General features: G+C 62.6%; 111 protein-coding genes, 2 other RNA genes and 1 pseudogene (1 of these 114 running past the window's edge). 32 read left to right on the top strand and 82 right to left on the bottom strand.

The features are described from left to right. The first annotated feature begins 125 nt into the window (after positions 1–125). From MF4836_RS25460 to MF4836_RS25480, 5 genes are all read left to right on the top strand, one after another. Positions 126–1,019 (top strand): sugar phosphate isomerase/epimerase family protein, encoded by an 894-nt coding sequence (locus tag MF4836_RS25460; protein WP_078472614.1) that lies wholly within the window; start codon positions 126–128, stop codon positions 1,017–1,019. Further along, complete coding sequence (locus tag MF4836_RS25465; RefSeq protein ID WP_078472615.1) at positions 1,016–1,795, top strand: SDR family NAD(P)-dependent oxidoreductase; 780 nt, start codon at positions 1,016–1,018, stop codon at positions 1,793–1,795. The genes MF4836_RS25460 and MF4836_RS25465 overlap by 4 nt, the downstream gene beginning before the upstream one ends. A 43-nt stretch (positions 1,796–1,838) precedes the next feature. After that, a complete protein-coding gene (locus tag MF4836_RS25470) occupies positions 1,839–3,146 on the top strand; it encodes an MFS transporter (RefSeq protein WP_178102988.1) in 1,308 nt (435 codons plus the stop codon). 59 nt (positions 3,147–3,205) lie between these two features. Beyond that, positions 3,206–3,499 carry a YciI family protein gene (locus tag MF4836_RS25475; protein WP_078472616.1) on the top strand — a complete coding sequence of 98 codons (294 nt, stop codon included), beginning with the start codon at positions 3,206–3,208 and terminating at the stop codon, positions 3,497–3,499. Between the two features lie 154 nt (positions 3,500–3,653). Beyond that, complete coding sequence (locus MF4836_RS25480; protein ID WP_078472617.1) at positions 3,654–4,073, top strand: hypothetical protein; 420 nt, start codon at positions 3,654–3,656, stop codon at positions 4,071–4,073. A gap of 5 nt (positions 4,074–4,078) precedes the next feature. Here the strand turns inward: MF4836_RS25480 and MF4836_RS25485 are convergent, their stop codons facing one another. The 12 genes from MF4836_RS25485 to MF4836_RS25540 all read right to left on the bottom strand — a co-directional run bounded on the left by MF4836_RS25485 (position 4,079) and on the right by MF4836_RS25540 (position 20,561). Further along, on the bottom strand, positions 4,079–6,922 hold the full coding sequence (locus MF4836_RS25485; protein ID WP_078472618.1) for a TonB-dependent receptor: 2,844 nt from the start codon (positions 6,920–6,922) through the stop codon (positions 4,079–4,081). Between the two features lie 97 nt (positions 6,923–7,019). After that, positions 7,020–7,985, bottom strand: coding sequence for a DUF4880 domain-containing protein (locus MF4836_RS25490; protein ID WP_078472619.1), 966 nt, complete (start codon positions 7,983–7,985; stop codon positions 7,020–7,022). After that, positions 7,982–8,488 carry a sigma-70 family RNA polymerase sigma factor gene (locus MF4836_RS25495; RefSeq protein WP_078472620.1) on the bottom strand — a complete coding sequence of 169 codons (507 nt, stop codon included), beginning with the start codon at positions 8,486–8,488 and terminating at the stop codon, positions 7,982–7,984. The genes MF4836_RS25490 and MF4836_RS25495 overlap by 4 nt, the downstream gene beginning before the upstream one ends. Positions 8,489–8,787: 299 nt before the next feature. Then, positions 8,788–10,206 carry an aldehyde dehydrogenase family protein gene (locus MF4836_RS25500; RefSeq protein ID WP_078472621.1) on the bottom strand — a complete coding sequence of 473 codons (1,419 nt, stop codon included), beginning with the start codon at positions 10,204–10,206 and terminating at the stop codon, positions 8,788–8,790. A gap of 14 nt (positions 10,207–10,220) precedes the next feature. Further along, the gene (locus MF4836_RS25505; protein ID WP_078472622.1) at positions 10,221–11,546 is read right to left on the bottom strand and encodes an aminotransferase class III-fold pyridoxal phosphate-dependent enzyme; all 1,326 of its coding nucleotides are present in this window, start codon (positions 11,544–11,546) and stop codon (positions 10,221–10,223) included. Beyond that, positions 11,543–13,057, bottom strand: a complete 1,515-nt coding sequence (locus MF4836_RS25510; RefSeq protein WP_078472623.1) for a serine hydrolase domain-containing protein — start codon at positions 13,055–13,057, stop codon at positions 11,543–11,545. Before MF4836_RS25510 ends, MF4836_RS25505 begins: the two co-directional genes overlap by 4 nt. 67 nt (positions 13,058–13,124) lie before the next feature. Continuing rightward, positions 13,125–14,405, bottom strand: coding sequence for an OprD family porin (locus tag MF4836_RS25515; RefSeq protein WP_078472624.1), 1,281 nt, complete (start codon positions 14,403–14,405; stop codon positions 13,125–13,127). A 129-nt stretch (positions 14,406–14,534) separates the two neighbouring features. After that, positions 14,535–16,166 carry an ABC transporter ATP-binding protein gene (locus MF4836_RS25520; protein WP_078472625.1) on the bottom strand — a complete coding sequence of 544 codons (1,632 nt, stop codon included), beginning with the start codon at positions 16,164–16,166 and terminating at the stop codon, positions 14,535–14,537. A 2-nt stretch (positions 16,167–16,168) separates the two neighbouring features. Further along, positions 16,169–17,038: an ABC transporter permease gene (locus MF4836_RS25525; RefSeq protein ID WP_078472626.1), complete on the bottom strand. Its 870-nt coding sequence runs from the start codon at positions 17,036–17,038 to the stop codon at positions 16,169–16,171. Next, positions 17,035–17,976 carry an ABC transporter permease gene (locus MF4836_RS25530; RefSeq protein WP_078472627.1) on the bottom strand — a complete coding sequence of 314 codons (942 nt, stop codon included), beginning with the start codon at positions 17,974–17,976 and terminating at the stop codon, positions 17,035–17,037. The genes MF4836_RS25525 and MF4836_RS25530 overlap by 4 nt, the downstream gene beginning before the upstream one ends. 11 nt (positions 17,977–17,987) lie before the next feature. Then, a complete protein-coding gene (locus tag MF4836_RS25535; RefSeq protein ID WP_078472628.1) occupies positions 17,988–19,556 on the bottom strand; it encodes an ABC transporter substrate-binding protein in 1,569 nt (522 codons plus the stop codon). Positions 19,557–19,682: 126 nt separating this feature from the next. Further along, positions 19,683–20,561, bottom strand: a complete 879-nt coding sequence (locus MF4836_RS25540; protein ID WP_078472629.1) for a hydrolase — start codon at positions 20,559–20,561, stop codon at positions 19,683–19,685. A 129-nt stretch (positions 20,562–20,690) separates the two neighbouring features. Here MF4836_RS25540 and MF4836_RS25545 point away from each other — a divergent pair, with 129 nt between their 5' ends. Next, positions 20,691–21,569 carry a LysR family transcriptional regulator gene (locus MF4836_RS25545; protein WP_020298223.1) on the top strand — a complete coding sequence of 293 codons (879 nt, stop codon included), beginning with the start codon at positions 20,691–20,693 and terminating at the stop codon, positions 21,567–21,569. A 159-nt stretch (positions 21,570–21,728) separates the two neighbouring features. On the opposite strand, the gene MF4836_RS25550 is transcribed toward MF4836_RS25545, so the two are convergent. Further along, positions 21,729–22,598 carry an AraC family transcriptional regulator gene (locus MF4836_RS25550; protein WP_078472630.1) on the bottom strand — a complete coding sequence of 290 codons (870 nt, stop codon included), beginning with the start codon at positions 22,596–22,598 and terminating at the stop codon, positions 21,729–21,731. A gap of 143 nt (positions 22,599–22,741) precedes the next feature. Further along, positions 22,742–23,659 (bottom strand): LysR family transcriptional regulator, encoded by a 918-nt coding sequence (locus MF4836_RS25555; protein WP_078472631.1) that lies wholly within the window; start codon positions 23,657–23,659, stop codon positions 22,742–22,744. A gap of 64 nt (positions 23,660–23,723) precedes the next feature. On the opposite strand from MF4836_RS25555, the gene MF4836_RS25560 reads away from it, so the two are divergent. After that, on the top strand, positions 23,724–24,341 hold the full coding sequence (locus MF4836_RS25560) for a LysE family translocator (protein WP_078472736.1): 618 nt from the start codon (positions 23,724–23,726) through the stop codon (positions 24,339–24,341). Between the two features lie 168 nt (positions 24,342–24,509). Then, positions 24,510–25,169: a hypothetical protein gene (locus MF4836_RS25565; RefSeq protein ID WP_078472632.1), complete on the top strand. Its 660-nt coding sequence runs from the start codon at positions 24,510–24,512 to the stop codon at positions 25,167–25,169. Between the two features lie 266 nt (positions 25,170–25,435). Here MF4836_RS25565 and MF4836_RS25570 read toward each other — a convergent pair whose 3' ends face one another. Next, entirely contained in the window at positions 25,436–26,365 is a 930-nt protein-coding gene (locus MF4836_RS25570; RefSeq protein WP_078472633.1) for a PoNe immunity protein domain-containing protein, read from the bottom strand. 192 nt (positions 26,366–26,557) lie between these two features. Between MF4836_RS25570 and MF4836_RS25575 the strand changes: the two genes are divergently transcribed. From MF4836_RS25575 to fabI, 7 genes and pseudogenes are all read left to right on the top strand, one after another. Further along, a complete protein-coding gene (locus tag MF4836_RS25575) occupies positions 26,558–26,998 on the top strand; it encodes a hypothetical protein (protein ID WP_078472634.1) in 441 nt (146 codons plus the stop codon). Positions 26,999–27,185: 187 nt separating this feature from the next. Continuing rightward, positions 27,186–27,902, top strand: coding sequence for a lecithin retinol acyltransferase family protein (locus MF4836_RS25580; protein WP_078472635.1), 717 nt, complete (start codon positions 27,186–27,188; stop codon positions 27,900–27,902). Between the two features lie 111 nt (positions 27,903–28,013). Beyond that, positions 28,014–28,460 carry an HIT family protein gene (locus MF4836_RS25585; RefSeq protein ID WP_078472636.1) on the top strand — a complete coding sequence of 149 codons (447 nt, stop codon included), beginning with the start codon at positions 28,014–28,016 and terminating at the stop codon, positions 28,458–28,460. Positions 28,461–28,560: 100 nt separating this feature from the next. Beyond that, complete coding sequence (locus tag MF4836_RS25590) at positions 28,561–29,106, top strand: AAA family ATPase (protein ID WP_078472637.1); 546 nt, start codon at positions 28,561–28,563, stop codon at positions 29,104–29,106. A 170-nt stretch (positions 29,107–29,276) separates the two neighbouring features. Next, positions 29,277–30,362, top strand: a pseudogene (locus MF4836_RS36220) (cache domain-containing protein); the annotation flags it as partial. 87 nt (positions 30,363–30,449) lie between these two features. Next, entirely contained in the window at positions 30,450–31,217 is a 768-nt protein-coding gene (locus MF4836_RS36225) for a methyl-accepting chemotaxis protein (RefSeq protein WP_421547590.1), read from the top strand. A 350-nt stretch (positions 31,218–31,567) separates the two neighbouring features. Further along, positions 31,568–32,362 (top strand): enoyl-ACP reductase FabI, encoded by a 795-nt coding sequence (gene fabI / locus MF4836_RS25600; protein ID WP_078472638.1) that lies wholly within the window; start codon positions 31,568–31,570, stop codon positions 32,360–32,362. Positions 32,363–32,506: 144 nt separating this feature from the next. Here the strand turns inward: fabI and MF4836_RS25605 are convergent, their stop codons facing one another. From MF4836_RS25605 to MF4836_RS25620, 4 genes are all read right to left on the bottom strand, one after another. Continuing rightward, on the bottom strand, positions 32,507–33,055 hold the full coding sequence (locus tag MF4836_RS25605; protein ID WP_078472639.1) for a cupin domain-containing protein: 549 nt from the start codon (positions 33,053–33,055) through the stop codon (positions 32,507–32,509). A gap of 364 nt (positions 33,056–33,419) precedes the next feature. Next, positions 33,420–34,700 (bottom strand): NAD(P)/FAD-dependent oxidoreductase, encoded by a 1,281-nt coding sequence (locus tag MF4836_RS25610; protein ID WP_078472640.1) that lies wholly within the window; start codon positions 34,698–34,700, stop codon positions 33,420–33,422. A 59-nt stretch (positions 34,701–34,759) separates the two neighbouring features. After that, a complete protein-coding gene (locus tag MF4836_RS25615) occupies positions 34,760–36,250 on the bottom strand; it encodes an aldehyde dehydrogenase (RefSeq protein WP_078472641.1) in 1,491 nt (496 codons plus the stop codon). A gap of 33 nt (positions 36,251–36,283) precedes the next feature. Next, positions 36,284–37,660: a glutamine synthetase family protein gene (locus MF4836_RS25620; protein WP_078472642.1), complete on the bottom strand. Its 1,377-nt coding sequence runs from the start codon at positions 37,658–37,660 to the stop codon at positions 36,284–36,286. A 267-nt stretch (positions 37,661–37,927) separates the two neighbouring features. Between MF4836_RS25620 and MF4836_RS25625 the strand changes: the two genes are divergently transcribed. From MF4836_RS25625 to MF4836_RS25645, 5 genes are all read left to right on the top strand, one after another. Beyond that, positions 37,928–38,689: a gamma-glutamyl-gamma-aminobutyrate hydrolase family protein gene (locus tag MF4836_RS25625; RefSeq protein ID WP_078472643.1), complete on the top strand. Its 762-nt coding sequence runs from the start codon at positions 37,928–37,930 to the stop codon at positions 38,687–38,689. Positions 38,690–38,934: 245 nt separating this feature from the next. Further along, the gene (gene potA, locus MF4836_RS25630) at positions 38,935–40,077 is read left to right on the top strand and encodes a polyamine ABC transporter ATP-binding protein (protein WP_078472644.1); all 1,143 of its coding nucleotides are present in this window, start codon (positions 38,935–38,937) and stop codon (positions 40,075–40,077) included. A 44-nt stretch (positions 40,078–40,121) separates the two neighbouring features. Then, entirely contained in the window at positions 40,122–41,003 is an 882-nt protein-coding gene (locus tag MF4836_RS25635) for an ABC transporter permease subunit (RefSeq protein WP_161955769.1), read from the top strand. After that, a complete protein-coding gene (locus MF4836_RS25640) occupies positions 41,000–41,890 on the top strand; it encodes an ABC transporter permease subunit (protein ID WP_020298242.1) in 891 nt (296 codons plus the stop codon). Before MF4836_RS25635 ends, MF4836_RS25640 begins: the two co-directional genes overlap by 4 nt. 42 nt (positions 41,891–41,932) lie before the next feature. After that, positions 41,933–43,030, top strand: a complete 1,098-nt coding sequence (locus tag MF4836_RS25645; protein WP_078472646.1) for a polyamine ABC transporter substrate-binding protein — start codon at positions 41,933–41,935, stop codon at positions 43,028–43,030. Positions 43,031–43,213: 183 nt separating this feature from the next. On the opposite strand, the gene MF4836_RS25650 is transcribed toward MF4836_RS25645, so the two are convergent. After that, positions 43,214–44,725, bottom strand: a complete 1,512-nt coding sequence (locus MF4836_RS25650) for an MFS transporter (RefSeq protein ID WP_078472647.1) — start codon at positions 44,723–44,725, stop codon at positions 43,214–43,216. A 138-nt stretch (positions 44,726–44,863) separates the two neighbouring features. Here MF4836_RS25650 and MF4836_RS25655 point away from each other — a divergent pair, with 138 nt between their 5' ends. From MF4836_RS25655 to MF4836_RS25680, 6 genes are all read left to right on the top strand, one after another. Then, positions 44,864–45,754, top strand: coding sequence for a LysR family transcriptional regulator (locus MF4836_RS25655; RefSeq protein ID WP_078472648.1), 891 nt, complete (start codon positions 44,864–44,866; stop codon positions 45,752–45,754). Between the two features lie 102 nt (positions 45,755–45,856). Beyond that, positions 45,857–46,381 (top strand): DUF2867 domain-containing protein, encoded by a 525-nt coding sequence (locus tag MF4836_RS25660; protein ID WP_078472738.1) that lies wholly within the window; start codon positions 45,857–45,859, stop codon positions 46,379–46,381. A 25-nt stretch (positions 46,382–46,406) separates the two neighbouring features. Further along, entirely contained in the window at positions 46,407–47,603 is a 1,197-nt protein-coding gene (solA, locus tag MF4836_RS25665) for an N-methyl-L-tryptophan oxidase (RefSeq protein WP_078472649.1), read from the top strand. 171 nt (positions 47,604–47,774) lie between these two features. Continuing rightward, entirely contained in the window at positions 47,775–48,215 is a 441-nt protein-coding gene (locus tag MF4836_RS25670; RefSeq protein WP_078472650.1) for a CBS domain-containing protein, read from the top strand. A 347-nt stretch (positions 48,216–48,562) separates the two neighbouring features. Then, positions 48,563–50,794, top strand: coding sequence for an LTA synthase family protein (locus MF4836_RS25675; protein WP_421547239.1), 2,232 nt, complete (start codon positions 48,563–48,565; stop codon positions 50,792–50,794). A 294-nt stretch (positions 50,795–51,088) separates the two neighbouring features. Further along, positions 51,089–52,720: a methyl-accepting chemotaxis protein gene (locus MF4836_RS25680; RefSeq protein ID WP_078472652.1), complete on the top strand. Its 1,632-nt coding sequence runs from the start codon at positions 51,089–51,091 to the stop codon at positions 52,718–52,720. Between the two features lie 40 nt (positions 52,721–52,760). Here MF4836_RS25680 and MF4836_RS25685 read toward each other — a convergent pair whose 3' ends face one another. The 13 genes from MF4836_RS25685 to MF4836_RS25745 all read right to left on the bottom strand — a co-directional run bounded on the left by MF4836_RS25685 (position 52,761) and on the right by MF4836_RS25745 (position 71,437). Then, the gene (locus tag MF4836_RS25685; protein ID WP_078472653.1) at positions 52,761–53,843 is read right to left on the bottom strand and encodes a glucuronyl hydrolase; all 1,083 of its coding nucleotides are present in this window, start codon (positions 53,841–53,843) and stop codon (positions 52,761–52,763) included. Then, positions 53,840–55,057: an MFS transporter gene (locus tag MF4836_RS25690; protein ID WP_078472654.1), complete on the bottom strand. Its 1,218-nt coding sequence runs from the start codon at positions 55,055–55,057 to the stop codon at positions 53,840–53,842. The genes MF4836_RS25685 and MF4836_RS25690 overlap by 4 nt, the downstream gene beginning before the upstream one ends. After that, positions 55,054–56,274 (bottom strand): acyl-CoA dehydrogenase family protein, encoded by a 1,221-nt coding sequence (locus tag MF4836_RS25695; protein ID WP_078472655.1) that lies wholly within the window; start codon positions 56,272–56,274, stop codon positions 55,054–55,056. Before MF4836_RS25695 ends, MF4836_RS25690 begins: the two co-directional genes overlap by 4 nt. Then, positions 56,268–57,917, bottom strand: a complete 1,650-nt coding sequence (locus tag MF4836_RS25700; RefSeq protein ID WP_078472656.1) for a class I adenylate-forming enzyme family protein — start codon at positions 57,915–57,917, stop codon at positions 56,268–56,270. The genes MF4836_RS25695 and MF4836_RS25700 overlap by 7 nt, the downstream gene beginning before the upstream one ends. After that, positions 57,914–59,764: a CoA transferase gene (locus MF4836_RS25705; protein WP_078472657.1), complete on the bottom strand. Its 1,851-nt coding sequence runs from the start codon at positions 59,762–59,764 to the stop codon at positions 57,914–57,916. Before MF4836_RS25705 ends, MF4836_RS25700 begins: the two co-directional genes overlap by 4 nt. Positions 59,765–59,849: 85 nt before the next feature. Then, the gene (locus tag MF4836_RS25710; RefSeq protein ID WP_078472658.1) at positions 59,850–60,122 is read right to left on the bottom strand and encodes a MoaD family protein; all 273 of its coding nucleotides are present in this window, start codon (positions 60,120–60,122) and stop codon (positions 59,850–59,852) included. 73 nt (positions 60,123–60,195) lie between these two features. After that, positions 60,196–60,603 (bottom strand): Mov34/MPN/PAD-1 family protein, encoded by a 408-nt coding sequence (locus MF4836_RS25715; protein ID WP_078472659.1) that lies wholly within the window; start codon positions 60,601–60,603, stop codon positions 60,196–60,198. A 20-nt stretch (positions 60,604–60,623) separates the two neighbouring features. After that, the gene (gene moeB / locus MF4836_RS25720; protein WP_078472660.1) at positions 60,624–61,796 is read right to left on the bottom strand and encodes a molybdopterin-synthase adenylyltransferase MoeB; all 1,173 of its coding nucleotides are present in this window, start codon (positions 61,794–61,796) and stop codon (positions 60,624–60,626) included. 176 nt (positions 61,797–61,972) lie between these two features. Then, on the bottom strand, positions 61,973–64,483 hold the full coding sequence (locus tag MF4836_RS25725) for an aminotransferase class III-fold pyridoxal phosphate-dependent enzyme (RefSeq protein WP_078472661.1): 2,511 nt from the start codon (positions 64,481–64,483) through the stop codon (positions 61,973–61,975). Between the two features lie 23 nt (positions 64,484–64,506). Further along, the gene (locus tag MF4836_RS25730; protein WP_078472662.1) at positions 64,507–66,921 is read right to left on the bottom strand and encodes a decarboxylase; all 2,415 of its coding nucleotides are present in this window, start codon (positions 66,919–66,921) and stop codon (positions 64,507–64,509) included. A gap of 205 nt (positions 66,922–67,126) precedes the next feature. After that, positions 67,127–68,398: an MFS transporter gene (locus tag MF4836_RS25735; protein ID WP_078472663.1), complete on the bottom strand. Its 1,272-nt coding sequence runs from the start codon at positions 68,396–68,398 to the stop codon at positions 67,127–67,129. Next, on the bottom strand, positions 68,395–69,435 hold the full coding sequence (locus tag MF4836_RS25740; RefSeq protein WP_078472664.1) for a methyltransferase: 1,041 nt from the start codon (positions 69,433–69,435) through the stop codon (positions 68,395–68,397). Before MF4836_RS25740 ends, MF4836_RS25735 begins: the two co-directional genes overlap by 4 nt. Positions 69,436–69,445: 10 nt before the next feature. After that, the gene (locus tag MF4836_RS25745) at positions 69,446–71,437 is read right to left on the bottom strand and encodes a TonB-dependent receptor (RefSeq protein WP_078472665.1); all 1,992 of its coding nucleotides are present in this window, start codon (positions 71,435–71,437) and stop codon (positions 69,446–69,448) included. A 160-nt stretch (positions 71,438–71,597) separates the two neighbouring features. Between MF4836_RS25745 and MF4836_RS25750 the strand changes: the two genes are divergently transcribed. Next, positions 71,598–72,563, top strand: a complete 966-nt coding sequence (locus MF4836_RS25750) for a helix-turn-helix domain-containing protein (RefSeq protein ID WP_178102989.1) — start codon at positions 71,598–71,600, stop codon at positions 72,561–72,563. Positions 72,564–72,693: 130 nt separating this feature from the next. Beyond that, positions 72,694–73,533, top strand: coding sequence for an NAD-dependent protein deacetylase (locus tag MF4836_RS25755; protein ID WP_078472667.1), 840 nt, complete (start codon positions 72,694–72,696; stop codon positions 73,531–73,533). 19 nt (positions 73,534–73,552) lie between these two features. Here MF4836_RS25755 and MF4836_RS25760 read toward each other — a convergent pair whose 3' ends face one another. Then, complete coding sequence (locus MF4836_RS25760; protein ID WP_078472668.1) at positions 73,553–74,458, bottom strand: LysR family transcriptional regulator; 906 nt, start codon at positions 74,456–74,458, stop codon at positions 73,553–73,555. 228 nt (positions 74,459–74,686) lie between these two features. Here MF4836_RS25760 and MF4836_RS25765 point away from each other — a divergent pair, with 228 nt between their 5' ends. From MF4836_RS25765 to MF4836_RS25775, 3 genes are read left to right on the top strand one after another with little or no spacing between them, the layout of a single operon-like run. Then, positions 74,687–75,385, top strand: a complete 699-nt coding sequence (locus MF4836_RS25765) for a CoA transferase subunit A (protein ID WP_020300220.1) — start codon at positions 74,687–74,689, stop codon at positions 75,383–75,385. A 39-nt stretch (positions 75,386–75,424) separates the two neighbouring features. Then, positions 75,425–76,084, top strand: a complete 660-nt coding sequence (locus MF4836_RS25770) for a CoA transferase subunit B (protein ID WP_020300219.1) — start codon at positions 75,425–75,427, stop codon at positions 76,082–76,084. 14 nt (positions 76,085–76,098) lie between these two features. Beyond that, the gene (locus MF4836_RS25775; protein ID WP_078472669.1) at positions 76,099–77,277 is read left to right on the top strand and encodes an acetyl-CoA C-acetyltransferase; all 1,179 of its coding nucleotides are present in this window, start codon (positions 76,099–76,101) and stop codon (positions 77,275–77,277) included. 474 nt (positions 77,278–77,751) lie between these two features. On the opposite strand, the gene MF4836_RS35415 is transcribed toward MF4836_RS25775, so the two are convergent. From MF4836_RS35415 to MF4836_RS26020, 47 genes are all read right to left on the bottom strand, one after another. Next, entirely contained in the window at positions 77,752–78,204 is a 453-nt protein-coding gene (locus MF4836_RS35415; protein ID WP_238596201.1) for a phage tail assembly chaperone, read from the bottom strand. 8 nt (positions 78,205–78,212) lie between these two features. Continuing rightward, positions 78,213–79,163: a gp53-like domain-containing protein gene (locus tag MF4836_RS35625; RefSeq protein ID WP_078472670.1), complete on the bottom strand. Its 951-nt coding sequence runs from the start codon at positions 79,161–79,163 to the stop codon at positions 78,213–78,215. Continuing rightward, complete coding sequence (locus MF4836_RS25790) at positions 79,163–79,738, bottom strand: YmfQ family protein (RefSeq protein WP_078472671.1); 576 nt, start codon at positions 79,736–79,738, stop codon at positions 79,163–79,165. The genes MF4836_RS35625 and MF4836_RS25790 overlap by 1 nt, the downstream gene beginning before the upstream one ends. Continuing rightward, a complete protein-coding gene (locus MF4836_RS25795; protein ID WP_078472672.1) occupies positions 79,735–80,805 on the bottom strand; it encodes a baseplate J/gp47 family protein in 1,071 nt (356 codons plus the stop codon). Before MF4836_RS25795 ends, MF4836_RS25790 begins: the two co-directional genes overlap by 4 nt. Before the next feature lies 1 nt (position 80,806). Next, the gene (locus MF4836_RS25800) at positions 80,807–81,073 is read right to left on the bottom strand and encodes a phage GP46 family protein (RefSeq protein WP_238596202.1); all 267 of its coding nucleotides are present in this window, start codon (positions 81,071–81,073) and stop codon (positions 80,807–80,809) included. A gap of 160 nt (positions 81,074–81,233) precedes the next feature. Continuing rightward, positions 81,234–81,776, bottom strand: a complete 543-nt coding sequence (locus MF4836_RS25805) for a phage baseplate assembly protein domain-containing protein (RefSeq protein WP_078472674.1) — start codon at positions 81,774–81,776, stop codon at positions 81,234–81,236. After that, positions 81,776–82,909 carry a phage baseplate assembly protein gene (locus MF4836_RS25810; protein ID WP_238596203.1) on the bottom strand — a complete coding sequence of 378 codons (1,134 nt, stop codon included), beginning with the start codon at positions 82,907–82,909 and terminating at the stop codon, positions 81,776–81,778. The genes MF4836_RS25805 and MF4836_RS25810 overlap by 1 nt, the downstream gene beginning before the upstream one ends. Then, positions 82,893–84,263, bottom strand: a complete 1,371-nt coding sequence (locus MF4836_RS25815) for a DNA circularization protein (RefSeq protein WP_078472675.1) — start codon at positions 84,261–84,263, stop codon at positions 82,893–82,895. The genes MF4836_RS25810 and MF4836_RS25815 overlap by 17 nt, the downstream gene beginning before the upstream one ends. Next, positions 84,260–86,677, bottom strand: coding sequence for a phage tail tape measure protein (locus MF4836_RS25820; RefSeq protein ID WP_238596204.1), 2,418 nt, complete (start codon positions 86,675–86,677; stop codon positions 84,260–84,262). Before MF4836_RS25820 ends, MF4836_RS25815 begins: the two co-directional genes overlap by 4 nt. Positions 86,678–86,854: 177 nt before the next feature. Then, a complete protein-coding gene (locus tag MF4836_RS25825; RefSeq protein WP_078472676.1) occupies positions 86,855–87,241 on the bottom strand; it encodes a hypothetical protein in 387 nt (128 codons plus the stop codon). Between the two features lie 4 nt (positions 87,242–87,245). Beyond that, the gene (locus tag MF4836_RS25830; protein WP_078472677.1) at positions 87,246–87,617 is read right to left on the bottom strand and encodes a phage tail protein; all 372 of its coding nucleotides are present in this window, start codon (positions 87,615–87,617) and stop codon (positions 87,246–87,248) included. Between the two features lie 13 nt (positions 87,618–87,630). Further along, a complete protein-coding gene (locus MF4836_RS25835; RefSeq protein WP_078472678.1) occupies positions 87,631–88,731 on the bottom strand; it encodes a phage tail sheath C-terminal domain-containing protein in 1,101 nt (366 codons plus the stop codon). Next, positions 88,728–88,919 (bottom strand): hypothetical protein, encoded by a 192-nt coding sequence (locus MF4836_RS25840; RefSeq protein WP_078472679.1) that lies wholly within the window; start codon positions 88,917–88,919, stop codon positions 88,728–88,730. Before MF4836_RS25840 ends, MF4836_RS25835 begins: the two co-directional genes overlap by 4 nt. Beyond that, positions 88,919–89,485, bottom strand: coding sequence for a phage protein Gp37 (locus MF4836_RS25845; protein ID WP_078472680.1), 567 nt, complete (start codon positions 89,483–89,485; stop codon positions 88,919–88,921). Before MF4836_RS25845 ends, MF4836_RS25840 begins: the two co-directional genes overlap by 1 nt. Beyond that, the gene (locus MF4836_RS25850; protein WP_078472681.1) at positions 89,485–89,976 is read right to left on the bottom strand and encodes a phage protein Gp36 family protein; all 492 of its coding nucleotides are present in this window, start codon (positions 89,974–89,976) and stop codon (positions 89,485–89,487) included. Before MF4836_RS25850 ends, MF4836_RS25845 begins: the two co-directional genes overlap by 1 nt. After that, positions 89,973–90,500, bottom strand: coding sequence for an HI1506-related protein (locus MF4836_RS25855; protein WP_078472682.1), 528 nt, complete (start codon positions 90,498–90,500; stop codon positions 89,973–89,975). Before MF4836_RS25855 ends, MF4836_RS25850 begins: the two co-directional genes overlap by 4 nt. A gap of 9 nt (positions 90,501–90,509) precedes the next feature. Then, the gene (locus MF4836_RS25860; RefSeq protein WP_078472683.1) at positions 90,510–91,403 is read right to left on the bottom strand and encodes a Mu-like prophage major head subunit gpT family protein; all 894 of its coding nucleotides are present in this window, start codon (positions 91,401–91,403) and stop codon (positions 90,510–90,512) included. A 28-nt stretch (positions 91,404–91,431) separates the two neighbouring features. Beyond that, the gene (locus tag MF4836_RS25865) at positions 91,432–92,406 is read right to left on the bottom strand and encodes a phage protease (RefSeq protein ID WP_010564652.1); all 975 of its coding nucleotides are present in this window, start codon (positions 92,404–92,406) and stop codon (positions 91,432–91,434) included. A 252-nt stretch (positions 92,407–92,658) separates the two neighbouring features. Continuing rightward, positions 92,659–93,222: a phage virion morphogenesis protein gene (locus MF4836_RS25870; protein WP_078472684.1), complete on the bottom strand. Its 564-nt coding sequence runs from the start codon at positions 93,220–93,222 to the stop codon at positions 92,659–92,661. A gap of 9 nt (positions 93,223–93,231) precedes the next feature. After that, positions 93,232–94,494 (bottom strand): PBECR2 nuclease fold domain-containing protein, encoded by a 1,263-nt coding sequence (locus MF4836_RS25875; protein WP_078472685.1) that lies wholly within the window; start codon positions 94,492–94,494, stop codon positions 93,232–93,234. Positions 94,495–94,496: 2 nt separating this feature from the next. Continuing rightward, a complete protein-coding gene (locus MF4836_RS25880; RefSeq protein ID WP_078472686.1) occupies positions 94,497–96,053 on the bottom strand; it encodes a DUF935 domain-containing protein in 1,557 nt (518 codons plus the stop codon). Beyond that, entirely contained in the window at positions 96,053–97,606 is a 1,554-nt protein-coding gene (locus tag MF4836_RS25885) for a hypothetical protein (protein WP_078472687.1), read from the bottom strand. The genes MF4836_RS25880 and MF4836_RS25885 overlap by 1 nt, the downstream gene beginning before the upstream one ends. Beyond that, entirely contained in the window at positions 97,603–98,115 is a 513-nt protein-coding gene (locus MF4836_RS25890) for a DUF3486 family protein (protein WP_010564657.1), read from the bottom strand. Before MF4836_RS25890 ends, MF4836_RS25885 begins: the two co-directional genes overlap by 4 nt. A 4-nt stretch (positions 98,116–98,119) precedes the next feature. Then, the gene (locus tag MF4836_RS25895; protein ID WP_069557235.1) at positions 98,120–98,428 is read right to left on the bottom strand and encodes a hypothetical protein; all 309 of its coding nucleotides are present in this window, start codon (positions 98,426–98,428) and stop codon (positions 98,120–98,122) included. Further along, positions 98,428–98,736 (bottom strand): hypothetical protein, encoded by a 309-nt coding sequence (locus MF4836_RS25900; protein ID WP_078472688.1) that lies wholly within the window; start codon positions 98,734–98,736, stop codon positions 98,428–98,430. Before MF4836_RS25900 ends, MF4836_RS25895 begins: the two co-directional genes overlap by 1 nt. After that, on the bottom strand, positions 98,733–98,954 hold the full coding sequence (locus MF4836_RS36230) for a TraR/DksA C4-type zinc finger protein (protein WP_078472689.1): 222 nt from the start codon (positions 98,952–98,954) through the stop codon (positions 98,733–98,735). The genes MF4836_RS25900 and MF4836_RS36230 overlap by 4 nt, the downstream gene beginning before the upstream one ends. Beyond that, positions 98,941–99,585, bottom strand: a complete 645-nt coding sequence (locus tag MF4836_RS25910; protein ID WP_078472690.1) for a DNA-packaging protein — start codon at positions 99,583–99,585, stop codon at positions 98,941–98,943. The genes MF4836_RS36230 and MF4836_RS25910 overlap by 14 nt, the downstream gene beginning before the upstream one ends. Beyond that, entirely contained in the window at positions 99,582–100,178 is a 597-nt protein-coding gene (locus MF4836_RS25915) for a transglycosylase SLT domain-containing protein (RefSeq protein WP_078472691.1), read from the bottom strand. The genes MF4836_RS25910 and MF4836_RS25915 overlap by 4 nt, the downstream gene beginning before the upstream one ends. 43 nt (positions 100,179–100,221) lie before the next feature. Then, positions 100,222–100,515: a putative holin gene (locus MF4836_RS25920; RefSeq protein WP_238596205.1), complete on the bottom strand. Its 294-nt coding sequence runs from the start codon at positions 100,513–100,515 to the stop codon at positions 100,222–100,224. 447 nt (positions 100,516–100,962) lie between these two features. Then, a complete protein-coding gene (locus tag MF4836_RS25930) occupies positions 100,963–101,496 on the bottom strand; it encodes a hypothetical protein (RefSeq protein WP_078472694.1) in 534 nt (177 codons plus the stop codon). Beyond that, positions 101,496–101,933 (bottom strand): Mor transcription activator family protein, encoded by a 438-nt coding sequence (locus MF4836_RS25935; RefSeq protein ID WP_078472695.1) that lies wholly within the window; start codon positions 101,931–101,933, stop codon positions 101,496–101,498. The genes MF4836_RS25930 and MF4836_RS25935 overlap by 1 nt, the downstream gene beginning before the upstream one ends. Next, positions 101,930–102,346, bottom strand: a complete 417-nt coding sequence (locus tag MF4836_RS25940; protein WP_078472696.1) for a gp16 family protein — start codon at positions 102,344–102,346, stop codon at positions 101,930–101,932. The genes MF4836_RS25935 and MF4836_RS25940 overlap by 4 nt, the downstream gene beginning before the upstream one ends. Beyond that, positions 102,343–102,621, bottom strand: coding sequence for a hypothetical protein (locus MF4836_RS25945; RefSeq protein WP_078472697.1), 279 nt, complete (start codon positions 102,619–102,621; stop codon positions 102,343–102,345). Before MF4836_RS25945 ends, MF4836_RS25940 begins: the two co-directional genes overlap by 4 nt. Beyond that, positions 102,622–102,692, bottom strand: an RNA gene (locus MF4836_RS25950) — hammerhead ribozyme type II. After that, positions 102,691–103,362: a DUF2786 domain-containing protein gene (locus MF4836_RS25955; RefSeq protein ID WP_078472698.1), complete on the bottom strand. Its 672-nt coding sequence runs from the start codon at positions 103,360–103,362 to the stop codon at positions 102,691–102,693. Before MF4836_RS25955 ends, MF4836_RS25950 begins: the two co-directional genes overlap by 2 nt. Before the next feature lie 225 nt (positions 103,363–103,587). Further along, positions 103,588–103,658: hammerhead ribozyme type II (locus MF4836_RS25965), an RNA gene on the bottom strand. Further along, on the bottom strand, positions 103,657–103,878 hold the full coding sequence (locus tag MF4836_RS25970) for a hypothetical protein (protein ID WP_010564669.1): 222 nt from the start codon (positions 103,876–103,878) through the stop codon (positions 103,657–103,659). The genes MF4836_RS25965 and MF4836_RS25970 overlap by 2 nt, the downstream gene beginning before the upstream one ends. A gap of 8 nt (positions 103,879–103,886) precedes the next feature. Continuing rightward, a complete protein-coding gene (locus tag MF4836_RS25975; RefSeq protein WP_078472699.1) occupies positions 103,887–104,303 on the bottom strand; it encodes a hypothetical protein in 417 nt (138 codons plus the stop codon). A gap of 2 nt (positions 104,304–104,305) precedes the next feature. After that, complete coding sequence (locus MF4836_RS25980) at positions 104,306–104,584, bottom strand: host nuclease inhibitor protein (RefSeq protein WP_078472700.1); 279 nt, start codon at positions 104,582–104,584, stop codon at positions 104,306–104,308. Between the two features lies 1 nt (position 104,585). Further along, positions 104,586–105,206 (bottom strand): DUF3164 family protein, encoded by a 621-nt coding sequence (locus MF4836_RS25985; protein ID WP_078472701.1) that lies wholly within the window; start codon positions 105,204–105,206, stop codon positions 104,586–104,588. An 11-nt stretch (positions 105,207–105,217) separates the two neighbouring features. After that, positions 105,218–105,541, bottom strand: coding sequence for a hypothetical protein (locus MF4836_RS25990; protein ID WP_078472702.1), 324 nt, complete (start codon positions 105,539–105,541; stop codon positions 105,218–105,220). Then, a complete protein-coding gene (locus tag MF4836_RS25995; RefSeq protein WP_078472703.1) occupies positions 105,525–105,908 on the bottom strand; it encodes a hypothetical protein in 384 nt (127 codons plus the stop codon). The genes MF4836_RS25990 and MF4836_RS25995 overlap by 17 nt, the downstream gene beginning before the upstream one ends. Next, the gene (locus MF4836_RS26000) at positions 105,905–106,489 is read right to left on the bottom strand and encodes a hypothetical protein (RefSeq protein ID WP_078472704.1); all 585 of its coding nucleotides are present in this window, start codon (positions 106,487–106,489) and stop codon (positions 105,905–105,907) included. Before MF4836_RS26000 ends, MF4836_RS25995 begins: the two co-directional genes overlap by 4 nt. Positions 106,490–106,519: 30 nt before the next feature. Then, a complete protein-coding gene (locus MF4836_RS26005) occupies positions 106,520–107,239 on the bottom strand; it encodes an AAA family ATPase (protein WP_010564676.1) in 720 nt (239 codons plus the stop codon). Between the two features lie 24 nt (positions 107,240–107,263). Continuing rightward, positions 107,264–109,318: a Mu transposase C-terminal domain-containing protein gene (locus MF4836_RS26010; protein ID WP_078472705.1), complete on the bottom strand. Its 2,055-nt coding sequence runs from the start codon at positions 109,316–109,318 to the stop codon at positions 107,264–107,266. Further along, positions 109,311–109,751: a hypothetical protein gene (locus MF4836_RS26015; RefSeq protein WP_078472706.1), complete on the bottom strand. Its 441-nt coding sequence runs from the start codon at positions 109,749–109,751 to the stop codon at positions 109,311–109,313. Before MF4836_RS26015 ends, MF4836_RS26010 begins: the two co-directional genes overlap by 8 nt. 2 nt (positions 109,752–109,753) lie before the next feature. After that, entirely contained in the window at positions 109,754–110,104 is a 351-nt protein-coding gene (locus MF4836_RS26020) for a helix-turn-helix domain-containing protein (protein WP_078472707.1), read from the bottom strand. Between the two features lie 218 nt (positions 110,105–110,322). Between MF4836_RS26020 and MF4836_RS26025 the strand changes: the two genes are divergently transcribed. Further along, on the top strand, positions 110,323–110,988 hold the full coding sequence (locus MF4836_RS26025) for a LexA family transcriptional regulator (protein ID WP_078472708.1): 666 nt from the start codon (positions 110,323–110,325) through the stop codon (positions 110,986–110,988). Between the two features lie 684 nt (positions 110,989–111,672). On the opposite strand, the gene MF4836_RS26030 is transcribed toward MF4836_RS26025, so the two are convergent. Next, positions 111,673–112,349, bottom strand: the 3' portion of a protein-coding gene (locus MF4836_RS26030; protein WP_078472709.1) for a LysR family transcriptional regulator. 256 nt of this gene lie beyond the right edge of the window; only the last 677 of its 933 coding nucleotides appear in the window; the start codon falls outside the window, past its right edge — the gene reads right to left on this strand; it ends in the stop codon at positions 111,673–111,675.

A 112,349-nucleotide genomic window follows, 5' to 3' on the forward strand; every position in this document is an offset into this window, starting at 1 on the left:
GGAACACACCTTTTTAGTCAACCCACAGGTTAACTAACAGCGGATTTTATATCAATTTAATCAACCAAATCTTTGATTTAGCATGCTTCCTGACTTCACCGACCGACCTTGCGAGGACCCGTTCCATGACCCACCCCGAGCCGCGACTAGGCGCCTCCAGCGCGTCCCTGCCCAGCCTCAGCCCCGAGGCGCTGGCAGACGAACTGGCCCGCCTGGGTTACCAGGGGGTCGAGTGGCGCGTGGCAGATACCCGCCCGCTCGACCCGAGCCAACCCTGGAACGCCCGCAGCAACAACCGCTGCACCATCGCTCCCAACGCTGCGGCGATCGAGGGCATCCAGCGCCATTGCCTGGCCCTGGGCCTCAAGGTGTTTGGCCTCAGCCCTTACCTGACCGTGGGCGACCTTGACCAGACCCTGCGCATGATCGACCTCGCCGCCCTCGCCGATCAGGCCCGGCTGCGGCTGTGGGCCCCCGGCTATGAAGGCGAACGCTACCCCGAGGCCTACGCCCGGATGCGCCGCTTCCTCGACCAGATCCTGCCGCGGGCCCAGGCCCAGGGCGTGCGCCTGGTGCTGGAGGTGCATCAGCGCACCATCTGCTCCAGCCCATCCCTGGCCATGCGCGTGGCCGAACACTACCCGCACCAGCACCTGGGCATCATTTATGACATCGGCAACCTGGCCATCGAGGGCCGCGAGGATGTGCAGTTGTCCCTGGACCTGATGGGCCCGCACCTGGCCCATGTCCAGATTAAAAACGTCGCCTACCGCCCCCTCGGCCCGGGCCAGGGCTGGCAGTGGGACTGGTGCCCACCCGACGCCGGAGTGCTGCCGTTGCAGGCGATGCTCGCCACCCTGCGCGCCAGTGGCTTCAGCGACTGGGTGTCGATCGAGGACTTTTCAAGCACCTACAGCGACCTGCAGAAACTGTCGCGCAACCGGGCCCTGGTCCGGCACTACATGGGGCTCGACAGCGAGCCCGCCGTCTCTTCCCGCCACGAGGCCATCAGCCAATGAACAGCCCCCACACCCACCGCCGCGTGGCCCTGGTCACCGGCGCCGCCGGCGAACTGGGCCGCGCCATTTGCACGCGCCTGTGCCGCGACGGCCTGGACCTGGTCGCCGTGGACCTGAACCTGGATGCCGCCCAGGGACTGCTGCGAACCCTGCACCTGGAGCCGGGCCAGCGCGCCCTGGCGATTCAGGCCGACCTCGGCGATGAGTCGTCGATCGTCGCCATGGTCGCCCAGGCCGGCGCCGCCTTCGGTCGCATCGATGTGGTGGTGAACAATGCGGCGGTCAACCACCGGGGCTCGATCTACGACTTTGACGTCGCCCAGTGGGACCACATGCTGGCGGTGAACCTGCGCGGCCCGGCCCTGCTGTGCCAGAAGGTCGCGCCGTACTGGCAGGCCCAGGCCAGCGGCCGGGTGATCAATATCGTCTCGCGCTGCTGGGTCGCCGGCGGCCCGCCCGCCTACGTCGCGTGCAAGGCCGGGCTGGTGGGCCTGACCCGCTCCATGGCCAGGGAGCTGGCGCCGCACAACGTGACGGTCAATGCCATCGCCCCGGGGCTGTTGCCCTCGGCCTTTACCCTCGATGGGCGCGATGCCGAGAGCTTCCAGCGCATGGCCGACAGCTCCATCGGCGACACCCCGCTCAAGCGCCTGACCACCCCCGAGGATATCGCCAACACCACCTCGTTCCTGGCCTCCAGCGACGCTGCGTTCATTACCGCCGAAGTCATTCACGTCTGCGGCGGCAGCCAGCTGGCGCCCTTCGGCACCCGCTGAGCAGCACTTGGTTCAACCACCACAATCACAATAAAGGTTGCTTATGAATACCCCTCAACCCGACAACCGGAGCATGGCCCGCCGGGCCGCCTTCGGCAGTTTTCTCGGCAGCGTGGTCGAGTATTACGACTTCTTCATTTACGGCTCGGCGGCGGCGCTGGTCTTCAACAAAATCTTCTTCCCGTCCGATGACCCCATGGCCGGCACCCTGGCGGCCCTTGCCACCTTTGGCGTCGGCTACATCGCCCGGCCCATCGGCGCACTGCTGTTCGGGCACCTGGGGGATCGCCTCGGGCGCAAGCAGGTGCTGATGATGACCCTGCTGTTGATGGGCCTGGCGACCTTCACCATCGGCCTGCTGCCGACCCACGCCATCATCGGCGCCTGGGCCCCGGCGTTGCTGGTGTTGTGCCGGTTGCTGCAAGGCCTGTCCGCCGGAGGAGAACAGGTCGGGGCCAGCCTGCTGACCATGGAACACGCACCCGGCAAGAACAAGGCGTTCTACACCAGCTGGTTGATCAACGGCGCCTCCATGGGCTCGATCCTCGCTACGTCGGTGTTTATCCCGCTGTCGATGCTGTCTGAAGAACAGCTGCTGGCCTGGGGATGGCGCATCCCGTTCCTGCTGAGCGCGGTGATGGTGGCGATTACCTGGATCATCCGCCGTGGGGTGGATGAGAGCCCCGAATTCATGGCGAAAAAACACGACGCTTCGCAGATTCCGGTGCTGGAGATGTTCAGCAAGGAATGGCGCGCCTTTGTCGTGGTGTTCTGTTGCGCCCTGATCTGCTCGGTGTCGTCGCTGGTGATTATCTTCGGCCTGTCCTGGGCCACCAATAACCAGCAGGTGGACCGCGCGTCCATGCTCTCGGCGATCGCCGCCAGCCAGGTCGTGGCCCTGGTCTGCCAACCGCTGTTCGGCCTGCTGGCGGACCGGATCGGCAAGAAGCGCATTTTCGCCGCGGGGTCCCTGGCCTGCTGCGCCGGGGTGTTCCTGTTCCTGTGGTCGATCACCACCGGCCAGATCGGGCTGATCATCTTCAGCACCGTGCTGCTCAAAGGCATCGTCTACAGCGCCCCCAATGCCCTGTGGCCGTCCTTCTACGCGGAGATGTTCAGCATTCGCGTGCGCTACACCGGCGTCGGCCTGGCCACCCAGTTGAGCTTTATCGTTGCCGGCTTCTCGCCAAGCGTGTGTTATGCGCTGCTCGGCGACGGCCATGCCTGGCTGCCCGTGGGCTACTTCATCGGTGGCTTGGCCCTAGTGGCCGCAATCGCTGCCCTGCTTTCACGCCCGGCCAGCGAACCTGCCGCCGAGCGCCCGCACGCAGCGCTCGCCCAGCGCGCCTGATCCCCTACCTGCGGGTACTGCGCGATTGCCGTGCCCGCCCCCACCTCGGAGACACCGCCATGCCCTTTGCCCTGATCGCCCACGACTATGACGATGCCCTGGAACGCCGCATGGCCTGCCGCGAACAGCATCTGCAGCGCCTGCAACAGCTCGCCGACCAGGGCCGACTGCTTGGCGGCGGCGTACTGCTGGACCCCCAAGGCAAAATGATCGGCTCCAACGTGCACCTGGGTTTTGCCCGGCGCGCGGAACTGGACCAATGGCTTGAGGACGAGCCCTACATCACGCAGCGGGTCTGGGAAACCGTGGAAATCCTCGAGATCAGGCTGCTGAATCTGCCGCCCCGGGCTTAAGCGGGAAGCGCTCGGGCGGCAGGCCCTAGCCAATTTCGGCAAGCCGCTGCCACCTGCTCGCCCAGCGCCCAGGCCACGCCCTTGCCGGGCAAGGCTGCGCCGCCATGGCCCGAGTTTTGCTGAGCTCCACGGATACCAACCAGGGAGCACCACCATGATCGGAAGCAGTTCATTTTCATTGCCGGCTGTCGACGCCCTCAGAAAGTCGCTGGAAAACGGCACCCTCAAGGCCGGCAGGATCGAGGTCGCCAACGCCACGCCGCAACTCCAGGCCCAACTCGACGCCAGCTTTCTCGACAGCCAGAAAGCCACGGCCGAGATGACCGCCCGTTACCGTGCCAACCCCAGCTGGGCGACCTTCGATCCCAGCAGCAACAAGGTCGAACTGCCCGACGTGCAGTCCCTCGGCAAAAGCGACGCCACCCATATCGCCAACGGCTTGCAGTACCTGCTGGAGATCGGGCGCCTGGAGGGCAAGACCCTGAGCGCGAAAAACGGCGATCTGGCGACGGACAGCCTGGCGCAGTATCAGGACTGGCTGCAGGCCCGGATCGGCGTCAACGCCCAGGCCTGATCGCCTTAGAACCGGGCTTGCAGCCCCACCCGCAGGGTGCGTCCGGGCGCCGGCATGAAACTTTGCGCCAGCGGGTCCAGGTAATAGCGGTCGGTCAGGTTCTGCAGCGAGACATTGAGCTGGGCGTGCTCCTGCAACTTGTAGTTGAGGAACAGATCGAACAGCGCCACTTCGCGGTAGTTCAGCTGTGGCGTGGTGGCGCCGGTCTGCCACGGTTTGTCGGCGGTCACCGTGGGCCCCGAGGTGTAAGTGATGCGGGTGCCCAGGGTCAGGCTCTGGTCGAAGAAGCGCAGGCCGGTGGTCAGGTTGCCGGCGAAGCGCGGCGGGTTCTGGGTGTTGGTGTAGGAGCCCATGAAACTGCCCGGGGTGCAGTTCGGCGTGTCGCTGGTTTTCTGGTAGGGGTTAGCGGTGGCGCGCAGGGTGGCGGCGAAGGCCGCGTCGCAGGTTTCGGTCTTCAGGTAGTAGGTGGATGACAGGTCGGCAAATACCCGGCCGGCGTCGTAGCGGGTCTGCAGTTCCAGGCCACTGGTTTTATAGCTGTCGGTGTTGCTGAAGCGCATCAAGCCCCACAGGCCCGGGCTCGGGTCGTAGTAGCGGGTGATGTAGTTCTTGATGCTGTTGTTGAAGTAGGCCAGCTTGATCGCCGCCGAGTCGTCATCGAACAGCAAGCCTTTTTGCAGGGTGCTGGCACCGATCTCCCAGTTGCTCGAGCGCTCGGGTTTCAGGCCCTTGCCGGGGGTCGTCTGCTGCACGCCGTGACCGGTTTCGAACAACGAAGGCATGCGAATACCCTGGGTGTAGGAGGCATAGACGAAGGTGTCCGGCAGCACTTCGATGTTGATGCCGAAGGCCGGGGCAAAGGCGCCGCCGCTGTTGCTGTCCTTGCCGGAATAGTTATAACCGCTGACCACGCTGCCCACTTGAGCGTCGCCGACGTCGGTATCGGTCGCGCCGTATTGGTTATAGGGCGTGCCCTCGAACGGGTAGTTGGTGTTGTTGAAGACGATCCCGTTGTTCAGGCGAGGGTCGGTGGCGTCGGTATACAGGCCGTTCTGGTCCGGGAACCACATCAGGTAGCCATAGTCACCGGGCTTGTTGACCGTCACGTACTTGTGCTCGCGCACCTCCTTGCGCGCCGTCGCCTGGGCGACCTGATCCTTGCTGCGAAAATGGGTGTATCGCCCGCCCCCCCACAGTGTCAGTTGGTCCAGTGGCTTGTATTCCAGCTTGCCGTTGAAGCTGAACTCCTGCCGGGAACCCTCGCGCAAGCTGCGGTTGGCGTTGATATCGTCCTGGGTGGTGAGCACGCCCTTCTGCGGGCGCAGCTCCTCCAGCTGGAACGAGCCGCCCAGGTCCAGTTTCAAGTCGCCGTAACCGGTCTCGAACCGCGAGGTGTTGGCCAGGCCACCGCCCGTGCGGCGGTTGGCCTGGCGGCTCCAGGCGCGGTCGGTGCGAAAAGCCTGGGAGGCCGGTGCCGACCATGAGGTCAACTGGCTGGTTTGCGCGTCGGTCATCCACAGGTCGGCAGTCAGGTCCACCAACGGGTTGCCCGAGGGCAGGTAGTTGTAGCGTGCGGTGTAGGTGTCGATCTTGGTATGGCCCAGGGGGTACTGATAAATGCCGCCGGTGCCGAAGCGAAAAATATCCGAAGGCATGATCTCGCCGATGCGTCCGTCATAGCGGCGATAACCGAAATCGAAGGTGTGGTCGTCCGCCGGGCGGATCGTGGTCTTGAGCAGGAACGACTCGGTCTCGGCCGACGAGTTCAGCACCTCTTCGCCAGCGTTGTAGGTGGTGGCCACGCTGGTTTCTTCCTGGTCATAACGGTCAAAGGTGCGGTAGCGGTCCTGGCCCTTTTTGCCGGAGAAATAGTTGCCCTGCTTGCGGTGGGCATAGGCTGCCACCACGTCGAACCGTTCATGGGAATAGGCGAACGCGGCGCTGCCGGCCTGCGCCTCGGAGCCAAACAGGCCGCCCCGGCTCTGGTGCGGTTCCGAGTACAGGTCTTCGGTCCGGGAGTGCGGGTCACGGGAGGCCGGGGCCACGCCGTTGTTCCAGACGTCGCCCTTCAGACGCAGGCCGATGTTCTGGCCGTCCTTGAGGATGTCGCCGACACCCAGGGTGCGCATCTTCACCGTGCCGCCGATGGCGCTGGAGGTCAGGCTCGGGCCCTTGTCGATGCTGATGTCGCTGATCATGTCCGGGTCGATGTAGCTGCGCTGCTGGGTGCCGGCATAACCGCGATACACATCCAGCGCCTGCTGCGAACCGTCCACCGTCACCGCCACCCGGCTCTGGCCCTGGATCCCGCGGATATTCACATCCAGGCCGCCGCCATTGCGGCTGTCGCCCACCTGGACCCCGGGCTGGCCCTTGAGCACATCCCCCATCGAGACCACACCAAAGCGCTGCATGTCTTCGCCGGAGATGTACACCGACGAGCGCGGCGCCCGGTAGACCTCGGCCTGCTCGGGGTTTTCACCCTTGACCTGCTGCGTCGGCAGCACCACCGCGCCCTGCCCCTGGCCAACGCGCAAGGCATAGCCGCCATCGGCCTGGCGCTGATAGCTCAGGCCAGTCCCGCTCAACAGTTGGGTCAAGCCCGCCTCCGGGTTGAAATCCCCGTGCAGCCCGGGGCTGGTCTTGCCCGCCGTGAGCAGCGCGCTGCCGGCCATGCTGATGCCGGCCTCGGCGCCAAACCGCGACAACACCTGATCCAGCGGGCCGGCCTCGATGCTGTAGTGCTGGCGCTCGGCAGCGGCGAACGCCGCCACGCTGTACAGCGGCTGCACACTGAGGAAAAGCACGCCAAGGGTGTGAGTGCACAAGGCACGGGCGGGGAAAATCATGCAGGGCTCCTAGGGGTCGAGACCCACCTGTTTCGGTGGGTAATACCTAAAGGCCAAAGCACATCTGAAAAACTATCGTCCCGACGAAAAAAAAGTTTCAGGCCGGCACCACCGTCACCCAATAACGGGTCCGGCGCTCGATACGCACCGGCAGCGCCAGGGCCACCAACGCCAGTGCGGCATCGGTGTCGTCCAGTTGAAAACTGCCGGTCACGCGCAAGGCCGCGACCTCGGCACGGCAACGCAAAATGCCTGGGCGGTAGCGCGACAGCTCCGCCAGCAACTGGTCCAGACGCATGCGCTCGGCAGGCAAGATGCCCCGCAGCCAGGCCTGGGCCAGGACCGTATCGACGGGGCTTGGCGCGGCGACGCCCCGGCCGTCGACCCGGGTTTGCCAACCAGCGTGCAGCGGCACCGGCGCCGAATGATGGCGCGCACTGACCTGCACCAACCCGCGCAGCACCCTGACCTGGGTGCCCTGCCGATCCTGGCGCAACAGCAGATGGGCGCCATGGCTGTAGAGCACCGCGTCCTCGCTCAGCAGTTGCAGCGAAGCCGACGCAGCCGGCATATCCAGGGCCATTTCGCCCTCGACCAACTGCACCCTGCGCTGCGTTGCGCTCAACTCCAGGTTCACCGCACTGGCAGTGTTCAGCCACAGCGCGCCACCGTCTGCCAGCGCCCAGCGTCGCCGCTCGCCGATACGGGTGCGGCAGGTCGCCAGCGCCGACCGCACCAGGGTCGACTCCGCCCCCTGCCAGCCAACCCCGCCCAGCAGCCCCAGGGCCAGCAGGCACTTGAGCACTTGCCGCCGGCGCTGCGGATCGGCCCCGGCCGCCTCCAGTGCCCGGCGCGCCGTGGCATCGCCCAGCAGATTCGCCCCCGGCTGCAACAGCAGCGGCAAACTGCTGACCCGCTGCCAGGCGTATTCATGTTCGGCATTCGCCTGCCGCCACTGCTCCAGTGCCTGTTGATCGGCAGTGCCCATCAGTCCGGACTGCATGCGCACCATCCAATCGATGGCGCAATCGCGCACCCGGGGATCAACCACCGCCTCACTCATTCGAAACGGCTCGCATAACAGACACTGAACGCCTTGCCCATGGCCCGCTGCACCTGCGCGACGGTCAGGCTCAACTGCACGGCGATCTGCGGGTAGGTCAAACCGTCGAGCTGGGACAAAAAGAAAATCTGCCGCACCCGCATTGACAATCCCACCAGCAACGAATCGAGCTGCAACAGGGTCTCGATCATCAAATGCCGCTCTTCCGGCGACGGCTCGTACGCCTCCGGCCGTGCCGCCAACGCCTCCAGATACGCCTTCTCGATGGCCTGGCGTCGCCAGCGATTGATCAGCAAGCCATTGGCAATGGTCGCCAGGAACGCCATGGGCTGGCGCAATTCACGCACATCCTCCTGGGAGCGCAACACGCGGATAAAGGTGTCGTGAGCCAAATCCTCGGCATCGGCACTGTGCCCCAACCGCCGATGCAACCACCCCCGCAGCCAGCCGTGATGGTTCACATACAACTGGGCGACGGGGGAGAAAAGGCTGTTGTCGTGCATGGGAGATTCGCATTAATGATAATGCTTCTCATTTTATGGTTTGCGGGTGGGGATTGTATAGAGCGCTGAAACAAAGCCCTGCCCGCCGTTGAAAAGGTGCCGCTCACTGCCGTCACCCTCGGCTCGGAGCTCAAGGCTCGCGGGGGCTGATGATGGGCGGGAAATGCCGCCACCATTGCCTGCCTCACGCTTAGTCATTTTCGTGACCACGTCGAACCGGCAATGATCCGATCCACTCATCATCAACACGGCAATCCCGGCTGATCTAACTGTCGCCCCGCAGCGCCCCTCTGAAACCGTCAATAGCCAAACAGCGACTTGTTCTCCAGGTACTCGTCAAACCCCAACTCCCCCCACTCACGCCCGTTACCCGACTGCTTATAGCCGCCAAACGGCGCGGCCTGGTCGGCGCGGGCGCCATTGAGATGGACCATGCCGGTGCGCAATTGCCGCGCAACCCCGCGGCTGCGTTCGAGGCTGGTCGAGGTGACGTAGCCTGACAAGCCATAAGGACTGTCGTTGGCGATGGCTATTGCCTCGGCTTCACTGTCGTACGGCATGATCGCCAGGACCGGGCCGAAGATTTCTTCCCGTGCCACCAGCATGTCCGGGGTGACGTCGGCAAATACCGTCGGTTGCACGTAGTAGCCACGCTCCACCCCTTGTGGTCGTCCCAGCCCTCCGGCGATCAAGCGCGAACCCTCGGCGATGGCCTGGGCGATCATGGCCTGTACCCGTTCGAATTGCAGGGCATTGGCCACGGGACCGATGGCGGAGGTCGGGTGACTGTCGTCGAAGCACACCTGGGCCAGCACTTCCTGGACGATATCAATCACCGCCGGTTGCTGCGCGCGCGGTACCAGCAGGCGTGTTGGCGCATTGCACGACTGGCCGCTGTTGCGGATACAGGCCTGTACCCCGTGGCGCACCGCGCTAGGCAGGTAGGCGTCGTCGAGCAGGATATTTGCCGATTTGCCGCCCAGTTCCTGGGACACACGCTTCACTGTATCGGCCGCCGCCTTGGCCACGGCGATGCCGGCGCGGGTCGAGCCGGTAAACGACACCATATCCACCTCGGCATGGCTGGCCAGCGCAGCGCCAACCCCCGGCCCATTGCCGTGGACCAGGTTGAACACCCCTTTCGGCACCCCGGCCTCATGCAGGATTTGCGCGACGATATGCGCTGACAACGGCGCACACTCACTGGGCTTGAGTACCACGGTGCAGCCCACTGCCAGGGCGGGTGCGAGCTTGCAGGTGAGTTGATTGAGGGGCCAGTTCCAGGGGGTGATCAGGGCGCACACGCCGATAGGCTCACGCACCACCAGGGTCTGGCCCAGGCGCCGTTCGAAGCGGTACTCGCGCAGCACTTCCAACGCCTGCGCCAGATGGCCCAGGCCTGCCGGGACATGAGCGCTTCGGGCCAGGGACAGCGGCGCGCCCATCTCCAGATGAACCGCCTCGATCAACGCCTCGCTGTGGCGTTTGTAGGCTTCGATGATGCGCTGCAGCAAGTCGATACGTGCCTCGAGCGAACTCGCGGCGAACGCCGGAAAAGCCCGCCGGGCCGCTCCGAGCGCACGGTCTACATCGTGCGCGTCGCCCAGGATGATGCGCGCAACCCTTTGCTCGGTGGACGGATTGATCACCGTCTCGACGGTTTCGCCGTGGGGTTTGACCCAGGCGCCGTCAATGTAGAACTCAAACAAATCGGACATACCCTCGACTCCCTTCAGGCCACCTGATTCAAGGCAGCCGCCAAGGTGTCGAACACCTGGGCGATCTCCTGCTGGCTGATCACCAACGGCGGTGAAATCACGATGGTGTCGCCCGAACCGCGCACCAGTACGCCGTGCTCAAAGCACCACTGCGCAACGTCACTGCCACGCGCGCCGGCGGCACCGGAGCGCGGCTCGAGTTCGACGGCGCACAGCAAACCGATGGTGCGTACGTCCAGCACCGGCCCCACACCCCGCAGCGCCAGCGCGGCCGACTGCCAGAGCCCGCTGACCGCGTTGACGTGTTGATTAATGCCCAGTTCGCGATGCACCTCGATGGTCGCCAACCCGGCCGCACACGCCAGCGGATGCGCCGAATAGGTATAGCCGTGCATCAGCTCGATGACGTTCGCCGGCCCAGCCATGAACGCTTCGTATACCGCACCGCTGACCAGCACGCCGCCCATGGGCACGGCGCCGTTGGTCAGGCCTTTGGCGGTGGTGATCAGGTCTGGTGTTACGCCGAATGCCTGGGCGGCGAAGCTTTCGCCGACGCGGCCAAAACCGGTGATCACTTCGTCGAAAATCAGCAGCACGCCGTGCCGGCTGCAGATCTCGCGCAAGCGTTGCAGATAACCCTGGGGCGGCGGGTAGACCCCGCCGGAGCCGGTCACCGGCTCGACGATGACCGCCGCAACAGTGCTCGGATCCTGAATGTCCAACAGTTGGGTCAGCGCGTCGGCGTAATGGACGCCCTGCTGCGGTTGCCCCGCGCTGAAACGCATACTCGCGTCGTAAGGCAGCGGCAGGTGTGACACCTCGCCCAGCAACGGACCGAAGTCACGCTTCTGCCGGCCGATACCCGACACCGACAGCCCGCCGAAACCCATGCCGTGATAGCCCTTGGCACGCCCGATAAACTTGGTACGGCGGCTGTCGCCGCGGGCCTGGTGATAGGCCCGGGCAATCTTCAACGCGGTGTCGACAGCCTCGGAACCTGAGTTGGTAAAAAACACCTGTTGCATGCCGGCCGGGCTGATGTCGATCAGGCGCTCGGCCATCTCCAGGGCGTGGGGGTGACTCATCTTGAATGACGAAACAAAGTCCAGGCGCCCCGCCGCCTCGCGAATGGCCTCGACGATTTTCGGCTGACCATGTCCGGCATTGACGCACCAGAGCCCGGCCATTGCATCGAGTACACGACGCCCATCGGTGGTGGTGTAGTACATGCCGTCAGCACTGGCGAACATCATCGGTTGCTGCTGAAACTGGCGCATCGGGGTAAACGGTGCCCAGAACGCGCCACACTCGGCACCTGTCGGGTTGGAAATATCGTTCATAGCGACTCCTGCAAAGCGGTTCTTGGATGGCCGGTCAGCGTCGGGCGCTGCAACGGGCCTGCGTTAACGTTGACGCTGCGGTCCACGTACAACATGCCGCGCTCGATACGGCAGCTGACACGGTCACAAAACGCCATCTCGACAAACTGCCAGGTCATGCTCAATGCCCCGTCGTCGGTCCAGCGCGCCTGCGCCACCACCGGGGTGAGCTCGGGCTGGTATTGGTGATGCAGATAATGACCGGTCATGCTGGTCCGGCTTTCGATGCCGTCGGCCAGCCCGGCACGAATGCAGTGGGTGCCACGGGGGTCGGTGAGGTAGAAGTCGCAATGGTCAGGGCCCAGCACCAAGCGTATTTCGCTGACGTGATCGGCGTTGGCCTCCATCACAAATGTGCCGTTGAACTCGGCGTGACGCGGCGAAGTCGACGCCCCTGAAAGGGACGGCCGCCGCTGGCTTGCCAACAACGCCGCCAATTCGGCATCCGCCGCGCCGTCGGCGGGCACGTCCAGCGCCGGCAACAGGTGTTCCCAGAGCAGGCTGTGCAAGCGCCGCTCGCCCAAGGGCAGCCCGGCGGTAAACGCAATCACCGCGTTATGGCGGGGCAAGACGATGCACTGCTGGCCAAATACCCCGGAGGCGTAGTAGCCACCGTGCAGGGTCATCCACCACTGGTAGCCGTAGCCTTCACGGCGCGTGACGCCTGCATCGCTCGAGTCGCGGCCCTGGTAGCGCTTGCCGTCGAAGGCCCCCATCCATACATCATCGACATGCCCGCGGGTGGCTTCGGCCACCCACTCCCGGGACAGTAACTGCTGCCCTTCCCAGTGGCCTTGTTGCAAGTGCAGAACACCGAACTTGAGCAAGTCCTCGGTGCTGCAACTCAGGCCATTGCCGCCCGTGTTGAAGCCGCCAGGTGCCAGGTCCCATTCGATGGTCCCCATGGCCATGGGTTGGAAAATACGTGCGTTGCACAACTCAAAGGCTGTCTGGCCGCTGACCACGCTGACAATCGCCGAGAGCATGAAACTCGAGGCACTGCTGTAGATAAACTGCTGCCCCGGCGGGTCTTCAACCGGTTCATCGAGGAACAGCTTGACCCAGCTTTCACTGCGCCCACGCCAGGCCCCGCCGGAAATGCCCTGGCGATGGCCGGTGCGCATGGTCAGCAAATCGCGCACGGTCATGGCTGCCAGATTGGCGCTGATCGGTGACGGGCAATCTGCGGCAAAAAAATCCACCACCTTGGCCTCCAGCGACAGCACGCCGTCATCCACCAACAGCCCGATGGCCATGGATACCCAGCTCTTGGTGACCGAATGCTGAACATGCAAGCGTTCGGCGCGATACGGCGCCCAAAACGCTTCGGCCACCACCGCACCGTCGCGGTACAGCATGAAACTGTGCAGCTCCAGGCCCGCAGCGTTCACCGCCTCAATGAAATCACTCACGCCACGCGCCGATACGCGCTGGTGGCTGGGCAGTGCCCGCCGCAACGGCAAACTCGTCATCTGATCTATCCCCTCATTTCCACTGCCTTGGCGGGCAACAGGCTGACCCGGCTGCCCGCCGTTACTGCTACCAGAGCGCCACGGTGTAACCCAGGATCACTCGGTTCTCGTTGGTGTCACGGGTGAAGTTGCTGGTGGCGCTGGCGTTCTGCCAACGCACAGACACATCCTTGAACGTGCCGCTTTGCACCACGTAGCCGAGGCTGAAATCGCGCTCCCACTCGCGCCCTTCGCCCTTGAAGCCGATGACCTTGGCGTTGTCGCCCTTGGCGTAACGCGTCGAGAACAGCAGGCCCGGCAGGCCCAACGAGGCGAAGTCATAGTCATAGCGGGCATGCCACACGCGCTCGCCGGTCTGGGAGAAGTTGGCCAGTTGGTACTCGGTGAACAGGTAGGTGTTAGTGCCATCCACGTAGGTGAACGGCGTCGAGCCGTACTGTGCCTGGTAACCGCCGCTGAGGTTGTGGCCATAGAGGCTGTAGCCGATACGGGTACTCAACGCACGGTTATCCACCTTGCCGGCCAGGGCCGCAGCGTCTTCACTGGCGTTGAAGTAACGGATGTCGGTCTTGAACGTACCGGGACCCCACTTGAAGCTGTTTTTCAAACCCAGGTAGTGCTGTTGGTAGAGGCTTTCCAGTTGCGCGTACTGATAGGTCACAAGCGTGGTTGGCGTGAGCTTGTACTCGCCGCCGGCGTAGCGGAACTCATCACTTTTGGCGCTGCTTTTGTAGGCGCCGTACTGGCTGGTCAGGCCCATGTCCTCGTAGTGGGTCGAGTCGCGCTGCTTGACCTGGTCGAGTTGGCCCACGGTCAGGGTCAGCTTGTCGATGTCCTTGGAGGTGAGCGCGGTGCCACTGAAACTCTGGGGGAACAGACGGCTGAGGTTGGGTTGCAGGGTGGGCAGGTCCGGCACCATGTAGCCCACTCGCAGCTCGCTTTGGGCCATGCGCGCCTTACCGGTGATGCCGAGTTTGGAGTAATTGTCATGGGCACGGCGTGCATAGCTGGGAGAGCCCGGCTCGGCCACGCTGGAGCGCGCCAGCAGCCCGGTGCCGGAGTTATCCGGGCTCGAGTCGAGTTTCACGCCCAGCATGCCCACCGCGTCCAGGCCAAACCCCAGCGTACCTTCGGTAAAGCCCGATTCGAGGTTGAGAATAAACCCCTGCGCCCATTCGGCGCGCTTGTTCTGCCCGCTGGACTCGCGGTAGTCGCGGTTGAAGTAATAGTTCTTCAATTCAAGCGAGGCCTTGCTGTCGGCGACAAAGTCGGCCTGGGCAAACAAGGGCATGAAACCGACGCCCATGACGCTGGCACTGGTGACAACTTTGTTGATGCGGTTATTCATGTGGAGGTTCCTGGCAGACAGGTTGAGTGGGGTTGTTTTTGTTTTCTTCGGCCATGGCTTCGCCCGCTTCGCCAATCACCGATTGACGAAGGTTTGGGTTTCAGAACATGGCCTGGGGTGCAGCAGTACCTAAATCACACCGGCGCGGAGGCGGTAACTGCCATCCGCACGTTTCTCCAAGGGGCTGGCCGCTGCGAGCAGCCGGCGGGTATAGGGATGTTGCGGGCTGTCGAAAAGGGTGTCGCGCGGCCCCATCTCAACCACTTCGCCCTGGTTCATCACCGCCACGCGATGAGCGATGCGCTCCACGGCCGACAGGTCGTGGGAGATGAACAGGCAGGCGAACCCGTACTGGCGTTGCAAGCGCTCAAACAACTCAAGAATCTGTTTTTGAATGGTCATGTCCAGTGCCGAAATCGGCTCGTCGGCAATCACCAGCTTGGGTCGCCTGACCAGCGCCCGGCCAATCGCCACGCGCTGGCGCTGGCCACCGGAGAGTTGATGGGCAAAGCGCTCACGGAACTGCTCGGGCAGGCCGACGTCGACCAGGGTCTCGGTGACCCGCTGGCGTTTTTGCGCGGCCGTCAGCCCCGGCTCATGGCGCAGCGGCTCGGCAATGATCTGGCCGACGGTCATGCGCGGATCCAGGGACGAATACGGGTCCTGGAAAATCATCTGGCATTGCAGGCGGTGTGCCCGGTTGGCGGCCTTGAGGATATCCACGCCCTGGAACAGGATGGCCCCGGCGCAGGGCGTGACCAACCCGACCACTGCCCGCCCAAGGGTGGTTTTGCCCGAACCGCTGCCACCGACCAGGGCCAAGGTCTCGCCCGGTGCGATGCTCAGGTTCACCGAATGCACCACGCGCTTGGGCACGCTGCGGCCCCAGAAACTGCGCGGCCCCGGGTGTTCGATGCACACATCCCGGACCTGCAACAACGCGTGGTCGGCGGCCGGCAATGGCACCAGCTCGCCGCGCCGTGGCAGCGCTTCAAGCAACTGCCGGGTGTAGTCGGCCTTCGGCGCGAACAGGATGTCTTCGATACGGCCCTGCTCCACCGCCTTGCCCGCACGCATCACCACCACCTTGTGGGCATAACGCGCCACCAGGGACAAGTCGTGGCTGATGAACAAAATCGCCGTGCCTTGCTCGCGCGTCAGCTCCAGCATCAACTCGATCACGTCCAGTTGTGCCAGGCAATCGAGCGCCGTGGTGGGCTCGTCGGCGATCAGCAGCGCCGGACGCAGCAACATCACCGAGGCCAGCATGATGCGTTGGCGCATGCCGCCGGAGAACTGATGCGGGTAGGACCCCAGGCATTTCTCGGCATCCTTGATCCCGATGCGTTGCAGCATGGCGCGGCAGCGCTCGCGGATCGTCGCCGCATCCAGCGTGGTATGCAGTTTGAGCGCCTCGCTCATCTGCCGGCCAATCGTCAGCGCGGGGTTGAGCGAGACCATTGGCTCCTGGAACACCATGCCGATCCGCGCACCGCGCACTTCACGCATCGCCTTGGCATTGCCGCTGTCCAGCGGTTCGCCCTGGAACATGATGCGCCCACCACACACCTGCATCGGCGCCGGCAGCAAGCCAATGGCAGCGCGTGCGGCCATGGTCTTGCCGCTGCCCGATTCGCCGACCAGCGCGACGATCTCGCCAGGGGCCATGGTGAAGCTGAAATCATCGACGGCCAGCGGACCGTCCGCACCGACGCGAATCTGTAGATTTTCAACGGCCAGTAATGGCACTGGAACGCTCATGCTCATTTCCTCATGCGCGGGTCGAGACGATCACGCAAGGCATCGCCGAACAGATTGATAGCCAGCAACGTCAGGCTGATAAAAATGCCCGGGAAGATCCCCAGCCACGGTGCCGTCGAGATGTAGGTGCGGCTCGCCGAGAGCATGCTGCCCCAGGTCGCGGCCGGCGGCGGTACGCCCAGGCCAAGGAAGCTCAGCGCACTCTCCGAGAGCAACGCCCAGCCGAACATGCTGGTGCCCAGCACACACAGCGGCGCCAAGCAGTTGGGGGTGATATGACGGAACATGGTGTACAGCTCGGAGTTGCCGATAACCCGAGACGCCTCGATGAACTCCAGCTCACGCAACGACAACACACTTCCTCGCACCACCCGCACCACTGACGGGGTATAGGCAATGCCCAGGGCGAGCACGATGCCGTACTGGCTGGCACCAACGATTGCCATGATGCCCAGGGCCATGAGAATGCCCGGAAACGCCAGCAGGGCATCGTTGAGCATCATCAGCACGCGGTCGGTCCAGCCGCGCAGGTAGCCGGCAAGCATACCGATTACCGTGCCGCAGATAACCGCCACGCTCACCGAGAGCAGGCTGATCCACAAGCTGGTGCGTGCACCAATGATCAATCGGCTGAACACGTCACGGCCGAATTCGTCGGTGCCCAGCCAGTGCACAGCATTGGGCGCGTGCAGGCGCGACAACAGGTCCAGCTTGAGCGGGTCAAAAGGTGTCCACACCACGCCGAGCAACGCCAGCAATACCAGTGCCGCGAGCAGGCTGCCGCCGATCAACGCATTCAACGGCGGGTAACGCCAGGCACGTCGCGGCTGGGCATCCAGCCCTGTGGACAAGGCAGGAGTCTTGAGGTTCATAGCTTCACCCTTGGATCGAACAGCGGATACAACAGATCCACCAACAGGTTGACCAACACGTAGATGCAGGTGACCAGCAGCAGGCAACCCTGCAGCACCGGGTAGTCACGGGAGAAGATCGAATCGACCATCAGGCGGCCAATACCGGGCAAGGTGAACACGGTTTCCAGTACCGCAATGCCGCCGAGCAAATTGCCGAGAATCAGGCCAATCAAGGTCCAGGTGGGCGCAAACGCGTTGCGCAGAGCGTGTTTCCACAGCACCGCTCCCTCCGACAACCCCTTGGCCCGCGCATGGGCGATGTACTCCAGGCGCAGCACTTCGATGGTGCTGGCCCGCGCCATCCGCGCAATCGCGCCGAACTCCACCAGGGTCAGGGTGATGATCGGCAGCACCACATAGGTCAGCGCTTTCATCGGGTCGCTGGCAAAGCCGACGTAACCGATCACCGGCAACCAGCCGAGCTGAATGCCAAACACATAGAGCAACAACAAGCCCAACCAGAAACTCGGCACCGACAGCAGCAAGGTCGCCGTAGCCACCAGGCCCAAGTCCAGCGCGCTGTTTTGCTTCCAGGCCGCGAGCAGACCCACCGGCACCGCGAGCAGGGTCGCCAGTAACACCGCGACGAGCACCACTGTGGCGCTGACGCTGAAGCGTTCGATCAGCAACTCCACTACCGGCTGGCGGCTGCTGATGGACATCCCGAGATCGCCACTGAGCACCGATTTGATCCAGATCAGGTACTGGGTCACCACCGAGTGGTCCAACCCCAGGCTGCTGCGCATGTCGGCGAGGCTTTGCGGGTCGGCCATATCACCCAGCATCAGCAACGCCGGGTCGCCGGGGATCAGGCGAATCAAGGCAAATACAATTACCGAGATCAACAGCAGGGTCGGCACCGCCATGCCGAGCCTGTGCAATATGAATCGAAACATAGCGGTACGCCTTACTTGGAAGTGTCGGCCAGCTTCACGCCCCACAGGCGCGGTTTGGCAACGGGCCAGGAGCGATAACCTTCAACGCGCTTGCCCATGGCGCCGATGGCGGTGCCGTTGTAGATGACCACCATCGGTACATCCTTGAGCATCAAGGTGTGCAGCTTGTCGAACAGCGGCTGGCGCTTGGCGGGGTCAACCTCACGCTGGGCCTCGCGCAATATCGCCAAGGCTTCGGGGTTGTCCCAGACCTTGCGCGGCTCTTTCTGCTTGTCGCCAATCACTGATTCGTAGCTCTGCGCCGCATCGAAACGCCCCGAGTAGGAGAACGACATCATCTGGTAGCTGCCGGTCTGGTAACGCTCCAGCTGCGTGCCCCACTCCAGGGTTTCCATCTCGATATTCAGCCCCGCCGCCTGAGTCATGGCCTGGCTGAGCAAACCCATGTCGAACATCTGCGGGTAGCGCTTGTTGACCAGCATGCGGATTTTTTCGCCGCCGTAACCGGCCTCTTTCAACAGGCGCCGCGCCTCGTCGAGATTGTAGGTGTAGCCCTGGTGCGCGGTGTCGTCGTAGTACGGGCTGGCGGTGGGGATGACCGAGTTGTTGACCACCGACAAGCCATCGGACAAGGCCGCCACCATCTGCGCGTAATCCAGGGACAGCGCCACCGCGCGACGAATGCGCACGTCCTTGAGCAACGGGTCACGGGTCTGAAACAGCAGGCCGCTGATGGTCATGATCGGGCTGACCTGGATCTGCAGATTCTTGACCTGCTTGAGTTGCGCGGCGTCCATCGCCGTCACGTCCGGCAACAGGTCGACGCCACCCGAGAGCAGTGCGGCCTTGGCCGAGGCCGAATCGGGGATCACCTCGAAACGCACCTTGTCGACAAACGCCTGCTTGTTGCCGGTGTACCCGTCCGCCTCGGCCTCGGCACGCGGCGTGTATTCCTTGAAGCGATCCAGTTCGACGTACTGGCCCTTCTGCCATTTGCCCAGGGTGAACGGCCCGGTGCCAATCGGCGCACGCCAACTGCCATCGGCGGCCAGCGAGTCCGGGTGCAGGATGCCGCTGCCGGCGCAATCCGGGCGAGCCATCGCGGCGAGAAACAAGCCGTTGGCCTGGTCCAGCGTGAACACCACGGTTTTCGGGTCAGGGGTGGCGACATCGACAATCTTGGCAGCACCACGCCCGTCGAACTCTGCCAGGCAACGCCATTGGGTCTTGGGGTCCAGGTAGCGCTGCCAGGTCCATTGCACATCCTTGGCCGTCAACAGCTGGCCATTCTGGAAGTGCACGCCGTCTCGCAGACTGAAGGTGTAGCGCAGGCCATCTGGCGATATAGCGACGGCACTGGCCAGCATCGGCGCGATGCTGGTGTCTTCGCGATACGCCACCAACCCTTCGACGATATGCATCATCACCGCATCGGTATTGTCGTCACGGTTGACGCCCGGGTCGGTGCTGCGGATATCACCATTGAGACCCACGCTGATGACCTTGTCTTGCGCGACGGCCATGGAAAAGGTGCACGCCGACATCGCGACGGCCAGGGCCGTCTTTACGTAACTATTCACGGGAGAAAGACTCCTTGAAGAAATTTTCCGGTCAGTGGCGAGGGCCAAGGCAGGACCGGCATCAGAATGAGTGAATCCTTGGTTATTGTTATACGGCCTGTTCTGAGTGCATCTACTAACGGTGTATCAGCCAAGGCTGCGCTTGCGGCGCAACACCTTGGCGAAGAAGTCCTGGGCAGCCGGCATGGCCTTGATGCCCTGATGGGCGACGTTGGGCAGCAGGTCGAAGTGCACGTGCACGCCGGCGGCTTCGAAACTCGCCTTCAAGCTGGCCAGGCGCTCCGGGCGCGTGCGTCCGGCCGCGTTGGCACCGGCCATGTAGTGCTTGCCCCCTTCGCGGTGGGTGATTTCCCAGGTTTCGAGGTCTGAATCGCCGACCACCATGTGCACCGGCAGTTGCTGCAAGGCTTGCAGGTTCAACGGTTTGCCAAAGCGCGTCGCGAAGTCCCGCACGCCGACCCACCAGTCCTGCTCGGCGTCCAGCAAGGTCACCGAGCCCGGCGCACCGATGGACGCCGCCCAGAGTTTCTCCGGGTGCAGGTAGCAGAACCGGTGGGTGAATTGCCCGCCGCCGGAATAGCCGAACAGCGCAAAGGTATCGAAGCGCCGCCCGTAGCGCTTGCCGACGCTGGCGATCATGTCGAGCAACACCTGGTCGTAACGGATATCGCCCTCGACCAGTTGCTTGTAGCCATCGCCATTGCTGTCACCCAGCACGCCGACCGGGAACAGCGGCGACAGGATCACACAATCGTTCCAGCGGCCAAACTCCGCGAAGCCATTGCGATAAATCTCCATCGCACGGGTCGAGCCGTGCAGCGACACCACCAGGTCCACTGGCCGGGAGCTGTCTTCGATGGTTTCAGGCACATAGAGGGTGTAGGCAAAACGGCTGTCCTCGTGGTGCGAGTACACCGTGGTAGCGCCGAGGTGATACACGTTTTTGGCCGCACGCAAGGCCGCGTCGATGGTGTTGGTGTCTGGATGGGTATCTGGATTGCTCATGGAAAGTTCGCCGAGTCAGTTCGGACTTGAGTATTGGCCGGGCGCTATAAAAAGAAAAACTAATTAAACTTTATCCTGAGCAAACAAAACCTTTACGATCACACCCTACCCCTGGTTGCGAGTTGACCCATGAGCAACATTCGCTTTTTCAAGACGTTTATCGCCGTCGCCGAGTACGGCAGCTTTGCCGCCGCTGCCGACCGCGTGGCACTGACCAACGCCGCCGTCGGCCAACAAATGCGCGCACTCGAAGAAGAAATGCGCCGCCCGCTGTTCGACCGCAGTCAGCGGCAGATCAAGCTGAGCCGCGACGGCGTGTTATTGCTGCCCAAGGCCAAGCGCCTGCTGGCGGACTACGAACAAATGATCGCCGAAGCCCCCGATGGCGAGGCCATGGAGGGCGAAGTGTCGATCGGCGGCATCACCTCTGGCATGGGCCTGCTCGCCAATTGCCTGGTGCAACTGAAAAAACTGCACCCCCGGATCTCGGTCAACCTGATGACCGCCCGTTCCGACGAAGTGGTCAACCTGGTGCAAGCCGCCAAACTCGACGCCGCGCTGCTGATCGAGACTGCGCGGCAAAACTTCAGTGGTTTGAGCTGGACCCTGCTCTACAACGAACCCATCGTCATGCTCGCCAATGCCACGCAGACCGCCGGCATCAACGACGCGGTGGAGTTGCTGAGAACCCAGCCGTTTATTCGCTACGACAGGTCCACGGCAGTGGGTCGCAAGGTGCAGTCGATCATCAAGAGTGAATCGGTAGAACCGCTGGAGATTCTGGAGCTGAACTCGATCATCGGAATCGCCGATCTGGTGCGCCAGCAAGTCGGGGTGGCGATTGTGCCGCTGCTGAAAAATTTCGACTGGCACAAAGACCCAAGCCTGCGGGTGCTGCCATTGCCGGGCGACCTGGCAGTACGCCGGGTGGGGATATTGGAACAAGGCACCAAAAGTGCGATTACCGGGGAAATTCGCAAGTTGCTGATGTCGGCGGTGTCCCAGTAATTCTTCCTTGGTGTGGTCATGAGTGCCTGCCATCGGGAAAGGCCGTGAACTGCGCCCCTGTCCCTCTGGAAGAACGTCCCGCACTTGCCAAGCAAGCACCTTTCGCCCCTGAACAGACATTCGTCAACGCCCGTTCAGGGTTAAAAGCCGCCTGTTCCGCTATTGCAGCGGAACGTACACATCTGTTTGCCATTGATCCTGAGGTGTCTCGGGGTAGGCGCTCAGGTAGTGGAAGAACAGCGGATGATCACGCAGTTCCTCGCCACTGGCCGGGAGCCAATCGCGGTAAATCGGATAGATCGTTTCGCCGATGTGATCCGGCGACCCGGTGTGTCGCACCACGACGCAGCGACCGGCCGGAATGACCATTTCGTGCACGCCGAACTCATTCGGCGCCACGGCCTCGTGAATCTCGCCGCAGATTGCGAAGCGGAATGCGTGGGCAGGTGTCGTATCGGGGTTGTTGTAGGGAATGCCAAAGGTGCGACTCGATGCCACCGGCGACTGGCCGCTCTGCATACGCCATTTGATGAACCTGCCCACGCTCTCATTGACCAGCCCGGCGGGTCCGCAGTGCTCAAGCGCTGCGACTGTGACTTCAGGGAAATCTACGATTCTTACTTGCATGATGATCGTCCTAGAAAAGTGAGGGATGGCGAAGACCGCACTCCAGACCTGCCAGTTCGGTTCCTTCCTGAACGCGCTGGGCGTCATACCGAACGCCCTTCTGAACGCCCGGCAAAATGCCTCGGGACTTTCAAAGCCGGCACCAAGCGCGGCCTCCAGTACCGAGTGATCCGCAGCGGCGGCCAGGCGATGTGCCGCGCGCCTTAGTCGCATCAGTTGCACATAACGTGAGACAGGCACGCCAACGAACGCGGTGAATTGCCGATGGAAGTGAAACGCCGAAAAGTTCGCCACCTGGCTCAACGTCTTCACCGACAGGTCACCTTCAAGATTGGCGTCAATGTAGGCGAGTACGGCGTTGAAGCGTGTTGTGTAAGCGAAATGGATCGGCACGTCTGACACTGGAAAAGCTCCTGGAAGTTCGGTCGCCAATAGAGTCGTCTATCGCCGCATCAACACGCCTAGCCGCGTTTGCTCAAGCTACGTTTTGGGGGTGGGCCGCGATGCCTGTGTCTGGCCGGCGGGTCGCTGAAGCACGCCGCACCTCATTCCACTGTCTGCAACCATTTGAGCAGATCCATTTCCAGGCTGCCCTGCTTGAGCGCTGCGGGAGAGAACAGGCAATAGCGCGAGCCATCCTCGACAAATCCCAGCGGTGCGGCCAAGACACCGCTCTGAACATCATCGCGCACCAGATGCCACGGACCGATGGCAACCCCCAGGCCCGCGACCGCCGCCTGGATGCTGAAATAGAAGTGCTCGAAAGACTGCCTCTGCGCCACGCAAAGACTGAGTCCACTTGCACCGGCCCACTCCTGCCAGGCGTCAGGCCTGCTGGCGGTCTGCAGCAATGGCGCCGTGGGGCTCAGGCTCTTTCTGGCTTTGCCAAACCATTGGCCGACCTTCTCGGGCCGGCATACAGGGCCAACCTTTTCAGTGAACAGTGTCTCGGCATGGTAGGTGGGCGGCCGAGGAAAATCGTCGCGGCGAATGGCCAGGTCTATGCCCTGGTCAAACGAAAAACAACCACCTCCGGCTACCAGGTGGATGTCCTGCCCTTGATGTCTTTGTTGGAAGTCGCTCCATCGAGGGATCAACCAGCGCATCAACAACGTTGGCTCGCACGACAGGACAAGCACCCGCGTACGCCGGGCTTCGGTGCGTATCTCGCGAACTGCCTGGCTCATTATCCCGAGCCCCTCACTCACTGCGTTCGCCAGGCGCTTTCCCGCGTGCGTCAAATAGACCCTGCGGCTGCGGCGCTCGAACAGGTCAACGCCCAGGTCCTCTTCAAGCACACGTACGGCACGGCTGATGGCGCCGGGCGTCAGGTGCAGTTCGCGGGCGGCGCGGGCAAAGCTCTCGAAGCGTCCGGCTGACTCGAAGCAACGCAATGCCAGCAGAGAAGGCATTCGCGTCTCACCGATTCGTGAGCTTGAGTCATCATTTTCATCAGAAATCATCGTTAGTGCCCAGGAATATGATCTGTAAACATTGCTTTCCATCATAACAACGCAAGGGCTCAGCATGAGCGAATGGATAGCAGTGATCACCATTACCCTACTCGCCTGCATCAGTCCGGGGCCAGACTTCGCCATGGTTTCCCGCAACGGATTGCTGCTGTCTCGCCGGGCTGGCTTGCTGACCGCAGTGGGAATTGGCGCGGGGGTTCTGGTCCACGTTTGCTACACACTGCTCGGGCTGGGGTGGGTCCTGCAGCAGACGCCCTGGCTGTTCAATGCGCTCAAGCTCGCGGGTGCTGCTTACCTGGTCTACCTGGGAATCAAGATGATCCGTTCCGGGCCGGCGAGCGAACAGCCAAACGTACCGCCACCGGCAATCTCGGATCTGGCCGCCCTGCGCACGGGGTTTCTCACCAACGCGCTGAACCCCAAAACATCGATCTTCATTGTCAGCCTGTTCATGGGCCTAGTAAGACCGGATACCGCGGTGACGGTGCAAGTGGCATACGGTCTGTTCATCGCGAGTGCGCACATAGCCTGGTTCAGCCTGGTCGCTCTGTGCTTCTCAAGCGGAAAAATGCGCGAGACGTTGATGGCATCACGGCAATGGATTGACCGAGGGTTTGGCGGCCTGCTTGTGAGCTTCGGCATATTCCTGACCATCACTCAGCGTTCCGCTTGAGTGGCCTCGGCCCTTGAGCAGAGACAACGCCCTGTTGCCCAACTAACGGCACTCTGTCGTGAGCATAAATGTACTCATCACCGCAAAACCGCCGCCTGCTACACTCCCGCCCCCGAACCCACTTGATGATGACCATGGGTTCTGGTCGCCCATTGAAAGGACTCTCTTATGAACAAGGTGCTATTCAGCCTTCTCGCCTCAACACTGGCCATGTCGCTCAACACTGCCCATGCCGCTTCCGTTGCCGAAGTCTTTACCGGCGACATGTTGGGCACCAATCAGCGTTACTTTGAATCGGTAGCCGGCATCCCCCGGGAGTCCAACGGCAACGATCACCATTTCAAAGTCCAGGGTTGTGACATCACCGCCACGGTCGAAGGCGGCAAAGTCAGCAAGCTGCGCCTGGAACTGACGCCAAAATGCCAGGCTGACTTGACCCAGTTCGTCGGCACCTACGCTCCCGCTCCAGGCAACCCCCTCACCGTCGGTGCATTTACCGCCTCGTCCGGTGGTGGCCTGAGCTTCTCCGCCGACTGCCTGAGCATGTGCGGCAATGCCGCAGATCCTTCGGTCTACGCCCACTGGGAAGGCCCCCATGCCGTCGGATTCAGAGAAGTCCTGCTGGAGGTGGTCCTGGTATCGGATGCAGCGCTTGACGCCTCCGGCCAGTGGGAGTCTCACATGCGCAAGGCCGAAGGCGATGACTACGTGATGGAAACGCGCTTCAACTGCGACCAGAAATACGCCTCCATCGCGCAGAAGGCCTTTGAAAATGTGCCGGTCACTGCCGTCACCATCGGCTCGGAGCTCAAAGCGCCCGGGTGCTGATGATCAGCGGAACATATCGGGCCCTCGCCGGAGGTGGACAGCACCCGGCGGGGCTTTCCGGGTTGGTGTGGATCAAGCCGTAACGCATTTTATCTGCCCTGACTAAACCACCTATTCAAACGTTACATCTACAAAGGACGGCGGGCACCCAACGGGTGTGCCCGGCAATCAGCCTCGCTCCAATCACAAGAGCGAGCTCACGCCGAGCCCCCCTTAGCCGCCCTGAAAAATCTCGACCGTGGATGCACCTCAGTCATCCACACCCCCTATTCCTCCCCCACCCAATACCAAACGCCACCGCTCTGCGGCATCACCTCCCCCGACTCAAAATACTCGCGCGTCTCAGTCTCCAGCGGCGCAAACCAATACCCCGTCCGACTACAGGCCTGGCCCACCGGCAAAGGCGCCACCCGCCCCGTATCAGCTGGCCGAACATCCCTGGCGTAGGCCACCAGGTCCCGGGGATAGACCATCGACTCAATCGCGCCGTCATCGATCCCATACAGAAACGCCACCGCTGCAGCCTCCAGAGCCCAGTACCCGCAGTAGCTGCCCTCATCCCCTTGCAGGTGGCTGTCGTGCCAGGGCGCCTGCTCGAACGCCGGGTACCAGGCATCGCAGTATTGCTGCAACAGCGTGGCGGCCTGGGTCGGGTCTTCTTCATAAATGGCCTGGACCAGCGGGGTGTAGAGGTCGTGGTACCAACGATCGACGTCATAGCGCTCAGGCAGCAGCTTGCACAGCAAGTCTTCGTAGAGGGTGTCGTCGCCGGCGTAACCGGCGGGGTCGATCAGGGCGACAAAGCGCTGCAGCAGGTCGGTGCGGTGCAGCAGGATGCACAGGCTGAAGACCTGGACGCACTCTTCGTACTGGTCGAGCCAGTCGTCGATGGTCAGCGGGGTGATGTTGGGGATGCCCTGGTAAATCGCCAATTGCCGCTGCAGCCCTTCGTAGCTGTCGACCAAGGTTTCCAGCAAGGGGATCAAGGATTCGATGGCATCACCCGCGGTGTAGCGGATGAGGATTTCCTTGAAGATCAGCTTTTGGAAATAGCGGGCCCTGACGGACTTTTCCTGGGCCTCGGAGTCGGCCTGGAAGGTGTTTTCTTCAAAGAAGCACACGCTCTTGCGGTAGTTGATAAAGAAGTTGTCGAAGCGTGCTGCGCTCAAGAATGTTTGTCTTTTGTCCGTGATCACCGGTCTTCCCTGCTAAACGTGGCTGCGATTGGCCGGCGGCACGCTATCAAAGCATCAGTCACGCTGTCCACGGGTCACGCACCAGGCGACAGGGACATAGCCTGGTTGACAAGCCCCTGCGCGCCGCCCTTTCATACTCCCCGTTCGCGCTGGTAGCGACTTTCCAGCGCCAGGCCAGATAAGGATCAATCCATGGCAGTGCAAAAAAAGGGCAAGTACTGGTACGGCACCAGCGCCCACGACACCGAGGCCGAGGTGCTCAGGTACAGCACGCGCAACCGCTACCCGGCCGCTGGCTTCCGGCATGCGGCGTGCCCCTGCGGCAGCCAGGCATTCCGCCTTGCCAGCGATGAAAACGCCGGTGCCGCCCGCCGCACTTGCACCCAGTGCGGTGCCGAACACTGGATGGGCGACAGCGAGCTCTATGCCAGCGAGGCCGAGTTGGAAAGCCACGAGTGCATCTGCGACGGCGATGCGTTCCATCTGCTGTCAGCCGTGGCGCTCTACCCGCAAAGCAATGATGTGCGCTGGTACTACATCGGCTGCTACTGCCCGAACTGCCACTTGGTGGGTGTGTTCGCCGACTGGAAATGCGAGGCCGGCGAGGCGCAGGCCTTTTTGGCCAATACCTGACCCAGGCGTTGGCGGCCAGCGCGCGTATCGACACAGCAATGGACCTTCTGCGGCCAACCCCGATCAGCGAACGATCCCAGCCCCGGAATCTGCCAAAGACCGCTTTACTGCACCGCGTGCCGCCAGGTAAAAAGGCCGTCGATGCAGTCCCACACCCTCACGCCAAACATTGAATGTGGAGCCTTACATGGATACTTACCCCACTGGAACCCATCTGGTTGTCGGTCGAGGCGTGTACACCCACCACGGGATTTACGTCGGTAGAAAGCGTGTAATCCATTATTCCGGCATGGCCTCGGGCATCGACAAGGGCTGCATCGAGTCCACCAGCCTTGCGGCGTTCTGCCAGGACAAGAAACCGCGGATCAGAACCTACAAGAAAACCTATTTCAGCGGCCCCGCCATTTGCCGGCGTGCGCGCTCCCGCCTGGGTGAAGATCAGTACAACATCCTGTTCAACAACTGCGAGCACTTTGCCAACTGGTGCGTCACCGACCTGCACAGCAGCGCGCAGGTCGAGGCCGCGAGCATGCGTGTCGGCGCGGCGCTGGCCTCGCAGCTGTTTACACGCAAAGCCGCCGAGGATGCGGCGAAGCAGGCAGTAACCTCATTGGCCGCCAAGGGGACAACGGCCGCTGCGCGCAATCTGATTACCGGGCAAGCGAGCAAAACCATCGCCAATCAGGCTGCTCGCTCCCTGGTCGGCCAAACCCTGGCCAGGGGCGCTGTAGGCACCGCAACCGGCCTGATCGGCACGGGCGGCGTTTCCGGCCTGGCCGCCACAGGGCTTGGCGCAGCGGGCATTGCCAGCGGCGCGGCGCTCGCCCCGGCCGTTGCAACCATTGCGTTGGCGGCGGGCGCGGCCTACGCGGCCGGTCGACTCTGGGATTGGTTGGTGGATTGAACGCGGGCGGTGCCCGCTGCCGAATTGGGTGGTTGAATAGGCGGCTTTTTTCAGAACCCGCACCGAAGGCAGCGCCCCATCACCCCTGGTGCCCCTCATTAAGGACGATGCATGTCACTGATCTCGCAACGTGTAGCGCTCGCACGCCATGGAGCCAACGATAAAGTCATTTGCCGGATGCCCTCGGGCTGGGCGGTCATGGGCGATGTGCAGTTCCTGCCGGGCTATTGCCTGCTGTTGCCCGACCCGGTCGTCGCCAGCCTGAACGACCTGAGCATCGAGGCCCGCACCGCCTATCTGCTGGACATGGCGCGCATGGGGGACGCGGTGTTGGCGGCCACCGGCGCCCTGCGCATGAACTATGAAATCCTCGGCAACTCCGAGCCCGAACTGCATTGCCATATTTTCCCCCGCTACGCCTCGGAGCCGGAACAGAAGCGCAAGATGCCGGCCTGGTTCTACGACTGGAAAACCGCCATTCCCTACGCCGAGGAAACCCACGGCGACTTGCGCAAGCAAATCGCCCACCTACTGCAAGCGTCGAACCCAAGCGCCTGATCAGCCTGCTCGGCCCTCACCCTGCCCGACTGAACGGCGCAGTGACCCGCCCCGCCAAGGTGATTACAATCGCCGGCTTTTTTGCAGCAAGGACCGGCTCATGCAACGCATCGTGATTTTGGGCAACTCCGGCAGCGGCAAATCGACCCTGGCGCGAACATTGGGCGCGCGCCTGGGCCTTCACGTGGTGCACCTGGATACGCTGTTCTGGGAGGCCGGCTGGGTCGAACCGGATGCCGAGACATTTCGCACCCGGGTCCGCCAGGCAGTGGCGGCGGACGCCTGGGTGTGTGAAGGCAACTATGCGCGACGCACCTTCGACCTGCGGCTGCCCCGCGCCGACCTGATCATCTGGCTCGACACGCCGCGCCTGACTTGCTGGCGTCGGGTGCTGTTGCGCAGCCTGTTGAACCGCCCGCGGTCCGATCTTCCAGCGGGCTGCAGCGAGAAGCTGGACCGGGAGTTCCTGGGCTTTCTGAATTACGTGTGGAATTTTGATCGGCGCCAACGGCCCGGGATCGAAGCCGCGCGCCAGGCCATCGGCCCAGGCATTCCGGTGGTTCGCCTGCGGGGTGCCCGGCAGATTCGCCAGTACCTGGCGGGCTTGCCCAGCCGTGCCTCGTCGACGGCCACCGCGAATCACTGAAACGCCCTGGGTACCGGGCCTGGACCCGTTCCGCAGGCGTGCCGCACGGGTTGTACACAAAAAACGGTTAAAGATTTACCCCGCTCGGGCCGACATAACAGTGATAGCACTTGGCCACGCAGTTTATTTTTCGGCCATTTGCGCTGCCCTCCCCGCTGATGGTTGTCGTCATGAAAATAAAAAATAAGCTCGTGCTTGCGTTCGTCTCAGTCGCCTTTATCCCGGTCAGCCTGGTGGCGCTGATTTCCGTGCTCAACACCCGGACCCAGGCGGTGGATCAATTCATCGATGGCAGCACCCGGGAAATTCGCCAGATTGACGGCAATATCCGGCAGTTTTTCGACGCCAGCCAGCAGAACGTCGATCAGATGGCGGCCGATCCTGTATACACCTCGGTGGCCAGCCTGAAGGACTACCAGGCCGCCGATGCCGCCAGCCAGCCCCTGCCTGAAGCGGCCCGACAGGTCATCGAGCAGTTTGCGCGCTTTGGCAAGACCCACCCGGCGGCGGCGATCCTGTCCATCGGCCTGGAGGACGGCACCTACGCCAAATGGCCGGACGACCCGCAACTGGCCAAGTACGACCCGCGTGCACGTCCGTGGTACAAGGCCGCCATGGCCAGCCCGGGGCAAACCGTGCGCACCCCCGCCTATTACTACGACAAGGACGATGTGGCCCTGGTCGGCACCGCCCGGGCCCTGCTCGACAACGCCGGCAAAGCCAAGGGCGTGTTCGTGGTCAGCGTTTCCCTGAAAAACCTCACGGAACTGGTCAAGAGCATCAAGCTCGGCGAAAGCGGCTACGTGATGCTGATCGAAGACGGCACCGTGCTGGTCGACCCGCGCGACGCCAAGCACAGCTTCAAGCAGCTCAAGGACCTGGGCGCGCCCTATGCGCACCTGGCGGCCACCCCGCAGGGCTCCACCGAGGTGGAAATCGACGGCGTGCGCTACATGGCCAATATCTGGACGTCACCGGGCCTGGGCTGGCGCTACATCGGCCTGATCGAGTACAGCGAAGTCATGGCTGCGGCGACGCGCATGACCTACCTCACCGCCATTATCGTGGTGGTGCTGGCACTGATCTTCGCCCTGCTGGCGGCGGCGTTCTCCAAAGTCATCGTCAAGCCCATCGGCCAGGTCAGCACCGGCTTGCAGTCCATCGCCCAGGGCGAGGGCGACCTGCGCCGGGACCTGGTGGTCCAGGGCAAGGACGAAACCGCGGAACTTGCCGGCTGGTTCAACAAGTTCCTGGCCGCCATCCGCCAACTGATCCAGCACATCGGCGCCGCCTCGACCAATCTGCAGGATGCGTCCCGGGTCAACAGCGAGGTGGCCCACAACATGAACGACGCCGCCGGGCGTCAGCGTGAGGCGGTGGAGCTGGTGTCCACGGCCTTCAACGAAATGGTCGCCACCGCCAACGAAGTGGCCCGCTCGTGCAGCAATGCCGCCGAATCCGCCGAGAGCGGGCACCGTCGGGTGGCCGAGGGCAAACAGCAGATCGAGCTGACCACGGAAAACGTCAACCGCCTGGGCAGCCGCCTGACCGAGTCGTCCCAGGCCATGGTCGAGCTGGAAGCCGGTAGCCGCAGCATCAACCAGATCCTCGGCACCATCCGCGCCATCGCCGAACAGACCAACCTGCTGGCCCTGAACGCGGCCATCGAGGCCGCCCGGGCCGGCGATCAAGGGCGCGGCTTTGCGGTGGTGGCCGACGAGGTGCGGGCCCTGGCCAAGCGCACCTCCGACTCCACCGGGGAAATCGACCAACTGCTGGGCACCCTCGGCAGCAAGACCCAGGAAGTCTCGCAGAAGATGGAAAGCTGCCTCGACCTGTCCCGCGCCAGCGTGTCGTCCATCGAAAACGCCCGTGACAGCTTTGAAGGCATCCAGCTGTCGGTCAATGAAATCAGGGACCAGAACCTGCAAATCTCCGCCGCCGCCGAGGAACAGCACAGCGTTGCCGAAGAGATCAACCGGCACATCCAGCAGATCTACGACGAAGCGCGGCTGGTGGAAACCCTGGCCCATTCGGCGCAGGAAGATTCGGGTCGGTTGTCGCAACTCTCGGAAGAGTTGAATGGCCTGGTGGGGCGGTTCAAGTCGTAGGTTGCCCCTCCCCCTGTCACCGGCGGGTGCTGCAAAACGTGCCTGATCATCAGGCATCGGTTGCAGGGCCCCCGGCTCCTCCTGCTGAACGCCTGCGAACGCAAGCCATGTAACTCAGCACAGATTTCGTCCGTCATATTCCTGTTGCGCGATCCCCGGCTCTCGCCCCATGCCGCCCATTCCCTGGGCCGACATAGGCGCAGAGCCTGGAAACCGGCTCGCCTGCGCATGATTTCCAGCAGCCGAACCGAGGCCTGAAGTGCTCATGCCTCGGATTATGCGCCGCTGTTCAAGGCCTACTGAAAGCGCCCGGCAGCGGCAGTAAAAAGCGAATTTTCAAGGAGCAACACATGGGTTTTCTCACGGGCAAACGCGTTCTGATCGTCGGTGTCGCCAGCAAGTTATCCATTGCATCGGGCATTGCCGCGGCCATGCATCGCGAAGGCGCCGAGCTGGCCTTCACCTACCAGAACGAAAAGCTTCGCGGGCGAGTGGAGGAGTTCGCCACTGAGTGGGGCTCCAACCCGGGGCTGTGCTTCCCCTGCGATGTGGCCAGCGATGAGGAGATCGCCCAGGTCTTCGAAAAGCTGGGCCAGCAATGGGATGCACTGGACTGCATCGTGCACTCGGTGGGCTTTGCGCCTGGCGACCAGTTGGACGGTGACTTCACCGAAGCCACCACCCGCGATGGCTTCCGCATTGCCCACGACATCAGCGCCTACAGCTTTATCGCCCTGGCGAAGGCCGGGCGGCCGATGATGAAGGGCCGTAACGGTAGCCTGTTGACCCTGTCTTACCTGGGCGCCGAGCGCACCATGCCCAACTACAACGTCATGGGCATGGCCAAGGCCAGCCTGGAAGCCGGCGTGCGCTACCTGGCCGGCAGCCTCGGCCCGGAAGGCACCCGCGTCAACGCGGTATCGGCGGGCCCGATCCGCACCCTCGCCGCTTCCGGGATCAAGAACTTCCGCAAAATGCTCGCCGCCAACGAAGCGCAAACGCCTCTGCGGCGCAATGTGACCATTGAAGAAGTCGGCAACGCCGGTGCCTTCCTCTGCTCGGACCTGGCCTCGGGTATCAGCGGGGAAATCATGTACGTGGATGGCGGGTTCAACACCACGGCCATGGGCAACCTGGACGATTGACCCAAGGGATGTGCCGCTTCAGGTGGAAGCGGCATTCCCCTCAGGCACGCGGCATGCCTGATCGCGCGCGGTGCCTGGATTGGGGGCGCCGGGCGCCCCAGCGGGAGCAAGCTCCCTCGCCACAGAAGCCCTGCCCAACCCTACCTAGAAGTTCGCCGGCGTATTCGCGCTGATGATTTCCGCCTCATCCTGCCCGATATTGCGAAACCTGTGGGGCAAGGTGGTGGGGAAGTAATAGCCATCCCCCGGATTCAATATGCTGACCTGGCCATCGACGGTGAGCTCGACGGTGCCACGGGTGACAAGACCACACTCCTCGCCTTCGGCATGCACGATCGGTTCTTCGCCGGAGCTGGCGCCGGGGGCGTATTGCTCCCGCAGAAAGCGCATCTGGCGGCTGGGGATCGGTGCGCCCACCAACAGCAGGCGCAGGCCGTCGCGGCCCAGGTCGGGCTGTTCGTTGGCGCGGAAGATGTATTGGTGTTCCCGTGGCGGCTGGTCGAAGGTGAAAAAGTCCGCCAGGGACATGGGGATGCTTTCCAGCAGCTTTTTCAGGGAGCTGACGGAGGGGCTGACGCGATTCTGTTCGATCAGGGAGATGGTGGCGTTGGTCACGCCGCTACGACGGGCCAGCTCGCGCTGGGAGAGTTTGTAGCTTTCGCGAACGAGTTTGAGTCGGGTGCCCGTGTCCATAACAGCCTTATGTGAGAGGAACTTAAGGGTATTTTGCGGCGGTTGGGTCGCGAACTTCGCGATTTGGCTGCCCCTGGAGCCTGAAAGGCGGCTATTTAAACATGTTTGCCACAGGTGCTGTAAAGACTGGCGATGAGGGGAATGACGGGGGGATTTCGGGCTGGGTTGGCGCGGGCTACAGCCCCCTGAAACCCTGCCTTTTTGTGGTGAGGGAGCTTGCTCCCGCTCGGCCGCGCAGCGGTCGTCAATCAGGCGCTCGGGTTGTTTGGGTTGATCGCGGTCGCCCGGTTTGGGAGGGCTGCGCCCTCCAGCGGGAGCAAGCTCCCTCGCCACAGGAAGCGCTCAGCACTGGAGGGCGGTGGCGTCAGATACCGAAGCGGTCGCGCAGGGCGTAGTAGGCGGCGCCCATGGCTGTAAGCGGGGCCTGGAAGGTACGGCCGCCGAACATCGGCATGTGCGGCAGGGAAGCAAAGGCGTCGAAGCGTTCGGCGTCACCACGGATCACTTCGCTGATCAGCTTGCCCGCCAAATGCGAACAGGTGACACCGTGCCCGCTGTAGCCCTGCATGTAGTAGGCATTCTTTTCGATACGGCCAAATTGCGGCATGCGCGACATGGTCAGCAGGAAGTTGCCGGTCCAGCGGTAGTCGATCTTGACGTCTTTCAGCTGCGGGAAGGTCTTGAGGATCTTCGGCCGGATCAGCTGTTCGATGTCGTCCGGCTCGCGGGCGCCATAGACCACGCCACCGCCATACAGCAACCGGTTATCAGCGGTCAGGCGATAGTAGTCGAGCAGGTAGTTGCAGTCTTCGACGCAGTAATTGTTAGTGATCAGGCTGCGCGCGACTTTTTCCGACAGCGGCTCGGTGACCACGATCTGCGAACCGCAAGGCATGCTTTTGCGGGTCACCCGTGGGTCGAGGTTTTGCGGCAGGTAGGCGTTGCCGGCGATCAGCAGGTACTTGGCCCGGACCACGCCCTTGGCCGTACGCACCACGTTGGGTTCGCCGTAGGTGATTTCCTCGGCCGCCGATTGCTCGAAGATCTTGCCGCCCAGGCCGATGATGGCGCTGGCTTCACCCAGGGCCAGGTTCAGCGGGTGGACGTGGCCGCCCTGCTTGTCCAGCAGGCCGCCAACGTAGTTGTCACAGCCCACTTCACGCGCCATGTCCTTGGCATCGAGCAGCTGCAGATTGCGGTTGCCGTAGCGCTCCCAGCTGCTTTTCTGTTCAGCCAGGCCCTTGAGCTGCTTTTTGTTCAGCGCGGCGAAGATCCCGCCCGGGCGGTAGTCGCACTGGATGTCGTAGTGCTGGATGCGCTGGCGAATGATATCGGCGCCTTCGAACATCATGCTGCCGAGGATTTCGGCGCTCTTTTCACCGTAGCGCTGTTCGATCACATCCACGTCACGGCTGTAGGAGTTGACCAGTTGCCCGCCGTTGCGCCCGCTGGCGCCGAAGCCGACCTTGGCCGCTTCGAGCACGGTGACGCTGTAGCCGGCTTCGGCCAGGAACAGCGCCGACGACAGGCCGGTATAACCGGCGCCAATCACACAGACATCGCACTCCACCAGTTCTTCAAGCACGGGGAAGTCGCCGGTGTGGTTGCGGGTCGCGGCGTAGTAGCTGTTTACATGAGGTTGCATGGTTCGGACTCCCGGGCGACTGGCCGGCGCAGGCCGGCAATCGCCGTTGTTATTAGGGCTTAGAGCTTGATCCAGGTGGCTTTGAGCTCGGTGTACTTGTCAAAGGCGTGCAGCGACTTGTCGCGGCCATTGCCCGACTGCTTGAAGCCGCCGAACGGCGCGGTCATGTCGCCGCCGTCATACTGGTTGACCCACACGCTGCCGGCGCGCAGGCCCCGGGCGAAGCGGTGGGCGCGGCTGAGGTTGGCGGTCCACACCGCAGCCGCCAGGCCGAAGATGCTGTCGTTGGCGATCGCCAGCGCTTCTTCTTCGGTGTCGAAGCTGATCAGCGACAACACCGGGCCGAAGATTTCTTCGCGGGCGATGGTCATGGCGTTGGTCACGCCGTCGAAAATCGTCGGCTCCACGTACTGCCCGCCCGTGTCCTGCAGGGTGCGCTGGCCACCGACCAATAGCTGGGCGCCCTGCTCCTTGCCGATCTCGATATAGCGCAATACGTTGTCCAGTTGCCGCTGATCGACCACCGCGCCGACCTTGGTCGCCGGGTCCAGGGGGTGCCCCGGCTTCCAGGCCTGGAGCGCTTGCACCAGTAACGGAATAAATGCCTCGCGGATCGAGCGCTGCACCAGCAGCCGCGAACCGGCCACGCAGACTTCGCCCTGGTTGAAGGCGATCCCGGCCGCTGCCGCTTCTGCTGCGGCGCGCAGGTCCGGGGCATCGGCGAACACCACGTTGGGGCTCTTGCCGCCAGCCTCCAGCCACACCCGCTTCATATTGCTCTGGCCGGAATACGCCAGCAGTTGCTTGGCCACCCCGGTGGAACCGGTAAAGGCCAGCACGTCCACATCCATATGCAGGGCCAGGGCCTTGCCGACGGTGTGACCGTAGCCCGGCAGTACGTTGAACACGCCCGGGGGAATGCCGGCCTCGAGTGCCAGCCGGGCCAGGCGAATGGCGGTCAACGGCGACTTTTCCGAAGGCTTGAGGATGAACGAGTTACCCGCCGCCAGGGCCGGAGCGAACTTCCAGCTGGCCATGATCATCGGGAAATTCCACGGCACGATGGCTGCCACCACGCCGCAGGGTTCCCGCGTGATCAGGCCCAACTGGTCGTGGGGCGTGGGCGCCACTTCGTCGTAGAGCTTGTCGATGGCCTCGGCGCTCCAGCGGATCGCGTTGGCGGTGGCCGGCACGTCGATGGCCATGGAATCGCCGATCGGCTTGCCCATGTCCAGGGTTTCCAGGAGCGCCAGTTCTTCCTGATTCTCGAGGATCAGCTCGGCAAACCGGAGCAGCACCCGCTTGCGCGCCGCCGGGGCTTGCAAGCGCCAGACCCCGGATTCGAACGCCCGGCGTGCAGCGCCCACCGCCGCGTCGGCGTCGGCGGTATCGGTGCTGGCGACCCGGGCCAGAAACCGCCCGTCCACCGGGCTGATGCTGTCAAAGGTCTCGCCGCTTTCGGCCCAGCGGTACTCGCCGTCGATAAAGGCCCGGCCTTCAAGGCTCAGGGACTGGAAGTGCTGCTCCCAGTCATTGCGATGCTTGGTCATATGCAGTGCTCAACGCAAAAAGTGGGAGGGCCGTCAGACCGTGTGCAGGTACCAGTTGTACTCAAGGTCGGAAATCGAATTCTCGAACTCGGCCAGCTCACTTTCCTTGCACGCCACAAACACGTCGATGTACAGCGGGTCGATGTACCTGGCCATGACTTCGCTGTCGTCCAGCTCGCGCAGGGCGTCACGCAGGTTGTTGGGCAGGCTTTGCTCGTTCTGCTCGTAGGAGTTGCCTTCGACCGGCGCCCCCGGCTCGATCTTGTTGGTCAGGCCATGGTGAATACCGGCCAGTACCGAGGCCATCAGCAGATAGGGGTTGGCGTCGGCGCCGGCCACTCGGTGCTCGATGCGCACGGCATCCGCCGAACCGGTCGGCACGCGCACGGCCACGGTGCGGTTGTCGATGCCCCAGCTCGGCGAGTTCGGCACATAGAACTGCGCGCCGAAACGGCGGTAGGAGTTGACGTTGGGGCAGAGGAACGCCATCTGCGCCGGCAGGGTTTCCAGCACGCCGCCGATGGCGTGGCGCAGGGCGTCGTTGGTCTCGGGGTCTTCGCTGGCGAAGATGTTGTTGCCCTTTTTGTCGAGGATCGAGATGTGCACGTGCAAGCCATTACCGGCCTGGCCCGGGTAGGGCTTGGCCATAAAGGTGGTGTCCATCTCGTGGTCGTAGGCGATGTTTTTCACCAGGCGCTTGAGCAGTACCGCGTAGTCGCAGGCCTTGATCGGGTCGCTGACGTGGTGCAGGTTGACCTCGAACTGCGCCGGGGCGCTTTCCTTGACGATGGCGTCGGCGGGGATGCCCTGCTCTTTCGCGCCTTCAAGGATGTCTTGCAGGCAATCGACGTATTCGTCGAGGTCATCGATCAGGTAGACCTGGGTCGAATGCGGGCGCTTGCCGGAGATGGGCGAGCGCGGCGCTTGCGGGCGACCGTTCACGTTGTCCTGGTCGATCAGGTAGAACTCCAGCTCGAACGCGGCGCAGATAGTCAGGCCCAGTTCGTCGAACTTGCTCACCACCTGACGCAGCACTTCCCGCGGGTCGGCGAAGAACGGCTGGCCTTCGAGTTCATGCATGGTCATTAACAGCTGCGCGGTGGGGCGCTTCTGCCAGGGCTCGATGCTCAGGGTGTCCGGGATCGGGTAGCAGATGCGGTCGGAGTCGCCGATGTCCAGGCCCAGGCCGGTGCTTTCCACGGTGGAGCCGTTGATGTCCAGGGCGAACAACGAGGCCGGGAGGTTGATGCCTTTTTCGTACACCTTGTGCAGCGCGGTGCGTTCGATGCGCTTGCCGCGCACCACGCCGTTCATGTCTGCAATCAGCAGATCGACGTACAGGACCTCAGGGTGTTTTTTCAGAAAGGCGTTGGCTTCGTTGAGCTGAACGGCACGCAGTGGGACCGACATGATGCACCTATTGTGTTAATTATTATGTTCAAAGCTGTTTCGTGACAGCAGTCAATCCGAAAGGCAAAGTGAAGTCAATAGCGAACACCCGAGGTGTTTCGTTAATTATATTGACACCAATCAGGCCGATACAGGGCGCACACCCCGTTAATCAGCCTGATCACGCCATGCGGTGTTTATAATTTTTTACAGGAAAGTTGTTAATTAAAATCAACGAGGATAAGCTCTGGAAAAACTCGTTCCAGCGTGAATTTCGAGGTGATAAAAATGGCACTCAAGCCATTGATCGGTGTTACTGCGTGCGTCAAAGAGATTGGCCTGCACCCCTACCATGTCAGCGGCGACAAGTACTTGCGTGCTGTCAGCGTCGCGGCCCTGGGGTTGCCGGTGATCATCCCTTCCCTGGCGGACCTCTGCGAGATCAAGGATCTGCTGCGCTACGTCGATGGCCTGCTGTTTACCGGCTCGCCATCCAATGTCGAACCCTTCCACTATCAAGGCACTCCCAGCGCGCCGGGCACCGCCCATGACCCGCAGCGCGACGCCACCACCCTGCCCCTGTTGCGGGCGGCGGTAGAGGCCGGCGTGCCGGTCCTCGGTATCTGCCGTGGCTTCCAGGAAATGAACGTGGCCTTTGGCGGCAGCCTGCACCAGAAGGTGCATGAACTGCCGGGCTATATGGACCACCGCGAAGCCGACGACCCGCGCCTTGAAGTCCAGTACGCCCCGGCGCACCCGGTGGCGATCCAGCCCGGCGGTGCGTTCGAGGCCATGGGCCTGGCCGGCGAGATCCAGGTCAACTCGATCCACAGCCAGGGCATCGACCGCCTGGGCGATGGCCTGCGGGTCGAGGCCGTGGCCCCGGATGGCCTGATCGAAGCCGTTTCCGTGGAGCACAGCCAGGCGTTTGCCTTCGGCGTGCAGTGGCACCCGGAATGGCAGGTCCTGTCGAACCCGGCCTACCTGAGCATTTTCCAGGCCTTTGGCGATGCCTGCCGGCACCGTGCCGCGCAGCGTCAGCGCCTTTAACCCAAGGCAGCCCGCACAGGGTTGCAAGCACCCGAGTCACCGATTGACACGCCCTGCCCACCCGGCGCGCGCACTTCCGTGCGCCCGTCGTGCGGCGTGAACGGCAATACCTGAACAACAACAAGCAAGGCCAGGCAGCCAGGACGGCGGCGCCGAATAAACCTGCACAGCACTGACGGTGCAGGTTTGCAATCAACCTTATTAAGTCAGGCCGCATTGGCCCGACGACCTGTTGGGAGTTTCACATGGCAAACGCCTCCAGCATTTATCGCAAGGCTCTGGAAGGTCATCAGCAACCACAAAAGGTGCTGGTGAAGATCGACCGCGTGACCAAGAAGTTCGATGAAACCGTGGCCGTGGACGATGTGTCCCTGGAGATCCACCAGGGCGAGATCTTCGCCCTGCTGGGCGGCTCCGGTTCCGGCAAGTCCACCCTGCTGCGCATGCTCGCCGGTTTCGAACGGCCCACCGAAGGCCGCATCTTGCTGGATGGCGTGGACATCACCGATATGCCGCCCTATGAGCGGCCGATCAACATGATGTTCCAGTCCTATGCCCTGTTCCCGCACATGACCGTGGCCCAGAACATCGCCTTTGGCCTCAAGCAGGATCGCCTGCCGGCCAGCGAGATAGAGGCCCGGGTCGAGGAAATGCTCAAGCTGGTGCACATGACCCAGTACGCCCGGCGCAAACCCCACCAGCTCTCCGGCGGCCAGCGCCAGCGCGTGGCCCTGGCCCGCTCCCTGGCCAAGCGCCCGAAACTGCTGCTGCTCGACGAACCCATGGGCGCCCTGGATAAAAAGCTGCGCTCGCAGATGCAACTGGAGCTGGTGGAGATCATCGAACGCGTGGGCGTGACCTGCGTGATGGTGACCCACGATCAGGAAGAGGCCATGACCATGGCCCAGCGCATCGCCATCATGCACCTGGGCTGGATCGCCCAGATCGGCAGCCCGGTGGACATCTACGAAGCCCCGGTGAGCCGTCTGGTGTGCGAGTTCATCGGCAACGTGAATGCCTTCGACGGCACCGTGGTCGAAGACCTCGAAGGCCACGCCATCATCCACTGCCCCGAGCTGGAACAGCCGATCTACGTCGGCCACGGAGTCAGCACCTCGGTGCAGGACAAGTCGGTGACCTACGCCATCCGCCCGGAAAAAATGCTGGTCAGCACCGTCAAACCCGAGAACAGCTACAACTGGTCCCAGGGCAAGGTGCATGACATCGCCTACCTCGGCGGCCACTCGGTGTTCTACGTCGAGCTGCCCAGCGGCAAGATCGTCCAGTCGTTCATGGCCAACGCCGAACGCCGTGGCGCCCGGCCGACCTGGGACGACACCGTATACGTGTGGTGGGAAGACGACAGCGGCGTGGTACTGCGGGCATGAGTACTTCGACCATGAGCACTTTCAATCAGGCGTTGATCCGTGTGCTGCCCAGCGGTCGCAAGCTGGTGATCGGCATTCCCTTCCTCTGGCTGTTCCTGTTTTTCATGCTGCCGTTCTTCCTGGTGATGAAAATCAGCTTCTCAGAAGCGGCGGTGGCGATTCCGCCCTACTCGGAGATCTACAGCTTCGTCGACCAGAAACTCCAGGTGCTGCTGAACCTGGGCAACTACAGCCTGCTGGGCGCCGACGAGTTGTACATCTCGGCCTACCTGGGCTCGCTGAAGATCGCCCTGCTCAGCACCCTGATGTGCCTGGCGATCGGCTTTCCCATGGCCTATGCGATTTCCAAGGCGCGCAAGGAAGCGCAAAACGTGTTGCTGCTGCTGATCATGATGCCGACCTGGACCGCGATCCTGATCCGCGTCTATGCCTGGATGGGCATCCTCAGCAACAACGGCCTGCTCAACGCCTTCCTGATGTGGAGCGGCCTGACCTCGAGCCCGATCGAAATCCTCAACACCAACACCGCGGTGTACATCGGCGTGGTCTACGCCTACCTGCCGTTCATGGTGCTGCCGCTGTACGCCAACCTGGTCAAGCACGACCAGAGCCTGCTGGAAGCGGCTTCGGACCTGGGCTCGAGCAACTTCAACAACTTCTGGAAAATCACCGTGCCCCTGGCCAAGAACGGCATCGTTGCCGGGTGCATGCTGGTGTTCATCCCGGTGGTCGGCGAGTTCGTGATCCCGGAACTGCTGGGCGGCCCGGAAACCCTGATGATCGGCCGCGTGCTGTGGCAGGAGTTCTTCAATAACCGCGACTGGCCGGTGGCGTCCGCCCTGGCGGTGGTGATGCTGGCGATCCTGATTATTCCCATCCTGCTGTTCAACCGCAGCCAGGCCAAAGAAATGGAGGCACGGGCATGAAGCGTTTCAGTTTTTCGACCCTGATGCTGGTGCTCGGCTTGTTGTTCATCTATCTGCCGATGCTGATTCTGGTGATCTACTCGTTCAACGCCTCCAAGCTGGTGACGGTCTGGGGCGGCTGGTCGTTCAAGTGGTACCTGGGCCTGCTCGACAACACCCAACTGATGGGCTCGGTGGCGCGCTCCCTGGAGATTGCCTGCTACACCGCCGTGGCCGCCGTGGCCCTGGGCACCCTCGCCGCCTTCGTGCTGACCCGGGTCACCCGCTTCAAGGGCCGGACCCTGTTCGGCGGCCTGGTGACGGCGCCCCTGGTGATGCCCGAAGTGATCACCGGCCTGTCGCTGTTACTGCTGTTCGTGGCCATGGCACAGATGATCGGCTGGCCCATGGAACGCGGGCTGGTGACCATCTGGATCGCCCACACCACGTTCTGCGCCGCCTATGTTGCGGTAGTGGTCTCGGCGCGCCTGCGGGAGCTGGACCTGTCCATCGAAGAAGCCGCCATGGACCTCGGTGCGCGGCCATTCAAGGTGTTTTTCCTGATCACAATCCCTATGATCGCGCCCTCGCTCGCGGCGGGCGGCATGATGTCGTTCGCCTTGTCCCTGGATGACCTGGTGCTGGCCAGTTTCGTTTCCGGGCCCGGCTCCACCACCCTGCCGATGGAGGTGTTCTCCGCCGTGCGCCTGGGGGTCAAGCCGGAGATCAACGCCGTGGCCAGCCTGATTCTGCTGGCGGTGTCCCTGGTGACCTTCATGGTCTGGTACTTCAGCCGCAAGGCCGAAGCCAACCGCAAGCGGGCGATCCAGGAAGCCATGGAGCAGACCGCCAGCGAAACCTGGCAGGCGCAACCCAAGCAGCCACAACGAACGCCAGCGACGGCCTAGGCCGTCGCGTTTTACCCCACAACAAGAAATGGAGTTGGATGCATGAAAAGGTTTGGCAGGACTCTGCTCACACTGTCCCTGTTGGGCGCCATGGCTGGCGGCGCCCAGGCCGACGACAAGGTGCTGCGCGTCTATAACTGGTCGGACTACATCGCCCCCGACACCCTGAAAAAGTTCGAGGCCGAGACGGGCATCCACGTCACCTACGACGTTTTCGACAGCAATGAAACCCTGGAAGCGCGGCTGCTGGCCGGCAAGTCGGGCTACGACATCGTGGTCCCGTCCAACAGCTTCCTGGCCAAGCAGATCAAGGCCGGGGTCTACCAGCCCCTGGACAAGTCCAAGCTGCCCAACTGGAAGAACCTGAACCCGGTGCTGCTGAAAAACGCCGCCGCCAGCGACCCCGACAACGCCCATGCCTTCCCGTACATGTGGGGCTCGATCGGCATCGGCTACAACCCGGAAAAAGTCCGCCAGGCATTGGGCACCGACGCGCCGCTGAACTCCTGGGACCTGCTGTTCAAACCCGAGAACGCCGAGAAGCTCAAGGCCTGCGGCATCAGCTTCCTCGACTCGCCGACCGAAATGCTGCCCGCGGCCCTGCACTACCTGGGTTTCCCGGTGAACTCCCAGGACAAACAGCAGATCGCCCAGGCTCAGGACGTGTTCATGAAGATCCGCCCTTCGGTGGCGTACTTCCATTCGTCCAAGTACATCTCGGACCTGGCCAACGGCAATATCTGCGTGGCCGTGGGCTACTCCGGCGACGTGCTGCAAGCCCGCGCCCGGGCTGAAGAAGCCAACAACGGGGTGAAGATCGACTACAGCATTCCCAAAGAAGGCGCCGGCAGCTTCTACGACATGGTGGCCATCCCCCGGGACGCGAGCAACGTCGACAACGCCTATGCCTTCATGAACTTTCTGATGCGCCCGGACATCATCGCCGAGGTCACCAACAGCGTCGGCTACAGCAACGCCAACGCGGCGGCCACGCCCCTGGTGGACGAAGCGATCCGCAACGACCCGGCGTCCTACCCGCCTCAGGAAGTGCTCGCCACCCTGTACGCGATCCCCGACCAGCCCATCACCGTGCAGCGCCTGATGACCCGTGGCTGGACCAAGGTCAAGCTCGGCAAATAATCCCGGCGCGCCAGTACTCGGCGCGCCCCTCACTTCCGTTCCCGTCGCGCCTTACCACCGCGACCTTTGCTGCGAACGGCTTCACCCGGCCCCCCTCGGTTGGGGTGAACCCCTTGGCGCCTTCACCGCCCGCGTGAAAACCACTGCGTTTTCACACGGCCTGTCAGGGCGCCTTTTTTGCGTTCAACTGACACTGCCCAGCCGCGCGCGCCGCCAGGGAGCGAAGGTCAGGACACTGAACAGCGCCAGCCCGCAGACGCTCAAGCCGCCGTACAGCATCACCCAGCCAAAGCCATGGGCCAGGGCCGCCTGCGCCGAACCACCGGCCAGCCACGGCAAGCCCTCAAGCGCACCCTGGCCGGCGGCGATCTGCTCCGCCCAAAGGTGCACTTGCCCGGCATCCGGCACGCCGCTCAGGTGACGCTGCAGATAGGCGCCGACCCCGGCCACCAGGATCAGGCCCATCAAGGCGATATTCAGCGCCAGGGAAATCATCCGCGCGCTCATGTCGATGCCCGAGGCCATGCCCGCACGCTCGGCAGGCACCGAACCGGTGGTGGTGTTGGTGACCGGGGTATTGGTGATGCCCAGGCCGATCCCCGCCAGCAAGGCGCCGGGCAGTATCGCCAGGTCATTGACCGCCGCCCACTGGCTGGCACCGTACATCGCCACAAACCCCAGGCCGATGCAGGACAACCCCAGGGGGATCACCCGGCCGGGTTCGAAGCGCAGGGCCAGGCGCTCGCCCACTGGAGGAAAGACCAGGGTCGGCAAGGTATAGGCCAGCAGCGCCAGGCCGCTGTGCAGACTGTCGTAGCCCAGGGCGCTGTGAAAGTAGATCGGCAGGTAGATCATGAAGGGCCAGAAACTGAAGTTCATGCCCATGGACCCCAGCAACGCCCCGCAGAAACGACGGTTGCGCAACACCTCCCGTTCGAACATCGGTTGCGGGCTGCGGCGCTCGGCGCGGACAAAGGCGGCGCAACAGGCCAGGGTCGCCAGGACCATGAGCATGGCGCCGGGGCGGCTCAGGCTCGAGCCCTGGGTCAGGAGAAACGCCAGACCGAACACCGCCAGGGACAGCAGCACAATCCCCGCGCCATCCAGCTTGCCGGCCCGGGCCTGGCGCGATTCCTCCACCCCGCCCAAAGCCAGCCCCAGGGTCAGCAGCGCCAGGGGCCCGTGCACCAGGAAGATCCACGGCCAACTGGACAGCGCCAGGATCACCCCGCCGATGATCGGCCCAAACCCCAGGCCGATGCCAAACACCATGCCCCAGGCCGCGAAGGCCCGGCTGCGCTCCCGTCCCTGGCGAAACTGCTGGGACAGGATCGCCACCTGGGTGATCAGCATCGCGCCACCGGCCAGCCCCTGAAGCGCTCGACCGGCAATCAGCAGGTTCACGTCCTGCGCCAGGCCGCAGAGCAACGAGGCCAGGCCAAAGGCCAGGATACTCAGCACAAACACCCGCTTGCGCCCGAAGCGGTCGGCCAGGGCACCGGTGGCCATCAGCACCACGGTGCAGGCGATGGTGTAGGCGTTCATGATCCATTGCAGGTCCTTGAAATCACCCTGCAGGCGGCTTTCCAGGGCCGGGAGAATCACCGGCACGCTGGAGATTTCCAGGCCGAACATCAGCGCGGCCAGGCAGACCGCTGCCAGGGCCAGTGGGTTGGATGAAGGAGATGGTGACATCGAGTGGTTTCCAGAAAGAGGGTCGGCAGGTTTCAGCCGCTGGCGACTGCGGGCTCAAGTCTGGGCAAGCCCGCTTGATGACGGAAATGATTAAATTTTGTAGGATCCAGTAATTCCCATCATGAATGGCAGCCTGCCTTGAATATCGATCCCACCCTGCTGCGGGCCTTGGTTGCGGTCCATGAATGCGGCGGCTTCACCCGCGCCGGCAAACGCCTGAACCTCACCCAGTCGGCAGTCAGCCATCAGATCCGCCGCCTGGAAGAGCAACTGGGCCAACCCCTGCTGCTGCGCACCACCCGGCGCCTGAGCCTGACCGAAGACGGCCAGGACGTGCTGCAGCACGCGCAGCAGATCCTTGCCTCCCTGGATGCCTTGGCGCGGCGCTTCCAGCCTTCGCGACTGGGCGGCGTGGTGCGCTTCGGCGTCCCCGAAACCTTTATGGGCGAGCGTCTGCCGCCGCTGCTTTGCCAGTTCTCCCGGGCCTTTCCCGAGGTGCGCCTGGACGTCAGCGTCGGCACCTACCTCGACCTGCGCAAAATGCTCAAGGCCGGGGAACTGGACCTGGCGGTGGTGCTCTCGGAGACGGGGCGGCGGGACAACGGCGAAGTGCTGCGCAGTGCCCGCTTCGTCTGGGTCGCCGCCGAGCACTTCGACCTGGCCCCGGGGGCCTCCTTGCCCCTGGCCCTGGCGCCGGCACCCTGCGTCAACCGCCAGATCGGCCTCGACGCCCTGGGCGCAAGCGCCGGCAGCTGGCACCTGGCGTTCAGCTCGCCCAGCCAGGAAGGCATTCGCAATGCGGTGCTCGCCGGCCTCGGGGTGACCGTGCAAATGGCCAGCGACCTGCGCCCGGGCCTGCGCATTGTCGACGGCGAATACGGCCTGCCGACGCTGCCCGGGGCGCGCTTCCTGCTGGCCTGGAGCAGCGGCGAGAAGAGCGCGGCGGCCGAGGCGTTCGGCCAGTTGCTGGTGCACAACGCCGAGCCCCAGGCCCGAGGCATATCGGTGGCGAGGGAGACTGCGCCCTAGCCCGCGCAAGCTGCCAGCCCACAGAAGTGGTATTTTTCCCCGCGTCTGTCATGGCTAAGGGGCATGAAGCCCGAAGCCGCCATTTTTCAGGGAGCCGTACTGATGAAGTCACCCGTTCACCCTTGCCCGCTGCCCAGTGACTCCAGCATCGCCGCCCTGGCCGCCGGCGCGACTTTCATCGATTGCCGCCAGACCCTGGCGACTGATCCCGAACGCACAGCCATGCGCCATGTGCTGAACCTGATGAGCCAGACCCCGGCCTGGATCGACCACCTGATGAGCCTGCGCAACCGCGTGGTGCAGCTGTTCGGCCTCAAGGACCTGGGGCGCCTGACCCGGATCGACCTGTCCCGCCCCGACGAGAATTACCAGCCCGGCGACCGGGTTGGCATCTTCACCCTGATCTCCCAGCGCCCCGACGAGGTGCTGGTGGTGGACCGCGACAAACATCTGGATGTGCACCTGTCGCTGAACCTTCTGCCACTGACCGCCGATGGCCAACGGCCGGTGGTGCTGTCCACCGTGGTGCACCCGCACAACTGGCTGGGGCGCCTGTACATGCTGCCGGTGGCGCCGTTTCACCGGGTCATCGCGCCCATAACCTTGTCCGCCATCAATCGCCGCTGAACCTCCCTGTCCAAGGATTTTTGCCGTGCATACACCCGATTTCGATGTTGTTGTCGTAGGCCTGGGCGCCATGGGCGCCGCTACCCTCTACCAACTGGCCAAGCGCGGGGTGAAGGTGCTCGGCATCGACCGGTTCACCCCGCCCCACGACCTGGGTTCCAGCCATGGCGACACGCGCATCACCCGCCAGGCGGTGGGCGAAGGCGCGGCCTATGTGCCGCTGGCGATACGCTCGCAGCAGATCTGGCGCGAGCTGGAAAGCGAGCTGGAAAGCGAGCTGGATGTGCAACTGTTCGAACAGTGCGGGGTGCTGGTGATGACTTCCAGCGCCACCGCGCCCGCCGCCGACAGCGCCGCAGACTTCACCAAACACAGCATCGAGCTGGCGCGGCGCAACGGCATCGAGCATGAGGTGCTGGACGCGGCGCAGATTCGCCAGCGGTTCCCGCAGTTCGCGCCGATCCACGACAGTGCCCTGGGCTACTTCGAGCCCGGCGGCGGATATGTGCGCCCCGAACGTTGCATCGAGGCACAACTGACCCGCGCCCAAGCCCTCGGGGCGACCTGGATCGGCGGCGAAACCGTGACCGCGCTGGCCAACGAAGACGGCCTGGTGCGGATCACCAGCCAAGGCCGCAGCGTGACGGCGGGCAAGGCCATTGTCTGTGCCGGCATGTGGTCAAGCGAGCTGCTGGGGGCACCGTTCGACCAGTTGCTGCGGGTCTGCCGGCAAACCCTGTACTGGTTCAAGCTCGCGCAACCGACGCCCTTCGCCCCGCGCTCGCCGAGTTTTATCATCCACGGCGCCAGCGAGGCCGAGACCTGCTACGGCTTCCCGCCGGTACCCGGGGAAGGCAGCATGAAAATCGCCACCGAGCAGTACAGCGCCACCTCGCTGCCGGACACCCTGGATCGCCAGGTCAGCAGCGCCGAGGCCGAGCAGATGTACCGCCAGTTGGTGGCGGTCAATTTCACCGGGGTCACCCCGCAGTTGGTGAAGTCGGCGGTCTGCGCCTACACCGTGACTCCGGATTCGGGCTTTATCATCGACCAGCACCCGCGCCTGGCCAATGTCACGGTGGTCAGCGCCTGCTCCGGGCATGGCTTCAAGCACTCGGCGGCCATCGGCGAAGCCCTGGCCCAACGCTGTGTCGATGGCCGCAGCGATGTCGACCTGAGCGCCTTCAGCTTGCAGCGCTTCAGCAGCGGGCAGGCGCTATGAGCGGCTAAAAGCGCCGATCTTTGGGCTATTGGGCAAAAACAGCCTGGGTACGGCGTTTTTTCGTGCTTGGGCGACGCATTCAACCTTGCCGGTTGGGCCAGTCTCTACGATTCTGTAGGAACCCCTGCGGGCGATGCGTCGTCGCCCCAGGCACAACAACAGGAGCGCCCCATGAAGAGCGTCGCGCAAGTACTCAAGCTGAAGGCCCAACACAACCAGAAAGTCCACACCATCGCGCCCCACCAGATGGTGCTGGAGGCCCTGATGCTGATGGCGGAAAAAAACGTCGGCGCCCTGCCGGTCCTGGAAAACGGCGTGGTCGTGGGGGTCATCAGTGAGCGCGACTACGCGCGCAAACTGGTGTTGCACGGGCGGTCCTCGGTTGGCACCCCAGTCAGCGCAATCATGAGTTCGCCGGTGATCACCGTGGACTCGCACCAGAGCGTCGAGACCTGCATGGGCATCATGACCGACAGCCATCTGCGGCACTTGCCGGTGGTGGAGAACGGGCAGTTGCTGGGCCTGCTGTCCATCGGCGACCTGGTCAAGGAAGCCATCGCCGAACAGGCCGACCTGATCCGCCAGCTGGAGCAATACATCCGTGGCGAATAGCCCGTAGCCCCTGCCCCAGTCTCGGGCTGCGCTCGGACGTTGGCCCTGATCGATGCCGAAGATGCACCTGACACACCTCCGGCGTCCTCCAGGGCCAGCGCAGCCTCGTGCCTCGGCAGCGGCTACAGCCGTATGACGTAGGGCGTCGTTTAACAGCCTGAAACAGTTAATCCCCCCGATTCACCCGTTCAGCGCCTGTGCCCTGTCTGCGCGCCAGGGCTTGCAGCGCGCGGCATGCAGGCCACTTGCATCCCCGGCGAAGCATTCGCCAACACCTGCGTGGCCGGGAATATCCCCCATTTGCCCTCGTAGCCCGGTAACATCGCGCACACTTTTATGACCACTTAATGACTGGAACCCTCTTTGTGAATTTCATTCGTCACGGGTTGCAACACCCCCGCGCCGCGCTTATCGCCCTGATCGGCTGGGTGCTGGTCCTGCCCCTGGTCCTGCGCGCCGTGCTGGGCTGGTCCGAACCCCTGGGCTACGTCTCCGACCTGGCCATCGGCAGCCTGCTGGTGGTCACGCTGCATCGCCGGCCCTGGTGGCTGGCGCTGCCGGTGCTGCTGGTGTGGAGCCTGTTTACCCTGTCCACCGCGGAGCTGGTCACCGCTGTCGGCCGGTTGCCGACGCCGGCAGACCTGCACTACCTGATCGACCCGCAATTCCTGGGCAACTCCACCGGCGGCGGCATGTCCCAGCCCTGGATCGGCGTCGCCCTGCTCCTGGCCCTGGGCCTGTGGCTGGCCACTCGCTGGGCCGGCCGGGCCCATGCCGCCCCGCCCTTGCCGCGCTACAGCGGCTGCGTGCCGGTGCTGCTGTTGATCGCCCATTGGGGCACCCAGAATCTGCAGCCGTCCGAGGCTGACCAGTGGCGCCTGTTCAACCTGCCCCATCAACTGCTGGCCGCCGGTGTCGGTGAACTCCAGACCCGCGCCGAAGACTGGCTCGAAGGCGATATCGCCGATATCCCTCCACAGATGGCCGGGCTGACCCAGCTCGACCTGCAAGGGGAAAAACTGCTGGCGGCCCCGGGCCGGGCACGCAACGTATTGATCATTGCCCTGGAAGGCATCCCTGGGGCCTACATCGGCGCCAATCGCCAGGCGCTGCACAGCAGCTACCAGGAAAACCTCATGCCCAACCTCAGCCGCTGGGCCGAGCGCGGCATGAACACCCCGGACTACGTGCTGCACACCCACCAGACCATTCGCGGCCTGTACGCCATGCTCTGCGGCGACTACGACAAACTCGACAACGGCACGCCCAAGGGTGTGGAAATGCTCACCCAGAGCGAGCGCAACCAGGCCTGCCTGCCGGCCCAACTGCGCAAGAACGGCTTCGCCACCCACTACCTGCAGGGTGCGGGCCTGCGGTTCATGGCCAAGGACCAGATCATGCCGCACATCGGCTTTGCCGCGACCCACGGCCTGGAGTGGTTCAAGAACGACAACTACCTGGAATTTCCCTGGGGCAAGGACGACAAGGCCTTTTTCGAAGGCGCCCTGGATTACGTCGGCCAGCTGAAAAAACAGAAAAAGCCCTGGATGCTGACGCTGCTCACCGTCGGCACCCACCAGCCCTACTCCGCCCCCGACGACTACCTGCAACGCTACGACAGCCCCAAGCAGGCCGCCGTGGGTTACCTGGATGACGCCCTGGAACAGTTCCTCAGCGGCCTGGAACGCAAAGGCGTGCTCAAGGACACCCTGGTGGTGATCACCTCGGACGAATCCCACGGCATCGACGGCGTACGCCTGGCCTCTTCCTGGGGGTTCAACCTGACCCTGGCACCGGAGCAGGCGCAACTGCCGAGGATCAAGTCCGGGGTCTACGGGCATGTGGACCTGAGCGCATCGATCCTCGACTACTTCGCCTTGCCGGTGCCCTCCGCCCTCAGCGGCCGTTCGCTGTTTCGCGAGTACAGCAGCGGGCGCGAGATCATGTCCTACACCAACGGCAAGCTGCGTTACCACGATGGCCTGGGCACCCTGACCGAGTGCGACTTCCAGCAGCGCTGCCGCTACTACGCCAGCCCCGGCTTTATCGCCGAGCGCGCCACCCTGCTGGGGCAGTACGGCGGCCAGCGCGCGCGCCTGATCAGCGCCCGGGCCACGGCCCTGGACGGCACCCTGCTGCGCACGCCGTTGAACCAGCACTACCAGTTCGGCAGCCCGGCGGTGATCCCGTTGCAGGCGCAGATCAAGGATGACTGGGCCGACAACCTGATCGGCGCCCAGTACCTGGAAATGCCCAAGGGCTCGCAGACCAGCGTGCGCCTCAAGGTGCGCTCCCTGGACCCGCAACAGAACGCCTACATCCTGCTCAAGGCCAAGGAACTGGAGCAGGATGTGCAACTGGGCCTGCCGGACGGCGAGATGCTGGTGACTCCGGACCAGCCCCTGGAACTGGACTTCCGCTTCGCCAACCCGGAGTCGCGCAAAGCGTTCTCCTTCCACCTGCTGGGCTATGGCCATGGCGCCATTGAAGTCAGTGATTTCAGCGTGGTGACCGAAGTGCCCGGGCAGGAAGAAGCCCTGGACGATGTGCCGGACGACCACGTCGCCCAATCCAGTTGAGCCGCCGCCGTTGCCGCGCACCTCGACGCCGCGGCAACGGCATCACCACCTCGCCTCAGCCCCTGCCGCTACAGTGCTGCGAGCGCGCCCTGCGCCAGCTGCCGCCCCCACCGTTACCTGCTGAAACAACTGCGCCGACCATTCCGGCGATTAAAATTACCTGTACATGAAACTTTTTTTGTACAGCTTAAGTCCGACCGTTGATGTCATTTAAATATCAATAAGCCATCACTCGGCGTCCGCTGTGGCAGGCGCCCGTGACTTCTTCGGCCAACGGTTCAGGAACCACCTCCCATGTTTTCCAATCTGAGCATTTCGCAAAAGCTGTATGCAGGTTTCGGCCTGGTCCTGCTGATTATCCTGGTCCTGGTGCTCTCGGCGTTGCGCGGCTTCGATCAGGTCAGCAGCAGCGTCAAAAGCAACATCCACAGCTACGAAGTGATGAACGAATCCGGGTCCCTGCTACGCAGCCTGATCAATATCGAAACCGGCGTGCGCGGTTTTGCCCTGAGCGGCCAGGAGAGTTTCCTGCAACCCTTGCAGGACGGTGAAAAAGCCTTCGCCGAGTATTACGCCCGCATCAAGAGCAGCACCGCCGACAACCCGGCGCAGCAGTCGCGCCTGGAGCGCATCAAGGTCCTGCACGATCAGTGGATGCAGGACGATATCCAGAGCCACCTCAACCTGCGGCGTGCGGTGACCGCCGGCACCCAGCCGCTGTCGGCGCTGCTCGAGCAGATCGCCGCCGGCCGCGACAAGGCCAAGATGGATGGCATGCGCCAGCTGATCAGTGAACTGCGCGACGACGAACGAGCACTGCTGGAGAGCCGCTCCACCGCCATGGTCGAGGCCAAGCGCTCGGCTCTGGTGATCCTGATCGGCGGCGGCCTGGCCGCGGCAGTCCTGGCGCTGCTGGTGGCCTGGTCGCTGTCGTCGAACCTGGTGGGGCGCATCCGCCAGGCGGTGGACGTGGCCAAGGCGATTGCCGACGGGCGCCTGGACAGCAGCATCGCCAGCAGCGGCAAGGATGAAGTCAGCAACCTGCTCAGCGCCTTCGCCGTGATGCAGGAACGCCTGCGGAGCATGATCACCGGCATCAAGCAAGGCGCCGATCAGCTGGTGGTCGCGTCCCAGAGTATCTCCAGCGCCTCGACCCAGCTCTCGGCGTCGGCCCATGAACAATCCCACTCGGCCTCGTCCATGGCGGCCACGGTGGAAGAACTGACGGTCAGCATCAACCACGTGGCCGACAACGCCGGCGAAGCCCACGCCATGTCCAGCGACTCGGGGCGCCAGTCCGAGGAAGGCGGCAGCGTGATCCAGGACACCCTGGCCAGCATGCGTCTGATTGCCGACACGGTGCAGTCCTCGGCAACCCAGATCGCTGAACTGGACCAGCACTCCGAGCAGATTTCCAGCATTGTCAGCGTGATCAAGGGCATCGCCGAGCAGACCAACCTGCTGGCCCTCAACGCCGCCATCGAGGCCGCCCGCGCCGGCGAACAGGGCCGCGGGTTCGCCGTGGTGGCCGACGAAGTGCGGCTGCTGGCGCAACGCACCGCCAACTCGACCCAGGAAATCACCGAGATGATCAAGAAAATCCAGGTCGGCACCCGGGATGCCGTCACTCAGATGGACGTGGGGGTGGAGCAGGTGAAGACCGGGGTCGAACTGGCGCAGCAGGCCGGGGAAGCCATCGTCAATATCCGCCAGTCTTCAGGCAGCGTGGTGCGGGTGGTGGACCAGATCTCCCTGGCCCTGCGCGAACAGACCGCCGCCAGCCAGGACGTGGCGCGCAACGTCGAGCGCATCGCCCAGATGTCCCAACAGAACAGCCAGGCCGTGGAGGAAACCACCGCGACCGCGCGCTCGCTGCAGCAGTTGGCACAGAACCTCGAACAGCAGGTGAATGTGTTCCGCCTGTAAACCCGCCGGACCCAGCGCTTCACGCAGGTGAAGCGCTATGTCAGATCCACCTGGGGTCGATTTTCCCGGACCAGGCCAGCAGCGCCGCCAGCAGGAAAAAACTGCCACAGGCGGTTTCGACCTTCTGCTCCACGGCCGGTGCCGTGCGGTAGCAGTGACCGACAAAGCAGCCCTGCTGAAAGTCGCCCCCACGAATGATCGCCGCCAGTTGCGCCTCGGCTTGCAGGCGCATGGCCTCGCCATCGGCCGCCGTGGCCGCCAGCCCGAGCAGGGACAGGGAGGCCATGGCCGCCGCGCAGGGATCATCCGCACCCTGGGGTTCATACAACCGATTGACCGGCCCGGCCAACGCCCGGCTGCGCAACCAGTACCCGGCCGCGCGCTGGGCATCGGCAGTGAATGGCGCGCCGTAAAGCTCGGCCCCCACCCCCAGGCCGAGCATGGCCCAGGCCTGGCCCCGGGACCAATTGCCGGGCGCATCACCAGCCTGCCACTGCCCCTGGACGAAGCGCCCATGGCTGCTCCAGGCACCGTCCGGCCCGGCACAGGCCCGAAACGAACTGTGCAGTTGCTGGCGCCCCAGGCCCAGGGAGCGTGGCTCGGCGTCCATGGCAAACAGGTGCAGGGTCGCGGCCAACGGGTCGATACTCAGACTCTGATCGCCCTGTTCGCCACCGCCCATGTCGCGCCCCAGGGGAATGGCCGCCAGCAACGGATTGAAGGCCTGGGCCAAACGCTGGCTGGCCTGGCGTGCCAGCTCGGCAGCGGGCTCGCTGCCCAGCAGGCGCGCGCCAAGTCCGGCGCCGTACCAGAAGATCAGGCTGCGGTGATGGGTGTCGCTGTCGAGCTTGTCGGCCAGGCGCTGGCTGATCTGCTCGGCCTGTTGCCGGTCCTGGTCCGCGGCGCGGCAATAGGCGCGCAGCCACCACAGGCCGGCCCAGAAACCGCCCAGCCAGGAACCGCCGGCGGAGACTTTCCAGGGCTGGTCGAGGCCCCGGCAATACAACGGGAAGCCCTCGCCACAGGCGGCGTCGATCAGCTCCAGGCGCGCCAGCAACTGGTCGATGGCGCGCTGCACTTCCGCCGATTGCAGCGGCGCCTGGGTGCGGCTCAAGGCGTTCATTCGACAGCCCTCAGCAGCGGCTTGGCCGCCACTACCGGTGCACGCCGATGGCGTTGCCGGGCGCGGTACAGCAGCAGGCTCAGTACGCCGCCGAGCAGCAGCACCCCAATCAGCGCCAGCCAGGCATCGGCGAAGCCCAGAGACCCGCGCAACAGTTGCCCGAACAACACCGGGCCCAGGGCGAAACCGCCAAAGAAGCCCACCGAGAGCATGCCTGCCGCCGGTGCCGGGCTGCCGAAACCCGGGTCGCGCAACACCATGCTCATGGCGATGGCATTGGTCGCCACCGCCGTCAGGCCCATGCCCAGGGCGCCGGCCCACAGCAACCAGTGGCGCTCCGGGGTGGCCAGGGAGGTCAGCCACAACGCCACCCCCGACAGCAGCAACAGCGCGAGCAATAACCAGGACTCATCGGCCATGCGCGCGCCCAGCGGGGTCAGGCAGGTGCGGGCGACGATGCCCATCACCCCGAAGCCGGCGATCAAGCCGCCGATCAGGCCCGGGCTCATGCCCTGGCGGGTGGCGAACACCCCGAGAAAGGTCACGAACGACGACAGCACGATGCCCACGCACAGCTGCACGCTCATCAGCAGCGCCAGACGTCCATTGGGCCGGTGCAGGGCCAGGCTCATGGGCTTGGCCTGGTGCGTACGCGGGGCCACGCGCGGTCCCAGGACCGCCAGGAGCAAGGCCGGCACCAGCAAGGTGGCCAGGGCCCCGCGCCAGCCCAGGCCCAAGGCCAGGCCCGGTAGCAGCAGGCCGGCGAACAGCGCCGAAACCTGGACCCCTGATTGCTTCAGGCCGACCACCGAGGCCTTGTCCCGGGGGGCGACGCGCTCGGCGATCAACAGGTTGGTCGCCGGGTTGGCCAGGGCCTGGGCAATGCCGCAGACCGCCAGCGCCAGGACCACCCCGGCAAACCCCGGCAGGCTCGCCAGCAACGCATAGGCACCGGCCGTGGCCCAGAACAGCCAGGCCAGGGCACGCCGGGTACCCAGACGATTGACCAACGGCCCGGCCCACAGCGACAGCAGCGCGGCAAAACCAAAGGCACTCATGATCAGCCAGCCGAGCCAGTGGGTCGGCACGCCGAGGTCGGATACCAGCAACGGGCCCAGGGTGCCGACGGCGTAGAAGATCAGCATCGGCAGGGCCATGGCGGCGGTCAGTACCAGCCGCAACCCACCGCCGCACGCCGTATTGCCCTCGCTCATCGTGGTACTCCCACCGGCCGTGATGGCCAGTCGAAATCCAGCCCCGCCTCGCCGCAGTTGTCCAGCAGTTGCCGGCCCACGGCGCTGATCAGGGCGTCGTCGGTGCCGTCGAGGATATGGGTGGTGCGCGCGGTGCGGTAAATGCCCGACAGCGGCGACAGCTCACTCAGGCCCTCGGCACCCATGATCTGGATCGCCGAGTCGGCCGCCATGCTCAGGGCCTGGGAAGCCGCGACCTTGGCGATATTGACTTCGACGCTGTTGGCCACCCCGGCATCGTATTTATCGGCGGCGTCCTGCAACAGCGCACGGGCGCTGGCGATGGCCTGGTAGACCTGGAACACCCGCTGCCGCGCCAGTTGCTTGTCCCCCAGCCGCGCCTGCTCGCCGCGCGGCGAATGGATGCGCGCGCACATCAGGTCGAAGCAGCGCTGGGCCAGGCCCAGCCAGTGCACTGAGCGCAGCACCCGCCCCAGGCGCAAGCGCTCCTGCATCAGCGCCAGGCCCTGCCCCGCCTGCCCCAGCACATGGCTGGGGGGCAGCTTGACCTGATCGAAGAGCAACTCGCCCTGGCCGCAAAACCGCCCGAGGATCGACAGCGGCCGCACCACGCCAAACCCCGGGGCATCGCTGGGCACCAGCAACATCGACAATGCCCCTTCCAGCGGCCCCTCGGCAGTGCGCGCGATCACCGTGACCAGCGATGCACGCTCTGCGCGGCAGATAAACCACTTGCGTCCACTCAGCAGCCAATGACCGTCGACCCACTGCGCGCGGCTGCTCATGGTCGCCGGGATCGAACCAATGCTGTCGGGCTCGGACATGCCGTAGCTGGACACCATCGACCCCGCCGCCAGAGGCGCGAGAAAGCGCCGGCGGATGTCTTCGCTGGCATGCCGGGTGAGCATGTGCAGGTCCAGGGTCGCGTCGTCGCCGAAGATCGCCGGAGCGTATTCCGAGCGCCCTTCCTGCTCGGCCACCGCCAGGTAGCTGCGCAGGCTGCTGACCCGTCCGCCCAGGGCCTGGGGGTAGAAGCTGCCCCACAACCCGGCGGCCCGGGCCGCGGCGCTCAGCTCGGCCATGCGCCGCGCCGCCTGGCGCGGCTCACCGGCCAGTTCGGCTTCATGGGGCAGGATCCGCTCATCGACAAACTGCCGGACCTGCCGCGCCAGTTCGGCGCTGTCCTGGGGGGCGGCGACCGCCAGTGCACTCAACATGCGATGCCCGCCCCGCTTTCGAGAAACGCCACTTCGGCGGCCAGGGATTTCTTGTCGATCTTGCCCGCCGGGGTCAGCGGCAGTTGACGGTAGAAGCGCAGGTATTCCGGCAGTTTGTTGACCTCCAGCCCCTGCTCGCGCAGGTAGTCGGTCAGCTCCGTCAGGGAGAAACGCGGCGCACCGTCGCGCAGGGTCACGCAGATGCACACGCGCTGGCCCAGGTCCGGATCGGGCACCGGGACGCAGGCCACGCTGACCACATCCGGGTGGCCGGTGGCCAGGGTTTCGATCTGCACCGGGCTGATATTGGCCCCGCCACGGATGATGATGTCCTTCTTGCGCCCGGACAGAATCAGGTAGCCATCGGCGTCGATGTAGCCCAGGTCGCCGGTGTTGACCCAGCCTTCGGCGTCCCGGTATTGGGCGTCGAGTTCCGGGGCGTTGACGTACTGCATCGGGCTCAGCGGCCCCCGGGCCTTGATTTCGCCAATGCTGCCCTGGGGCAGTTCCTGGCCGTGTTCGTCGAAGATCTTGATCGCGCAGACCGCCGGGTTCGGCCGGCCGACGCTGTAGAACACCACGTCCAGGGCGTCGTCCAGGGTGTTATGGCAGTTCACCCCGTCCGCCGAGCCGTAGAGGCTGATAAAGCCGCAGCCGAAGGCCTCTACACAACGGCGCACGGTGACCTCGTCGATCAGCGACCCGCCGCAGATCAGGCCCAGCAGGCTCGACTTGTCGACCTCGGCCAGGCGCGCATCGGCGGCGATGCGCTGGAGCATGGTCGGCACCCCGAGGATATGGGTCGGCCGCAACTGCTCGATGGCCTCGATGGCCGCGCCGACATCGAACTGCGACAGCAGCGCAATCGAACCGCCGAGCCAGGACAGGCTGCCAAAGGTCGCGGTGGAGCCGAACGACGATCCCAGCGGCACCAGGTACAGGCCACGGAAAGTCGCACCCTCGGGGTGGATGCGTTGCAGGAAACGGCCGCGACCGCCCACCAGCGCGTTGTGCGAATAAGCCACGAGCTTGGGTTCCGACTCGGTGCCGGACGACACCAGCAGGCGCACCGGGGAATTGGCACAGACCGTGGGCAATTGCGCCTCGCTCAGGGGCTTGGCCTTGAGCATCGACTCCAGGCTCAGCCAGCCGGCACGGGCCTCGCCCTCGACAATCAGCACCCGCAGCGACAACAGGGTCGGGCGCAGCGCTTCGATCACTTGGCACAGGTCGATCCCGGCGTACTCGGCGGGGACGATCACCGCCCGCGCATCGCAGCGGCGCACCAGGGCCTGGATATCCAGGCTGCCACGGCCCGGCGGGAATGGCGCGACCACCGCCCCCAGGGCAGCGGCGGCGAGGTCGATGGCGCAGCTGCGCCAGCTGTTGGTCAGTTGGTAGGCCACCACATCACCGGCGACGATGCCTGAGGCGCGCAGGCTGGCGGCCATGCGCAGCGCCGCGTCATGCAGCTCGCCATAGCTGAGGGTGCCTTCGGCGCAGAGCACTGCGGGTTTGTGCGGCTCGCGCAGGGCGTGCTCGCGGAACAGTTGATACACCGAACGATTGGGGTAGGTGCCGTCGGATTCCCAGACACGGCGTACATCGGCGGGGACCAGATCAATAATGCCTGCGTTATTCATCGAAAACTCCAGTGAGCGTTGACCGAGGTATAGGAATTCACGCTTAAACACGTCTTCAATCGCCCGTCTTCAGCCAGCTGCGACAGGTCTTGTACGACCACGGAGGTCGGGATGTCGGCGTCGCCCAGCACCTGTTGCCAGGTAGCAGCGGATTGCGACGCCAGGGCACTGCGCAACGCTGCGTCCTGCCCTGGCGGGCCGGCGCTGAGGTCGCAGTCGAGCATTCGTGCCAGGCGCTGGAGCTGCTCCGGGGTCTGGCAGTCGATGGCCAGCAGCCCGTCCAGGGTCGGGTACAGGCCCTTGAGCACTGAGTCCGGCGCCGGTTCGGCCTGCAACAGCGGTTCGCACAACAGGTTGGCGGCGCCCAGCAGCGAGCTGTCGACGCGCACCGCCTGGCCACTGAGGGCACGCTGGAGCAAGGCGGCGGTGACGCCCTGGGCCGCGACCACGCCACCCAGCACGTCGAGTACGGTGAACAGCGAACCGCCCGGGGTGGCCGAGGCCTGGCCGATGCACTCACCTACCCCCGACCAGGCCTGGACCATGAAGTCGGTGCCCGGCAAGGGTTCGCCCGGACGGTCATGGCCCCAGCCACCGGCATAGGCGTACACCAGGCCCGGGTTGATCCGCGCCAGGTCGGCGCGGTCCAGGCCCAGTTCGGCGGCCTTGCCCGGTGCCCAGTTGTGCAGGAACACCGCGGCGTTGCGGACCCGCTCATACAACTCTTCACGGCCGACCGCCGACTTGATGTCCAGCTCGCGCACCTGCTTGAGGCGGTTGAGCGCATCAAAGCGCACCGATACCCCATCGACACAGGGCGCCATGGAGCGCAGCGGGTCGCCGCCAGGCAGTTCGATGCGCACCACCTCGGCCCCGAGCATGGCCAGCAAATGGCCGGCCAGCGGGCCTTGAATCCGACGGCAGGATTCGATCACCGTCAGCCCGCTCAAGGGCAAGCCGCCCTGGGCCAGGGCCGGCCAGCCGGCGTCACTGCCAAGGCCGGCGCTGAAGGCCCAGGGGCCCTGGCTGCGCTGGCGTGACAGATCGGTATCGGTGGCGCGCTGTTGCAGGCTGCGCAACGGGCATACGGCCATGCCGCTCAAGGCGCACAAGGCCTCGATGCGGGCCATCGACAAGCGCGACAGCGCCTGGCGAAACGCCGGCGGCATAGGCGCGATGGCCTTGGCATAGCGCAGCAGAAAAGCCTTCCAGCCCTGCCCCGCCAGCTCGCCGTCGATGCCCACGGCGGACCAGAAGCGGCGCCAGGGTTCAGCGTCGAGGGTTTCCAGTTCGAAGTGCAGGCCGTCGGCCGAGACAAAGGGCGGGCGATTCTTGGCGCAGGTGGCGCCCGGCAGCAGGTGCTCGGCCTCGGCGCCGGCCGTGGCACCCGCCAGGTATTGGCCGATGCCCAGCACCCCGGCCGCCGCCATCGAGCTGTGCACCTCACGCCACTCACCACCGCGCAACTGGCCCAGGGCGGCGGCGAAGGCACCTTGCAAGGCCAGGCTGGCGCTGAGGTTGGCCACATAGTCCAGCCCCAGCCCCTGGGCCTTGCCACTGGCCCGACCGTGCACTGACATCAAGCCGCAGGCGGCCTGCAGCGTATGTTCACTGAACGCCTGGGAGCGGCCATCAGGCCAGGCGTGAACCAGGGCCTGCACCGGTTGCAGGTCAGGATGGCGCAAGGTGAAACCCAACCCCTGCTGCGCCGGATCGGCATGGATGATGCGTGGCGCAAGGCCCAGCGCCGTCGCTTGATAGCGCAGTGACGCTGCCAGCGGGGCGAACCCGGTGGCCGATGGAGCAAAGCCGCCGCTGAGGGTACAGCCCTGTAAGAGAGGAGACATAAGACAGACGCCAGAGTGATTGCATGCCACTGCGCGATGGCCTCGGGTGAGGTACGCCGCGCAGGCCCGGAGGGTTCGGCGTACCTCAGCCGCCGGCCACGGCCGGGAGGATGGTGATGGCGTCGCCCGGCTTGAGCGCGGTGGCCAGGTTGTCGGCAAAACGGATGTCATCGTCGTTGACGTAGATGTTGACGAAACGGTGCACCTGGCCATCGCCGATCAGGCGTTCCTTGACCCCTGGATAGTCGCGTTCCAAGTGTTCGATAACTTCCAGAACAGTAGTGCCTTGAACTTCGACACGCTTTTTATCGTGGGTAAAAGTGCGCAACAAAGTGGGCACGTTGACGGAAATCGACATACAGAACTCCCCGAGCTTTATACAGCCCGTTATTAATAAGTTGATCGTTAGTTAAAGTTGGCCAGCCGTGGATTTAGCGAACGATATAAATACTTTCTTCAGTCACTTTGTTATCGATTATTCGAAAGCTGCGTATCGGCGCTTCAGTGTCCGGCAGGGTTGAAACAATCACGTAGTGCACGCTCGGGTCGCCGGCGTAACGCACATCGTCGGCACTCGGATACGCCACGCTGGCGGTGTGCGAGTGGTAGATCACCCGGCATTCCTCGTCGCGCTCATCCAGCTCGCGCCAGACCCGCAGCTGCTGCCTCGGGTCGAAGCTGAAGAAGGTCGGCGACCGCGAGGCGTTGTCCATGGCGATCAGGCGTTCGGCGGTTTTCTCCCCCAGCGGCGCGGCGATGATGCCGCAGGTTTCCAGGGGGTGATCTCGCCGCGCCTGCTCCAGCATGGCCTCCAGCAGACCGGCACGAAGACTCAACATCTCGGCTCCCCAGTCCCGGCTCAGTAGGACGGCAACGATGGCTCGACATCACGCACCCAGGCCAGCACCCCGCCGTCCAGGTTGCGTACGTTGCTGAACCCACGCTGCTGCAATTCCAGCAACACCGCCTTGGAGCGAACCCCGGACTTGCAGTGCAGCACCAGGTTGGCGTGCTTGCCGAAGCGGGTCTCGATCAGCTCGGCGAGCTTGGGGCCCTTGGGCAGATGCTGGGCGCCCTGGATCCGCACGATGTCCCACTCGGTGCGTTCACGCACATCGATCAACAGCACATCCTGGCCGCTTTCGCGCAGTTGGTGCAGTTCGCGGGCGCTGATCGAAGGGATGTCCGAAGGCTGCACGCCGACCGGCGCGGTCAGGCCGCAAAAGGCCTGGTAGTCGCTCAGGGCCTCGATGGGCCGGCGGTTGGGCAAGCGTCGCAGGGGCATTTGCCGGTAGGACATTTCCAGGGCGTCGTAGACCATCAGGCGGCCCAGCAGGCTCTCGCCAATGCCGGTGATCAGCTTGATCGCCTCGGTGGCCATGATCGCGCCGATGGAGGCGCAGAGAATCCCCAGCACCCCGCCTTCGGAGCACGAAGGCGCGAGTTCCGGCGGTGGCGGCTCGGGGTACAGGTCGCGGTAGTTGAGGCCGACGCCGCCCGGGGCGTTTTCCCAGAACACCGAGGCCTGGCCTTCGAAGCGGAAGATCGAGCCCCAGACATAGGGCCGATTGGCCAGGACGCAGGCGTCGTTGACCAGGTAGCGGGTGGCGAAGTTGTCGGTGCCGTCGAGGATCAGGTCGTACTGGCTGAACAGCTCGACCGCGCTTTCCGGCTCCAGGCGCTGGTCGTAGACCTGGACCTGGACATGGGGGTTGAGATCGCGGATCGCGGCGGCCGCACTGTCGACCTTGAGCTGGCCAACCGTGGCCACCCGGTGGATCACCTGGCGTTGCAGGTTGGACTCGTCCACCCGGTCGAAATCGATGATGCCCAGGGTGCCGATACCGGCCGCGGCCAGGTACAACAACGCCGGCGAACCCAGGCCGCCGGCACCAATCACCAGCACTTTGCTGCTCTTGAGCCGACGCTGACCATCAAGGCCGACATCAGGGATCAGCAAGTGGCGGCTATAACGGGTTATTTCTTCGTTACTTAAGTTCGCTGTAGGTTCTACAAGTGCAGGAAGTTTCATAAGTAATACCTGTTTATGAATGCAATCGATTCTCAACTAGCAACTTGGATTAAGCAATTCAACCACCGGCGTTTTTCATATTCGAAGGGGACGAATTCGTATTCAATCGAACATCGGGCGCAACTTTCCGGCCGGTGCCCGGCCCTCTTCCGAGGGCCGGCCGCCTGCGCGATTAATCAGGCGAGAAAGGTCGACATGTCCTTGCACACGGCACTGAAGGCTTCGACAAAATGCCGCGCCTCGGCGTCGTTGAGCACCAGCGGCGGCTGGATGCGCATCACCCGGTTGTTGTTGGCGGTGACGAAGGTCAGCACCCCATGCTCGCGGGACAGCTTGCTGACAAAGCGCAGCACGAACATCTCCTCGAAGTTCTTCTCGACCTCGCTGATGGCTTCCTCGATATGCCGCTTGGCCTTACCCGAGAGCATGCGGTAGGTGCCCGCCGCGTTGCCCGGGATCCGGCTGGCGAACTCGCGGACAAAGGCCTCGACCCCACCGTCGAAGCTGTATTGGAACTCGATGGCGATCATCAGCCCCACGCCGCGCACCTCGCGGATAAACGGGTAGCCGCTGACCGCCTCGCGCAGGGCCTCCTTGAGCTGGCCGCCGACCCGGGCGGCATTGCCGGCCAGGTCCTGATCGGCGATCACATCCAGGGTGGCCAGGGCCGAGGCAGAGGCGAAGTTGCCGCCGCCGAAGGTCGAGGTGTGCAAGGCAAAGGTGTCGATGCTGCCGTAGGCGCGGTCCCAGAGCTGGGCGCTGGACAGCGTGGCGCCAATGGGCACGGCGCCGCCGGACAGGGATTTGGAGAGCACCATGATGTCCGGCACCACCTGTTCCCACTCACAGGCGAACAGCTTGCCGGTGCGGCCGAGGCCGGTCTGGATCTCGTCGAGAATCATCAGGCAATCGTGGGCATCGCACAGCGCACGCACCTGCTTCAGGTAGCCCGGCGGCGGCAGGATCACCCCGCCCTCGCCCTGGATCGGCTCCAGGATAAAGGCCCCGACATCGCCCTGGCCCAAGGCGGCTTCCAGTGCATCGAGGTCGCCGAAGGGGATCGAATCGCAGCGCGACAGCAGCGGCTTGAACGGGTCGCGGTGCTTGTCGCGACCCGTCACCGACAGCGCGCCCAGGGTCTTGCCGTGGTAGCCGTTGTCGCAGTACAGCACCCGCGGCCGTTGCATCGCGGCCATGGCCAATTTCAATGCGGCCTCGATCGCCTCGGTGCCGGAGTTGCTGAAGAACACCCGCTCCAGATTGCCCGGCGCCAGTTCGCTCAGGCGCTGTGCCAGGAGGCTGGTCTGCAGCGGCACCGAGACGTACTGGACGAAGGTCGGGTGCTGCTGTTGCAGGTAGTCCTGCAACGCCTGGTTGACCCGGGGGTGGTTGTGCCCGGTGTTCAGGCAGCCGTAGCCAGCGACGAAATCCAGGTAGCGTCCGCCGTCCAGATCAGTCAGCCAGCAACCGCTGCCATGGGTGAACACGCGCTCGATATGGTTGAACTGGTAGAACTCGCGCAGCACCGGGTTGATGTGCTCGCCAAAGCAACGCAGGGCTTCGGCGCGCAGGGCCGCCGGCTGATCGATGGGGGTGGCCGCCACGCTGCGGCGATGGAAACGGCGCAGGGCCTGGAAGTCTTCCTCGCGCAGGCGCTCGCCATAGGAGGCCATGGGCGACGGCGAAAAACCGTGCAGCTCGGCGATGCGGCCGATTTCCAGGACCCGTTCCTCGGGCAGTTCGCGGCCAATGGAGAACGCTTCGGCTCGGCCTTCCAGGGCCAGCACCAGGGTTTCCGCCAGGCAGCCGTTGAGGAACTTCTTGGGTGCCAGGCCCAGGGTCTCGGTGCCGAAACGCAGGGCTTCACTGGCCGACACCAGGCCACCGTCGATGATCAGGATGTCCTTGCGGTCGTGCCGGTACGGCAGCACATCGCGGGGCAGCGCGGCGTCCACCACCACCGAGCCCGGGGCCAGGCGGTACGGGTCGATGACCCCGCCGCTGGAGGTGGCGGCGACGTAGAAACGCAGCTCGTCGTAGCAGCTGTCGATGTCCGAGGTCAGGCGCACCTGGCCGTGCATCTCTGCCGGCAGGTAGGCCAGGCTTTCACGTCCCTGCTCGGCGCTGCCCCGGTGCACCAGGCGCAGGCGGCAGCCGTCGCGGGCCAGGAGCTTGGCGATCACCAGGGCAATCGAACCCGGGTAACCGACCACCGCCACCTCAGCCTCGTCCGGCGCCACTTCCAGGCGCGCCATGGCCTCCAGCACGTTCTTGTAGGCGGCATAGGCGGTCAGGGAGTTGCCGGTGGTCACCGCCACGCCGCTGCGGTCCAGGGTCTGCAAGCCACGGTTGCCGACAATCGCGGTAAAGCCCCCCAGGCCCACCAGTTGCGCGCCCTGCTGTTGCAGGCTGTGCACGCCTTCGAGCACCCGGCCGGCAATGGTGCGCGGCTGGCTGAGCATCTGCTCGGCGGTCAGTGGCAGGTAATGCAGGATACCTTCGCAGGTGGCGCCGGTGGCACTGACGATGCGCCCAAAATCGGCGAACGGCACCAGGTTGCGCGGCTGCCACAGGTGAGGCTGATAGCCGCGATCCTGCTCGGCCAGGGTGCGGTCCAGCAGATCAATGATCTTGACCTGGCGTTGCAGGGCAATGGAGGTCGGGTGAGCGATAAAACCGAATTTCATGGTGGGTTGTCCTTGGTGCTGACTCATTGACGGTTCCAGGCGGTTTCGGAGACCAGGCTCAAGCCGTCGCCTTCCGAGTTATGGGCCAGCAACACGTCGAAAATATTCAATTGGCCGGGGCGCGTCAGGGCGCTGCGCAGGGCTGCTTCGTCGAAACGCACCAGGCGCTCGCGGTGCACGCTGATGGCACCAACCTGCTGCAGCGGCGCGGCCTGGAGCGCGCGGTGGGTGATGGTCACTTGCTGCGCGCCGTTGTGGGCATAGCGCTTGTCGAGGTAGGTCTGGATCAGCGAGAGCATGCCATTGGTGAGGTAGAACAGGCTGACGTTGCGTGCGCTGGCCGTCGGGTCCCGAGACAGACCTTCGGCCAGGCGCGTCTCGATGTCCGGCACCAGGGCCCGGGCGCCGTCACCGACAAAGGCCAGCACATTGCGCTCGCCGGTGATGGCGATATAGGGCAAGGCCATCAACCCGTCGCCCATCAGCGCGCGGCCATACCAGCCGGAGAACCCGGGGTCGGTGCGCGGCACGTTGCGTACCGCGGAGATCCCGCAACGGCCGACGTCGTAGACCCCGGTGTAGCGATAGCCCTGCTGCTCGATCAGCTCGCGCACCAGTTGCCCCAGGCGCTGGAAGAAGTAGTTGGAGGTCATCGGCAGGGTTTCGATGTGGTCGGCCGCCACGCTCTCGCTGCTGCGGGCCATGGCCTGCAACTTGTCGCGGCGCAGCTGGAGAATCTGTGGCTCGACCTGCAGGCCGCCCTCGATATGGTCGAGGAACACATCCAACGGCACATCCAGGGCCAGGTCGGTGAACGGCGACAGGTGACGCGGCTCATGGTTGACCTGGACCACCCGCAACTGGCGCTTGAGCTTGCCCTCGGAAAACGGCGTAGAGGCCTGGTCGACCTTGCCCTTGAGGAAAAACACGCAGTGCTCCTGGGGCCCGTTGAGTTCGTGCTCGGTGTGCACGAAGCGATACACCCGGCGACTGAAGCCATACAGCGACAGCGGCCCCAGGTACTCGGCCACCGGCCGGCCCTGGTGATAGGGGCCGATGCTGCCGGGCTGGGTGATGCTGTCGGCCAGGCCGATGGCGCCGCGTTCGGCCAGGGCATGCACGCGCAGGCGTTGTTCGGCGCTGAGCTTGCCGCACTGCCAGAGCAGGTGCAGCGGCTGATGGTTGATCAGGTCCAGGGCCTGGTCCAGGGCCGCACGCTGGCCAGGCTCGAGAACCCGGGCCAGGGGCGCCGCGGGCTCCGGCAGGCGCACATCCAACGGCACCTGGGGCCGCGATTCGAGCACGCCTTGGGTGGCCAGGATAAACACCGGCTCGGCCCGCTCGGCGAGCATGGCGAAGGCTTCTTCCAGGCGGGCGCCGATCTCCTCGACCTTGCGGATAAACACCTGGCGCAGGCCCCGCGCCTCGATCACCCGGCGCCCGTCGTTGTCCACGTCCTGGGTGCCCTGGAACGCGTACCACACGCTGTCCGGGCTGTCGGCGCAGATGATCAGCCCCGGCGCGCCCAGGCGCTTGAGGTTGGCCAGGGTGCCGCGAAACTCGTCGATCATCCCCGAGGTCACGGTGATCACATAGGCCCGGCCAAACAGCTGCCAGCCGGCCATGGCACTCACGGCCAGGCTGTGTTCGTTGCACCCGCCCAGGCAACGGATGCCGCTGCCGGCGACGTTGTCCTGCATCGACTGGATCAGCCCGGCGACCATGGAGCCGGTGTAGGAATGAAAGTCCCAGCGCTCCTGCCAGCGACTGCGCATAAAGCGCGTGACCTCAGTGGCCAGGCTGACCGAGAGCAAGGGGCCGCTGATGGAGCGCGCCAGCAGCCGGTTGAAGTGGGCGTGCTCCAGGTGATCGAGGACGATTCGCAGCAGGTCGGCGCGGCGCGCTGCACGGTCCTCCCCCGCCACCCGCAGATGCCGGTTGCCGCCAATGCGGTTCATCCACCCCGGCAGCGCCGGCAAGGCGCAATACAACAGCGCCGAATGGGGTGACAGGCGCGATTCGGGCGCGGCTTCGATCAGCTCGTCGAAGGGGTCCTCGGCACCGGCCTCGGCCTGGTGCCCGAGGTCGAGAATGAACAGCTCGTTGGACAGCGGCGGATTCTGGCAGCGCAAGTGCTCTTGTGCCGCCCGTGGCGAGTCGAAGGTCAGCAGCCACAGATCGGGCAAGGCCGCGCTGTTCGCCGGGTTGCCTTGCAGATAGCGCCGGGCCTGGACCATCAGGGTTTCCAGCACCGCCTCACTGTGGGGACGGGGCCCGAGGGCACGGTGCATGGCTTCGCAATCGGCACTGGCCAGCGGCCAATCCGCGGCGTTGGCCGGTGGCTGCAAGCCGGCCTGCAACTGCTCGATGACAAATGCCACGTCTTCGATCAGAGGCTGAGCCTGGGTAATCAGACAGATACCTAAAGTAGCCTTCATGGACTCATCCCTATTAAGTCGAACTTACGCTTGAGAACCTGTCCACGAGTTGCTGCGCTTAGCCCATGCGGCGTTGAAAATGGCTTCGAAAATGCTCATTTAGCGGCCTAAACTCCGCTTCCTCAGCCATTTTTGCCTTGCCTGAGCGTCACTCGCTAAATCGTCAACAGGTTCCGAGTGGCTGACGGGGGTGGCTCAAGCCCCGTCAGCCGGAACCCGGTGGGGCGCCGACTGCCTTGTCGGGTTGCCCATACACCCCGGCCGTGGCCTGAGTAATCGAATGCCGTGCGGCCAGTGCCAGGCCGCATACGCCGACCATCGCCAGCGACAGGCCGGCGAGCATGCCCAGCGCGCCGCTGCGGTCGAGCAAGACCCCGGCACCGATCGGCACCAGCAGCCGGGTCAGCACAAACAGGCTGGCCTGCAGGCCGTAGTCGGCGGCCTGGCGGTTCTGACGCGAGAAAAACATCATCAAGCCGAAGACCAGGGTCGACACTGCGCCCATGGCGCAGGCCAGCAAAAACGCGGCGAACACCAGCCACGGCAACGAGGCCTGGAGGCCAAGCGCGGCGGTCAGGACCAGCAACGCGCCCAGGGCGAAGACCATGAACCAGGGGATCGCCCGGCCCGGGCCCAGGCGCCGCACCAGGCGCCCGCCCAGCAGGCTGGCCAGGGCCCCGACCACGCCGCCGCCGATCCCGGCGACCCACGCCACCTGCTGCACCGGCATGCCCTGGTCGAGCAGCAGCGGCTTGAGGTACAGCCAGGCGGCACCGACAAAGGGAAAGCTGCTGAGCAGGACCCAGGTCCAGAGCCGGGCCCCCGGCTGGCTGAAGTAACCCGACCAGTCCGTCAGCGAGGGCCGCGCCGGCTGCGGCTGATCGGCGTCGCTGGCGCTTTCGCGCAGCAGGCCCAGGGGCAGCAGCGCCAGCAGCAGACCGCCGGCCATCAACAGGAACGGCGCCTGCCATCCCCAGCGGTTCTGCACCAGCAGCATCACCCCGGCGCCGACGATGGCCCCCAGGAACAGCGCCGCAGAACGGATGCCACCGGCACGGATCTGCTGCGCCTGGGGCAGCAACTTGATTGCCAGGGCGTTCACCGGAATATCGGCCCAGGTCGCCAGGACCCCGGCCACGAACGCCAGGCCGAACAGGTACAGGCGATGGGTATTGATCGCCTGCTGGCTGACCACCACCAGCAACAGCGCCAGCAACAGGCACAACACCCAGGCCCAGGCCCGGTAGTGGCCGCGCACCGAGCGATAGCGCTGCACGGGCAGCGCCAGCAGGAACTTGAACACCGCCGGCAGGCCGGCCAGCTGGAACAGGCCGATATCGGTGCCCGACCAGCCGTGCTCGCGCATCACCAGCGGCAGCCCCAGCAGCAGGTAGATGCTGGGCACCGCGAGCACGAAGTTGAGCCAGCCGAACATCAGTTGCAGGCGCAAGGCGCGAGCAGTCGACAGCGGGCTCATGACGGACTCCGGCGCGCCACCTGGACCGCCACCGGGGCCACGGCAAACGCCACTTCGGCATGACTGTCGATGGCCTCGAAGCCGGCCTGTTCCAGGGCTTCAACCAGACCGCCGGCGGGGGTCAGCTGGCGCCCGAGCATCTGCATCGACAGGTAGTAAGGCATGACCCGACGCGCCTGTTGCGGGTCCTCGGGGATCTCGGCATGGGCACTGACCAGCACCCCGCCGGGGCGCAAGGCGGCGTGGATTTTTTTCAGGGTGGCCGCCAGGTCCGGCACGAAATGCAGCACCGAGGAACACCAGATCAGGTCGTAGCCCTCGCCGATCGAGTCGCTCGCCAGGTCGCCGCCACGCACCGTCAGCCGCTGCTCCAAGCCGGCCAGGCGAATGTTGTCGGCGGCCACGCTGACGGTCTGGGCAAAGTCGAACACCTCGCCACACAGCAGCGGGTTGTCGCGGGCCAGGGCTATCGCCACCAGCCCCGGGCCACCGCCCAGGTCGAGCACGCGCCGGGCCCCGGGGAACTCCGGAATCTGCGCCATCAGGCGCAACGCCAGGTCGACGGTGACCGCGCGCTGCTCCTGGGCGATCTGCAGGCGGGCGGCGCTGGTCCAGTTGTCGATGGTGGTCGCCACGTCCGGCGCCTGGCCACTGGGACGGCCGGCCCGGACCTGATCCCCAAGCTGCCCGGCAAAATGTCGCAACCCGCGCAGGCGAAAGCTCCAGGCATCGCCGCAGTAGTCCGGCGCCTCAGGCCGCAGGTAATCGCTGGCCACCGAGGTGTTGTGGTACTGCGGCGGCTGGCTGTCATCGCGGTTCAGCAGTTCCATGCTCCACAGAGTGTCGAGCCAGTAACCGGTGTTGGCCGGGTCCAGTCGCAGCTGGCGGGCGATCGACTGCGCAGAGGCCGGCAGGTGCAGCAGGTTGAACAGCTTCCACTCCAGGGCGATGCGCAGGGCATCGGCGCGCACGGCGGCCAATGTCAGGTCCCAATAAGGTTGCAGCGGGTGCGGGGTTGCCAGGTTGACGCCATTCATAATTCGCAGCTCACAGTTCATAGCTCACACGCAGGCCGATTTCCCGGGGCGGGCTGTAGACCCGCGCGGTGCCGTTCAAATAGCCGACCGCGTCGTAACGCTTGTCGGCGGCGTTTTTTACATAGGCGCTGATGCCGTAGTGGCTGAAGTCGTACCCGGCGTTCAGGTCGATCAGGCCGTAGCCGCCACGGCTGTATTGGTTGGCCGAGTCGAGGTAGGTCTTGCCCACGGCGCTCACGCCGCCCTGGGCCCACCAGCCCTGGGGCGCGTCGTAGCGCAGGCTGAGGTGGCCGGTCAGGTCCGGGGCGTAGGGGTTGCGATTGCCCTGGTAGTCGTTGCTGCCCTCGCGAAAGCTCTGGAAGCGGGTGCGGTTCAGGCCCACGGCGCTGACCAGCCGCCAGTTGTCGGCGAGCAGGTATTCGGCCTCCAGGTCCAGCCCGGTGGAGCGCGCCGAGGCGGCGTTGGTGATGTACACCACCCCCGGCTGGATCATTTGCTGCACCTGCATGTCGCGCACGTCCATCCAGTACAGCGCCGCCGAGTAGCGCAGGCGCTTGTCGTCCATCCAGCCCTTGGCGCCGACCTCGTAGGTCTTGACCTTTTCCGGGTCATAGCCCGGGTAGTTGGCGGCACTGGAAAACGCGTTGAAGCCGCCGGCGCGAAAGCCCTCGGAGTAGCTGCCATAGAGGTAGGCATCAGGCTGCCATTCGTATTGCAGCGCCGCCTTGGGGGTCAGGCGCTGCCATTGATCGCTCTGACGGCTGCCGATGGCCGGGTCGATATGCACCTTGTCCTGCTCGGCGCGGGCACCCAGGGTCAGGGTCCAGCGCTCGGCCAGGGGCATCACCCACTGGCCGAACAACGCCGTGGTATTGCCCCCCAGTTGCACATCGGTCCGGGTCAGGCGCAGGGGCAGTTTCTGCTGGTACGACAGGTCGTGGTCATCGCGATCGGCGTAGGCCCCCAACAGCCACTGGCTGTCACGCCACTGGCCTTCCAGGCGGAACTCCTGGGACAGGGTGTTCATGTGGTAGTCGCGACGCAGGTGAAACAGGTCGGCCGGCATGAAGTCGGTGTCTTGCTGGACCCGGTCGTAGAAGTCGTTGCGCGCAGTGATCGAGCGCAGCTTGAGCCCTGAGGCGAACTCATGCAGCACGTCCAGGGACAGGCTGCGTCCGCTGGAGTGGTTCCAGCTCGGGGTGCCGGAACGCACCTCGCGCCGCGAGGCATTGACCGCGCCCCATAACGAAGCACCGTCGCGATAGTCCTGGCGGCTGTAGCGCAGGTTGACGTCGGTGTTCAGGCTCGGGGTCCAGCGCAGCACCATGCGTGCACTGTGGCGCTCGCGGTCATCGGCCTGGCCGCCCCGGTAACCGTCGTCGATAAAACCGTCCTGCTCCAGCCATTGCCCGGACACCCCGGCGTACAAGGTATCGGGCACCAGCGCGGTGCTGGCGTCGGCGCTCAGGGTGCGCTGGTCGCGGCTGCCGATGCCGGCTTCGATCCGCGCGTAGGGTTCGGCGCCGGGCTGGCGGGTGCGGATACTCAGCACCCCGGCCTCGGCGTTGCGCCCATAAAGGGTGGACTGCGGGCCGCGCAGGATTTCCACCTGCTCCACCCCCAGCAGGTTGTGGTCGAAGCCCTGGCCCATCAGGGTCGGCACACCATCGACCAGCATCAGCATCGATGAGGAAAACGCCGTGGGGCTGGAGGTCAGGCCGCGCACCACCGGCAGGTTGGTGCCGGACTGGCCGAAAGGCTGAAAGGTGAATCCCGGGGTCACACGAGCCAGGCGTTCCAGGTCGTCGATGCCGCCCTTGCGCAAGTCTTCGGCGTTGAGCACCGAGAGGCTGGCCGGAACCTGTTCCTGGGTCTGCTCGATCTTGTTTGCGGTGACCCGAACCGGCGCCAGCTCGGTCTGTGCCGCCACACTGGCGACCCCACCCAGCCAGCAGCCGACCCACAGCGTATAACCGCCGGCTTTCAACACATGCTTGCTCATCGTGCTCCCCATCAATGAATCAGCGCCCGCTTCGTCCTGGCGATAGCAGTTGCCGTGGAAACATGCTATTCATTAATGCGAATGCTTATCATGTGTGTTCGTATGGATTCTGGATCAATCCATATGCGAGCCGGAGCCAACTCAAGGGAGGACAGCAAAAGTGGCGGCCTTACAAAGGATTTCCCAGTCGTATCGAGTCGCGTCAACGCACTCGCGGCTGGTCAGCAACGATGCCTGCGGCTGGATGCGCCATCAGTTGCCCCACGAACTGGGCGAGTGCTATTCCGAACGTTTCTCCCTGGAGGACGACTTGATGGTGGTGCGTTCGCGCTACCGCCCCACCCGCAACCTGATCGAAGAAACCGTAAGCCCGCACAACCGCCACATGCTGGTGATCACCTACGGCATCCAGGGCGACTCCGGCTACAAGGGCGCCGACGGATCAGCCGTGGTGTTCCGCGCCGGTCACACCACCATCACCTCGTTCCAGTCGAGCCTCGGCGAGCGCTGCTACGAGGCAGGGGCCACGGTTTCGCAACTGCGCCTGTTGATCGGTGAACACACCCTGTGCAAGTACCTTGGCGAGCAGCGCACCCGGCAATTGCTGGGTAACGGCAACGTGCGCCAGCTGGGCTTCGCCAAGACCTCGGCCACCAGCATCTGCCACGCCACGGCCCTGACGCGCTACCTCAACCAGGGGGCGAGCGACACCCTGGAGTTGCATATCCACACCCTCAGCCTGCTGTCCGAACAGCTCAAACTGCTGAGCCCGCCGAGCACGTCGGAAAACCTGCAATTTGCCGCCGCCGATATCGAGAAGCTGGAACGGGTGCGCGAGATCATGATCGAGCAGATGGACCAGCCGCTGACCATTCCTTACCTGTGCGCCGCGGTCGGGCTCAACGAGTTCAAGCTCAAGGAAGGCCTGCACCACCGTTTCAATTCCACCCCCCATCGCATGCTCCATGAGCTGCGCATGCGCAAGGCCTACACCCTGCTGGAAAGCGGCTGCCAGGTGGCGCAGGCGGCGTATCAGGTGGGCTACAAGTTCCCCAACAACTTCAGCGCGGCCTTTACCCGATTCTTCGGCAAGCCGCCCAAGTCGGTGTTCGGCAAGCGCCGCTGAGCGCAACGGCGCGGCAGGCGCCCGGAACGCCAGGGCAATCAGCCGCCGCTGCATAAAAAACTGGCCTGGCGCCGCGTTTGCGTTTATTCCTGGGTACCGCTCAGCGCGCCTCCGTACCCGGGCCTCCAGCATGATCGACAGCCAAACTCGCAACGCCCTCGACTCCCTGGCCCGGGTGATGGCCGGGCAATCCTTTGTGGTGCTCACCGGTGCTGGCATCAGCACCCCCTCGGGCATTCCCGACTACCGCGACAACGACGGTGTGCGCCGTGGACGCCAGCCGATGATGTACCAGGAATTCCTCGCCCGGGCCGAAGCCCGCCGCCGCTACTGGGCCCGCGCCATGCTGGGCTGGCCACGGGTGCGCCAGGCCCGGCCGAACGCCGCCCACTCGGCCCTGGCCACCCTTCAGGAGCGTGGGCAGATCGCCGGGCTGATCACCCAGAACGTCGACAGCCTGCACCACCAGGCCGGCAGCCCCCAGGCCATCGAACTGCATGGCAGCCTGCACCGGGTGCGGTGCCTGGACTGCGGGCAAACCAGCGAGCGCCAGCTGATCCAGGAGGTGATGGAGCAGCAGAACCCCTACCTGGCCGGAGTCGATGCCATCCAGGCGCCGGATGGCGACACCCTGCTCGACCCGGCCTTCGAGTCGCGCTTCCAGGTGCCGCAATGCCCCCATTGCGCCGGCGAACGGCTGAAGCCGGATGTGGTGTTCTTTGGCGAAAACGTCGCCCCGGCCACCGCCGCTCAGGCCATGCAGGCAGTGCAACAGAGCGCGGGGTTGCTGGTGGTGGGGTCGTCGCTGATGGCCTACTCGGCGTATCGCCTGTGCCTGAATATCGTCGAGCAGCACAAGCCACTGATCGCCATCAACTTCGGCAGGACCCGTGCCGACGAGCTGTTGCAGATGAAGATCGCCACCCCTTGCGAGGTGTTGCTGCCGCTGCTGGTGGAGCGCCTGGCGTGAGTGCCTGGTGACGCTCTGCTCAGTCGAGGTTGAACATGGCCTCGCCCAGGCGCGCATCGCGCAAGGTATCGAACAGTGCCTGGGCCGCCGCCGACAACTCGTGCCCGGGTTTGGTCAGTATGCCAATCGCCCGCTCCACCACCGGGTCGCCAAGGGTGATGCAGTGCGCCCCCAGCTCGCGCATCTGCCCGGCGCACAAGGCCGGCACCGCACTCACCCCCAGGCCACTGGCGACCATGCGTCCCACGGTCGCCAACTGGTGGCTTTCAAATTCCACAGGCAGCGGCATGCCCCGGGCGCGCAGGTGCTCTTCAAGCATGACCCGCACCGTGGACGGCCGCTGCAAGGTGATAAAGGGCTGCTGCAACAGGCTCTGCCAATCGATCTCGCTGCGCCGGGCCAGCTCCGAATCGCTGGGCACCACCGCGATAAAACGGTCGATATACAGCGGCGTGAACTCCAGGGACGAACTGTCTTGCGGTTCGAAGGCCACGCCCAACTCCACCTGGCGGTCGCGGACCATCTCCAGCACCTGCTCGTTGATCACGTCATTGACCGTGACATTGACCTTGGGATACCGGGCGCGAAACGCCTTGAGAATCGGCGGCAGCAGGTTGCCGGCAAACGATGGCATCGCCGCCAGGGTCACGCGCCCGCGTTGCAGGGTGAAGCGTTGGCGCAGGTCATCCTCGGCGTTATCCCAGTCGGCGATCAGGCGCCGGGCAAGGGGCACCAGGGCCTCGCCTTCCGGGGTCAGGGCCACGTTGCGCGTATTACGGGTGAACAACCGCCCCCCCAGCCCCTCCTCCAGGGCCTTGATGGTCAGGCTCAACGCCGACTGCGACAAATGCAGACGTTCACATGCCAGGGCAAAGCTCAGGCTGTGGGCAACAGCCAGAAAAGCCCGAATCTGTTTAACGGTCATCGGCAGCTCCAGAGGAGCAGCGGCAAGCTATAAGCTGCAGGCTGCAAGGGAAAAGCGGGATGTGAGTGGCTGTTGCTCGCAGCTTGCCGCGAGTAACTCGCCGCTTATTGTGCTGCTTTCTAAATCAATGACCCTTAAAAAACAACTTAACAAATCAATCCAGCGGCGCAACACTGCTTCCCCATACGGCTAGCCAGCCGCCGACAAATAACAAAAGAGGATGGTCCAATGGCAGGTTTCGACAAGCGCGTGGCGTCTTATGCAGAAGCCCTTGAAGGTCTGGAAGACGGCATGACCGTACTCGCCGGCGGCTTTGGCCTGTGCGGCATTCCGGAAAACCTGATCGCCGAGATCAAGCGTCGCGGCACCCGCGACCTGACGGTGGTTTCCAATAACTGCGGGGTCGACGGTTTCGGCCTCGGCGTGCTGCTTGAAGATCGGCAGATCAGCAAGGTCATCGCCTCCTACGTCGGCGAAAACGCCCTGTTCGAGAAGCAGCTGCTCAGCGGCGAAATCGAAGTGGTGCTCACCCCCCAAGGCACCCTGGCGGAAAAAATGCGCGCTGGCGGCGCCGGCATTCCGGCCTTCTTCACCGCCACCGGGGTCGGCACTCCGGTCGCCGACGGCAAGGAAACCCGTGAATTCAACGGCCGCCCCTATCTGATGGAAGAGTCCATTACCGGCGATTTCGCCATCGTCAAAGGCTGGAAAGCCGACCATTTCGGCAACGTGGTGTACCGCCACACGGCGCAGAACTTCAACCCGCTGGCGGCCACCGCCGGCAAGATCACCGTGGTCGAGGTCGAAGAGATCGTCGAACCGGGCGAGCTGGACCCGACGCAGATCCACACCCCTGGCATCTACGTCGACCGGGTCATCTGCGGCACGTTCGAGAAGCGCATCGAACAGCGCACCGTGCGCAAGTGAACCCACGCCTCCAGCCTCAAGAATAAAAGGACAACCCTCATGGCTCTTACCCGCGAACAAATGGCTCAACGCGTCGCCCGCGAAATGCAGGACGGCTACTACGTCAACCTCGGCATCGGTATTCCGACCCTGGTGGCCAACTACATCCCCGAAGGCATGGAAGTCATGCTGCAATCGGAAAACGGCCTGCTGGGCATGGGCGCCTTCCCCACCGAGGCCGAAGTCGACGCCGACATGATCAACGCCGGCAAACAGACGGTCACCGCCCGCACCGGCGCCTCGATCTTTTCTTCCGCCGAGTCGTTTGCGATGATCCGCGGCGGCCATATCGACCTCACCGTGCTGGGTGCCTTTGAAGTGGACGTCGAGGGCAACATCGCCTCGTGGATGATCCCCGGCAAACTGGTCAAGGGCATGGGCGGCGCCATGGACCTGGTGGCCGGTGCGGAGAACATCATCGTCACCATGACCCACGCCTCCAAGGACGGCGAGTCGAAACTGCTGGCCCGCTGCAGCCTGCCGCTGACCGGCGCCAAATGCATCAAACGCGTCCTGACGGACCTGGCCTACCTGGAAATCGAAAACGGCGCCTTTATCCTCAAGGAACGCGCGCCCGGGGTCAGCGTCGAGGAAATCGTCAGCAAGACCGCCGGCAAGCTGATCGTGCCGGACCATGTACCTGAAATGCAGTTCGCCTGAGGAGGATCAATTCCATGCAAGACGTCGTAATCGTTGCCGCCACCCGTACCGCCGTGGGCAGTTTCCAGGGCTCGCTGGCCAGTATCAGCGCCGTGGACCTGGGCGCCGCCGTCATCCGCCAGCTGCTGGCCCAGACCGGCCTCGACGGGGCCCAGGTCGATGAAGTGATCATGGGCCAGGTGCTCACCGCCGGCGCTGGCCAGAACCCGGCGCGCCAGGCCGCGATCAAGGCCGGCCTGCCCCACGCCGTACCGGCCATGACCCTGAACAAAGTCTGCGGTTCGGGCCTCAAGGCCCTGCACCTGGCAGCCCAGGCCATTCGCTGCGGCGATGCCGAGGTGATCATTGCCGGCGGCCAGGAAAACATGAGCCTGTCCAACTACGTGCTGCCCGGCGCCCGCACCGGCCTGCGCATGGGCCACAGCCAGATGATCGACACCATGATCAGCGACGGCCTGTGGGATGCCTTCAACGACTACCACATGGGCATCACCGCCGAGAACCTGGTGGACAAATACGCCATCAGCCGCGAAGCCCAGGACGCTTTCGCCGCCGCCTCCCAGCAAAAAGCCATCGCCGCCATCGAGGGCGGGCGCTTTGTCGATGAGATCACGCCGATCCTGATTCCCCAGCGCAAGGGCGACCCGGTGGCCTTCGCCACCGACGAACAACCCCGTGCCGGCACCACCGCCGAAGCCCTGGCCAAGCTCAAGCCGGCCTTCAAGAAAGACGGCTCGGTGACCGCCGGCAACGCTTCGTCGCTGAACGACGGTGCCGCGGCGGTCATCCTGATGAGCGCGGCCAAGGCCAAGGCCCTGGGCTTGCCGGTATTGGCAAAAATCGCCGCCTACGCCAACGCCGGTGTCGACCCGGCCATCATGGGCATCGGCCCGGTCTCGGCCACCCGCCGCTGCCTGGACAAAGCCGGCTGGACCCTGCAACAGCTGGACCTGATCGAAGCCAACGAAGCCTTCGCCGCCCAGGCCCTGGCCGTGGGCAAAGAGCTGGAGTGGGACCCGAGCAAGGTCAACGTCAACGGCGGCGCCATCGCCATCGGCCACCCGATCGGTGCGTCGGGCTGCCGAGTGCTGGTGACCCTGCTCCACGAAATGATCAAGCGCGACGCCAAAAAAGGCCTGGCCACCCTGTGCATCGGCGGCGGCCAAGGCGTAGCCCTGGCCATCGAACGCTAACCACCGCTGGCGAGGGGCTTCCCCCTCGCCACACCCCCTCTCCCCTCGCCACAATCCAACCGCTGCCGAGCCACGAGACTGCACTGACCTCGGCATTTCGGCTATTCAAAAATGAGCTGCTGTCAGAGCGGAACTTAAAGCCGCAGCACCTGCTGCAATGGATATGTACACCAGGGTTTACGAGCGCTGCGCACTCGAGCGGGAGCAAGCTCCCTCGCCACAAGGTGGTGTGAAACCCAGGAAGCCGCTGGCGAAAATAGGCAGCGCGATAGGCCAGGAAGTAATGAATTGTTGCGTAGGGCCAGCGCAGCCTCGCAGCTTCGCAGCCTCGGCAGCGACTACAGAGCGCGGCACCAGGCCGGCCGGTGTAAGCACGCGTCGGATTTGGCACCGCTTAGCGAGATAATTGGCACTTCAAAACACCCAAGAACAACCAAAAACTAGCGCGATACTTGGCACGACTACCGCTCAACACTATTCGATCGGTCCTACGATCCAAACCGGAGGACGTGGGCGGCATTTGCTATCAGGAAAATACGACGACTCCGGCCAGTCGCGAAGCGCCTGCATGTATAACAGCAGCTCCGCGAACTGCTCACCGGACAGCGTTGTGTCCCCGCCGATTTCCTGCTGATCACGGTGACGCTCGCGCAACCACTTAATGCTCAGCAATGCACCGTCACGCCATGAGCGCTCATTACTTGCAATATCCGCCAAGGTCAGCGAAGGCAGATCAACCCATGCCGGACGACCATCTTCAGAGCCAAGCTGCTTGCCCTCGGGCGGTGATTTCTTCCAGTAAATAACTTGTTCTTCTTCACTTAGAAGCACCGCATCAGGCGGCCAAGTATCATCACTGTAAGTTCCGTCAGTCTTCCATGCCTCGGGGATGAACGCCTTAGTTGCTGAACTGTAATAAACCATCATTAAACCCCCTAGAAACCTAAAGAAACCCAGAAAATATCAAAATTTGATAGGGCGTTAGTTGTTGTTCCATTCCCCGACCGCCTATGGAATATTGATTGAGAGAGCGATGTACCTCCTGCACTCTGAGATACATCCCAGCCACTTGGAGATCCAAGGATAGGCGTCGAAATCTCCAGCCATTTGGAAGCTGGAAACCCAGTCGGCAGAGTCACCGTGATAGGCCCGGCGGTTGCGTTTGAATCCCTGCCCCATTGTATAATCAGCCCGCCAGGTACGTCAGGAATGCGGATGTAGTCTCTGTGCGCGAAGGTCCGGCGCGGAAACCACGCGGTCAAAAGCGCCAACACTCCGGCGGGGTTGGACATAACAGTTGTGAGAAGTCCGGCGAGTTGCTCGGTAGAAGTGCCGAACCGCGAAGTGCCTTTATTAGACTCGGTGGCCTGGCCAACCTTTTGATCGATTTCGGGCTTTGTGTACACATCACCGATGCCATAACCGCCGAGGGTCGTTGCCTTGTTGGCCTTTCCCGCGAGGGCGTTGGCCATTGTCGTTGCAAAGTCTGGATCATTACCTAGCGCAGCAGCCAACTCCTTCAACGTGTCTAACGCTGCAGGGGACGAGGCAACCAACTCCGCGACTCTCTGCTGAATAGCAGATGTCGTCTCGGTCTTCGTGAAAGCATCGGTGATACCGAAACCTGCAACCGTGGTTGGCTTGCCGCTGAGCTTTAACCAGGTGCCTGCGATGGTTTGAATCGCTTGAATGGCTTTAAGGATTTGATAGTCATCAGCAGCGTCTAGCGTCAGACCTGCACCCTCAACCAAGTGAACCAGTTCACGCTGTATCGCGTTCAGCCAGGAGGCCTTCAACAATGTGGCCGGAACACCCGCGCCAGGATTGCCCTCTGTGAACTCACCGAGCGGGTTTGCCGAGGCAGTACTTGCACCGATTTTTTGCACTAGTTGTCTCCGTATCCAAAAAGCAAAATAGATTCCGCAGGCTTCAGTTGGCCAAACCGACATTCCAAGGCCCTGTTGCCCCAGGCGGATAAAGGATCGCCAGCGCCCGTAGCACCGGCCCTTGCATAACTAACCGTCACGGCGGGAGCGTTAACGCGCCAGGCGAAGTCCCAGTCGCCGCCGTTGATGGGGTCGCCAGCCCGCGCCATCCCCGCTCGGGCGGCGCGGAATGTAGTGATGGTGATGTCGTAGCCCATGGACTTAGCCAGGGCGATGAAAAAGGGTTTGCTCTGCCCAGCACGACCTTGCAGCTTGCTGACAACGGCTTGCACGCGCTGGCCGACGGTCTGCGCTTGTCCGACCAGGCACGGGTCAGGCAAGGCCAGCACGCGCTCCCAATCGGCCAGGCCTTCCCCTGAGTCGGGAAAGATGGCGTTGTAAACCGTAGTCGCCTGCGCGTCGGCCATGTCCATGGCATTCGCCTCGGCTTCAATGGTGGCCGACAGGTAAGGCGCGGTTCCGTCGTATGAAACCGGGGGCAGCAGCAGCCGGAGTTGATCGGCCAGCGTGGTCATCCCAGCAGCCCCAAAATGATGACTCCAGGTCGAATCCAGCCGATCAGGGCCGGGTCATCGGATGCCTTGACGTTGCCTGCCGGAGCAGCAACAGCCCGATCCAGCACACCCGCCAGGTTATTGATCATCGCTTCAATCTGAGAGCGCTTGAGCGTGTCGCCTGGCTTCAATGCGCCCAGGAGAATGTTGTAGGCCTTTTGTGCTGCCGCCTGCACATCGGCCAAAGTGAAGTCGGGTGCGAGTTCAACTTTGGCAGCAGAGTCGACAGTGCGCTCTGTAGGTGCGTACACCCACACGTCGACGATGACTGAGCATTGGCTTTGTATATGCGCCAAGCACGCTGCAATCACCTCGGCGGATGGTGCACCGTTACTGCCTGTAATGACGATGTCGACAGTGCCACCACCACGGCGCCTAGGGATAACCAGGGCGTCGGCAACGCCGTCCACCTCTAGTGCCCAGCGACGGTAGTCGTAATCGGCTCCCCCGGCCGGAGGCGACTGGATGATGTCCAGGTAACGCGCCAACAGGGACTCGATTGTCTCCTGATCTTCGCCGCCTGTGGTCTTGCCTACAAACGCGGAGGCCGCATCCATACCCAATGGAGGGCTGGTGAGGGTCAGAGCGCCGACTAGGTCGTTGAGAGCCACACCGACGGTCTGAGCCTCGACCAGGACAGTGGCGGTGCCATCGATGCCAATCTTCGCGCTAGATATAGCGGTGAACAGCTCGCCCGCGACCACGTGCTTCAAAGTGGCACCGAGCAACAGCTCGACATCAGGCGTGCCTTTGAGAGCGACCGTCCCGGTGGCGGCAACCGCATCTTTACGCAGCACACCCCGAAGCGCGGCCGTGTGGACCAGTTCTTCTTCGTCGGCTGTGTCCGGGAAAATCTGACGATAGAGCCAGGCCAGTTTCTGATAGAGGCCTTCGATAGCCGACGCTACAGCGGCAGACCGGACGTAGTTGTCGCTGTCGGGGCCAATGTCTGCCTCGGCTTGAAGGTTGCGAATATCACGCAGGATGTCGCGCAGAATGGCGTCCAGGGAGCGACCGGAATAGGCCATGTCAATTTACTCTTACAGGTTGGCGAAACACCTGCGGATTGCCGGTGGCGTCGGTGATGTCGATTTGAAGGTTGAGCCAGCCGTTATGGGGCTGTTCGACGGTGATGGTGATGTCCTGGGCGCGGCCGTCATCGAGCAGCGGCTGGAGCGCCTGCTCGGCGTATTGTTTGGCGAGCTTGCCGACCCGTGGCAGGTCTTTGGAACGTTTCAGCTCATGCAGGCGGGAGCCCACGGTGGTGTCTTTCCACCAGGTGCCGAGGGGTGTCATGAGGCGGATGTAAACGGCGTTGCCCAGCGTATTGATACGCTGGCCCGTCAAGTCGCCAGTGGTTGGGTTTATGCCTGCGTCCATAGGCTGGCATAGTGACGCGCACGCAAAAGCCGCCGAGTATCAGCGGGGTTTAAGAATTTCCAATGGGGCTTTCGGTTTACTGCTGTTGACCCGGTACTGGGCCACCACCGTGGTTATGTCCGTTATAGATAAGCCGATCTGCCTGCATCGTCCGGGTATGGTCCGCGATCTCTCCCGCCGCCTTAACGTCCTCGCTCATTTCGACCAGGGGCGTCTCAAAGCGCACCTTGGTCTTGGCCTTGACCACCAGTGTGTCGGTTTCGATCTCGATCAATCGACCGCGCTTCATGTGGATGTAGTCGCCTTCATCGGTATACAGCGCCACCTCGCCATCCTTGACCACGACCCGATAACGCCCGTCCTCACTGGCTACGACAACTGTGTGCTTGCTGTTACCGCCCACAGGGATTGCGATAAATTCAGCGCCTGGCAACGGCCCAGAGCTGAACCCGTAGTGCTGCATCAGTTCGCCGGAAACCGACTCGCCCGCAAGCCCTTCCATTTCAATGCCAATCAACGTGCCATGTGTGTTACGCGCCGCCGTACCCCGAAAGGCCTGGCGAACGTTCCTCATTGCCCGGCCGATCTGCTCGCGCACCAGGCGCGCCATGTTGCTCATCAGAGTCCCTTGATCATTTCGATAAATGCCGCATCCGGGTTTGCTTTCTTGCCCTTGCGCTTCTTGGTGGGGTTGCCGTCGAGCACCCACATTTTATCTTCCCGCAACCGCAGCTCGGTTATCGCCCCTTCACCCCGAGTCAGGCGCAAGGTGCGGGCCATCAGGAAGTAAGTGGCGTCTAGTCCATGAGGCTGGCTACGCACAATCACACGCTGGCCTGGGTTCCACACTTGGCCGTTGTCGGCACGGTGGCCCATGACCACGGCGCGGATCTCGAAACCCTCCAGGCGACTGTCAGCCAGCAGCTTGCGCGCCCGAGTCGTCGCCATGTCCTGGTTCTCGCTGGAACTGTCGATGATCACCTTCGGCCGGAAGATCCCGCGCCGAGCCAGGGTTTCGTCCTGGATGACAGAACGCAGGTGGGAACGCTTGGTGTCCAGGCCATCATTGTCGTACTGGCCGTGTTGGCCCAGGACGGTGATCTGACTGTAACGGTTGGCGATAGAGCGCCGCACACTGAGGCGCTGCACGTTATTGCCGACACCGTCCTCCCGCATGATCAGCGTACCGACTGGCGCGGTGTTGTAGTCGGGCCCGCCGATGATCAAGCGGCCGTCAGGCTCAACCCACGGCCACAAGCCGTTGGCTTCGGCAACTTGGAGCAACGCCTCCCACGCACTTTGACCAGGTTCAACCTGTACGCGGCGTCGGGTCTTGGCCTGGGCGGCACGGATCTCTATTTGAGTGATGCCCAGCGGCTTTACGACCTGATCCAGTATCTGCGCCAACGTGGCTTCGCGCATCGAAACGAACGGTGCCGAACAGTCGACCAGAGGCGCCGCACGGTCCCGGCCGGTGATACGCATAGAGATACCCTGACGGGAGATGTCGTGTTCAAACTCGTCGATTTGGCCGGTCAACACGCGATCTTTGCCCAAGGTCAGCGAGCAAGGTGCGCCCTCGGCCAGCACGCTTGGCAAGCGAGTAGCGTCCTTGGTGTACAGCTCCAGCTCGAAACCGTCAGCAGCGGTCAACAGGTCCGATTCAATCGACCAGCCGTCCCACTCTTCATGCGCCAGGCCACCAATGGACAGGCGTATGGATTCGTCCAGGACGTTACTTGGCGTAGGCACGCAGCACCTCCCCGGCTTCAATGTTGTGCGGGGTTTTCAGGTCGGGATTCAAACGGATCAGCTCGGCGGCGCGGGTATGGTCGCCGTACCAGCGGTGGGCCAACAGACGCAGGCTTGCCGGGGTTTCGACCACACGTTCCAGCATCGGCGGGCTTTGCAAAATGACCTGGCGGGCGCGGGCCTGGATCAACGCGGCGACGTTGCGCAACGCCTCAATGATCGGCCGGGCGGTCTCCACGTCGTAGAGGTGACGTTGCAACAGAATGGAAGACTGCACCAGGGAGCGCACCAGGTTAACCAGGCCCTCCAGTTCCAGTGGGCTCAAGGTCGGCGTGTCGGCTTCGTCCTCGATGACAGTGGCCACCGCCTGGGCGTGAGCCAACGCCAGTTCGGTAATGACCAGTACGACCAGGGCGAAACCACTAGCGGCCACCGGATCATCCGGCATGCCATCGGGCAGTAGTACCAGGACGCTACCTGGAATAGTGGGTGCGCCATCGACCAGCACCCCTACAGTAGGCGCCACACCCTGGCGTGCACCGATCAAAAAGCCCGCGCCCGCACGCGCAGCATCTGCCGTCAGGCTGGCATTGCCGGGTAAGGCAGCGGGCACGCCAGTACGAGCGAGCAGCGCCGTCGACGAACTCGGCGTGCTGCCCTGGATCGCGCCCCGGATCTCCGATGGCGTGCGCATCAGGTCGACCAGGGGATCAAATGCCCCTGACGGCCGCTTGGCCATCGACGCAACGCCGGACACTACACCGAGGATCTGCGAGCGCAGTTGTTGCAGGCGCAGGCCAATGCCAGGCAAGCCCAGCGCCTTTTCGATCAGACCGACCCAGCCGCCGCCGATCCACGATTGAATCTCGCCTACCAGGGAATCAATACGGCCGAACAGATCGAAGATGCCGTCCTGCCAGGTGTATTCATCCTCCAGCCCCAACACGCCAATATCGACGAACTCAAACTGCCGTTCGAAGAAAGGCGCGTCGGGTGTGTCCTCGACAAACACGATACTGATCTCGGCGTAGTCCGGCCGCTCGGCGTGGTGCTTGACCTCGCCTGTGCTGCTGACGACGTTCATGCTGCCGTAAATCGGGTGGATCAGTTCGCCTGTACCTGGTGTGTTCAGGGTACGGAGTATGTTCTGGAGTTCGATTTCATAGTTGACGCCGAACACCACCACTTGCATGGGGATGCGCCGCGCACCACGGCCCAGGTCTTTTACCCTGTCGCCGTCCTTGAACGGCGTTCCATGTTCGGACAGAGCGCGTTGCCATTGCAGGCTTTCGCTTTCGACCTGGAGCGGGACGCCACGGAAAGAGGCGTCCAGCAGGTTCTCTGCCCAGCTCATCCGCCGCGCCTCATCTGAATGTTGGTTCGGCGTTCAACCTGGGCCTGGATCATGTTCGAGTCAGTACGCACTTCAATGACCAACGGCTGGGCGAGCAAAGAACGGAGACGTTCCTCCACGGCTTGCGCGGCAGGATTGGCACCGATTGCACCAGGTGCAGCGCCGTTGCCGGCAATTCCAGGAAAGCCAGCCGTGTTACCGCCCGACAGTGGATTAGCCAGGCGCTGCGCCTGGGAAGCCAACCAGGTGGAAGGCTGGCCGGTGCCGGATTGCGACATCATGTCCCGCAGGCGTTGTTGTGCGGTGAAGGTGTCAGCACCCGCAGCCAGGGCACGGTTGGCGATACCTTGCGCCCAGGTGTTGGCGCCGTCGATGGGCAGGCCCGCAGCCGTCAGGCCTGTTTCATGGTGTGCCAGACGTTGGGCCTCGGTGGACAGCCAGTCAGATGACTGGTCGGGGTTCTTGTCGGCCAGGGCCATACGGTTGCGGTAGAAAGAGGTTTGGTAGCTGCGCTGGTCGTCATTGAGCAGCTTGCTACGCTGGGCAGCATCCAGACGACCTTCGTCTGTTGCCGTCGCACTTGCCCCGCCGATCTGGGTGGCAGTTGCAGCCAACGCCAATGGTGCCAACCACGGCGTTATAAAACCACCTGGTTTCCCGGCGCCCTTGCCCGAACTGGAACCGTTAGGCAGGTCGGGACCGCTGCCAATACCGAGGGGCGTACCAGCAGGCCAGTTGGTGACGAACACAGACGTAACGCCCGTGGCTTCTTCTAGCACCTTACCCACGGCGATGTTTTTCAAAGTCTCAGGGCCACCCATGAACTTATTCAGCAATGCACCTGCGCCAGATTTGGCACCGCGAGCGGCATAGTAACCACCTACCCCCAGAGCAGCGCCACCGGCCAGCATTTGCGTGCCCGACAAGTTCAGGTCGTCCAATAGGTAGGAGCCCATATCGGCAAGGCCTTTATTCAACGGAGTTGCCATACGGTCCATAGCTTCGGCCAGTGTCGCCTTCATGCGTGCGGCAGTACCACTGCTACTCTCAGTGTTCTCTTTCAAGTCTTTGCTGTAAATGGGCTCAGCGTTACCCAGCGTTTTAGCACCTGACTTTAAGTCATCCAGCCGGTCGCCAGTTAACATGCTGCGCCAGCCACGCACGGTGTCCTGGTCCATACCCTTGAATACAACGCCCATGAACTTGGCGCGCTGCTCATCATTTTTCATCGCTTCATACTTGCGCTTTATTTCGCCGAAAACTTCTTCCGGGTTACGTGAACTTTTATCTTTGTTAAAAAACTTCACTCCGGTCTGCTTGGTAACTTGCTCCCTATACTGTTTGTTGCTAAATACTCGCAAAGTAGACTCAGCTAACGTCCCTAGTCTATCGGGCTGTAACTCAACCTTAGATAACGACTCAGTGAATGCTAATGCTTGCTCAATCGACATGCCCGCAGACGCGGCAGCGCCTCCGATTTTTGGAAACAGGTCTGATAAGTTTTCAAGCTCAGCGTTACCGAGCCTTCCCGCGACTGTCATTTTTTGTAGCAGATCAAGCGCCGCACCTTCTTTATTCAAGTCAATATTGAACGCACCAGATGCAGCAACAACGGCTTTGCCCAAAATAGCTGGATTAGCACCAGTGATAGAATTAGCCTGACCAATAGCATCGCCAGTTTTCTTTGCTGCATCGTAGTTCACACCAGATGCAATGAGCGTATTAAACCCGGTATCCACGTCCGTGCGACTGGCACCGTAGGTTTTAGCGATTCTCCAGCCCTCAGTATGCCACTCGTCTTTTTGCTCGTTGGTCATACCAGCCGTCTGTTTCGTACGGATCAGTACGCGCTCCAGCTCGGCATTGGCTTTCAGCCCGGCGACTACTCCTACTCCAACCCCCAACCCCGCCAGTTGTCCTTGCATGGTCCCGCCCAGTCCCTTGATGCGATCAAATTCCTGACGTACCCCCATGGCGATGGTTTTCAACGTTCGAAGACTGCGGCCGCTGTTCTGCGCCATGCGCCGGAAAGACGCTTCTGTCTTGTCGACGCTCTGACGCAAAGGCTGTACGCCTTGCCGGTCGGTACTCACTAACTCAGCTTTCGTGTCACGCGCCGCCTTGCGAGCAGCGCTGGCCATCTCTTTGAGTTCAACGGTTGTCTTGCTGACCTCGATGCGCGTACCAGAACCCGCCGTGGCTGTTTCGCGCATGGCAGCACGGATGACTTTATAGCTGTTAGCTCCGACCTGGCCGACCTTGGTGATAGCCGAGGATGCCTTCCAGCTTTCGTCCGCAAGGGACTTTGCGCCTTCCTTACCAGCCTTGCGCAGGTCTCGATTGATCTGCTCGATCTCGCGGCGGCTGTTGCCTGCATGAGCCTGAAAACGAAGTGCAACGCGCAGATCGGACATGAATTGCTCCCGGAAAGGGCATTACAGGGACAAGAAAGGCCCGATGTCGAGCCTGTTACCTGGGTTTGGGCAGTGCCTTGCGTTGGCGCTGACTGACATAGCGGGTGCCTTTGACCTTGCCGATGATCAGATCGATACGCGCATCGATCTCGGCCCTGGTCATCTGGCGCAGCTCTTCTAGCCGGTAGCCGTGGCGGACGAAGGCGTGCTCGATTCGTCGCCAGTCGGCGTTGCCGCGCTCGGCGGCGCGAGCTTTTTTTCCAGTTCGGCATCGGCGTCGGCAATGATGGCCAAGTCACTTTCGGTCAAGTCGCCCAACAGCAACTCAGTAGTTATCGCTTCGGTGGGAATCTCGCCTAGGGACAACAACTGGCGGCGATAAACTTCCAGCATGATCATTTGAAACGGTGCGCCTGGGTGCAGCTCCTGCGCGGCGACCAGGTCACCGGCGACAGGAACACGCAAAGTGAAGGTCTTGTGGCGCAGGCCGGAGTAATAGACACCCATTTTGAGTTCGCGGGTAATGCTCAGGCCTTCCCAACGTTTGCTTGATTGCTCAGTCACTGCATTACTCCGTGTAGTAGTTGAGAGCAGCGATGGTCAGATCGCGGGTGGCTTCACCTTCAACCTGGTACTTGCTGCCCATCTCGACCAGGGAGCAGCCAGTCCAAGTCTGACGCTCTCCGCCGCCGTCCTGGGGATAGATGGTCAGCTTTGCGTCGATCAAGGCTCGCCAATCAGGCTCGCCTTTCTTCGGGATAGGCACAGCGATTTTCAGGTCGTGTTCTTCAATGCCCTTCGCGGTGCCGCTGGGTTTGCCAGTGCGATTCATCGTCTTGACGATCTTGCGCCCGGTCTTGAGGGTCGGCTCTACGCTAGTTACCTCGTAGTCCGTACCGTTGATCTCCAGGACAATCATCCCTACATAGTTATCAGCCATCTAAAATCACCTCTTACAAGAGCAGGTCAATACGACCGGCGAACACGTGCAGGCCGTTTACAACATCGGCGGGAATGGAACTGTTAAGACGGTTCGCGTCCTGGGTCGAACGCTCGACCACCAGCCCGGCCGCGTTGGCCTCGACCTCTTCGACGATCTCCAGCTCCTGAGCCTTGAGCAGCACGTCCAGCAGCTCGCCGCGTACCGCTTCCGGCGTTTTCTTTGAAAGTTTGGAACGCGGAAAACGCAGACGAATACGGTCACGGCACGCCATGCGGATGTAATACAGGGTGCGGATGGTGGTCAGGTCCAGGAGCGACACGTCAGTGGCGCCCGCCGCAGACTTGGTGTACGTGGTCACGGCGCGGACGATCTGAATGACATCGCCAGCAGCGACTTCCAGCGGAGTGACACCGTTCGCCAGAGCAGTTTCCTGCTCGGTGCGGCCGAGACGTTGAGTGATGGGCGGCACCTTAATCCCGGCCAGTTCCAGGGTGTTCAACGGCCGCGCTGGATCTTCTTCCGAGGCAATCATCGCGGCATAGGCAGCGGCCACCTGGTGCGCTTTCGATGCAGTGCCTGGTAACACCGCCAGACTGATCGCGCCGGAGTTCAACGACGTAGCCAAGGTAGTGGCGGCGGACAGCGTGCTGGTCAAGGCAGAAACACCGATAATGCCTTGCTGCTCCATCGAGTTGGTGTAGACCTTGATGTGTTCGCGCAACGCGGTCAGTGCCGTAGTGCTGTTCCAGGCCGGGACCAAAATGGTAAACCCACCCAGCGCGGTCGCGTCCAGTGCAGGCTTGATGTCCGGTTCTACTTCGCCCTGGACGACCACTCCCACAGCCGACACGGCGGCGTAACGATAAGCCGTGATAAAAGCATGGGCCATTTCTTCGGCGATGGATCCTCCGAACAAGGCTTTTGCTTCCGGCGCACTGTAGAACTGTGTCGGCACATCGGCCGCGACGGTTGCACCATCACCCAAGGGAACGATCAGACACACGCTTTGCTTGTTGGTCGGCAGGTTCCGTTGTGCCAGGCTGGTGTTGAACTCCATGTAAACACCCGGCTTACGGATAGACGCCGGGATCGTGTCGAATTCAATGCTCATTCAGTGGACTCCTGTGCGGGTTGTTTGGCACTGGCACGCGGTTTCTTCACGGGCAGCAGCTCCTGCGCCGCCACACGGCGCCGGTAGTAAGAGGTGTCCGGCACGTCGACCTCCTCGGTATCTTCGATGTACGTGTACGGATCGTTTTCCGTAGGCACCCGGTGACCAGGTGCAGCTTTAACGTGCATTACACGTCCCTCAATTCGATTTTGTCGGTGACCACCGGCTCGGGGTTTTCCGATGGGGTGTGGTATTGCAGGTCGATCCCAAGCAGATCTGGCAGATCAAGCTCAGGTTTTTTCCAGTCCAGCTCGATGACGAATGACTGCCCCAGGACAGACATGTGGTCACTCTCAAACTTGCCGTTGACCAGGTTGGAAAGCTCGGTCGGACGGATAGCTGCGCGATCTGTCCAGGGTTGCCACTCCACCAGTTGGTGCATGCAGGCTTCCCACAGGTCGTAGCTACCTATGTCCTTCGGGCCGCTACCGCGCCGGGTTTCCCGCTCGCCACGGGGATGCCGTGTGACAATTACCAGGCGGAAAGTAATCGGCACTGTGTAGCGATCATGACTACGCCGCTGAAACATCACCTTGGGCACCATGACCAGAACGGCTGGACAGCGCTTTAGCAACCCAGACAACAGGTCCGGGTCGCTCAGTTCACCGCCGTAGCTTTCCACGACCAAGCGCGGGATCTTGGCGACCAGCTCCTTCAGGCGCGCCTCAATCAGATCCTCCAGTTCGCCCAACATCAGAGCGACCTCAAGGTGGTGCGAGACATGAGCCGTGGCTGACTGGTGAGCTGCATGCCCGACCGGCCCGCCTCGGCGGCACCACGTTCCTTGTCTTCCTTCGCTAGGGTCTCAAGGCGCTTGATTACATCCTTGTAAAGCACCCGCACCGTCGAAACTTCCTTACCAGCATCGTCATACAGGTGGTAACGGGCGATCTCGGCCAGATCATCGACCACCCAGTCCGGGGCGTCCTCGCCAACAGGGCGAAAGCGCAGGTAAAACGAAATCTCACTGCGCGCCCGAGTCACGGCATCGGCAATCCGTGCCAGAGTCACAACTGCAATTGCCACATCTTCCGCGTCCCAACTATCGAGTGGCTCGCCAGCAGCGGCAGCCACCAACAGTTCTGGCTCAATCGTCCGCTTGTCATCAGGAACAGCTACCTGAGTAATGTCACGGGCGCCGAAGCGAATCAGAAGTTGAGTGGCGGACGGCAGTGAGAGGTTCATTTACCTTCGCCCTCGACCTTGGGCGCCCTGGGTTTTACGGGTTTGGCGGGCGGTTTCGATGCCTGCGCCTTGGCGTCTTCACGCGCCTGATCTTCCTTGAGTGCGTCCTCCCAGAGGGATTCAAGTTCTACATCAGCCACTGCTTGCGCCTTGGCCAATTCACGCGCCCGATCTTCCTGAAGGGCATCGTCCCAAAGGGAATCAAGGTTGCCCGCCACGGGAGCTATGGGCAGAACCACTCCATCACCCAACGCTGTAGCGTTTGCTTCAAGCGTCTGCGACTGATGGTTTTGTGCGGTGCCGGGCGCTTTCGATACATCGACTTCCTGGAGGTTTTCATCGCGGCGGTCCTGTACCTGGTCGAATTCATCCTCCTCATAAGCGAGGATCAACTGAGGCTCTTTTGACAGAGCCCGCAACTGCGCTTCCGAAAAGAAGTCGTCCGGGTAACGCGCTGCCGTGCTGGAGTGGGCGACGCCACAACGGCGGAAACCTTCATGTTTCGAGGTGATGACGATGGTCATGACGCCCCCTTAACCCAGCCAGGCCGGTGCAAGTACTTCGGCGGTGCCTGCCCATTCATTGCCGTTGTCCGCATCCTTGACCAGGATCTTGCGAGCAGTGCCTTCCAGTTGGGATGGAACGACCAAAAGGCCGGGGTTAATACCCAGAGGGCGACCACCATCGGCCTTGAAGTTCTTCATGGCAGCACGGGCCAAGCCGTAGTTTTCAGCCGTCAGCGGGGCTTTTGAGCAGTAAGCAAACTGCCAGAAGCCGAAGCCGACGTTCACACGCGCATCCACGCCATAGCGGTATTCGTCGCGCATGAAGACACTTTCATCGTCCATGGCAGTCATGGCCTTCAGATCGTAATTGCGACGGTTCTGAAAGATGATGGGCTTGAGTGCACGGCTGACATCGAGCAGATACCAGGCCGGACCTGTTCCGTCCTGGTAGTTGCTGACGGACACAGCGTCGCCGGTCGCGTCGGTGGATGGGTACACTGGATGATCGGTGTCGAAGAAGTACTGGCCGTCGTAACAGGTGGTGGTCAAGCCAGCTTTCAGCAGCGCGAATACCAGCTCGTCCGGGTGTGCGCTGGAGGCACGGCCCATTTCGGCAAACAGCGGCTTGTAGACGCCGATCTCGTCGTCTTCGATGGCATCACGCGGGACACCCACCGAGGACTCAAATTTCTTGTTGGTGATGGAGTAGCCATGCGCTGCCATGTTCTTGAGAACACGGTCGCCGATCCACTCACGGAACGTAGGGAACTGACCGAGCCAGCCATAGGTATTGCTGGCAGATGAGGACGGGACCGGCGTGGCGATACGCTTCCAGTCGGTCGGCGTCTCGGCCTGGGCGTTTTGGAACTCAGCCTTGTACGCAACAAACAGCGCGTTCAAGACACTGGCGTTAATGATCATGAATCTCTTCCTTTATATATAGGGGGAGTTACGCCTTGCCCTTGATGAATTCCGCTTCGCTCATACCCAGCAACGATGCGACCTTTTGCTCTTCGGCATTGAGGGCAGTGCCCGTATTCGCCGGGTTCTTGTTGCTCAGGTCAGAGGCCGCAGCCACGACAGGGGCCGCTGTCACAAATTCCTTGAAGCGCGCCAGGCCCGCTTCGTCGTGGCACATGGCGCGGTGATATTCGACCGTGGACGGGGTGATCTTTCCGGCTTGGGTAGCCGAGGTGATGACCGCCTCGACTTCCTTGTCGTGTACGGCTTTCTTCTGGCTGGCCAGCGCCTGTTCGGCATTGGTGGCACGGCCGACCAGGGCGTCGTAGTCCGCACGCGGAACGAACTGCGCCAAATTAGGTTGTTCGGCGTTGGCAGCCTGGGCGGTAGTTTTGAGTTGGCTTGCGGCCGACATGGCCTGTTCTTCGGTGGCGGTGTCGGGCAGGCCGAGCAGTGCCAAAAACGCAGCTGAAAGTTTCACTGGTGTGATCTCCGGGGCTTCTTGATTGAGGGCGGTCATGATGAAGTTGGGGATGTTGGTGAGCGCTGCACTGACCATGCGCACGATGCGTCTGTTGTCGAGGTCGTAGTCGAACACCGGGGACAGGAAGCGATATTCTCGGGCCTCGACCTGAGCGGCACCGCGAGGCGTCCATTCAACTCGGCCCCACAGGGCGCCATTGCGGACTTCAAATTGCTTGACCCAAGCACCGGCTGGGGCTTCCTGGCCAACGGATGCTCGCAGTTGTGTGGCGTGCTCCCGGTCGATCACCAGATCGATAGCTCGACCGATGAAATTGGACTGCACCAGTTCGGTGGCCATGTCATCGAACAGCCAGGCACGGCCATCGCGGCCGGTGACGGTCGGACCTGCGGGGATGAGTTCAACCCAGTCGGGAGCCTTTCCATCGGAAAGCACGACGGAGCTGTAGATTTCTGAGTTAGCGGCGAGTTGAGTTTTCATGCCGCCAGTCTGTGCGGCCAGGCGGAGTTAGTGAGTATCAGCGGGGTTTAAGAATTTGCGTCTTGGGGAGGGGCGTGAGGGGATGCAACGTCAACCCATTCTATACGTAGAGAATGGGGGCAGCGGTCTCGCGTATACGTAATAAATACCGCTAGAACTGAATCTAACGCAGGTCTAACGCTGCCCAACCACTCCATGAGCGGCGGATGTACCCGAAGGAGACAATCAGCGCGCCTGCGGGATTCTGCGCAGTTACTCTGTTACCGGCTCCAGAAGGTAGTCCTGGATGATCGCGAGGATTTCAATATCGTCGTCTGATGACAGGCCCAAGTAGGGTCTTGCCTTGATCTCGGAGTCATGCGCACCTCGGGTAACCCACTGCGCAAAGTTGGACTTGCTCTTCTTCACAAAGCGGTTGCCCACCGATCCATCTTTACCCTGACGGAAGTAGACCTGCTGTGACCTGGCCGCATGCTGGACCTTACCACCGAACTGGTGAATGGCACCGTATGGTCGGTCAGTACCGAACGACAGCTCATTGCGACTGACGTTGTGGCGCAACGTGTCCTGGAGTGTGCCCTTGGCGCGCAGGATGCGACCTCCCTTCTTACGTGCCAGGGTTGAGGGGGCAAGTGGAGCCCAGGGCGAACCGTCTGGAGCCACCTGCTGGCGAAAGCGGTCATCAGTGGATTGGTGCAGGTATTCCGCGATGTCATTGAGCGGCGTTGTCAGGTCGCCCAGTCTCTCTACCAGATCCTCCAGAGCCTTGCCTACTTGGCTTGTGTCGACGGATACCTCAAGCATTGAACCAGCCATGTGTGCCCCCTATTCAGTACGTCGGTAAAGCAGGACACCCAGGCGCAATGCCTCAAGGTACTGCTCACTGTCGTCCACAAACCCGGTAACGCCGGTCCAGCCATCTGCGCCCTGGTCGAATACAGCAACAGCTGGATCAGTCTTCCCCTTGACTAGGACGTGTACCAGGTAACGACGGCGCAATACCGCTTTGCCTTGGTCACGCTGCCATTCCAAGCGTGCCCAGATCTCATCAGGTGCCTTAATGGCCTCCGCCAACAACGGCAGCTCGCGAGCCTTGACGTGTTGGGCCAACGCTATTACGCCGGTTTTGGCATCGCTGAACATCTCCCGCCCGATTACCAGGGCATCACCGGTCACGTCACGGAACACTGCCGGTACGGCGTCAGTGGCGCCGAACTCGCCCAGGAACTGGGTCACCGCTTGAGGGGTAGATACCTTGGCGGGGAGCAGAAGCTTTGCCGGTACCGGTCGAGGCTGCGGCAAAGGTCCGCTTGGCTGCCGATTGGGCAAGCCGGTTGTCGGTGCCGGAGCTGCTGATGGTGCTGGAATCAGATCATGGGTGCGCAGCTGGGGCACGGAGTTGGCCAAGCGTGATTGACCAGGTGCATATTCAAAGCCTGGATCAATCCCCTTGGGCACTCGCACGGTGCGTGGACCACCAGGGCTGTTCTCGCCGATGACCCGATCTTCCCACTCAGTGGCCGGTGCAGGACCAATCGTCAGCCCTTGGCGCTCAACGTCCCTGGCCGAGAGCATGAACTTTTTGCACTTACAGCCCCAACCATTTTGCGGTGTATGAGTTGCCCACCAGGGGTCATCAAGCGGTAACGTGATGCCGTTCCAGGAGAGGTGCATTGGCCGTGGGTGCGCGCTGTCGCCATGACGATAGACTGCATAGGGACGGCGTTTGCGCAACTCCGGGTCGGCCATCTGGGCTTCGCGGCCAGCGTTGTACGACTGGCGTAGGTTGGTTTCCCAGATGACATTGGTGCGCCAACCGCGCTCGCCCTGGTACTGCCAGCCATGTTTGCCTACGACCTGGTCAAAGTCTTTGCGGAACTGCTCCAGGGTGGTGCCGTTGGCGATGGACTTCTCTATGGCACCCCGCAGATCGGTCAGCAGATCCCGCTTCGCAGCACCCGCCACGACGAAGGCGTAGTCATGTTCAGCCGCGTAGGCATCGGTCCAGGCGCGGGTCGGCAGGTCGACCTTGCCACGGAAGTAGTCGATCTGTTCCTTAAACGGCAGGGAGCCGTGTGAGACCGCCATGGTTACAGGCCTCTCAGAATGTCATCGCGGCCAGCCAGGCTGGCGGCCGTCAGACCATCGGCAATGGCATCCGCCAGTTGGCTGGTGGTCATCGCTGGATAGGCTTCGATCAGCCGATCTCGGAACTCTTCCAGGCTGCTGACTGTTTCGAGAAGTTCCTTGATCTGCTCGACCATGTCATCCATATAGATCCCAACAGTCCGCTCCAGCGTCCGCACCTGGTTATCAACGATGTCCGGCATTACCACCGGTTTGGCGGGCAATTGCTCGCTGTTGATCGCCTGGGCAAGTACAGGCGTGGCAACAGGCGCCGGGGTACCCAATAGCTCGGCGCCCTCGGCTGGTGAAGGGATATTGAGCTTGTCGCGAATCACCGACTGTTCGACTTTCAGCCCCAGCGGCACCAATTTTTCCAGCGCCGTTATCAGCAGCTTGGTGTCTTCCGGCTGCGGTACGTCGATGATCAATCGCGGATATGGACGACCAGGTGCAAAGTTCAGATCGCACCAAGGCCGCACAAAGTAGCGGTTCAAGGTGTTGGATTCGGCCTTGGCATCGGCTTGCAGTAGGTCTATACGAACTTCGTTATGAATCGTTGCCTGGGCCTGGCTGGACCCGTCATCGGTGGACATGGTCTGGCCAACCACGGCCTTACTGACTTGTTTATCCCACCATTCGGCGAGGCCTTTAAAAAAGTCACCAGCGCCGGCGACATTGGCGGCCTGGGTAAAATCGATGCGCATGCTATCCGGGATCACCGCCGCCGCATCGCTGCCCAGGTTGGCAACCGCAGACATCAGGGTGCTGATGTCTTCCTTGCTGGCACCTGCGCCGTACCGGCCGACACGCATCGGCATGCCGAAGATGTCAGCAAAGCCCATCCAGTCCTTCCACGTCCAGGCCTTGCACATGTAGCCAACAGCAGCGAGACGCGCCAGGCCGCCCCGGATCGGCAGGCCGGAGCGAATACGCGGCAGATGCACAATGAACTTGTATGGTGCCAGCGCAACGCCATTGATCGGATCAGCCTCATCGAGCAGACGCAGCTCCCGGCCGGTTTCTCGGTCAAATTGGAAGAAGCGCTGGTCGCGCGGCTCGAAACGCTCAGGGTTCCAGGTCTTACCACTACGGTCCCACATGATTTCGGAGACGGCATAGCCTTTGCCCATGGCGTCTGTCAGGTCAGCTTGCAGCTCGCCAAATTCGGGAGAGTCAACCAGTTCCTTGAGCTGGTCGGCCCGGCGCACGTCCTCGGGATCATCGCTGGCTGCCTCGACCCGAACAGACAAACCAGCTACTGCCATCTTGCGTGTGCCTAACACCGAGGCGTAATGCAGGTCGCGCTCCTCCATTTCCTCGGCAAGGGTAAGGTAGTCGTTGGCCGATCCCTCGGCAGCGGCCCGCAAAATACTCGCCAGTCGCTGGGGCGTTAGCCCGTTGGCCACCGACTGGTGCCAGATCTGGCGAATGCCGGTGGTGCGGGCAGCGGCCAGCTCTTCCGTGAGTTTTTCGTACTGGATCGGGCGACCGTACTGGTCGACGATTTTGGATTCAGCCATTACCAAATGCCTTTCTGAGAGCGCCACCCAGCCCCGAGCTTGATCTCGCGATCATGCTGGGTGGCTGGCTGGACGCGGTGATATTCGAAGATCTCGACATCTTGACGGGACGCATAGTCGGCCAATACGGCCGCGATACCGGCGTCGCCGTGGCGCTTTTGCCCGGACTTTTCGCCCTTTTCGTTGGTGCGCTTTTCAGGGATGCGAGCCACGCCCTTGACCATCCGAAAGGCACGCACGTCGCTAACCACATCCTTGTCGGCCGGGATGTCGTAGAAGGTGTCATCTTCCAGGGCGGCCTTGAACGGCGGCATGTTGTCGCGATACCAGCCCTCGGTGAGCATGACTCGCTCAATGCGGTTGAAGCCGTACTCAATGGCGGTCTCTTCCGATAGCTGCGAGCCGTTACCCCTGGCGTCGTCTGCACCTTTGAGGAAATTAGGCAGGCGGTCGATGATGTAGAACTTGATCTGCCGTTGTTGCTTGAACGGGACGTTGCGCAACTCGACTACAAAGGGCGTGCGTTTGCGCAGATTCTGCTCTTTGAGCAGCGGCCAGATGACCGAGAGGTCGCCGGAGCGGGCGAAGTCCATGCCGTAGTAGCTTTGGACGTCCAGTGGAATAGCGGCCAGTAATGGCTTGAGGTGTTCTTCGCACCATTCAAGGGACTCAGCCAATCGCAGGGGTTCGGGTAGGGTCTCGTAACCCTGCGGGTAGGCCAGGCGTAACACGGGCACATCTCGGCTGCTGCGCTGTTCGACCAGGGCCATACTGAGGAATGCACCGCCGCCCTGGGAGGGCACGCAGTCCAGCTCTTCGTCGGCTGCATCGCCGTAGAAACCGTAAACGCCATTCACCCAGGCGATTTCATCCTCAAGTCTGTACTCAATACCTTTACGCAGGCAGACACGCTTGTACAGACCATCGGCAACGGCTTCACCGAAAGTGCAGCGGAACACTTCGCCATTGCGCTTGCCAGCCCGGATTTCGTTGACCAGGTCGTTAAAGGCGTTCTCCGTACCGTCGTGGGTGCTGATCACATGGACTTCACCGCCCCAGATCAACAGAGCCATGGCCGCTTTCAGCAGCTCGGCCAAGTCCGCATGGAACGCCGCTTCGTCGATCACGACGACGCCCTGACGGCCGCGCAGGTTGGACGGGCGACTGGTCAGCGCAACGATGCGGTGGCCGCTGGGAAACGCGATGGTGTAGGTTTTGATGTGTTTGTCGGGGTCGCTATCGGGCCAAATGCCTTCTTCTATTTGCTCGGCCGCGTAGTTGTAGGCCCGCGCCCACATGGCGCAGGCCTGGATATACTCCACGGTCATGTCCTGGTTGTAGCCCAGGTAATAGACAGTTTGACCGCCCGCCGATTTTTCGGACGCGGCTACCAGGACGTTGTCTGCAGCTTCGGCCCAGGTGAGACCGATACGCCGGGATTTCTCGCCAACCTTGAGTGGGGCGCGTATACCGATCCACTCTTTCTGATAATCAAGTAAGACCGCTGGGGCAAGCAACGTGGCGGTGCTGTCCAGGACGAGGGGCAGACTCACGATGCCATACCCAGGATCTCGCGCCGGATTTCATCGGAGGTCGCCTGGGTCAGGCCTCCTTTCTTGGCGATCTTATCAACGCGAGCCGCCGCCGTTTCGACCTTCTCCTTCCACTCCGCCTGCCATTTCTTCTGCACAACCGAGGCCTTTCCCAACTCGGCCACAGCTTTGGCGACCTTCGGCAAGTCCATCTGGTCGCCATCGCTCATCAGCAGTTTGAACAGGTGTTCCTGGACAAGACGCATCAGCGCTTCATTGACCGCGCCTTCTTCATCCGGCGCAGCAGCCACCACGGCACGGGCCTGCTCGCTGGCCATCTTCAAGGCCGAGAGTTTGGATTCGAAGTCCTGGCCATAGCGATGTAGCGCCGACTTGCTGATCGAAAAACCCTGGCTCGACAGTTCGTTGGCCAGGGCTTCGTAATCGCTGAAGTTGTTTTCGGCCAGAGCCTTGTCGAGCCAGGTCTTGACCGACTTGGGCAGACTGGCAACCTTGCTGCGTGGGGGCATGGGGTCACCAGTACTTTTCTGGTCGGGCAACGCCTGGATTGCAGGCGATGGTGTATTCCGCAATGTCGACCCCGTAGTGGGTCAGGCCGCAGATCCACACACCGTTGGGCTTTTTGTCCAGCGTCACCAGGCTACGGTCGGCCAGGTAGTCGAGTTCGCGGCGCAGCTCCATTGTGGTGGCGTCGGGATAGATGCCCTGGATGGTGGACAACACGATAGCCTCGTGAGGATCCACGGGGCGCGACGTGTCCAGGGTCTTGATGATGTACCAGCGCAGGGATTCCCGGCGCGTTTTGGCAGCGTCGATGTTCATTACTTCAGTCCTTTTAATTGAACGGTTTCTAGCTTGAGGGCCAACGCGTCAAGCTTGGCCTCGATCACGGTTTGGCCGCGCACGTAGTCTTCCCGGCGCACGTAGTGCACGGGCATGTCACCCCGCAGCCGTTCAAAGGATATTTCCAGCGTGCGCAGGCGTTCGCTGTCCTTGTCAGCCATGGCAAAGCGTTGATCCAGGCGGCGCTCCATCTGCATGACCATCATCTTTACCAGCCCGGCGAAAGCGCCGAGGATGGTTACGGCAATCCCCACCAACTGCCACGCAGGCATTTCAATCGTCGTCATCGACGCCCCCTCTTTTCGCGATGCGTTTGGCACTGCGCGCAAAGCTGCACACCTGGTATGGCCACACGGCGTTGTTCCGGGATTGGCATATCGCAATCCTCTCCTGTGCAGAACTCGGCCGAAGGGCCGGTCAATACTTCACGTTGTGCCAAATGTGCCACCAAGGAGGATTCGTTGTGGATCGCCTCCAGGTGACTGGAAAAGTCAGTTACTTCCATTGAGTGTCCAATCGATCAGGCGGTTGAGCGAAGCCCGGCAGGAACTGTGCAGCTCGCCGTTGCGAATCTGGTTGGCGAGGACAAGCGGCTGGGTGACGCCTGAGTCGAGGCTGTCAGCGGCTCCGGCTCCATCGGGCGACGTAGCAATTCCGCTGGCGGCTTGTCGGGCTTGCTGGGCGGGCACTGCGGTGCCGATTCCGTTGGCTTTGTTCCACACGCGGACAAAGCCAACAGTGAACACGCCACCAGGCAAAGGCTCAGGCAACGATTTGAGGGTGCGGCGATACAGGGTCGTGACACGGGCAATCTCTCCCTTGAGTTGGTCGGTGTTGTTGCGCAACGAATCCTTTGCTTCGGCGAGCTGGGTGGCGAGCAGATCGCCCCGATCCTGCTGAACGCGCAGATCCTCAACCGCCTGTTTGGCTGCTTTAGCTGTTGCATCGGCGATACGTTGCTGTTCCTGGGAATGTTCTAGGCGCAGCTTGGCGATAGCTGTTTCCCCTTCGCCCGAGGCTTTGGAGTAACCCTGGTCATAGCCGTCCTGCCAGTTGAGGTGCAGGCCGAACACCACGGCCGCGATGATGCCCACGTACCAGGTGGCGGGCCTGAGTAGGTCGAGCAAGCCATTCATTGGCACACCCCTTGGCCCCAGCCATCAGCAACGTAGAGGGCTTCCCAGCGCAGCAGGATCAGGCGCGGGTATTGACGGTTTTCCCTGAACGCAGCGGCTGAGCGGCCGTTATTGAACCGCTCGACAGAGTTGAACCAGGTCAGCGGATCGGCCCCCTTAGCCGATGCCAACTTGCGGTCTTTGATCACCCAGCCCAAACCGCCGTTATAGGCGGAAAGGATCAGCGCCCCTTGCTCGCAGGGGCCACGCGCCTGGATGCGGTTCGCCAGCCAGCGGTCATAGCTGACAAGCGCCTGCATGGACCAAACCGGGTTATACGGTTCGATCTTTCCGAGGGCCTTGGGGAACAACTCGGCAAGCCAGGTGGCGGTCGAGGGCATCACCTGGCCCAAGCCTTGCGCACCGACCGGCGATTTCGCGTCGAACTTCCAGCGGCTTTCCTGGTGGATCTGTGCGGCGAAGGTGGACACCGGGGCATCAAGGCCCCATTCGGCTTGGGCGATGCGGGTCAGGTCGCGGCGGTAGCGCTCGGCTTGGTCCGGGATCTCGGCCTTGGCTGGAAGGCTTGCGGCCAAGACAACCAGTAAGCCCATGCATGCCGCAGCTATATATAGAAGAGAACGAGAGCGGTGCATGTCAGAGCCCCAGCGTCAGGCCGAGGACGCACCCCAGCACGACCAGGGCGCGGCGGATACCTGCCATGGATTGGTCGCAGTTCGGCACCATGTCCGGCCGTGCGTACGGGAACAACGCCCGATCCAGCCAGTAGCCCAGCACGCAGCCCAGTGTTACCAGGCCACATTTGTAGAGGACGACGGGCAGCTTCGTCGGGGCGACGATGGCCAAGCAGAACAACAAGGCGATGGTGATCAGCGCCCAGAAGGTCATACGGGGCGTGCGGGGACGCCGCTTCGGTGCGATGGAAGTCATTGGGATACTCGCGGTGAGTGGATGGTGGCCCGTAATGCGGCTAGATGTTGAGCGGCGACCACAGCGTTGCCGGGTACATGGACGGGTGCCCGGTACTCCGCAAAGGTCGGCGTGATGGTTCTTACAGCGGGGCGCAATTTCTCTTGCTGGCGCACGTGCTGCTCGGCACGGCCGTCAGCCTGCGCGATATGCAGTTGCACCAACTCCCGCCAGTCGGCCGGAACTTTGGCCCACAGCACCGCCCGCGCAGCATCGTCACCAGCGGAGAGAATGAGCTGGGCAAATTGGCGTGGCCATCGAGGTCGGGCGACTTTGGAGAGAGCGGGAGCGGAATGCATGGTGCGAACCTGCCGTTGGGGGAACGGTGCCAGCTTCGCGTATGGGGGTAATTGGTTGAGTATCAGCGGGGTTTAAGAAAAAGCCCCGCTCGGTGGCGGGGCTAGAGACTTACAAACTGCGAAGATGCTTCATGAATGCAATGTCTTCATCGGAAACGCCTTCTTTCTTCCGTTCAGCCTCCCACTCCGCTTCTGTCTGCTCCTTAGGTGGCTCAGCGAGCGTCAGATCTGGATTGGCAATCTCGGCATCACAATTCAGTGAGTCTTCATTCCAGACTTTTTTTGAATAATCGATTTCGTGCTGTGTTGGTTTTTTGCTAAAGCAAGCACCATTAATAAAGGACACATTTAGAAGCATCTGCCTGCAACTTGAGTGAATAAAACGAGCGCTGTACTTCAGGTTGTTCGTTGGCTGCTCTTTGAGTCGGTCGTTGATGACATGCATGATGGAAGACTGCTTTGGCCAATCTTTTACCGTACAGGCCTGATGGGCCTGCACCCATAGAACATTTGCGAACTCACGATTTTCTAGCGCCTCTGTAGTCGCTTGCTCAATTGATACGTCTCCCGGATCAGCGGCAAAGCAGCATTCGGTAAAACCAATGAGTAATGCCAGGGTGCTGATTGCTGCTAGTCCTTTCATCAATGCATCGTCCCTTCATCATAACCAAATAGATCGGGCTCATTCTTGCGATGCAGCGCCCGTTGTCGGCGAATGATGTCATAAATTGTTTGGTTAGCAAGGTCGTACTTGCTGACCAGGTCCGGGATCGGGATGCTGTTATCCTTCCAATCCCGGTAGATCGCGGCGTCTCGCAATGCCCGCTTAAGCGCGTCACCCCGTGGCAAGTACACCACCTTACCGCCCATCACGGAGCAAATTGCAAAGACGACATGCCGAGCCAGTTCGGCGGCTTCTATCCCTGGCTTGATCTCAACCAGAAGCTTGGCCTCGGCAATTTCCACCATTTCCCTCAATGAGCCTTCCCATCGGGAGAGCACGGTGGGGTCTTGCATGTTTGCCAACACCTTCTTGGCGTCCAGTTGATCGATGTCATCCGGGAACAGTTCTTCGTTCATCGCTCTGGCCTCGCGTGTCGACGGGCATCATAGGTCAGCGCCGCAACCATTTTCTGGAGCTGTTGAGGGTCCAGCCATTCCACTCGCTCGACCTTGAACATGCGGAGTGCCATACCGTCGGCATATGCCCAGGAGCGCTTGGCCTCGGCGAGGAAAGCCTCTATTTTGCCCACCAGCTTTACCCGATCTGGCGCCGCAACCGGTGCCTTGCGGCCTTGCTTTTTAGTCGGTTTAGACTCCCAGCCCAAGCGGGCAAACTCGGCCAGTACAGCGCCGATCTGGCGTGGCGTTAGGTCTTTGGCCGAACGCACACCAGCCACGCGGTCCAACAAGGCGCGGTAGGTTTCGTCATCCAGCCCAAGGTCCTTCTTGGCGATGTGGATCTTGCTCAATTGCAGGTTACGTGTAGTCACTGTCTTCCTCCTTTGATCAGTACCTGGAACGCTGCCGGGTCGGTTCTGGACAGTGCAGCGACACCATGAATGGTCATCGTGAGTGCATGGTCTGTTTCGTCGAATTTACCGGCGGTGCGGATCTGTTCCAGCTCGTTTTGGGTGCCCCTGTAGATTTCCATCTTGAGCTTGCTGGCACCCATGGCCAGGCGCTTGTCGCTGTCGCGCTTGCGCTGGGCACGTTTACGCTCGCGTGCCAGGCGGGTTTTGCGCTGTTTGGGTGTTTCGTCTGTCATGGGTGGCTGCTCATCAGTACCGGACAACCACGTCCGGCAGACCGCCCCAGCACGCCGGGGCGGTTTCGCTTAATGCAGGGCGAGTTGTTCCTGGCCATTCATACCGTGATTCAGGCGGACATCGCCTGCCGCGAGAACGCCGTGCATAGCGTCAGTCATGGCGCGCACGCCATGTCCCTTGCTGGCGTTGCGGTCGCGGCAATCAAGCTTTTCCGTCTCTGAATGGTGCTTGAGCATGTAAGCCGCTGTGGCCGGTGAGGGTTCATCGTTGCCAGCAAACGCCATGACTTGCTGGCGCACCGCCGACACCCAGGCACCACAGAACACGTCGGCGCGCTTGGTCTTGGTCGCAGGCTTACAGCGCTTCAATTGAGTGCTGATGAAGTCACGGCGGGACTGGCGGACTTGGCGCAGTAACAAGGCCATGGTGTAGCTGGCCAGCTCGGCCAGTTCGCCGATAAAGCGCCATTCGCCGATACCCGCCATGAACAGGACTTTGCAGGCGTAGGCCTGGGTCACGGCGCCAACCAGGTTGGCTTCCCATTGCGGCGGGGTCATCTTTGAACCGCTACGGGCGGCGCATTCGAATACCTCGGAGAGCTGAATATCCGACTCTTCCAGGCGGTACTTTTCCATCAAGGCGCGGGCCTGGCGCATGGCTGCGGCGGCTTCGTGGGGGTTGTCACTGGCTGCCAGGCGCAGCAGCTTTTTGATTTTGTCTAAGGCTTTGTTGTGGTCCATTTCGTCAGATCCCGGAAACAGAGGCAGTTGGTACGGCTTCGCGAAAGCGCGAAGGGCTCCAGTCACAAGCCTCATCAGCGGGGATGTGGCCGAACATCAATGTGCAACGACGGCAATGCACGCAGTCGCCACAGATTTTTCCCTCAGGCAGGTTCATCTGGTCAGCGTTGTCCGCCGACCTTGGATATGGCGCTCGTTGCTCGCTCATGATTTTCTCCATTTATTCCTCGGCTGCTCATCAGTACCAGGCAACCACGCCTGGCAGACCACCCCGGATGACCAGGGCGGTTTCGCTTAGTGAAGGGTCGTAGTGGTGGGTTGCCAACGGCAGGCAGGAATGGCGCCCAACATCTTTTCGCTAGCAACCAGGTCGAACAGCTTGTTGAAGATACGCACGGCTTCCGTCTGGCGAGGGGTGCCCAGGTTCGTAGTCGGTACGCCTGTCATGTCGACCGCTACCGACGGTTTGCCGTTGCCTTCGCGGCGGTCTTCGAGAGTGATGGTGATCTTGGCCATGGGGCCTCCTATCGCTGAGAGTGGAAGGTGATGTGGTAGTCGCGGGCGACTTGACGCACGTATTTCTCGGTCATGTGGTGCTTGCGTGCGATCCACTTTGGCGAGTTGCCCATGGCCGCATCGGCCATGATCAGCGCTGCATGCTTGCCGACATCCGCATAAGAGCTGTCGACCTTGGCGGGCTCCAAAGCCTCCGACGCTGCGGCTGAGGCCGCAGGCGCAAACAAATGGGAATAAACAGGCGACCGCTCCGGATTAATCGTGAACGTCGCAGGGGCGCTGCTCATCTGGTGACCGACTTGCTGGACCTTGCCACCGCGCGCTAGGAAGTCCGCAGTCAGGCGGTCTAGGTTGGCGCGCTCGATGTCGTGTTGCGGCGAATGCATAGGCAGCGGATCGCTGCGGGTGTCGTGATAACGCTGCATGGTCAGGCCCCCAATGCTCGAAAGCCTGCCTGGTTGTCTTTCCCCAGCCGCTGGATGTAATGCGCCACAGCAGTGATGCCTTCGCGCTGGTTCCGCGCTTCTGGAACACCCGGAACAAAGAGCGTTACGTTGTCGAGTCGGGAAAGGGGAGCCGTGACCGTGATGATGTCGCGCACCAGTTTTTCTTCGCCCTGGGCGAGAGCAATCGCACCCTCTGGGAGGGTGTTGCCGAAGTCGATGTAACCCGATGCAAAGCAGTAGGCGGTGATGGTCTTTTTCATTTCACACACCCGCAATGTCGAGGCTGATGGGTTCGTATTGGTCGGTATCACCGACGCGCTGATAGACGCGGATGTAGGACTTGGAGCCGATCACCTGGCAGGCGTCGCCAATGGCTTGCATGGCGCGCTGCCAGCGTTCATCGGTGATTTCCATACGGCGCAACGCCAGGACGCGGGCTGTGCGGATGTCGCCTTTTTGGTCAGTCCGGAAGGCGTCATTTACCAGCGTGACCACTTCGGGGCGCGCCCCGGTGGTCCAGTCGCGTAGGCATTCGTCAATCAATGCCCGCGCAGCCTGGAGGCGTTCGTCGAAAGCGATGCTTTCCTGTACTGCACGCATGATCTTGAAACGCCCATCGAAGCTGATCAGGCTGACATTTCCCTTCTTCCCGCCGATCTGGGCGCCGTACTGCTCGGCGCTGAGTTCGACAAAGGCTTCAATATCACCGAAAGCCGAGGCCTTGAATTTCGCCAGCACGTCGCTGGCGGCGCGGGCTTTTTCCACCAGGCCAAGCACCAAGGCATCCCGCTCCAGGTCGATAGGCTTGATCATGCTTTCCGGGATCAGTCGCTTTTGCGCGTCGACGCGATAGCCTTTGGGGATAGTTTGTTGTTGTGTCATTGCAAGGTTCCTCAGTGGAGAGTCTGACGCGACCAGTCGGCAGGACGGGAGGCGCTGATGGGTTCGCGCCACTCCAGGGTCACGCCCTGGAACTGCACGTAGAAACGGGTGCTACCGGCCGTGCCATGGCGTTGATAGCCCTCGGTATGACCTAGGTTGATCAAGCGCTGACCTGCTTCTGGAGTGATCACCAGGCGGTTATCAGCCGGATGAAAGCCCTGCACGCGAATACCGTGGGCCTGCAAATTGCGGGCGGCGGCGTTGAACACCCGCAGACGGTCTGCCAGTGTTGTGGTCAGGACTTTCAATTGCGTGCGGTTAGTGGAGGCGAGCATGGGCGTTCTCCTGGTTGCAGCAGTCGGGGTTGATTGGGCAGTGTTGGCAGGCGCGCCAGTGCTGCATCGCCTGCGGGTTGTGGGTGGGGGCCGGTTTTTCGCGGTAGCTTTGGCACTGATCAGAGGTGACGGTCTCGTCCAGTGCGACACATTCAATGCGCCCCAGGGTCTCCATTACCCGCCGCTCGACACCAGACGTGCTGGGCGAGCTGTAGCGGTTGGCCAGGATCAGGCTGACGGCCGTGCGGCTCATGCCGATACGCTGGCTGGCCTTGGTTTTGTTGGTGGCAGCGACCTCGGCGGCGAGCAGGCGCACGAACAACGGCGCGTTTTGGCCCCAAGCTGCAAGGTGGTTGACCTGATTCATTGGGCCACCTGCTGATCAGCCTTACGCCACACCACTTGATCCAGGTTTGGGTCATACACCTGGTCGAAGTCGCGCTGGTAGATCGGATGCTTGGGGCCGGTATACCGCGACGGGACCAGACAGAAGCGCGTTTTAAAACCGGCTGTACCGCCCCGACGGGTTACGTAACCGGCCTTCGCCAGGCCCGACAAATAGACATGGGCGCCAAACTCGCTGATGGATACGCCATTGACGCTGGCGGCGACTGCGGCCTCGGCAGCGGTGAATTCGCCAAGGATGCGTAACGCCCGCCACACGTTCTCGGCCCCATCGCCAAGCTTGGTAATTTTTCCGCCACGGGTTACTCGCGGAGCTTCAACACCTTCGTCTTTAAGTAGTGTCCACTCGGCATCAAGCCGAGGAAGTGTGCGAACTTTGTTGACAATCCCTGCTTTTGCCATATCCCGGAAATAGGCGCGTACTGCTTGGTCGTCCTGGCCCGATTTACGTGCAACGGCGTAGGTCGTCAGCTCCTTCGAACTAGCGTTGAGCTTCCGAATGGCTTCCCAAATATGCTGCCGTGGGGGCTTGCCGCCCACCATTACTAGATCAGCTCTTGCTCTAGGCATAGCTCAAGCCCTCCGCGACGGCGCTTCGCCGGTAAACCAGCCGCGTGAGCCCCAGCCTGCAAGGTCAATACTGTCGATGGCCTGGGCTTGGGTTTCGCTGTAGACCCGGTACAGGTTGACGGCCACACGGCGCAGGCATCCGCCGACCTTGGTGCGCAGATCCTCTAGCAGGTCATCGGCAAAGCGCAGTGTTGGATAGCTGGCCAGGGTCAGGGCGCGCAAGTCGTCAAGAGTGGCCCGCTGTGCAGGCACCCACTCCAGTACGCGGTTGTGCAAGCGTTCCAACTTGGCCAGGCTGCCTGGAACACCTTCTTCTCCGATCAGCACGATGGTGCCTTGGCTGGCGTTGTAGATGTCGGTCAGCACGTTGGCGACAGCTTTTTCCAGCAGGTACTGCACATCGTCGATCAGCAGTGGACGGCCACTACGGGAAAGCTGCTCGGCAATCTGGTCAACCATCTGCGACAAGGTGCGCTCTGGCTGGATGCTCATTTCACGCAGGATCGCCAGCAGGAAAGCCTTCTTGCTCCAGGTGTCGCGGCACTCTACGTAATAGGCACGGTGATGGTTGGCGGCAAAGGCCGCGCCCACGCTTTTGCCCAGCCCGCTTGCGCCGTACATCACCACCATGCCAGGCAGACCCGCTGGACGGGCTTGAGTGCGGGCGATGGCGGCGGACAAGAGGCCGACATTGGTCAGGGGAACGATTTTGGTAACACTCATAATGCGACTCCTAAAGGTCTTGGGTTAAGCGCGGGCCTGGTCGGCGAACGCGAACATTTGCTGAATAGATTTGAAGTCCAGGTGTTGCGGGTAGCGGGCATGCCACTGTGTTTCCTCAGCCGTCAGCGATTCCCCGCTGGTGATGCGGGCGTCGATCTGGTGCCAGAGGCGGTAACGGGCGGTGGGATCTGTTGGTAATTCGAAGGCCGAGGCCTGCGGTGCAGCCAGTTGGGCAAAGCGCTGGGCCTCTGCAAGCTGATCTGGCGACAGGTCGTATTGGCTCGACTGCGGAGCAATGACGCGCATTTCCACGTCTTGGCCGGTGATGGTCTTGGCCTTTTTCACCAAACGGGACAGTTGGCCGCGTTCGCGTTTCTCGCTGGCTTTTTCCAGCATGGTTTTAGGCATAGCTGGGCTAGCGTTGCCATCGAGCAGCGCTTCGCCGATCAGATCACCCTCAAGGGAATGGACCCAAACACGGCTGGCGTCTCGGAAGTCGTAGGCCACGCGGACCTGTTCACCGTGGAAACCGTCCAGGTCTTTAAGGAAGTAGGTGCCGCTGTTCCATTGCACCTGGCAACGATGGACGGTGCGCTCGACCTGCGGACGGGTCAGGCTTTCGACGATGTTTGCGTCAGCCAGCAGCGGCTCCCAGCCCTCGGCCTCGGCCGACTTCCAAGACTCCATCGGGCTTTGGTGGCGTTTGCGCAGGGTCGCAGGGTCGCGAAACTTCGGCAGGCCACGGTGCGGACGGCGGTTATAGTCGTCGAGCGCCTGTTGCAGTGCGGCAAAGAACACGGAGAATTCAGGCACGACAGTCGGCGCGATACCCAGCGCAAGCTGTTTGCGGGACAACTTGTGGGTCTTGGTGGCGGCCTCTTTGTCCATGTCGGCGCCGATGTAGCTGTCGAAGGTTTTGGCGAGCCTAACCAGGATGGTTTTGTGGGGGCGCTCAATCACGCCACGTGCCTGGGAGTTGTAGGGCAGCGAGTGCGTGATAGTGCCGCCGAGGCGGTCGTTCACTTCGTAGACGACAGCGTTGTCAAAGCCGCTGCCGTTGTCGACGTAGAACACTTTGTACATGCCGCACCGACTTACACCGTCACGTAAGGTGTCCAGCGTGGCCAAAGTCGATTCAGCCAGGTTGACCGAAAAACCGACGATGCGGCGGGTGCCCCAGTCAATGACCATGGTGATTTCAGGGCGGAAAATTTGCCCAGTCAGTGGGTTGATTACCTCTGCATCAAAGGTATGGCCGTCAGCCACCCACACGTCATTCGGCCAAAGCATGTCGGCCTGACGACGGTTATAAGCTTTTAGAGCATTCAGTTCGTGCGGCCCCATACGGCCGCGCTCCCGCACCGACGGGCTGAGCTTTTTCAACCAGCGGCGTACCGCGTGAATGCTTGGGCAAACACTGGTTTGGACGCCTTGGTGCAACTGCTTGAACTGCTCATAGGCCGCTTCAACGCTCGGTTTCTGCGGGCGCTGGTAGTGTTTGAGGAATTCTGCTGCCCAGGTCGGGACGCTCATGTCTTTTTGGCGACGGGCCGGAGCCAGGCCTATTTCACCGTGAGCGCGGTAGTCCGCTAGCCAACGCTTGAGCGTGCGCTCAGACAGGGTGCGGTCTTCGGTCTTGCGGTCGTTGGCTCGGATGACCCGGTCATTCAAATAAGGACTGAGGTCGCCTGTTTTAGCCAGGGCGACCAAAGTCAGAATGGCGCGGTTTTGGCTGACTACCTTGCTCATGCGTTCGATTTCACGCACAAAGGCCAGGCGCGCAGTCATCACGGATGACTGTGAATCGTTCAAGCGTGACGCCTTTTCGGAGTCACGCCCCGCAATAATTACATGTGGCTCAACTGCGTGGCCCGGTGTTTGATTAACCACAGTTGCAGCGATTAGGGCGGACTGGGTCGATTTCGGAAGTACCGAGAAGGCGTACTCCCGGCCTCCACCTTGACCCAGGCGTAGTTGGCATTCCCAATTTTCGCGCTTCGCTAGCCGTATCAGCCCACTGACGGAGCTGGGCATGCCAGGTAACCCGGCAAGTTCACGTGGGCCATACCAGTTACGCATGGTCGTCACCCAGCAGCTTTTTCAGCTCGCGTGCTTTTCGCGTTGCGTCAGCAGCAACCCGTGACAGACGCCCTAGCTCTGCATCCAAGGCTTCACGGCCATATGCCACTCGGCCACCACGGAGGTGGACTTGCCAGTTCGTAAGAAGATGGCTCGCGCAAACTTCTTCCAGTAATGCCGCTCTATATAAAGGAAGGTTGTGTTCGCTGCGGGCGGGGCTCGACCAAGCGTCGAGCATATATTTGCTGACATCATCTCCAGAGAGGCGAGACATGCGTGCCGCGATCTCATAGCGGTCTAGCTCTGACCCTTTGAGCAGCTCACTGACCATCTCGCTGACTTGCGCAGCATAGTTGCCATGACCAGGGACAGAGAGGATGGGTTGCGGAACGGAGAATATGTCTAACGTTTTGTCGTCTTTTACCCGGCGCATGTTTAAACCTCCGCCTGAGTTTTACGGTGCGGAACAGGACGGTAAACGCTATCCTTCGGGTATTCGGTATATTGTGCGGATACCGATTGCTCAGCCCGGTTCGGTCGCAAACGCTTGGGAGTGTCGTCGCCGTTCCAGCGCTCAGGCCAAAGCTTGGCTGGTACGGTTTCGAGCGCGGCAGCAATCGCGCGTTCCACACGTGGATAAGGACGCTCTTTTGTAGCTCGGATCGCACGATCAGTAATACCCAACTGGCGAGCAAGCTGGGCTGCCGAGCTACCGCGTATACGCAGTTGGTACTTGATCCATTCCCAGCGGCTAGCTGGGTCGAGAGGTATGTCTTTAGCGTTCATCGCAACAACCATCTAGGCGGGTGGTTTTTTTAGGCCCTCTAACGGCCTGTTGCGGACAGAATACGGTCAAATAAATATGCTTTCAATCAAATTTGATCGGTCAATGTTGATTATTTACTCAATTTTGACCGTATACGAAAAATCCCCTTTAAAACCAGTAGGTTGCCAGATGATTGACCTCGCAAAATTTGAGCGGCTATGTGGTCAAGGTTGCGGCTATGAACTTTGACGGCTTCGGAGAACGCCTAAAGCAGGCAATAGGAGTCGATAAACCATATGCATTCGCCAAAAAGTGCGGGGTCTCTGAGAGCTTGCTACGAAAGTATTTGAGTGGGGCATCCGTCCCAAGCGTGGAGAAAGCTTGGGCGATGGCTAAAACTGCTGAGGTATCGCTTGATTGGCTAGCAGGTGGAGAGGGAGAAATGCACTCTGGCCACCAGTCAAATAAGACGGTCTCCGTGAATGATGGTGTCTACGCGTACGTCCCGCTATACGATGCACGCTGTAGCGCTGGTCACGGTGCATGGAACGAAGGAGCTAAGGTCTTAACCCAACTCGCGTTCACAGCCTACTCGCTGCGTAAGCAAGGGCTGAGCCCGGACAGGCTGTCAGCGATTCGTGTAGATGGCGACTCAATGTCCGGCTTGCTGGAGGATGGCGATACGGTGATGATTGATCATGGCCGCAACCAGCTTGAAGCGGAGGCGGTGTATGTGATCCGGCTGGATGACCACCTCTATGCAAAACGGCTTCAGCGCTTGTTTGATGGCTCAGTGCGAATCATCAGCGAGAACAAAGCCTATGGCGATGTGATGGTATCCAAGGCTCAACTAAACGACCTTGAGATCATTGGTCGAGTGGTGTGGGCAGGTGGCTGGATTTAGGCGCTGATCACCTAATGCCAAAGAGCCCGCCAAAGGTGGGCTCACTGCTTAAGTTTCACTGTTTATTGGTTTGCATCTGTTTGGCACTGCTTTTAGACACTCCCTTGATTCAGACCACCCGGAAGCCCCCGCCCAGCCTAACTCGCCCCGAGTTGCCCAGCTTAATCCAGGTTCTTCCCACCAGATCTTCCCTGGTGCCAAAGCTGCCACTAACTCACAGCCGGAAGGCCGCCGTCTTGCCCTTGATCTTGATCTGCAGCGCCCCGTTAAACCACGACGGCCGAACGCAGGCAGTGAGCCGTGGGCAACCCGGCAGGACGCCGGGTTAGCCGCGCTGGGCCAGGGATGGCCCATCGCGGCGGCCCACGGATCACTGCCGGAGTGAGGGCATGCCGAGCCTAGGCGAGGCACCGAGTGGTGGGGCAAGAGCGTTTTGCTTACTTTTGCGCTCCTCTCAAAAGTGAGCCGCCGTAAGGGCGGAACCATTACCCGCCACCCCCGCAAAAATGGATATGTACACCAGGGTTTACGAGCGCTACACACTCGAGCGGGAGCAAGCTCCCTCGCCACAAGTGCTGTGAACCCCTGGGATACGCCGGGTAGAAGTGGGTTGTTGCATAGAGCCAGCGCAGCCTCGCAGGCTCGGCAGCGGCTACAGGCTACAGGGCTACAGGGCTACAGGGCCTACAGCGGATTGCAGGTGTGCACAATCGCCTTCAACTGCTCATCCAGACGCATCGCCTCTTCCCGCAATGACTGGCAGAACCCCTCGACAAAACTCGACGACGGTCGGTAGTCCGGGCGAATCAGCATCACCCGGTACGGAATCGACCACTGCAACGGACGAATCGCCAAACCCCGGCCGGCTTCGGCCATGGCGGTCAGCGGGTTGATGATCGCTACCCCCAATTGCTCGCGCACCATGGCGCAGACCGATGCCGCATTGGTGGTCTCAATCACCACCCGACGGTCCACCGCGCCCTGGCGAAAACGCTCGTCGAGGGTCTGGCGGTAAATATCCAGGCCGGCCAGGTTGATGAAATCGACACCGCGAAAATCCTCCATCTGCAGCAGCGGCCTGGCCAGCAACGGGTGACCGTCAGGCAGCACGCACACCATGTCAGCGCAAAACAGCAACTCGCCCTGGGTGCCCCTTGGCACATGCTGGTTTTCGGTCAACCCCAGGTCGTGGCGCTGGGCGCTCAGGGACTCTTCCAGCAACGGCGATTCCTGGGCGCTGATATTCAGGCCGATGCCCGCGTGCTGGTGCTGGAAATGCTTGAACACCCGCGGCAGCAGAGTCTGGGAGAACAGCGGCAGGCAGGTGATGCTCAACTGGCCGTGTTCGAAACGGCGGATCG

Source organism: Pseudomonas sp. MF4836 (assembly GCF_002018875.1).
Classification (GTDB): domain Bacteria; phylum Pseudomonadota; class Gammaproteobacteria; order Pseudomonadales; family Pseudomonadaceae; genus Aquipseudomonas.

What these genes read in the sequence shown, in the direction of transcription:
- MF4836_RS25460 (WP_078472614.1), top strand. Translation starts at nt 126, where the DNA reads ATGACCCACCCCGAGCCGCGACTAGGCGCCTCCAGCGCGTCCCTGCCC.
- MF4836_RS25465 (WP_078472615.1), top strand. Translation starts at nt 1,016, where the DNA reads ATGAACAGCCCCCACACCCACCGCCGCGTGGCCCTGGTCACCGGCGCC.
- MF4836_RS25470 (WP_178102988.1), top strand. Translation starts at nt 1,839, where the DNA reads ATGAATACCCCTCAACCCGACAACCGGAGCATGGCCCGCCGGGCCGCC.
- MF4836_RS25475 (WP_078472616.1), top strand. Translation starts at nt 3,206, where the DNA reads ATGCCCTTTGCCCTGATCGCCCACGACTATGACGATGCCCTGGAACGC.
- MF4836_RS25480 (WP_078472617.1), top strand. Translation starts at nt 3,654, where the DNA reads ATGATCGGAAGCAGTTCATTTTCATTGCCGGCTGTCGACGCCCTCAGA.
- MF4836_RS25485 (WP_078472618.1), bottom strand. Translation starts at nt 6,922, where the DNA reads ATGATTTTCCCCGCCCGTGCCTTGTGCACTCACACCCTTGGCGTGCTT.
- MF4836_RS25490 (WP_078472619.1), bottom strand. Translation starts at nt 7,985, where the DNA reads ATGAGTGAGGCGGTGGTTGATCCCCGGGTGCGCGATTGCGCCATCGAT.
- MF4836_RS25495 (WP_078472620.1), bottom strand. Translation starts at nt 8,488, where the DNA reads ATGCACGACAACAGCCTTTTCTCCCCCGTCGCCCAGTTGTATGTGAAC.
- MF4836_RS25500 (WP_078472621.1), bottom strand. Translation starts at nt 10,206, where the DNA reads ATGTCCGATTTGTTTGAGTTCTACATTGACGGCGCCTGGGTCAAACCC.
- MF4836_RS25505 (WP_078472622.1), bottom strand. Translation starts at nt 11,546, where the DNA reads ATGAACGATATTTCCAACCCGACAGGTGCCGAGTGTGGCGCGTTCTGG.
- MF4836_RS25510 (WP_078472623.1), bottom strand. Translation starts at nt 13,057, where the DNA reads ATGACGAGTTTGCCGTTGCGGCGGGCACTGCCCAGCCACCAGCGCGTA.
- MF4836_RS25515 (WP_078472624.1), bottom strand. Translation starts at nt 14,405, where the DNA reads ATGAATAACCGCATCAACAAAGTTGTCACCAGTGCCAGCGTCATGGGC.
- MF4836_RS25520 (WP_078472625.1), bottom strand. Translation starts at nt 16,166, where the DNA reads ATGAGCGTTCCAGTGCCATTACTGGCCGTTGAAAATCTACAGATTCGC.
- MF4836_RS25525 (WP_078472626.1), bottom strand. Translation starts at nt 17,038, where the DNA reads ATGAACCTCAAGACTCCTGCCTTGTCCACAGGGCTGGATGCCCAGCCG.
- MF4836_RS25530 (WP_078472627.1), bottom strand. Translation starts at nt 17,976, where the DNA reads ATGTTTCGATTCATATTGCACAGGCTCGGCATGGCGGTGCCGACCCTG.
- MF4836_RS25540 (WP_078472629.1), bottom strand. Translation starts at nt 20,561, where the DNA reads ATGAGCAATCCAGATACCCATCCAGACACCAACACCATCGACGCGGCC.
- MF4836_RS25545 (WP_020298223.1), top strand. Translation starts at nt 20,691, where the DNA reads ATGAGCAACATTCGCTTTTTCAAGACGTTTATCGCCGTCGCCGAGTAC.
- MF4836_RS25555 (WP_078472631.1), bottom strand. Translation starts at nt 23,659, where the DNA reads ATGATTTCTGATGAAAATGATGACTCAAGCTCACGAATCGGTGAGACG.
- MF4836_RS25560 (WP_078472736.1), top strand. Translation starts at nt 23,724, where the DNA reads ATGAGCGAATGGATAGCAGTGATCACCATTACCCTACTCGCCTGCATC.
- MF4836_RS25565 (WP_078472632.1), top strand. Translation starts at nt 24,510, where the DNA reads ATGAACAAGGTGCTATTCAGCCTTCTCGCCTCAACACTGGCCATGTCG.
- MF4836_RS25575 (WP_078472634.1), top strand. Translation starts at nt 26,558, where the DNA reads ATGGCAGTGCAAAAAAAGGGCAAGTACTGGTACGGCACCAGCGCCCAC.
- MF4836_RS25580 (WP_078472635.1), top strand. Translation starts at nt 27,186, where the DNA reads ATGGATACTTACCCCACTGGAACCCATCTGGTTGTCGGTCGAGGCGTG.
- MF4836_RS25585 (WP_078472636.1), top strand. Translation starts at nt 28,014, where the DNA reads ATGTCACTGATCTCGCAACGTGTAGCGCTCGCACGCCATGGAGCCAAC.
- MF4836_RS25590 (WP_078472637.1), top strand. Translation starts at nt 28,561, where the DNA reads ATGCAACGCATCGTGATTTTGGGCAACTCCGGCAGCGGCAAATCGACC.
- MF4836_RS36225 (WP_421547590.1), top strand. Translation starts at nt 30,450, where the DNA reads ATGAACGACGCCGCCGGGCGTCAGCGTGAGGCGGTGGAGCTGGTGTCC.
- fabI (WP_078472638.1), top strand. Translation starts at nt 31,568, where the DNA reads ATGGGTTTTCTCACGGGCAAACGCGTTCTGATCGTCGGTGTCGCCAGC.
- MF4836_RS25605 (WP_078472639.1), bottom strand. Translation starts at nt 33,055, where the DNA reads ATGGACACGGGCACCCGACTCAAACTCGTTCGCGAAAGCTACAAACTC.
- MF4836_RS25610 (WP_078472640.1), bottom strand. Translation starts at nt 34,700, where the DNA reads ATGCAACCTCATGTAAACAGCTACTACGCCGCGACCCGCAACCACACC.
- MF4836_RS25615 (WP_078472641.1), bottom strand. Translation starts at nt 36,250, where the DNA reads ATGACCAAGCATCGCAATGACTGGGAGCAGCACTTCCAGTCCCTGAGC.
- MF4836_RS25620 (WP_078472642.1), bottom strand. Translation starts at nt 37,660, where the DNA reads ATGTCGGTCCCACTGCGTGCCGTTCAGCTCAACGAAGCCAACGCCTTT.
- MF4836_RS25625 (WP_078472643.1), top strand. Translation starts at nt 37,928, where the DNA reads ATGGCACTCAAGCCATTGATCGGTGTTACTGCGTGCGTCAAAGAGATT.
- potA (WP_078472644.1), top strand. Translation starts at nt 38,935, where the DNA reads ATGGCAAACGCCTCCAGCATTTATCGCAAGGCTCTGGAAGGTCATCAG.
- MF4836_RS25640 (WP_020298242.1), top strand. Translation starts at nt 41,000, where the DNA reads ATGAAGCGTTTCAGTTTTTCGACCCTGATGCTGGTGCTCGGCTTGTTG.
- MF4836_RS25645 (WP_078472646.1), top strand. Translation starts at nt 41,933, where the DNA reads ATGAAAAGGTTTGGCAGGACTCTGCTCACACTGTCCCTGTTGGGCGCC.
- MF4836_RS25650 (WP_078472647.1), bottom strand. Translation starts at nt 44,725, where the DNA reads ATGTCACCATCTCCTTCATCCAACCCACTGGCCCTGGCAGCGGTCTGC.
- MF4836_RS25660 (WP_078472738.1), top strand. Translation starts at nt 45,857, where the DNA reads ATGAAGTCACCCGTTCACCCTTGCCCGCTGCCCAGTGACTCCAGCATC.
- MF4836_RS25670 (WP_078472650.1), top strand. Translation starts at nt 47,775, where the DNA reads ATGAAGAGCGTCGCGCAAGTACTCAAGCTGAAGGCCCAACACAACCAG.
- MF4836_RS25675 (WP_421547239.1), top strand. Translation starts at nt 48,563, where the DNA reads ATGACTGGAACCCTCTTTGTGAATTTCATTCGTCACGGGTTGCAACAC.
- MF4836_RS25680 (WP_078472652.1), top strand. Translation starts at nt 51,089, where the DNA reads ATGTTTTCCAATCTGAGCATTTCGCAAAAGCTGTATGCAGGTTTCGGC.
- MF4836_RS25685 (WP_078472653.1), bottom strand. Translation starts at nt 53,843, where the DNA reads ATGAACGCCTTGAGCCGCACCCAGGCGCCGCTGCAATCGGCGGAAGTG.
- MF4836_RS25690 (WP_078472654.1), bottom strand. Translation starts at nt 55,057, where the DNA reads ATGAGCGAGGGCAATACGGCGTGCGGCGGTGGGTTGCGGCTGGTACTG.
- MF4836_RS25695 (WP_078472655.1), bottom strand. Translation starts at nt 56,274, where the DNA reads ATGTTGAGTGCACTGGCGGTCGCCGCCCCCCAGGACAGCGCCGAACTG.
- MF4836_RS25700 (WP_078472656.1), bottom strand. Translation starts at nt 57,917, where the DNA reads ATGAATAACGCAGGCATTATTGATCTGGTCCCCGCCGATGTACGCCGT.
- MF4836_RS25705 (WP_078472657.1), bottom strand. Translation starts at nt 59,764, where the DNA reads ATGTCTCCTCTCTTACAGGGCTGTACCCTCAGCGGCGGCTTTGCTCCA.
- MF4836_RS25710 (WP_078472658.1), bottom strand. Translation starts at nt 60,122, where the DNA reads ATGTCGATTTCCGTCAACGTGCCCACTTTGTTGCGCACTTTTACCCAC.
- MF4836_RS25715 (WP_078472659.1), bottom strand. Translation starts at nt 60,603, where the DNA reads ATGTTGAGTCTTCGTGCCGGTCTGCTGGAGGCCATGCTGGAGCAGGCG.
- moeB (WP_078472660.1), bottom strand. Translation starts at nt 61,796, where the DNA reads ATGAAACTTCCTGCACTTGTAGAACCTACAGCGAACTTAAGTAACGAA.
- MF4836_RS25725 (WP_078472661.1), bottom strand. Translation starts at nt 64,483, where the DNA reads ATGAAATTCGGTTTTATCGCTCACCCGACCTCCATTGCCCTGCAACGC.
- MF4836_RS25730 (WP_078472662.1), bottom strand. Translation starts at nt 66,921, where the DNA reads ATGAAGGCTACTTTAGGTATCTGTCTGATTACCCAGGCTCAGCCTCTG.
- MF4836_RS25735 (WP_078472663.1), bottom strand. Translation starts at nt 68,398, where the DNA reads ATGAGCCCGCTGTCGACTGCTCGCGCCTTGCGCCTGCAACTGATGTTC.
- MF4836_RS25740 (WP_078472664.1), bottom strand. Translation starts at nt 69,435, where the DNA reads ATGAATGGCGTCAACCTGGCAACCCCGCACCCGCTGCAACCTTATTGG.
- MF4836_RS25745 (WP_078472665.1), bottom strand. Translation starts at nt 71,437, where the DNA reads ATGAGCAAGCATGTGTTGAAAGCCGGCGGTTATACGCTGTGGGTCGGC.
- MF4836_RS25755 (WP_078472667.1), top strand. Translation starts at nt 72,694, where the DNA reads ATGATCGACAGCCAAACTCGCAACGCCCTCGACTCCCTGGCCCGGGTG.
- MF4836_RS25760 (WP_078472668.1), bottom strand. Translation starts at nt 74,458, where the DNA reads ATGACCGTTAAACAGATTCGGGCTTTTCTGGCTGTTGCCCACAGCCTG.
- MF4836_RS25765 (WP_020300220.1), top strand. Translation starts at nt 74,687, where the DNA reads ATGGCAGGTTTCGACAAGCGCGTGGCGTCTTATGCAGAAGCCCTTGAA.
- MF4836_RS25770 (WP_020300219.1), top strand. Translation starts at nt 75,425, where the DNA reads ATGGCTCTTACCCGCGAACAAATGGCTCAACGCGTCGCCCGCGAAATG.
- MF4836_RS25775 (WP_078472669.1), top strand. Translation starts at nt 76,099, where the DNA reads ATGCAAGACGTCGTAATCGTTGCCGCCACCCGTACCGCCGTGGGCAGT.
- MF4836_RS35415 (WP_238596201.1), bottom strand. Translation starts at nt 78,204, where the DNA reads ATGATGGTTTATTACAGTTCAGCAACTAAGGCGTTCATCCCCGAGGCA.
- MF4836_RS25790 (WP_078472671.1), bottom strand. Translation starts at nt 79,738, where the DNA reads ATGACCACGCTGGCCGATCAACTCCGGCTGCTGCTGCCCCCGGTTTCA.
- MF4836_RS25795 (WP_078472672.1), bottom strand. Translation starts at nt 80,805, where the DNA reads ATGGCCTATTCCGGTCGCTCCCTGGACGCCATTCTGCGCGACATCCTG.
- MF4836_RS25800 (WP_238596202.1), bottom strand. Translation starts at nt 81,073, where the DNA reads ATGACACCCCTCGGCACCTGGTGGAAAGACACCACCGTGGGCTCCCGC.
- MF4836_RS25805 (WP_078472674.1), bottom strand. Translation starts at nt 81,776, where the DNA reads ATGAGCAACATGGCGCGCCTGGTGCGCGAGCAGATCGGCCGGGCAATG.
- MF4836_RS25815 (WP_078472675.1), bottom strand. Translation starts at nt 84,263, where the DNA reads ATGAGCTGGGCAGAGAACCTGCTGGACGCCTCTTTCCGTGGCGTCCCG.
- MF4836_RS25820 (WP_238596204.1), bottom strand. Translation starts at nt 86,677, where the DNA reads ATGTCCGATCTGCGCGTTGCACTTCGTTTTCAGGCTCATGCAGGCAAC.
- MF4836_RS25830 (WP_078472677.1), bottom strand. Translation starts at nt 87,617, where the DNA reads ATGGCTGATAACTATGTAGGGATGATTGTCCTGGAGATCAACGGTACG.
- MF4836_RS25835 (WP_078472678.1), bottom strand. Translation starts at nt 88,731, where the DNA reads ATGAGCATTGAATTCGACACGATCCCGGCGTCTATCCGTAAGCCGGGT.
- MF4836_RS25840 (WP_078472679.1), bottom strand. Translation starts at nt 88,919, where the DNA reads ATGCACGTTAAAGCTGCACCTGGTCACCGGGTGCCTACGGAAAACGAT.
- MF4836_RS25845 (WP_078472680.1), bottom strand. Translation starts at nt 89,485, where the DNA reads ATGTTGGGCGAACTGGAGGATCTGATTGAGGCGCGCCTGAAGGAGCTG.
- MF4836_RS25850 (WP_078472681.1), bottom strand. Translation starts at nt 89,976, where the DNA reads ATGAACCTCTCACTGCCGTCCGCCACTCAACTTCTGATTCGCTTCGGC.
- MF4836_RS25855 (WP_078472682.1), bottom strand. Translation starts at nt 90,500, where the DNA reads ATGACCATCGTCATCACCTCGAAACATGAAGGTTTCCGCCGTTGTGGC.
- MF4836_RS25860 (WP_078472683.1), bottom strand. Translation starts at nt 91,403, where the DNA reads ATGATCATTAACGCCAGTGTCTTGAACGCGCTGTTTGTTGCGTACAAG.
- MF4836_RS25865 (WP_010564652.1), bottom strand. Translation starts at nt 92,406, where the DNA reads ATGAAAACTCAACTCGCCGCTAACTCAGAAATCTACAGCTCCGTCGTG.
- MF4836_RS25870 (WP_078472684.1), bottom strand. Translation starts at nt 93,222, where the DNA reads ATGGCTGGTTCAATGCTTGAGGTATCCGTCGACACAAGCCAAGTAGGC.
- MF4836_RS25875 (WP_078472685.1), bottom strand. Translation starts at nt 94,494, where the DNA reads ATGGCGGTCTCACACGGCTCCCTGCCGTTTAAGGAACAGATCGACTAC.
- MF4836_RS25880 (WP_078472686.1), bottom strand. Translation starts at nt 96,053, where the DNA reads ATGGCTGAATCCAAAATCGTCGACCAGTACGGTCGCCCGATCCAGTAC.
- MF4836_RS25890 (WP_010564657.1), bottom strand. Translation starts at nt 98,115, where the DNA reads ATGCCCCCACGCAGCAAGGTTGCCAGTCTGCCCAAGTCGGTCAAGACC.
- MF4836_RS25895 (WP_069557235.1), bottom strand. Translation starts at nt 98,428, where the DNA reads ATGAACATCGACGCTGCCAAAACGCGCCGGGAATCCCTGCGCTGGTAC.
- MF4836_RS25900 (WP_078472688.1), bottom strand. Translation starts at nt 98,736, where the DNA reads ATGACGACGATTGAAATGCCTGCGTGGCAGTTGGTGGGGATTGCCGTA.
- MF4836_RS36230 (WP_078472689.1), bottom strand. Translation starts at nt 98,954, where the DNA reads ATGGAAGTAACTGACTTTTCCAGTCACCTGGAGGCGATCCACAACGAA.
- MF4836_RS25910 (WP_078472690.1), bottom strand. Translation starts at nt 99,585, where the DNA reads ATGAATGGCTTGCTCGACCTACTCAGGCCCGCCACCTGGTACGTGGGC.
- MF4836_RS25915 (WP_078472691.1), bottom strand. Translation starts at nt 100,178, where the DNA reads ATGGGCTTACTGGTTGTCTTGGCCGCAAGCCTTCCAGCCAAGGCCGAG.
- MF4836_RS25920 (WP_238596205.1), bottom strand. Translation starts at nt 100,515, where the DNA reads ATGACTTCCATCGCACCGAAGCGGCGTCCCCGCACGCCCCGTATGACC.
- MF4836_RS25930 (WP_078472694.1), bottom strand. Translation starts at nt 101,496, where the DNA reads ATGAAAGGACTAGCAGCAATCAGCACCCTGGCATTACTCATTGGTTTT.
- MF4836_RS25935 (WP_078472695.1), bottom strand. Translation starts at nt 101,933, where the DNA reads ATGAACGAAGAACTGTTCCCGGATGACATCGATCAACTGGACGCCAAG.
- MF4836_RS25945 (WP_078472697.1), bottom strand. Translation starts at nt 102,621, where the DNA reads ATGACAGACGAAACACCCAAACAGCGCAAAACCCGCCTGGCACGCGAG.
- MF4836_RS25955 (WP_078472698.1), bottom strand. Translation starts at nt 103,362, where the DNA reads ATGGACCACAACAAAGCCTTAGACAAAATCAAAAAGCTGCTGCGCCTG.
- MF4836_RS25970 (WP_010564669.1), bottom strand. Translation starts at nt 103,878, where the DNA reads ATGGCCAAGATCACCATCACTCTCGAAGACCGCCGCGAAGGCAACGGC.
- MF4836_RS25975 (WP_078472699.1), bottom strand. Translation starts at nt 104,303, where the DNA reads ATGCAGCGTTATCACGACACCCGCAGCGATCCGCTGCCTATGCATTCG.
- MF4836_RS25980 (WP_078472700.1), bottom strand. Translation starts at nt 104,584, where the DNA reads ATGAAAAAGACCATCACCGCCTACTGCTTTGCATCGGGTTACATCGAC.
- MF4836_RS25985 (WP_078472701.1), bottom strand. Translation starts at nt 105,206, where the DNA reads ATGACACAACAACAAACTATCCCCAAAGGCTATCGCGTCGACGCGCAA.
- MF4836_RS25990 (WP_078472702.1), bottom strand. Translation starts at nt 105,541, where the DNA reads ATGCTCGCCTCCACTAACCGCACGCAATTGAAAGTCCTGACCACAACA.
- MF4836_RS25995 (WP_078472703.1), bottom strand. Translation starts at nt 105,908, where the DNA reads ATGAATCAGGTCAACCACCTTGCAGCTTGGGGCCAAAACGCGCCGTTG.
- MF4836_RS26000 (WP_078472704.1), bottom strand. Translation starts at nt 106,489, where the DNA reads ATGGTGGGCGGCAAGCCCCCACGGCAGCATATTTGGGAAGCCATTCGG.
- MF4836_RS26005 (WP_010564676.1), bottom strand. Translation starts at nt 107,239, where the DNA reads ATGAGTGTTACCAAAATCGTTCCCCTGACCAATGTCGGCCTCTTGTCC.
- MF4836_RS26010 (WP_078472705.1), bottom strand. Translation starts at nt 109,318, where the DNA reads ATGCGTAACTGGTATGGCCCACGTGAACTTGCCGGGTTACCTGGCATG.
- MF4836_RS26015 (WP_078472706.1), bottom strand. Translation starts at nt 109,751, where the DNA reads ATGCGCCGGGTAAAAGACGACAAAACGTTAGACATATTCTCCGTTCCG.
- MF4836_RS26020 (WP_078472707.1), bottom strand. Translation starts at nt 110,104, where the DNA reads ATGAACGCTAAAGACATACCTCTCGACCCAGCTAGCCGCTGGGAATGG.
- MF4836_RS26025 (WP_078472708.1), top strand. Translation starts at nt 110,323, where the DNA reads ATGAACTTTGACGGCTTCGGAGAACGCCTAAAGCAGGCAATAGGAGTC.